The organism is Paenibacillus sp. 1_12, from assembly GCF_900114475.1.
Taxonomy (GTDB): domain Bacteria; phylum Bacillota; class Bacilli; order Paenibacillales; family NBRC-103111; genus Paenibacillus_S.
Map to the genome: position 1 here is coordinate 57,672 of NZ_FOTE01000002.1, position 115,343 is coordinate 173,014.

At 44.9% G+C, this 115,343-nt stretch carries 114 protein-coding genes and 1 tRNA gene (2 of these 115 cut by a window edge); 11 read left to right on the plus strand and 104 right to left on the minus strand.

What is annotated here, in order from left to right; translation table 11 throughout:
* From sigG to spoIIGA, 3 genes are all read right to left on the minus strand, one after another.
* Window positions 1–112, minus strand: the beginning of a protein-coding gene (sigG, locus tag BM210_RS04260; protein ID WP_091164856.1) for an RNA polymerase sporulation sigma factor SigG. Its footprint begins 671 nt before the window's first position; the window shows 112 of its 783 coding nt (coding positions 1–112); it begins with the start codon at window positions 110–112; its stop codon lies off the left edge, out of view.
* Between the two features lie 223 nt (window positions 113–335).
* Window positions 336–1,061 (minus strand): RNA polymerase sporulation sigma factor SigE, encoded by a 726-nt coding sequence (gene sigE, locus BM210_RS04265; protein ID WP_091164858.1) that lies wholly within the window; start codon window positions 1,059–1,061, stop codon window positions 336–338.
* A 27-nt stretch (window positions 1,062–1,088) separates the two neighbouring features.
* Window positions 1,089–2,018 (minus strand): sigma-E processing peptidase SpoIIGA, encoded by a 930-nt coding sequence (gene spoIIGA, locus BM210_RS04270; protein WP_091164859.1) that lies wholly within the window; start codon window positions 2,016–2,018, stop codon window positions 1,089–1,091.
* A 268-nt stretch (window positions 2,019–2,286) separates the two neighbouring features.
* On the opposite strand from spoIIGA, the gene BM210_RS04275 reads away from it, so the two are divergent.
* The 7 genes from BM210_RS04275 to BM210_RS04305 are packed head-to-tail and all read left to right on the plus strand — an operon-like array spanning window position 2,287 to window position 9,873.
* The gene (locus tag BM210_RS04275; protein WP_091164860.1) at window positions 2,287–3,285 is read left to right on the plus strand and encodes a beta-ketoacyl-ACP synthase III; all 999 of its coding nucleotides are present in this window, start codon (window positions 2,287–2,289) and stop codon (window positions 3,283–3,285) included.
* Entirely contained in the window at window positions 3,275–4,498 is a 1,224-nt protein-coding gene (locus tag BM210_RS04280; protein WP_091164863.1) for an ATP-grasp domain-containing protein, read from the plus strand. Before BM210_RS04275 ends, BM210_RS04280 begins: the two co-directional genes overlap by 11 nt.
* The gene (locus BM210_RS04285) at window positions 4,495–5,484 is read left to right on the plus strand and encodes an NAD-dependent epimerase/dehydratase family protein (protein ID WP_091164865.1); all 990 of its coding nucleotides are present in this window, start codon (window positions 4,495–4,497) and stop codon (window positions 5,482–5,484) included. The genes BM210_RS04280 and BM210_RS04285 overlap by 4 nt, the downstream gene beginning before the upstream one ends.
* Complete coding sequence (locus BM210_RS04290) at window positions 5,481–6,401, plus strand: MBL fold metallo-hydrolase (protein ID WP_218184892.1); 921 nt, start codon at window positions 5,481–5,483, stop codon at window positions 6,399–6,401. The genes BM210_RS04285 and BM210_RS04290 overlap by 4 nt, the downstream gene beginning before the upstream one ends.
* Before the next feature lie 27 nt (window positions 6,402–6,428).
* Window positions 6,429–7,781, plus strand: coding sequence for a F390 synthetase-related protein (locus BM210_RS04295; protein WP_091164873.1), 1,353 nt, complete (start codon window positions 6,429–6,431; stop codon window positions 7,779–7,781).
* Complete coding sequence (locus tag BM210_RS04300) at window positions 7,756–8,916, plus strand: GNAT family N-acetyltransferase (RefSeq protein WP_091164878.1); 1,161 nt, start codon at window positions 7,756–7,758, stop codon at window positions 8,914–8,916. The genes BM210_RS04295 and BM210_RS04300 overlap by 26 nt, the downstream gene beginning before the upstream one ends.
* An 18-nt stretch (window positions 8,917–8,934) precedes the next feature.
* Entirely contained in the window at window positions 8,935–9,873 is a 939-nt protein-coding gene (locus BM210_RS04305; protein ID WP_091164880.1) for an SDR family oxidoreductase, read from the plus strand.
* A 102-nt stretch (window positions 9,874–9,975) separates the two neighbouring features.
* Here BM210_RS04305 and ftsZ read toward each other — a convergent pair whose 3' ends face one another.
* The 29 genes from ftsZ to BM210_RS04450 all read right to left on the minus strand — a co-directional run bounded on the left by ftsZ (window position 9,976) and on the right by BM210_RS04450 (window position 51,194).
* Window positions 9,976–11,100: a cell division protein FtsZ gene (ftsZ, locus tag BM210_RS04310; RefSeq protein ID WP_091164882.1), complete on the minus strand. Its 1,125-nt coding sequence runs from the start codon at window positions 11,098–11,100 to the stop codon at window positions 9,976–9,978.
* A gap of 47 nt (window positions 11,101–11,147) precedes the next feature.
* The gene (gene ftsA, locus BM210_RS04315; RefSeq protein WP_091164886.1) at window positions 11,148–12,401 is read right to left on the minus strand and encodes a cell division protein FtsA; all 1,254 of its coding nucleotides are present in this window, start codon (window positions 12,399–12,401) and stop codon (window positions 11,148–11,150) included.
* A 271-nt stretch (window positions 12,402–12,672) separates the two neighbouring features.
* On the minus strand, window positions 12,673–13,557 hold the full coding sequence (locus BM210_RS04320) for a cell division protein FtsQ/DivIB (RefSeq protein WP_256223243.1): 885 nt from the start codon (window positions 13,555–13,557) through the stop codon (window positions 12,673–12,675).
* A gap of 224 nt (window positions 13,558–13,781) precedes the next feature.
* Window positions 13,782–15,053, minus strand: coding sequence for a UDP-N-acetylglucosamine 1-carboxyvinyltransferase (murA, locus tag BM210_RS04325; protein WP_091164892.1), 1,272 nt, complete (start codon window positions 15,051–15,053; stop codon window positions 13,782–13,784).
* 15 nt (window positions 15,054–15,068) lie between these two features.
* The gene (gene murB, locus BM210_RS04330; protein WP_091164893.1) at window positions 15,069–15,974 is read right to left on the minus strand and encodes a UDP-N-acetylmuramate dehydrogenase; all 906 of its coding nucleotides are present in this window, start codon (window positions 15,972–15,974) and stop codon (window positions 15,069–15,071) included.
* 198 nt (window positions 15,975–16,172) lie between these two features.
* Entirely contained in the window at window positions 16,173–17,246 is a 1,074-nt protein-coding gene (locus BM210_RS04335; RefSeq protein WP_091164894.1) for an undecaprenyldiphospho-muramoylpentapeptide beta-N-acetylglucosaminyltransferase, read from the minus strand.
* 10 nt (window positions 17,247–17,256) lie between these two features.
* A complete protein-coding gene (gene spoVE, locus BM210_RS04340; protein ID WP_091164900.1) occupies window positions 17,257–18,354 on the minus strand; it encodes a stage V sporulation protein E in 1,098 nt (365 codons plus the stop codon).
* Between the two features lie 55 nt (window positions 18,355–18,409).
* Window positions 18,410–19,858, minus strand: coding sequence for a UDP-N-acetylmuramoyl-L-alanine--D-glutamate ligase (gene murD, locus BM210_RS04345; protein WP_091164902.1), 1,449 nt, complete (start codon window positions 19,856–19,858; stop codon window positions 18,410–18,412).
* Window positions 19,859–19,861: 3 nt separating this feature from the next.
* Window positions 19,862–20,824, minus strand: coding sequence for a phospho-N-acetylmuramoyl-pentapeptide-transferase (gene mraY / locus BM210_RS04350; RefSeq protein ID WP_091164905.1), 963 nt, complete (start codon window positions 20,822–20,824; stop codon window positions 19,862–19,864).
* Window positions 20,825–21,764: 940 nt separating this feature from the next.
* Window positions 21,765–23,162 carry a UDP-N-acetylmuramoyl-tripeptide--D-alanyl-D-alanine ligase gene (gene murF, locus BM210_RS04355; RefSeq protein ID WP_091164909.1) on the minus strand — a complete coding sequence of 466 codons (1,398 nt, stop codon included), beginning with the start codon at window positions 23,160–23,162 and terminating at the stop codon, window positions 21,765–21,767.
* Window positions 23,155–24,654, minus strand: a complete 1,500-nt coding sequence (locus BM210_RS04360) for a UDP-N-acetylmuramoyl-L-alanyl-D-glutamate--2,6-diaminopimelate ligase (protein WP_091164910.1) — start codon at window positions 24,652–24,654, stop codon at window positions 23,155–23,157. The genes murF and BM210_RS04360 overlap by 8 nt, the downstream gene beginning before the upstream one ends.
* An 89-nt stretch (window positions 24,655–24,743) precedes the next feature.
* Window positions 24,744–26,681 carry a stage V sporulation protein D gene (locus tag BM210_RS04365; RefSeq protein WP_091164912.1) on the minus strand — a complete coding sequence of 646 codons (1,938 nt, stop codon included), beginning with the start codon at window positions 26,679–26,681 and terminating at the stop codon, window positions 24,744–24,746.
* Window positions 26,682–26,762: 81 nt separating this feature from the next.
* Window positions 26,763–29,117, minus strand: a complete 2,355-nt coding sequence (locus tag BM210_RS04370) for a penicillin-binding transpeptidase domain-containing protein (protein ID WP_091164913.1) — start codon at window positions 29,115–29,117, stop codon at window positions 26,763–26,765.
* Between the two features lie 34 nt (window positions 29,118–29,151).
* Window positions 29,152–29,589 carry a cell division protein FtsL gene (gene ftsL, locus BM210_RS04375; RefSeq protein WP_091164915.1) on the minus strand — a complete coding sequence of 146 codons (438 nt, stop codon included), beginning with the start codon at window positions 29,587–29,589 and terminating at the stop codon, window positions 29,152–29,154.
* 357 nt (window positions 29,590–29,946) lie between these two features.
* Entirely contained in the window at window positions 29,947–30,903 is a 957-nt protein-coding gene (rsmH, locus tag BM210_RS04380) for a 16S rRNA (cytosine(1402)-N(4))-methyltransferase RsmH (RefSeq protein WP_091164917.1), read from the minus strand.
* A 135-nt stretch (window positions 30,904–31,038) separates the two neighbouring features.
* The gene (mraZ, locus tag BM210_RS04385) at window positions 31,039–31,476 is read right to left on the minus strand and encodes a division/cell wall cluster transcriptional repressor MraZ (protein WP_091164919.1); all 438 of its coding nucleotides are present in this window, start codon (window positions 31,474–31,476) and stop codon (window positions 31,039–31,041) included.
* 111 nt (window positions 31,477–31,587) lie between these two features.
* Window positions 31,588–32,670: a DUF4349 domain-containing protein gene (locus BM210_RS04390; RefSeq protein WP_091164921.1), complete on the minus strand. Its 1,083-nt coding sequence runs from the start codon at window positions 32,668–32,670 to the stop codon at window positions 31,588–31,590.
* A gap of 229 nt (window positions 32,671–32,899) precedes the next feature.
* Window positions 32,900–34,708: an ABC transporter ATP-binding protein gene (locus tag BM210_RS04395; protein ID WP_091166118.1), complete on the minus strand. Its 1,809-nt coding sequence runs from the start codon at window positions 34,706–34,708 to the stop codon at window positions 32,900–32,902.
* 32 nt (window positions 34,709–34,740) lie between these two features.
* Window positions 34,741–36,588 carry an ABC transporter ATP-binding protein gene (locus BM210_RS04400; protein ID WP_091164923.1) on the minus strand — a complete coding sequence of 616 codons (1,848 nt, stop codon included), beginning with the start codon at window positions 36,586–36,588 and terminating at the stop codon, window positions 34,741–34,743.
* Between the two features lie 345 nt (window positions 36,589–36,933).
* Complete coding sequence (locus BM210_RS04405; RefSeq protein ID WP_091164925.1) at window positions 36,934–40,626, minus strand: dynamin family protein; 3,693 nt, start codon at window positions 40,624–40,626, stop codon at window positions 36,934–36,936.
* A 63-nt stretch (window positions 40,627–40,689) separates the two neighbouring features.
* Window positions 40,690–40,962 carry an NAD/NADP transhydrogenase alpha subunit gene (locus tag BM210_RS04410; protein ID WP_091164926.1) on the minus strand — a complete coding sequence of 91 codons (273 nt, stop codon included), beginning with the start codon at window positions 40,960–40,962 and terminating at the stop codon, window positions 40,690–40,692.
* Between the two features lie 40 nt (window positions 40,963–41,002).
* The gene (gene nth, locus BM210_RS04415) at window positions 41,003–41,665 is read right to left on the minus strand and encodes an endonuclease III (protein ID WP_091164927.1); all 663 of its coding nucleotides are present in this window, start codon (window positions 41,663–41,665) and stop codon (window positions 41,003–41,005) included.
* A gap of 301 nt (window positions 41,666–41,966) precedes the next feature.
* Window positions 41,967–44,735 carry an S-layer homology domain-containing protein gene (locus BM210_RS04420; protein ID WP_091164929.1) on the minus strand — a complete coding sequence of 923 codons (2,769 nt, stop codon included), beginning with the start codon at window positions 44,733–44,735 and terminating at the stop codon, window positions 41,967–41,969.
* A gap of 54 nt (window positions 44,736–44,789) precedes the next feature.
* Window positions 44,790–45,374 (minus strand): GerMN domain-containing protein, encoded by a 585-nt coding sequence (locus BM210_RS04425; protein WP_256223244.1) that lies wholly within the window; start codon window positions 45,372–45,374, stop codon window positions 44,790–44,792.
* 13 nt (window positions 45,375–45,387) lie between these two features.
* Complete coding sequence (locus tag BM210_RS04430; RefSeq protein ID WP_091164933.1) at window positions 45,388–46,998, minus strand: N-acetylmuramoyl-L-alanine amidase family protein; 1,611 nt, start codon at window positions 46,996–46,998, stop codon at window positions 45,388–45,390.
* Between the two features lie 184 nt (window positions 46,999–47,182).
* On the minus strand, window positions 47,183–48,688 hold the full coding sequence (locus BM210_RS04435; RefSeq protein WP_091164935.1) for an AAA family ATPase: 1,506 nt from the start codon (window positions 48,686–48,688) through the stop codon (window positions 47,183–47,185).
* Window positions 48,681–49,214 carry a hypothetical protein gene (locus BM210_RS04440; RefSeq protein WP_091164937.1) on the minus strand — a complete coding sequence of 178 codons (534 nt, stop codon included), beginning with the start codon at window positions 49,212–49,214 and terminating at the stop codon, window positions 48,681–48,683. Before BM210_RS04440 ends, BM210_RS04435 begins: the two co-directional genes overlap by 8 nt.
* Before the next feature lie 184 nt (window positions 49,215–49,398).
* Window positions 49,399–49,890, minus strand: coding sequence for a cell wall elongation regulator TseB-like domain-containing protein (locus BM210_RS04445; protein WP_091164940.1), 492 nt, complete (start codon window positions 49,888–49,890; stop codon window positions 49,399–49,401).
* Window positions 49,887–51,194 (minus strand): amidohydrolase, encoded by a 1,308-nt coding sequence (locus BM210_RS04450; RefSeq protein WP_091164942.1) that lies wholly within the window; start codon window positions 51,192–51,194, stop codon window positions 49,887–49,889. Before BM210_RS04450 ends, BM210_RS04445 begins: the two co-directional genes overlap by 4 nt.
* Window positions 51,195–51,563: 369 nt before the next feature.
* Here BM210_RS04450 and BM210_RS04455 point away from each other — a divergent pair, with 369 nt between their 5' ends.
* Both BM210_RS04455 and BM210_RS04460 read left to right on the plus strand, forming a co-directional pair.
* Complete coding sequence (locus BM210_RS04455) at window positions 51,564–52,184, plus strand: DUF47 domain-containing protein (RefSeq protein WP_091164944.1); 621 nt, start codon at window positions 51,564–51,566, stop codon at window positions 52,182–52,184.
* A 27-nt stretch (window positions 52,185–52,211) separates the two neighbouring features.
* Window positions 52,212–53,210: an inorganic phosphate transporter gene (locus tag BM210_RS04460; RefSeq protein ID WP_091164948.1), complete on the plus strand. Its 999-nt coding sequence runs from the start codon at window positions 52,212–52,214 to the stop codon at window positions 53,208–53,210.
* 111 nt (window positions 53,211–53,321) lie between these two features.
* Here the strand turns inward: BM210_RS04460 and BM210_RS04465 are convergent, their stop codons facing one another.
* The 14 genes from BM210_RS04465 to BM210_RS04530 all read right to left on the minus strand — a co-directional run bounded on the left by BM210_RS04465 (window position 53,322) and on the right by BM210_RS04530 (window position 66,377).
* Window positions 53,322–53,948 (minus strand): redox-sensing transcriptional repressor Rex, encoded by a 627-nt coding sequence (locus BM210_RS04465; protein WP_091164951.1) that lies wholly within the window; start codon window positions 53,946–53,948, stop codon window positions 53,322–53,324.
* Window positions 53,945–56,797, minus strand: coding sequence for an ATP-dependent DNA helicase DinG (gene dinG / locus BM210_RS04470; protein ID WP_091164953.1), 2,853 nt, complete (start codon window positions 56,795–56,797; stop codon window positions 53,945–53,947). Before dinG ends, BM210_RS04465 begins: the two co-directional genes overlap by 4 nt.
* Before the next feature lie 73 nt (window positions 56,798–56,870).
* A complete protein-coding gene (locus tag BM210_RS04475; protein ID WP_091164955.1) occupies window positions 56,871–57,491 on the minus strand; it encodes a tetratricopeptide repeat protein in 621 nt (206 codons plus the stop codon).
* Window positions 57,492–57,555: 64 nt separating this feature from the next.
* Window positions 57,556–57,939 carry an aspartate 1-decarboxylase gene (panD, locus tag BM210_RS04480; RefSeq protein ID WP_091164958.1) on the minus strand — a complete coding sequence of 128 codons (384 nt, stop codon included), beginning with the start codon at window positions 57,937–57,939 and terminating at the stop codon, window positions 57,556–57,558.
* Between the two features lie 40 nt (window positions 57,940–57,979).
* Window positions 57,980–58,849: a pantoate--beta-alanine ligase gene (gene panC / locus BM210_RS04485; RefSeq protein ID WP_091164960.1), complete on the minus strand. Its 870-nt coding sequence runs from the start codon at window positions 58,847–58,849 to the stop codon at window positions 57,980–57,982.
* A gap of 16 nt (window positions 58,850–58,865) precedes the next feature.
* Window positions 58,866–59,720 carry a 3-methyl-2-oxobutanoate hydroxymethyltransferase gene (panB, locus tag BM210_RS04490; protein WP_091164962.1) on the minus strand — a complete coding sequence of 285 codons (855 nt, stop codon included), beginning with the start codon at window positions 59,718–59,720 and terminating at the stop codon, window positions 58,866–58,868.
* A gap of 274 nt (window positions 59,721–59,994) precedes the next feature.
* Complete coding sequence (locus tag BM210_RS04495) at window positions 59,995–60,975, minus strand: biotin--[acetyl-CoA-carboxylase] ligase (RefSeq protein WP_091164964.1); 981 nt, start codon at window positions 60,973–60,975, stop codon at window positions 59,995–59,997.
* Between the two features lie 17 nt (window positions 60,976–60,992).
* Entirely contained in the window at window positions 60,993–62,291 is a 1,299-nt protein-coding gene (locus BM210_RS04500; protein ID WP_091164967.1) for a CCA tRNA nucleotidyltransferase, read from the minus strand.
* Window positions 62,292–62,299: 8 nt separating this feature from the next.
* On the minus strand, window positions 62,300–63,469 hold the full coding sequence (gene bshA, locus BM210_RS04505; protein ID WP_091164970.1) for an N-acetyl-alpha-D-glucosaminyl L-malate synthase BshA: 1,170 nt from the start codon (window positions 63,467–63,469) through the stop codon (window positions 62,300–62,302).
* Between the two features lie 40 nt (window positions 63,470–63,509).
* Window positions 63,510–64,208: a bacillithiol biosynthesis deacetylase BshB1 gene (gene bshB1 / locus BM210_RS04510; RefSeq protein ID WP_091164972.1), complete on the minus strand. Its 699-nt coding sequence runs from the start codon at window positions 64,206–64,208 to the stop codon at window positions 63,510–63,512.
* Window positions 64,205–64,624 (minus strand): methylglyoxal synthase, encoded by a 420-nt coding sequence (locus tag BM210_RS04515; RefSeq protein WP_091164977.1) that lies wholly within the window; start codon window positions 64,622–64,624, stop codon window positions 64,205–64,207. The genes bshB1 and BM210_RS04515 overlap by 4 nt, the downstream gene beginning before the upstream one ends.
* A gap of 22 nt (window positions 64,625–64,646) precedes the next feature.
* Complete coding sequence (gene dapB, locus BM210_RS04520; RefSeq protein WP_091164979.1) at window positions 64,647–65,450, minus strand: 4-hydroxy-tetrahydrodipicolinate reductase; 804 nt, start codon at window positions 65,448–65,450, stop codon at window positions 64,647–64,649.
* An 18-nt stretch (window positions 65,451–65,468) separates the two neighbouring features.
* Window positions 65,469–65,993 carry a tetratricopeptide repeat protein gene (locus BM210_RS04525; RefSeq protein WP_091164981.1) on the minus strand — a complete coding sequence of 175 codons (525 nt, stop codon included), beginning with the start codon at window positions 65,991–65,993 and terminating at the stop codon, window positions 65,469–65,471.
* A gap of 45 nt (window positions 65,994–66,038) precedes the next feature.
* Complete coding sequence (locus tag BM210_RS04530; RefSeq protein WP_091166121.1) at window positions 66,039–66,377, minus strand: nucleotide pyrophosphohydrolase; 339 nt, start codon at window positions 66,375–66,377, stop codon at window positions 66,039–66,041.
* A gap of 220 nt (window positions 66,378–66,597) precedes the next feature.
* Here BM210_RS04530 and BM210_RS04535 point away from each other — a divergent pair, with 220 nt between their 5' ends.
* Window positions 66,598–67,467 (plus strand): YitT family protein, encoded by an 870-nt coding sequence (locus tag BM210_RS04535; protein WP_091164983.1) that lies wholly within the window; start codon window positions 66,598–66,600, stop codon window positions 67,465–67,467.
* 1 nt (window position 67,468) lies between these two features.
* On the opposite strand, the gene BM210_RS04540 is transcribed toward BM210_RS04535, so the two are convergent.
* The 58 genes from BM210_RS04540 to BM210_RS04820 form a co-directional block, all read right to left on the minus strand.
* On the minus strand, window positions 67,469–68,338 hold the full coding sequence (locus tag BM210_RS04540) for a sporulation protein YpjB (protein WP_091164985.1): 870 nt from the start codon (window positions 68,336–68,338) through the stop codon (window positions 67,469–67,471).
* Between the two features lie 71 nt (window positions 68,339–68,409).
* Window positions 68,410–69,066, minus strand: a complete 657-nt coding sequence (locus tag BM210_RS04545; RefSeq protein WP_091166123.1) for a DUF1405 domain-containing protein — start codon at window positions 69,064–69,066, stop codon at window positions 68,410–68,412.
* A gap of 164 nt (window positions 69,067–69,230) precedes the next feature.
* Window positions 69,231–70,112, minus strand: coding sequence for a c-type cytochrome (locus BM210_RS04550; protein WP_091164987.1), 882 nt, complete (start codon window positions 70,110–70,112; stop codon window positions 69,231–69,233).
* A gap of 15 nt (window positions 70,113–70,127) precedes the next feature.
* Window positions 70,128–70,799 carry a menaquinol-cytochrome c reductase cytochrome b subunit gene (gene qcrB, locus BM210_RS04555; protein ID WP_076227549.1) on the minus strand — a complete coding sequence of 224 codons (672 nt, stop codon included), beginning with the start codon at window positions 70,797–70,799 and terminating at the stop codon, window positions 70,128–70,130.
* Window positions 70,800–70,815: 16 nt separating this feature from the next.
* Window positions 70,816–71,364: a QcrA and Rieske domain-containing protein gene (locus BM210_RS04560; protein WP_371263415.1), complete on the minus strand. Its 549-nt coding sequence runs from the start codon at window positions 71,362–71,364 to the stop codon at window positions 70,816–70,818.
* Between the two features lie 240 nt (window positions 71,365–71,604).
* Window positions 71,605–72,045: a DUF2487 family protein gene (locus tag BM210_RS04565; protein ID WP_091164989.1), complete on the minus strand. Its 441-nt coding sequence runs from the start codon at window positions 72,043–72,045 to the stop codon at window positions 71,605–71,607.
* A 223-nt stretch (window positions 72,046–72,268) separates the two neighbouring features.
* Window positions 72,269–72,460 (minus strand): IDEAL domain-containing protein, encoded by a 192-nt coding sequence (locus BM210_RS04570; RefSeq protein ID WP_091164991.1) that lies wholly within the window; start codon window positions 72,458–72,460, stop codon window positions 72,269–72,271.
* Window positions 72,461–72,506: 46 nt separating this feature from the next.
* On the minus strand, window positions 72,507–73,022 hold the full coding sequence (locus BM210_RS04575; RefSeq protein ID WP_091164994.1) for a gamma carbonic anhydrase family protein: 516 nt from the start codon (window positions 73,020–73,022) through the stop codon (window positions 72,507–72,509).
* A gap of 51 nt (window positions 73,023–73,073) precedes the next feature.
* The gene (locus BM210_RS04580; RefSeq protein ID WP_091164996.1) at window positions 73,074–74,198 is read right to left on the minus strand and encodes a hypothetical protein; all 1,125 of its coding nucleotides are present in this window, start codon (window positions 74,196–74,198) and stop codon (window positions 73,074–73,076) included.
* A gap of 157 nt (window positions 74,199–74,355) precedes the next feature.
* On the minus strand, window positions 74,356–74,934 hold the full coding sequence (locus BM210_RS04585) for a histidine phosphatase family protein (protein WP_091164997.1): 579 nt from the start codon (window positions 74,932–74,934) through the stop codon (window positions 74,356–74,358).
* Between the two features lie 63 nt (window positions 74,935–74,997).
* Window positions 74,998–75,630, minus strand: coding sequence for an anti-sigma factor family protein (locus BM210_RS04590; protein WP_256223245.1), 633 nt, complete (start codon window positions 75,628–75,630; stop codon window positions 74,998–75,000).
* Window positions 75,627–76,217, minus strand: a complete 591-nt coding sequence (locus BM210_RS04595; protein WP_091164999.1) for an RNA polymerase sigma factor — start codon at window positions 76,215–76,217, stop codon at window positions 75,627–75,629. The genes BM210_RS04590 and BM210_RS04595 overlap by 4 nt, the downstream gene beginning before the upstream one ends.
* 333 nt (window positions 76,218–76,550) lie before the next feature.
* On the minus strand, window positions 76,551–77,645 hold the full coding sequence (locus BM210_RS04600) for a prephenate dehydrogenase (RefSeq protein ID WP_091165002.1): 1,095 nt from the start codon (window positions 77,643–77,645) through the stop codon (window positions 76,551–76,553).
* A gap of 30 nt (window positions 77,646–77,675) precedes the next feature.
* Window positions 77,676–78,776 (minus strand): histidinol-phosphate transaminase, encoded by a 1,101-nt coding sequence (gene hisC, locus BM210_RS04605; protein WP_091165005.1) that lies wholly within the window; start codon window positions 78,774–78,776, stop codon window positions 77,676–77,678.
* A 78-nt stretch (window positions 78,777–78,854) separates the two neighbouring features.
* Window positions 78,855–79,667, minus strand: coding sequence for a tryptophan synthase subunit alpha (trpA, locus tag BM210_RS04610; RefSeq protein ID WP_091165006.1), 813 nt, complete (start codon window positions 79,665–79,667; stop codon window positions 78,855–78,857).
* The gene (gene trpB / locus BM210_RS04615; RefSeq protein WP_177237628.1) at window positions 79,654–80,859 is read right to left on the minus strand and encodes a tryptophan synthase subunit beta; all 1,206 of its coding nucleotides are present in this window, start codon (window positions 80,857–80,859) and stop codon (window positions 79,654–79,656) included. Before trpB ends, trpA begins: the two co-directional genes overlap by 14 nt.
* Window positions 80,840–81,631: a phosphoribosylanthranilate isomerase gene (locus BM210_RS04620; RefSeq protein ID WP_091165010.1), complete on the minus strand. Its 792-nt coding sequence runs from the start codon at window positions 81,629–81,631 to the stop codon at window positions 80,840–80,842. Before BM210_RS04620 ends, trpB begins: the two co-directional genes overlap by 20 nt.
* An 8-nt stretch (window positions 81,632–81,639) precedes the next feature.
* The gene (gene trpC / locus BM210_RS04625; protein ID WP_091165013.1) at window positions 81,640–82,440 is read right to left on the minus strand and encodes an indole-3-glycerol phosphate synthase TrpC; all 801 of its coding nucleotides are present in this window, start codon (window positions 82,438–82,440) and stop codon (window positions 81,640–81,642) included.
* Window positions 82,427–83,470, minus strand: a complete 1,044-nt coding sequence (trpD, locus tag BM210_RS04630) for an anthranilate phosphoribosyltransferase (RefSeq protein WP_091165015.1) — start codon at window positions 83,468–83,470, stop codon at window positions 82,427–82,429. The genes trpC and trpD overlap by 14 nt, the downstream gene beginning before the upstream one ends.
* Window positions 83,471–83,506: 36 nt before the next feature.
* Window positions 83,507–85,048 carry an anthranilate synthase component I gene (trpE, locus tag BM210_RS04635; protein WP_091165017.1) on the minus strand — a complete coding sequence of 514 codons (1,542 nt, stop codon included), beginning with the start codon at window positions 85,046–85,048 and terminating at the stop codon, window positions 83,507–83,509.
* A 256-nt stretch (window positions 85,049–85,304) separates the two neighbouring features.
* A complete protein-coding gene (gene aroH / locus BM210_RS04640; protein WP_091165020.1) occupies window positions 85,305–85,682 on the minus strand; it encodes a chorismate mutase in 378 nt (125 codons plus the stop codon).
* Between the two features lie 3 nt (window positions 85,683–85,685).
* Window positions 85,686–86,780 (minus strand): 3-dehydroquinate synthase, encoded by a 1,095-nt coding sequence (gene aroB, locus BM210_RS04645; protein WP_091165022.1) that lies wholly within the window; start codon window positions 86,778–86,780, stop codon window positions 85,686–85,688.
* 63 nt (window positions 86,781–86,843) lie between these two features.
* The gene (aroC, locus tag BM210_RS04650; RefSeq protein ID WP_091165024.1) at window positions 86,844–88,007 is read right to left on the minus strand and encodes a chorismate synthase; all 1,164 of its coding nucleotides are present in this window, start codon (window positions 88,005–88,007) and stop codon (window positions 86,844–86,846) included.
* Between the two features lie 178 nt (window positions 88,008–88,185).
* On the minus strand, window positions 88,186–88,350 hold the full coding sequence (locus BM210_RS34640) for a hypothetical protein (protein ID WP_177237629.1): 165 nt from the start codon (window positions 88,348–88,350) through the stop codon (window positions 88,186–88,188).
* Between the two features lie 76 nt (window positions 88,351–88,426).
* Complete coding sequence (locus BM210_RS04655) at window positions 88,427–89,206, minus strand: CheR family methyltransferase (RefSeq protein WP_091165026.1); 780 nt, start codon at window positions 89,204–89,206, stop codon at window positions 88,427–88,429.
* 15 nt (window positions 89,207–89,221) lie between these two features.
* Entirely contained in the window at window positions 89,222–89,665 is a 444-nt protein-coding gene (gene ndk, locus BM210_RS04660; protein WP_091165027.1) for a nucleoside-diphosphate kinase, read from the minus strand.
* Window positions 89,666–89,741: 76 nt separating this feature from the next.
* Window positions 89,742–90,716, minus strand: a complete 975-nt coding sequence (locus BM210_RS04665; RefSeq protein WP_091165030.1) for a polyprenyl synthetase family protein — start codon at window positions 90,714–90,716, stop codon at window positions 89,742–89,744.
* The gene (locus BM210_RS04670; RefSeq protein ID WP_091165032.1) at window positions 90,713–91,336 is read right to left on the minus strand and encodes a UbiX family flavin prenyltransferase; all 624 of its coding nucleotides are present in this window, start codon (window positions 91,334–91,336) and stop codon (window positions 90,713–90,715) included. Before BM210_RS04670 ends, BM210_RS04665 begins: the two co-directional genes overlap by 4 nt.
* Window positions 91,333–92,208 (minus strand): UbiA-like polyprenyltransferase, encoded by an 876-nt coding sequence (locus BM210_RS04675; RefSeq protein ID WP_091165034.1) that lies wholly within the window; start codon window positions 92,206–92,208, stop codon window positions 91,333–91,335. The genes BM210_RS04670 and BM210_RS04675 overlap by 4 nt, the downstream gene beginning before the upstream one ends.
* A gap of 22 nt (window positions 92,209–92,230) precedes the next feature.
* Complete coding sequence (locus BM210_RS04680) at window positions 92,231–92,950, minus strand: demethylmenaquinone methyltransferase (protein ID WP_091165036.1); 720 nt, start codon at window positions 92,948–92,950, stop codon at window positions 92,231–92,233.
* Window positions 92,951–92,961: 11 nt separating this feature from the next.
* Window positions 92,962–93,825 carry a heptaprenyl diphosphate synthase component 1 gene (locus tag BM210_RS04685; RefSeq protein WP_256223246.1) on the minus strand — a complete coding sequence of 288 codons (864 nt, stop codon included), beginning with the start codon at window positions 93,823–93,825 and terminating at the stop codon, window positions 92,962–92,964.
* An 80-nt stretch (window positions 93,826–93,905) separates the two neighbouring features.
* Window positions 93,906–94,439 carry a hypothetical protein gene (locus tag BM210_RS04690; RefSeq protein ID WP_091165041.1) on the minus strand — a complete coding sequence of 178 codons (534 nt, stop codon included), beginning with the start codon at window positions 94,437–94,439 and terminating at the stop codon, window positions 93,906–93,908.
* A 102-nt stretch (window positions 94,440–94,541) separates the two neighbouring features.
* Window positions 94,542–94,769: a trp RNA-binding attenuation protein MtrB gene (gene mtrB, locus BM210_RS04695; protein WP_091165043.1), complete on the minus strand. Its 228-nt coding sequence runs from the start codon at window positions 94,767–94,769 to the stop codon at window positions 94,542–94,544.
* A 102-nt stretch (window positions 94,770–94,871) separates the two neighbouring features.
* The gene (locus BM210_RS04700; protein ID WP_091165045.1) at window positions 94,872–95,798 is read right to left on the minus strand and encodes a phosphatase PAP2 family protein; all 927 of its coding nucleotides are present in this window, start codon (window positions 95,796–95,798) and stop codon (window positions 94,872–94,874) included.
* Window positions 95,799–95,960: 162 nt separating this feature from the next.
* A tRNA-Pro gene (locus tag BM210_RS04705) sits at window positions 95,961–96,037 on the minus strand.
* A 173-nt stretch (window positions 96,038–96,210) separates the two neighbouring features.
* A complete protein-coding gene (locus tag BM210_RS04710) occupies window positions 96,211–96,486 on the minus strand; it encodes an HU family DNA-binding protein (protein ID WP_076227627.1) in 276 nt (91 codons plus the stop codon).
* Window positions 96,487–96,677: 191 nt separating this feature from the next.
* The gene (spoIVA, locus tag BM210_RS04715) at window positions 96,678–98,156 is read right to left on the minus strand and encodes a stage IV sporulation protein A (RefSeq protein ID WP_091165047.1); all 1,479 of its coding nucleotides are present in this window, start codon (window positions 98,154–98,156) and stop codon (window positions 96,678–96,680) included.
* A 275-nt stretch (window positions 98,157–98,431) separates the two neighbouring features.
* Window positions 98,432–99,178 (minus strand): hypothetical protein, encoded by a 747-nt coding sequence (locus tag BM210_RS04720; protein ID WP_091165049.1) that lies wholly within the window; start codon window positions 99,176–99,178, stop codon window positions 98,432–98,434.
* A gap of 3 nt (window positions 99,179–99,181) precedes the next feature.
* Window positions 99,182–99,517: a 2Fe-2S iron-sulfur cluster-binding protein gene (locus BM210_RS04725; protein ID WP_091165052.1), complete on the minus strand. Its 336-nt coding sequence runs from the start codon at window positions 99,515–99,517 to the stop codon at window positions 99,182–99,184.
* Window positions 99,518–99,547: 30 nt separating this feature from the next.
* The gene (locus BM210_RS04730; protein WP_091165053.1) at window positions 99,548–100,150 is read right to left on the minus strand and encodes a nucleotidyltransferase domain-containing protein; all 603 of its coding nucleotides are present in this window, start codon (window positions 100,148–100,150) and stop codon (window positions 99,548–99,550) included.
* A gap of 57 nt (window positions 100,151–100,207) precedes the next feature.
* Window positions 100,208–100,501: a 2Fe-2S iron-sulfur cluster-binding protein gene (locus BM210_RS04735; RefSeq protein ID WP_091165055.1), complete on the minus strand. Its 294-nt coding sequence runs from the start codon at window positions 100,499–100,501 to the stop codon at window positions 100,208–100,210.
* A 19-nt stretch (window positions 100,502–100,520) separates the two neighbouring features.
* On the minus strand, window positions 100,521–100,700 hold the full coding sequence (locus BM210_RS04740) for a DUF2768 family protein (RefSeq protein ID WP_091165057.1): 180 nt from the start codon (window positions 100,698–100,700) through the stop codon (window positions 100,521–100,523).
* Between the two features lie 195 nt (window positions 100,701–100,895).
* A complete protein-coding gene (locus BM210_RS04745; protein WP_091165059.1) occupies window positions 100,896–101,174 on the minus strand; it encodes a stage VI sporulation protein F in 279 nt (92 codons plus the stop codon).
* Window positions 101,175–101,354: 180 nt separating this feature from the next.
* Window positions 101,355–102,362, minus strand: coding sequence for an NAD(P)H-dependent glycerol-3-phosphate dehydrogenase (locus BM210_RS04750; protein WP_091165062.1), 1,008 nt, complete (start codon window positions 102,360–102,362; stop codon window positions 101,355–101,357).
* A gap of 14 nt (window positions 102,363–102,376) precedes the next feature.
* Entirely contained in the window at window positions 102,377–102,973 is a 597-nt protein-coding gene (gene plsY, locus BM210_RS04755) for a glycerol-3-phosphate 1-O-acyltransferase PlsY (RefSeq protein WP_177237630.1), read from the minus strand.
* 9 nt (window positions 102,974–102,982) lie between these two features.
* Window positions 102,983–104,305 carry a ribosome biogenesis GTPase Der gene (der, locus tag BM210_RS04760; protein ID WP_091165064.1) on the minus strand — a complete coding sequence of 441 codons (1,323 nt, stop codon included), beginning with the start codon at window positions 104,303–104,305 and terminating at the stop codon, window positions 102,983–102,985.
* Between the two features lie 138 nt (window positions 104,306–104,443).
* Window positions 104,444–105,091: a hypothetical protein gene (locus tag BM210_RS04765; RefSeq protein WP_091165066.1), complete on the minus strand. Its 648-nt coding sequence runs from the start codon at window positions 105,089–105,091 to the stop codon at window positions 104,444–104,446.
* Between the two features lie 19 nt (window positions 105,092–105,110).
* Entirely contained in the window at window positions 105,111–106,229 is a 1,119-nt protein-coding gene (gene fni, locus BM210_RS04770) for a type 2 isopentenyl-diphosphate Delta-isomerase (protein ID WP_091165068.1), read from the minus strand.
* Between the two features lie 22 nt (window positions 106,230–106,251).
* Complete coding sequence (rpsA, locus tag BM210_RS04775) at window positions 106,252–107,520, minus strand: 30S ribosomal protein S1 (protein WP_091165070.1); 1,269 nt, start codon at window positions 107,518–107,520, stop codon at window positions 106,252–106,254.
* A gap of 124 nt (window positions 107,521–107,644) precedes the next feature.
* The gene (locus BM210_RS04780; RefSeq protein ID WP_091165072.1) at window positions 107,645–108,229 is read right to left on the minus strand and encodes a lysophospholipid acyltransferase family protein; all 585 of its coding nucleotides are present in this window, start codon (window positions 108,227–108,229) and stop codon (window positions 107,645–107,647) included.
* Window position 108,230: 1 nt separating this feature from the next.
* On the minus strand, window positions 108,231–108,908 hold the full coding sequence (gene cmk / locus BM210_RS04785) for a (d)CMP kinase (protein ID WP_091165074.1): 678 nt from the start codon (window positions 108,906–108,908) through the stop codon (window positions 108,231–108,233).
* A 201-nt stretch (window positions 108,909–109,109) separates the two neighbouring features.
* Window positions 109,110–109,763, minus strand: coding sequence for a flagellar brake protein (locus BM210_RS04790; protein ID WP_177237631.1), 654 nt, complete (start codon window positions 109,761–109,763; stop codon window positions 109,110–109,112).
* 135 nt (window positions 109,764–109,898) lie between these two features.
* Window positions 109,899–111,254, minus strand: a complete 1,356-nt coding sequence (ypeB, locus tag BM210_RS04795; protein ID WP_091165076.1) for a germination protein YpeB — start codon at window positions 111,252–111,254, stop codon at window positions 109,899–109,901.
* A gap of 97 nt (window positions 111,255–111,351) precedes the next feature.
* Complete coding sequence (locus BM210_RS34645) at window positions 111,352–111,513, minus strand: hypothetical protein (RefSeq protein ID WP_177237632.1); 162 nt, start codon at window positions 111,511–111,513, stop codon at window positions 111,352–111,354.
* A gap of 47 nt (window positions 111,514–111,560) precedes the next feature.
* Window positions 111,561–112,253, minus strand: a complete 693-nt coding sequence (gene prsW, locus BM210_RS04800; protein WP_091165079.1) for a glutamic-type intramembrane protease PrsW — start codon at window positions 112,251–112,253, stop codon at window positions 111,561–111,563.
* Window positions 112,254–112,295: 42 nt separating this feature from the next.
* Window positions 112,296–113,540 carry a Glu/Leu/Phe/Val family dehydrogenase gene (locus tag BM210_RS04805; protein ID WP_091165081.1) on the minus strand — a complete coding sequence of 415 codons (1,245 nt, stop codon included), beginning with the start codon at window positions 113,538–113,540 and terminating at the stop codon, window positions 112,296–112,298.
* A gap of 475 nt (window positions 113,541–114,015) precedes the next feature.
* Complete coding sequence (locus BM210_RS04815; protein WP_076227663.1) at window positions 114,016–114,618, minus strand: genetic competence negative regulator; 603 nt, start codon at window positions 114,616–114,618, stop codon at window positions 114,016–114,018.
* Window positions 114,619–114,819: 201 nt separating this feature from the next.
* On the minus strand, window positions 114,820–115,125 hold the full coding sequence (locus BM210_RS04820) for a hypothetical protein (protein ID WP_091165085.1): 306 nt from the start codon (window positions 115,123–115,125) through the stop codon (window positions 114,820–114,822).
* A 115-nt stretch (window positions 115,126–115,240) separates the two neighbouring features.
* On the opposite strand from BM210_RS04820, the gene BM210_RS04825 reads away from it, so the two are divergent.
* Window positions 115,241–115,343 carry the start of a polysaccharide deacetylase family protein gene (locus BM210_RS04825; protein ID WP_371263421.1) on the plus strand. It continues 824 nt past the right edge of the window, so the window shows 103 of its 927 coding nt (coding positions 1–103); the start codon lies at window positions 115,241–115,243; its stop codon lies off the right edge, out of view.

The window sequence follows — 115,343 nt, forward strand, 5'->3', positions numbered from 1 at the left end:
ACCGCTCATGAAGGGTCTGTAATTTAATGAATAATTCGCGCATTTCCGCATTAGTTAGAACAGGAAGCTTTGCAGTATCTACACCACAAATCTCGACTTTGTTTCGGGTCACCGTGATTACCTCCCAAGGAGAAACATTACTGTTAATTATCCCCTCGAGGTGTATTTTTATTCGTGCGTTAATTTCGGCAAAAACATCAAGATAGCGCTGCCAATTTAGGCTAATTAACAAAGGTTCCGCTTTCATACGTATAGAAAAAATACTAAAAAATACTTTTACACCCACAAAAAAGCCCCGGATTCGGCCCGGAGCGATTGAAATCAGTTTTGAACATCTACACCATCTTGTTAAATTCTTTGCGCAGACGCTTAATAATCCGCTTCTCGAGACGGGATATGTATGATTGGGAAATTCCCAGCATATCCGCCACATCCTTTTGCGTCTTCTCTTCCCCATTCTGAAGGCCGAAGCGCAGTTCCATAATCGTTCTTTCGCGTTCAGAGAGCTTATCCAGTGCTTTGTGCAGCAGCTTGCGGTCTACCTGCTCTTCAATATTCCGATAGATCGTATCATTTTCTGTACCCAGGACGTCAGACAAAAGCAGCTCATTGCCATCCCAATCAATATTTAAAGGCTCATCAAATGAAACTTCACTGCGGATTTTGTTATTGCGGCGCAGGTACATCAATATTTCGTTCTCGATGCAGCGTGAGGCATACGTCGCCAACTTGATTTTTTTTTCGGGGTCAAAGGTATTCACCGCTTTAATGAGCCCAATAGCTCCAATCGAGACCAGATCCTCAATATTAATTCCGGTATTCTCAAATTTGCGGGCAATGTACACAACCAGCCTCAGATTGCGTTCAATCAGCATGGCACGGATCGCCGAATCACCTGTTGTCAGCTTTCCGAGCAAATATTCTTCCTCTTCACGGGTAAGCGGCGGCGGCAATGCCTCGCTTCCTCCTATGTAGTAAATTTCCTCGCTCTTGAGCTTTAACAGCAGCATCAGACGGTAATAGCTGATCTGCATACGCAGCTTCCATTTTGACAGCTTCATCCTTATCCTCCTTACGCTTGTTGTAGGTTATTTCTGCATCAGCATGGGGTGTATAATAGCTTGGTAGGAATTGTCTGCGCTAAGCTTGCCTCCATCCAGTCCAATAAGCACTTTGTGCGATTCGTTTTGCTTGTCCTGATAACTGATTATGACTCGATCCGGTTTAATAGCCAGCATAAACTGCGTGGATTTATTGATCCCTCGATAGGGTACTAGCCGCAATCGGTCCTGCCATATGAAAGGTTCTGCTTCATTGTCTGTACCGATAGATGCTATCATTTGATCCACCTCAGCTTCACGAATCTTCCTCATCCAAGCCTCAGAAATATAGTCCTGACATTGCGCAGCTTCGAGTACCATTACCGGCGTGCGAGTCAATGGATCATATAATTGGTTGCCCGTATCAATCAAACCTGTGCAGTGCAAATGCACCGCCCCGATCTCAATGTGAACCTGAGCAAAAAAGGAAGTCAACTCCTCTCGCTGCCTTGCACTTTGGAATACCCTTTTGTAAAACACAATCACGGCTACCAAAGCAATTGAAATGAACGTGATGCTAAATTGAAGCTCGTGCGTAACGCCTCCAGACTGGCTTATCACCACACCGTTCAGCACCTCATTGGATGTTGCCCACAAATAGTGGATCCCTAATATGCCTCCGGCAGCTACAAAGTTAATCAAATAAAAGACACCCAAATTACGCAAATAATGCTGCAGGCTGGCGTAGCCGAAGCTAATGACAATCATGATTAATGCAAAACACAGCTTAACAACAAAAGTAAACATAAAAGATAATGCCGGAACAAACATAAACACTACGTACATTGCCCCGATGCCTGCTCCGATCACAAGTCTCCACCAGACAATTGGAATTTTGCGTGTCCGCGCTGTCGTGTACAGCAGCAAACCATCAATCACTAGATTCATCAGGAAAATAAGATCCACATAAACGATCATCTGTATTTTCCTTTCCTCTCCTCGTAAGCGGCTACAGAGACAAGTATATATAACTTTATTTCCAAAGTCTGTCTAACGGTGAAGCCATATCGTGGCTTTTTTTGTTTAACGCTGTCGTTATTCCAACGTCGTATAATCGTGACAACCTTTTTTCAAAAGGATTAGCAATTGGGATGTCGAATTGGGTACTAGATGAATATAGTACTTTTCATTCTCCGGCATTTCTTTACAATATAGGGTAATTGGAGCTTCAGAAGGGAGAATCTTCATGAAACCACGCAAAGTGAAGATCGTTGGAACCGGAACCTATTTGCCTAAACAGCTAATTACAAGCGATGACTTGGATCTTAAACTTCAGGTACCTCCCGGTTGGGTTCTACAAAAAACAGATGTACGGACACGACATTTCATTCAGGATGAGACCGCTGCCGAAATGGGAGCCAGCGCTGCTTATGCAGCCTTGGCTGATGCAGGACTTACCATTGCAGACATCGATTGCATCGTTTGTACAAGTGGTACCATGCAGCAGCCGATACCATGTACAGCGGTACTCATCCAAAAGGCCATGCTTCAGGAGCAATCAGGGATTCCCTGCTTTGATATCAACTCTACCTGCTTGAGCTTTGTTACAGGCTTGGACACGATGTCCTATCTGATTGATGCAGGGAGATACCGACGAGTCTTGTTAATAGCCACAGAGATTGCCTCGGAGGGAATCAATTGGACCGATAAAGAAAGTGCTTCTTTGTTTGGGGATGGTGCCGCTGCTGTCGTGATTGAACAGTCAACTGATTCAGATCACTCTGCTATCCTTCACGCAGCAATGGAAACCTATAGCTCAGGGGCTCATCTGTCCGAGATTCGATCCGGTGGCAGCCTACAGCATGCCAAGCAGTACACAGCAGCCAATGCCGCAAACTATTTATTCCAGATGAACGGTCAAGCCATATTTCGAATGGCTTCTAAATTGCTGCCGCGTTTTGTCGAGCAGCTGCTCATAAAAGCTCAATTGCGTATGGCTGATATTAGCTTGGTAATTCCCCATCAGGGGAGCGCCTTGGCCATGCGACTGCTGCGCAAACGCCTGGATATATCCGAGGAGAAGCTGCTCTACACCTCACCAACGTTCGGGAATACTATCGCTGCCTCCATTCCAATCGGTTTGCATGAAGCCATTCGCTTAGGCAGAGTATCTCGGGGTGACCGCATCCTGCTTCTCGGCACGTCTGCCGGACTTTCATTAGGAGGCATTGTGCTTGAGTACTAATTCAAGGATGAACATCCTGCTTACCGGCGGAAGAGCACCCGCTGCATTGGAATTAGCAAGGCTTCTCGCAGATGCCGGGCATCGTGTCGATCTCGCAGAGAGCGTTTCTCATCATCTTTGCAGAAAATCTAAAGCCATTAGCCAAAGTTATTTAGTGCCTAAACCGAATCAGGAGCCTGATGCGTATATTTCGGCACTGTCACAAATTATTCAGCAGCGAAATATTCAGGTACTCCTTCCTACCTGTGAAGAAATATTTTGGATCGCTCGCGGACTGCCAAAGCTTGAGAGCCTTTGCAGGGTCATTTCAGCACCATTGGAGCAGTTAAAGCGACTGCACAGCAAGTGGGAATTTATCCAACGTGCAGAGGCGTTCGGTTTCGCAGTACCTCCAACACGAATATTTCATAATCAAATGGAATGGGCGGATTTATGCAATAAAGACCCATCATGGCTTGAAACGGGTTTTGTATTGAAGCCGGTTTTCTCTCGTTTTGGTGCGAATGTCCAGCTGTTCGGTCCAGAGTGCTCTGTTGCAGACAGACTCAGACGTCTACAATCCGACCATGCAATAACAGCAACACCGGATCAGCCCTGGATCATTCAGCAATATATTAAAGGGAGGCCGTTATGCACGTATAGTGTAGCAACGGAGGGAGTTGTCGTTGCCCATTCCGCTTATGAAGCGGAATATACAGCGAACCTTGGCGCATGCATATACTATCGGCAGCTTCAGCATAAGAAAGCTTTAAACTGGGTGCAATCCTTTGTAAAAAAAGAACGTTTCAGCGGACAGATTGCTTTTGACTTTATGGAAGCCTATGATAACGGAACCCTTTACCCGATTGAATGCAATCCCCGTGCAACGAGTGGTGTTCATTTATTTAGTCCGAAGGACAGACTGGCGCATGCTCTATTACATCCTGAAAGCTTGTCTCAGTCAGCATGCATTGAACCACAGCTGAATAGTTCTGCTATGCTGTCCGTCGCTATGGTTGCTTATGGGCTCAATAAAGAACGAACCTGGTCTGGACTCCGCCATTGGTGGAAACAATTTACAACGACCCGAGATGTTATTTGGCAAGTCCGAGACCCTCTGCCCTTCTTGGAGCAAATTCCGCAGATGCTGGATGCATGGCGACTGAGCCGCAAGCAGGATTTATCTTTATCAGCAGCAATGACCTACGATATTGAATGGAATGGTGAACAATGAAAGCACTCGTAACAGGAGGAACCGGATTTCTTGGAAGGCGTTTGGCAGAACGTCTGCTAGCCGAGGGTTCAGAAGTGACGATTATTGGTCGCAATATGACAATTGGCTCTGAGCTTGCAAGCAATGGAGCACGTTTTATAGAGGCGGACCTTCGCAGGAAGCAAGGCATTGTTAACGCATGTGCAGGACAGGATACGGTGTTCCATTGTGGAGCTTTGTCTTCCCCATGGGGAGCTTATCGCGACTTCTATGAGACAAACGTTGTAGGAACCAGACATCTCATAGAGGGATGCAGGATTCATAAAGTTCAGAAGCTTATTCATGTGTCTACACCTAGCGTATATTTCGACTTTACAGATCGTTTGAACATTACGGAATCAGCCCCGCTTCCGAACCGTTTTGCCAATGCTTACGCGACTACCAAACGACTTGCCGAAATGGAAGTTTTGCAGGCTATGGATCAAGGACTTCAAGCCTTAATCCTCCGACCTAGAGCCATTTTTGGCCCGGGTGACAACTCCATCCTGCCGCGTATCATTAGAGCCAATGAGTCGCGGGGAGTTCCGATGATTGACGGTGGTCAAGCATGGATGGATCTGACCTATATTGATAATGCTGTTGATGCATTGATTCTGTGCCATCAAGCGCCTGACTCAGCATGGGGACGGATATTCAATATCTCTAACGGTGAGCCGGTTCAGTTGTCAAACATTGTGCCGCTCTTATTCAAGATGCTTGATGTTCCGCTGCGGACAAAGGCTGTTACCTATAGGGCTGCATACGGATTGGCAGCTATGCTGGAGCTAGCTGCACATTTGCGTCCCGGGAATCATGAGCCGCTGCTTACCCGCTATACTGTCGGAATTCTGGGACGAAGTCAGACGCTTGATATTAGCGCTGCCCGTCAGCTTCTGGGCTACACTCCACAAGTTAGTGTTGAAGAAGGTTTATTTGCATTTGCTAAGGTCTGGAGGACACCCCATTGAGGCCATTTCAGCTCTCACCTATCCAACATTTGCACTTATTAAATGCGGGTTACTGCACACATCGGGAATGGGTTACCATTCGTGGAGGAACTTTTCGTTCAGTCCGCTTCCCCGCTGGCTTTGCTTGTATTGAGCATCCTACAAAAGGTCTCGTTCTATTTGATACGGGCTACTCAGAACGTTTTCTGGTGGAAACATCCTCTTATCCTGCGAGCCTGTACCGCTACCTGACTCCTGTTTATTTCAGTGAATCGGAGAGTGCTCTTGCCCAGCTTCAACGACTCGGATACGATGCACGGGATGTTGCTATTATTATCATTTCACATTTTCACGGTGATCATATTTCAGGCTTGCGGGATTTCCCACGTGCCCAATTCATTTATGCAGCGGAAGCTTATGATAAGGTTCGCGATTTGGAAGGCTTGGCTGCTGTTAGAGCAGGCTATTTGCCAAAACTGCTTCCTGATGATTTTCAAGAGCGATCGATTGCTGTTACTTTTAATTTATCTTCTGCTGTACAAACAGGTCACCCGCTGACCATTAGCGCTTTATCCCAGAGGAGTACACCAAATCGTTCTTATTGGCCCATGCTCGCAGCTCTCCCAATGGAAAGTCCATTTACATCTGGGATTGATCTATTCGGAGATGGCAGTCTGATAGCTGTCGATCTTCCTGGTCATGCCGATGGCCAGATCGGTCTATTTTTGTCTACAAATCAACAGGATTATTTCCTGTGCGCCGATGCAGCGTGGTCTAGTAAAGCCATCCGCCACAATTTGCCGCCACATCTATTAGCAGGAGTCATAATGTCCAATCGTCGACACTACCAAGACACTTTCCATAAGTTAATCCAATTAAATCAGCGGTTTCCTTCGATAACTATTGTACCTTCGCACTGCAATGAGATTCCAAGATGACAATCGGGCAAAGGAGTGATGTAAAGGATGATAAACCGAAAAGCAACCCTCCTCTGGCACTACTTCCTTGATCGTTATGTACACAGATGGTCCAGCCTCCATGCCTTTGAAGAGTGGCAGGAAACAAAAGTGATTGCCCATTTACAGCTTGTTCGAGAGTCCTCCGCCTATTATCAGGAGCTATGGACCGGCTGCTCTCTATCAGATTGGCGAGACTTTCCTATTATCGACAAGCAGCTTATGATGGACCATTTTGATGCATTAAACACACTCGGTATTCACAAGGGAGAAGCCTTTGCTCTAGCGCTGAAGGCAGAAAGCACGAGGGATTTTACGCCTCAACTAAGTGGGAATACGATCGGCATGTCCTCCGGAACTTCAGGAAATCGGGGGTTATTTGTAGTGAGTCCGCAAGAGCAGTATGCTTGGGCAGGCAGAGTGCTCTCCAAGGTGCTGCCAGGTTCACTTCTTGCCTCACATCGTATTGCTTTTTTTCTAAGAGCCAATAGTAATCTGTACGGGTCCGTCAGTGGGGCGAGGCTTCGTTTTGAATTTTTTGATTTACTGGAGCCCATGCAGCAGCATATTCACCGATTGAACGTTTACCAGCCCAATCTCTGGATTGCGCCTCCCTCAGTGCTCCGCCTATTAGCAGACGCTTATCGACAAGGCAAGCTGACAGTCAAGCCGCAGCGAATGGTTTCCGTAGCCGAGGTGCTTGACCCAATGGATCGGCAGCATATTGAATCCGTATTTCAGCTGCGAATGCATCAGGTTTATCAATGTACAGAAGGTTTTTTGGCAGCTACCTGCGCTCATGGAACCCTTCATCTGAATGAAGACATCGTTGCTTTTCAAAAGGAATTTGTCGGTGATAGCAGGTTCGTGCCCATCTTGACCGACTTCACACGTATCGCTCAGCCTATCGTCCGCTACAGGCTGAATGATCTGCTGATTGAACGTTCAAGCCCCTGCCCCTGTGGTTCCCTTATGACCGCTATTGAAGCTGTAGAAGGGCGCTGTGACGATTTATTTTATTTGCCGCATGCGGTTGATCAGGAGCTAGTTCCCATATTTCCCGATTTAATTACTAGAGCTATAATTAGTGCGGCTCCCACTGCCACTGCTTACCGGATTATACAGCACGCCACTGATCGGATCGAGCTTTCGCTGCAATCTACAAACGAAGCTACTTCCACAAAGGACTTAAGTTTTATATATTCACCCGTTCAAACAGCATTGGAGTCCTTATTCCTGAGGATGAATTGCAAGAACCCGAGAATCATTGTGACTCCCTACGAGCCTATAGCCCATGGAACACGAAAATTACGCAGGGTGGAAAGGAGATTCTCCGTTGACACCAGCCATTCAATTATATAATCGTGAAACGATTCATCAGCTGGAGTGGCCTGAAACTGAGCAAGGAAAATATGCTAAACGGTATCTACTCCCTTTACTAAAATATTCTCCCACGGCTTTCATTGAAAATGTGACGACCGAGCTTTGGATTCTCCTTATCGATGATATCGTCGTGCCGCTTACCGTAAATGATAAGGAATATGATAATTGCTATGTTTGCTCACCCTATACACACTATGTTACCTATGCCAAGCATGAACTCGTCTTGCTGCAGCAGCCTGCTCTTGAGCGGATCCTTGCAGTCCTGTTGAGCACAATTGGTGTCGGATTACGATTAGGTCGGTTAAATCAAACGGTCCATATTAACAACTGGCTTCTGTCTACTAATTTATATGTAAATTTGACCCGTCTACAGCTTAAGGCTATTGTCGATTATGTAAGTACACACTTCCCGGGTCACTCACTAGCCTGGCGTTCCCTAAACCTAACCACGACTTCTTCCCAGATGGATTCGTTAGACGATCTTGGCTGTCGATTCATCCCAAGCCGTCAAATCTACCTGCTGCCTACAGATCAAACAGCTGGCCTTCCTTCTAAGGCAAGGTGGCTTATCAAACGGGACTACGATTTACTTAAAAAAAATGGATATCAATTGATACATCCCGATGAGCTGAAGAAAACCGATATTCCCAGATTGAGAGATCTGTACAATGCACTATATCTGGATAAATATTCACGCTGCAACCCTTGGTTTAACGAACAATTTTTGGACCTGGCTAGACATGAACAATTGTTAAACCTATATGCGCTTCGTCATATCGAGACTGGGCGAATCGATGCGGTGCTGGGCTATTTTAATCGTGAGGGCATTATGACCACCCCCGTCTTTGGCTATGACACACAGCTCCCGCAAGCTACAGGCTTGTATAGGATGCTCTCAGCCGTTCTCATTCGTCTGGCTCTCGAACATGGATATCTGCTTCATGAAAGCTCTGGAGCTGCTCAATTTAAGCGTAACAGAGGCGCAGCTGCCGATATCGAGTACACGGCTATCTATGACCAGCATCTCCCGCGCTATCGCCAATGGGGCTGGTCTCTGCTCGGTCAAGTACTTAATCGAATAGGGGTTCCACTAATGAAAAGGTATAAATTTTAAAGTAAGGAGCCCAGACCTATGAATACCTCAAAAGTTCCACCTTCTGAACATCGATCCTATTTTCCATCATCTGAACCCGTTATTCTGGTAACCGGCGCTTCGAGCGGTTTTGGGATGTTAATCTCCATTACCATGGCGAAAAGGGGTTATCGTGTCATAGCTTCCATGCGGGAGCTGCGCAATCAAGATCAGTTGATGGAACAAGCAAGTGCTGCTAAAGTAGACGGTGTCATTAACTGTGTAGAAATGGATGTAACTGACCATGGGACAATTTCAAAGGTGATTGCTGAGATTATTGAGCGTTATGGGCGTATCGATGTTCTCGTTAACAATGCCGGAATGGCAATAGGTGGTTTTATTGAGGAGGTGCCTATTCTGGCTTGGCAGCAGCAAATGGATGTTAATTTTATTGGCCTTGTCACTATTACCAAAGCCGTGCTGCCCTTCATGCGCCAGCAGCGAAGTGGAACTATCTTTAATATTAGCAGTGTGAGCGGACGTGTTGGATTTCCTGGATACGCACCTTATGTGGCCTCTAAATTTGCCGTCGAGGGTTTTAGTGAAGCACTCCGTCTGGAAATGAAGCCCCATGGAGTGAAGGTTGTACTCATTGAGCCCGGAGCGTACCCAACAAAAATTTGGCAAAAAGGCTTTGATTCTATTCATGCCACTCCCCAATCGCCATATCAGGAACAACTGGACGCCGTGCTTTCCTACTCAAAAAGCACACTCCATAATGGCGCCGATCCTCAAGAAATTGCCGATGCCATTGCCCGCATTTCCAAATTACGCCGGCCCAAACTTCGTTATGCAATGGGAAAAGGCGTCTTATTCCTGCTGTTCATTAAAGCTCTACTCCCCTGGAATTGCCTGGAACAATTGATGCTGATACTTCTGAAAATAAGAAAAGCTCCTGATCGGAGCCCTTTTGATGAAGATACCTGCTCTAAGCGTTAGCTATTCTTACGAGATAGGAATGGTTCAGCACTGCTAAATCTTCTAGTTGTCTCATAACAAAAAATGACTTCGATTAACTCGAAGTCATTTTGCTGTAATCTCTTATTTGTCGTTATTATTTTTCCCACGGTTACGAAGGAAGGTCGGAATATCCAGCTGATCACTTGAAGGTGGAGTACCAAATGGACGTAAATTATTGACACGGTTATCAGCAGGTTCCGATGTTTGCGATGATAACCCGGAAGGCTTACGCACAGGCGGTTGTACCACTGCTTTATGTTCAAAACCTGTTGCAATAACGGTTACCATAATTTCTTCTTTTAGCTTCTCATCGATCACGGCACCAAAAATCATATTGACTTCCAAATCCGCAGCTGAGGCCACAATATCCGCAGCTTCATTAACCTCGTATAAAGAAAGATTGGCTCCGCCAGTGATGTTCATCAGAACTCCGCGTGCACCTTCTATCGATGTTTCAAGCAATGGACTTTGAATAGCCTTTTTTGCAGCTTCAGCCGCACGATTCTCACCTGTTGCAACACCGATTCCCATCAAAGCAGAACCACGTTCCGTCATGATCGTTTTGACATCGGCAAAGTCCAAATTGATTAGACCTGGCACAGCTATCAAGTCAGAAATCCCTTGAACCCCTTGGCGCAGTACATTGTCTGCCTCACGGAATGCTTCAAGCATCGGTGTTTTTTTGTCTACAATTTCCAGCAAGCGATCGTTAGGGATAACAATTAACGTATCAACTTTTTCTTTAAGGGCAGCAATTCCTTGCTCCGCCTGAGCCGCACGCTTTCTACCTTCAAAAGTAAAAGGACGTGTCACAACACCAACGGTAAGTGCACCACACTCTTTAGCTATTTCGGCAATCACGGGTGCAGCACCAGTTCCCGTTCCTCCGCCCATACCCGCAGTTACGAAAACCATATCCGCGCCCTTTAGCGTGTTAAATACATGCTCTCTAGACTCTTCAGCTGCTTTTTTACCAACATCCGGATTAGCACCTGCTCCCAAACCTCGTGTCAGCTTATCACCGATTTGCAGCTTGTGATCGGATTTTGAATATTGGAGCGCTTGCGCGTCAGTGTTTACCGTAATAAACTCTACACCCTTGACACCATTTTCAATCATTCGGTTAACGGCATTGCTACCTCCACCGCCAACACCAATTACTTTTATTTTTGCAAGCTGATCCATGTCCATATCAAATTCAAACATAGCTGTTATTTTCCTCCTCATTGAGCTTCACTAGCTCGAAATCCCATCTAAATAAATTCGCTCAGCCAATTTTTGAAACGCTCCATAACAGAGGGTTTGTTCTCATTACTACTGGCTGCAGTTGGTTTCTTAGTTACGGATTTCTTAGCCGAGCCTGCCGTTTGTTTCGTTGTTCTCAAATATTTGCAGGCATATTGAATGATTCCTACGCCGCTAGTGTAAGAAGGATCACGAACGCCGATAAAATCAGGCACGGCAATACGTACGGAAGTAGCCAGCTCTGCCTGAGCAATCGACAACATACCCGGCATCGAGAGTGTTCCGCCCGTAAGCACATAACCTCCTGGTAACTCCATATACCCAAGACGTTGTACTTCTAAACCAATTAAATGAAAAATTTCTTGAACACGCGGCTCTACGATATTCGCCAAGTCAATTTGGGAAAACTCCTTGTCCACATTGCTTCCAATCCGATTCACTTTAAACACTTGATCTCCAGCCGCATCCTCGATGACAGCACAACCAAATTTAAGTTTAATTTTCTCGGCAATATCAGCTTGAGTCCGTAGACCAATGGAAATATCATTCGTTATATATTCCCCACCGATAGGCAAGGTCGAGGTCGCTACCAAATTGTTTTGTTCAAAAATAGCAATCGTCGTCTGTCCCGCACCAATATCAACCAACACGGTACCGACTGCTTTTTCGTCTCTGGATAAGGACAAATGACCTGCAGCCAAAGACATCAGGATAAGACCGGAAACCTTTACTCCGGACTTTTCAACCACACGAAGTAAATTATGTATAGCTGTCTTCGCTCCAGTAATGATGGTTGCTTGCACTTCCAAACGAACACCAATCATACTTCGTGGATCATGAATTTCATTTAGACCGTCAACCAGGTATTGATTCGGAACTACACCAATAATCTCCCGTTCTGGAGCTAAAGGAATAACTTTGGCTGCTTGGATCACTCGTTCGATATCCTCGTCGCCGATTTCACGATCTTCATTCGATACGGCCACAACGCCGTGACTGGTTTGTAAAGAAATATGACTCCCGGAAATCCCAACGTAAACCTCTGTTATTTGAATACCTACCATTCGTTCTGCATGATCGATCGCATTGCGAATCGATTGAACGGTTTGGTCAATATCGACAATGGCTCCCTTGCGAATACCTTCCGAGTCGGCTGATCCAACTCCTATTATATTAATGGCGCCGTTAACGACCTCGCCAATAATAGCACGAACTTTGGATGTACCGATGTCCAAACTAACAATGATGTCATTGCTGCTCAACCCCTTGGCACCTCCTATGGCTTAAAATTGATTTGAGCTTCATTTTTTTGAGTTTGATTTAATAATTAATTGTAAATTAACGAAATGAAATCTTCTGTACTTATTCAACACGATTGGGAATTTCCCTCTTTTTCAAAAAAATTTCATCAGAAAAAATGATAGAGCGTAAAAATACCCACAGAGATCATTCTATCATTAATTGTTACGAATGAGTAGAGTGAATAGGAGCATTTTCTCTTATTTTCTTACCCTTAAGACCTATTTCCTTTGTTTACGGACGTTTTTGTGTATCTTTAGGTGCTTCTTTTTTTGAATCATTAGGTGCAGGTGTGACGGATTGCGTTTTTTTATCAGTTTTACTTGTATCTTTACCGGCTGCTGGCTTGGAACCCGACTTCGAAGTGTCTGCTGGAGTATCAAACGGAGCATGGGTATCCGCTTCAAGCAGCTTGAGTACGCCTGTATTAATTTTATTCTCTTTTAGATTTGCAATATATGAATCCAAATATTTGAGCTTGTCCGGCAAATAACCGATTACCGTAATCACTTCAAATTTGGAACGGGTATACATTTTAATGCGATCCGGATAGGATTCTGTTGGGTCAGGCTTGATTTCAGAAATATCTACCAAATAGGACGGCTCCAAACTAGCAATAACTTGACACAGCTTGAGCTTCAGAGGGTCATTATCAGACCAGCCTGATAATATAGGCTTGTCCAGAACAAAGTTCATTTGTGTACTAATACTGACGACAGTGCCATCCGCTAAAATAGCCTGGGGTTGATTGTTTGAATCAAACTGATAGGCAACCTTTGGAAACTCATGAATCTGTATATGAATACGTCCAGGAAAATGCTTACTTACCTCAGCTGATTCTACCATTTTTAAAGCTCTTACTTGCTTCGCGATGGTTGCAGAGGATTGTGAAAAAAAGTGGGCGCCATTTTTAATAGTAATAGCTTGTCCTACAGTTTCGGGAGCTAAAAGCTCTAGCCCTTCAATTTCGATTTTTGTTATTTTGCTTAAGGAAGATTGGAAAAATAACACGCACAGCAAGGTTATAAAAAACAGGATCAAAAATATCAGCAGCTTTTTGCTGCCCCGGCCCCGCGCCTTGGGCTTTGGGATGACAGGCAATCTATCTTCTGCTTGCAAAGGGTAACCTCCTAAAAGTTTTCCCTCAGGAAAACTAACTTCGTAAGCATATTCTTTGACCTTCTTATAGAAAGCCTTCTTCGTAAGCATGTACTTTGGCTTTCCTAAGGAAAACCTAACTTTGAGAGGACAAGTCTTCACTATGTAAACCGCCGAACATCTCCGTCCAGTTAATAGAGGAAGAATATTTCAGCGGCAATGGTCATAATTATCATAGACAGTTATTATTCCGTTGGTACAGGTGTTGTTCGTAAAATGTTGGCGCCAAGAGAACTCAGCATATGCTCAATCCGATCATAGCCCCGATCAATATGATGAATTTGTTCGATGATGGTAGTGCCATGAGCTGCAAGGCCTGCAATAACCAATGCTGCTCCGGCCCGTAAATCAGTAGCTTCTACTGTAGCTCCGTATAGTCTCGGTACGCCCCGAATAAATGCTGAATTCCAATCAACTCGAATGTCAGCTCCCATGCGAGCAAGCTCAGCCACATGCTTGAACCTTCCCTCAAATACGGTTTCCTTGAGGATACTTAAACCATCTGCTAATGAAAGCAGCACCATAATCTGAGATTGTAAATCCGTTGGAAATGCAGGATAGGGAGATGTTATAATCCGCTCTATCGATTTGGATCTTGCCAGACAGCTTACGTTCATTATATCACCGTTAATTGTGATTTGAACACCTGCACGCTTTAGTACGTGTATGGCTGATGTTAAATGTGCAGGACACACATTCTCCAGTGTGATGTTTCCCCGTGTGACAGCAGCAGCTATCATAAGAGTTCCCGCTACGATTCGATCGGGGATAATACGATAAGTACATGGGGTCAGCTTGGATACCCCTTCAATCGTGATCGTGTCGGTACCAGCGCCAATAATTTGGGCACCCATGGCGTTCAGGAAATTTTGCAAGTCCTGAATCTCCGGTTCTCTTGCCGCATTGGAGATGGTCGTCATGCCCTTGGCCATAGCCGCAGCCATCATAATGTTTTCTGTTGCTCCCACACTCGGGAAATCGAGTACGATCTCAGCACCTATTAACTCTTTTGCCGTACAAATAATAGTATTCCCGCCAGTTTCCTCAATCGTTGCTCCTAAAGCGGCAAGTCCTCGCAGGTGTAAATCTATTTTTCTTTCTCCAATGGCGCATCCACCTGGTTGATAGACTTGAACACGACCAAAGCGTGCCAATAAAGGGCCCATCAAAAAAATCGAAGATCTCATCTGGCTCATCTGGCTTTCCGGGATGTGATAGGATTGTGCTGTGGATGTATTTACGGTTACCGTATCACCTTGATGCTCCGTACGACAGCCCAGGGCGCGAAGAATATTCAGCATAACCTGAATATCTGACAAATCGGGCACGTTCAAAATGTGAAACGTTCCTTCTGCCATCATGCCTGCTGCTAATATGGGCAGCGCCGCATTTTTCGCACCATGAATTTTGATGGCTCCCGATAGAGGTCTCCCACCTTCGATAACCAACTTTTCCAAAGTCCCACCTCCGATTTACCGCTCCCCCACCACCAAAACCTCAGTAACCAGCTTAACGCCATAAGCTTCCATGACGCAGTGCTGAACATGTTCGATGAGGGTGAGCACGTCATGAGCTGTCGCTTGCCCCGTGTTGACAATGAAATTGGCATGCAGTGGTGAAACCTCGGCTCCACCAATCTTGAATCCTTTTAGACCCGCCTCTTCAATCAAACGCGCCGCAAATTGCTCAGGAGGGTTACGAAACACGCTGCCCGCGCATGGCAATTGCAACGGTTGTGTACGTAAACGGCGTTCCTTGTAGGATGCCAGCACCCCCGCAATCTCCTTGCGGTCCCCTGACTTCAACCCAAATACCGCTTCTATTACAATACCCGGCTGATGATGTAAGAGTGAGTGTCGATAGGTGTATTCAAAATCGGCTTTCTGCATGGTGACCAGCTCTCCTGTCGAAAGCAGCACTTCAGCTCGTAAAAGTATGCGTGACACATCAGATCCGTGAGCTCCGGCGTTCATGTAGATGGCGCCTCCCACTGTCCCTGGTATGCCTCCAGCGAACTCCAACCCGGTCAATCCTTCCTTGCCGGCCATGACGGATAGCTTGATAAACGAATAAGCCGCTCCGGCAAATACCGTGTCGCCCTCAAAGCGCAATGTCTCAAGAGCCGGACCCAGTTTAATGACAATGCCGCGAATCCCTTTATCGGCAATCAACACATTGGAGCCACGACCGAGCACTGTCCAGGGTACTTGGTTGACATGGAGCAGCTTAACAGCATCAATAAGCTGCTCTCGGTTGCCCGGAATGAGCAGGATATCGGCTGGCCCGCCAATTTTCCAAGTGGTATGAGGGGCGAGGGGCTCGTTCAATAAACATTTACCGAACGCTCCGCCTTGCAATTGTGAAATGACCTGTTGCATGGGAAAACCTCCTTCACAGAACTCCGGGCTTCGCGGGTACCAGCTAGCTGCCGCAATCGCAAAGAACAATTCAGTAAGCACCTTTGAACTTTATTTAGGCTTGCGCTAGCTGTTTGCCGCTTCACCGAGTGTCTGTCACGGTTATAGTGTAGTTTATGTAAGATCGGATAGAGTGTGACAAATGCCCAGATCGTTTTGTCAATCTGCAGCATTGGCGGCCTTCTTGATGAGTTTGATAATAGCGTCAGTACCGTTAATATGCTTCGCTTCTTTAGCTTTTTCTATATACTTCTCCTGGTTCGTTTCGAGAAGCTCAATGCTCTGGATTAATGATTCTGCAGTTAATTGCTCTTCAAACAGTATTTCTCCGTAGCCCATAGATTGAAACGAGCCTGCATTCAAAATTTGATCTCCACGGCTTGCTTGTTTCGTCAATGGAATGAGCAGCATTGGCTTTTCCAAAGCTAAAAATTCAAAAATCGAGGTAGCTCCAGCTCTGGATACGACTAAATTCGTCATTGCAAGCACGTCAGGCAGTTCTTCATTCAGATACTCAAATTGCCTGTATCCTCTACGCCCCAGATAAGCGTCATCCACATGGCCTTTGCCGCACAGATGTACGATCTGATAGCTCTGAAGCAGTACATCCAGCGCTGAACGCACAACACTATTGATTCTCTGGGCTCCAAGGCTTCCGCCCATCACCAGAAGGATCGGTTTTTGTTGATGAAAGTCACAAAGCTGTAGTCCCTTCATCGGATTACCTCGTAAAATATGATCACGAATCGGTAAACCCGTACAAATTGCTTTGTTGCCTTTAATATGTTGAAGAGACTCTGGGAACGTCACGCAGACCTGATCAGCAAAAGGAAGCGAAATCTTGTTGGCAAGGCCAGGTGTCATATCCGACTCGTGGATAATAATGGGTATTCGGTTCAGCCTACTGGCCAAGATGACCGGAACGGAAACGAATCCACCTTTGGAGAAAACAACATCGGGTTTGAGCTTGCGTAAAAGCTTATAAGCTTGACCTATTCCGCGAATCACATTAAACGGGTCCTTCATATTTTTCAAATCAAAATATCTTCGCAGCTTGCCAGAAGCGATCGGATGAAAAGGGATTCCCTCTTGACCGATAATGTCCCGCTCAATGCCCTGCTGTGAACCAATATATTGAATATCCCAGCCCTGCAGCTTCAGCTTGGCGATAATAGCCAAATTGGGCGTCACATGGCCAGCTGAGCCGCCTCCGGTGAATACAATTTTTTTCATATGCTTTCACTCACCTCGCGTAGCGGGAAATATTAAGTAAGATACCAATGGAGGTCAGCATCAGCGTCAAAGACGAGCCTCCGGCACTAATCAACGGCAAGGTAATACCCGTTACTGGGAACATCCCTATCACAACGCCAATGTTGATAATCACCTGGACGGCAATCATTCCAACGATGCCTGTTGCAAGCAAGCTTCCAAACATATCCGGTGCTGTAATCGCAGTACGCATACCTCGCCATAGAAGCAGCAGAAACAGGATCAGCACACAGCCACCACCTATGAAACCAAGCTCCTCAGCAATAATCGAAAAAATAAAATCGGTCTGCGGCTCAGGTAAGTAGCTATATTTCTGCCTACTCATACCAAGCCCCAGGCCCACAAAGCCTCCAGGTCCTATGGCATATAACGATTGAATCGCCTGGTAACCTGCCCCGAGCGGATCCGCCCACGGATCCAGAAAAGCTGTAATCCGCTGCAGGCGATAAGGAGCGGCGATAATGAGTCCAATAAAGCCAACTAATCCAGCCAACCCGAGATAAGATAAATGCAGCAAACGGGCACCTGACGCATAAATAATGAGCAAGGCTGCGCCCATCAGCACGACTCCGGTTCCAAGATCCGGCTGCAGCATAATGAGCCCAAACGCCAGTCCGACCAAGCCGAGGGGGGGCAAGAGCCCTTCCGTGAACAAGGCAATCTTGTTTTGCCGATCGGTCAACAGCTTGGACAAGTATAAAATCATACCCATTTTCATAAACTCTGAAGGCTGAATGCCAAAGGAGCCTATCCCAAGCCAGCTTCGTGCGCCTCCCCGAACAACACCGACTCCGGGTATTAATACAGCTGCCAGCATCACAAAACAAATAATCAAAATAAGTCGGGCATGCTTTTTCCACAGTCCGTATTCAACGTTCATTGTGAAGAGCATCGCCACAATACCAAGAACAGCGAACAGCAGCTGTCTTTTCAAATAATAGTACCAATCCCCAAATTCATGAAATGCCAGCACAGCGCTGGCACTGTAAACCATTACCACGCCAATCGTCAATAGAATCAACGTGCACATAAGCATCAGCAAATCCGGAGCAGAACGCGATTTCACCATAAGCGCCACCTCTTACCGAGTAAAATGGTAGGGTAGGCTTGTATACCACCCTACTTTACAGGGTATGCACAGACTGCTTAAACATGCTTCCTCGCTCTTCATAGGAAGTAAACATGTCCCAGCTAGCACATGCCGGTGATAACAGCACCACATCTCCTGGCTTCGCCATGGCAGCAGCCTCACGTACGGCTTCTGCTATAGTGTCCTTCGCTTGCTTGTCAGTATCGACTATTTTTATCTTGCTCATGCCTGCCATTTTGGCAATCTCCACAATTTTATACTTCGTTTCCCCGATTGCTACCAATCCTTTAACTCGATCCTGAAAAACCGGAAGCAGCTCCATATAATCAGAGCCCCTATCCAACCCACCAGCAATTAGAATGACGTCTTGCTCAAAGGATTCAATGGTTGCGATCGTAGCTGTGGCATTCGTCGCCTTCGAATTGTTATAATACTGCACTTCATTGTAGGTCGCAACATACTCCAGACGATGCTCCACACCGCGAAAATCCCTAAGCTCACCTTCAATAACAGCAAACGGCACACCGAGTGTCAATGCAGCGCATGAGGCGGCAAGGGCATTTTCCACATTAAAGCTTGCTGGAATGCCAATATCCTTCACCGCTATAATCGGGTGAACAATTCCATTCCGATCCCGATATACGATATGCTTGTCCCCAATTTCCGTCGATGTTGATTGCAGACTCGTCCCTGCTATTTCACCAGAAGGCCATGTCTGTACATAAACGCCATATTCCAGCTGCTCTTTTATGGAAAATGGCAGCACGGAAGCCTTAACTTCACCAATCAATCGGCGGCACGTCGGATTATCCCAATTCAGTATAGCCGTATCCTCTGAGGTCTGATTAGCAAATAGTTTGGCTTTGGATGCAATATAATCATCCAGCGAGCCATGATAGTCGAGATGTGTCTCGTACACATTCAATAAACAAGCGATCCTCGGATGGAAATCCTGGGTACCTTTTAATTGAAAGCTGCTTAGCTCCACGACCATGTGGTTATCCGGTCCTGCCTCAAGTGCGGCTTCAGTCAATGCACGCCCGATATTGCCTGCTACTATCGGCTTCAAACCCGCTTTCTCCAGCATCAGACCGATCCAGGTCGTAGTCGTCGTTTTACCGTTAGAGCCAGTAATACATACCATAGGTGCGGTACATACCTGATTGGCAACCTCAACCTCGGTAACAACTTCGATTCCAAGCTGCTCAGCTTTTCTTATAGGTTCAATCGTATAAGGAATACCTGGATTTTTAACAATCAGCTTCACATCTTTATGGACTAAGGAATCGGGGTGACCTCCACAAATAACAGAAATACCCAGAGCCGTTAATTCATCGGCCTCAGGGCACTGGTCACGCTCTTTTTTATCATTAACAGTTACGATAGCGCCAAGCTCATGAAACAGCTTGGCAACAGCCACGCCGCTTAGCGCCAAGCCAAGAATTACTACCTGCTGATTACGATATGCCTGCGGATGCTTCATTTGCTACAACACCTCATTTATATAAAGTCCAATTGCCGCCAATACAATGCCAACTGTCCAAAATGTAACGACCACCCGCCACTCCGACCAGCCAACCAGTTCAAAATGGTGATGAATCGGGCTCATTTTGAATACGCGTTTCCCTCTTGTTTTAAAAGAAACGACTTGAATGATTACGGACAGCACCTCCACTACAAATACACCGCCGACTACAATCAACAAAATTTCCGATTTTGTCAGCACAGCCACAAGCGCTAATCCACCACCGATGCCAAGTGACCCGGAATCCCCCATGAATACTTTTGCCGGATGGGTATTGAATACTAGGAAACCCAATACCGCTCCAACCATAGCAGCGCAAAAAATCGCTACATCAGGCAGAGTACTATTCATCGCTATAATTGCATAAGCACCAAATGCCACAGCGCTTGTTCCAGCAAGAAGCCCATCCAAACCATCGGTGAAATTCACTGCATTGGATGTTCCCAGCATCATCACGGCCACAAATGGAAAGTAGAGCCAGCCCATGGAGATGGTATAATGAAGAAATGGAATTCGAACATCAGTGCTGAACCCCATTTGGTAAAGCAGAATACAGACAATTACCGATACAATCAGTTGTCCAAGCAGCTTTTGTCTAGCAGTCAGCCCTAACGAACGCTTCAAAATAATTTTTATATAGTCGTCCATAAAACCAACCAATCCATACCCTAACGTGGCGACCAGCAGGATGACCATCTCCGGGCTGGTGTCAGCAAAACGCAAAACAGCTAACGAGAGCGCCAGCAAAATAATAATGCCGCCCATTGTTGGTGTCCCGGCTTTTTTCAGATGCCCCTGAGGACCATCCGTCCGAATTTGCTGACCAAACTTCAACCTCTTTAATAAAGGTATGCATAATGGTCCTAAAATGACGGCAAGTAAAAAAGATGCCCCCAATGTAATCATGACCACGTTAAAATCCACAACTATTACTCCTTCCCACCCTCCTTGCGGAGGGCTCCATAGGGCTTTGCCCTCTGGACACCTTTTTTCTTAATAATACATAGAGTTGTCTCTCTTTGAACTCACTATCTGAAAACATAGAGCTATCGCTCTTTGAACTCACTTTTTTTGCTGCCGCATGGGGGCTTACCCTCCCAAACCCTCCCTACAGGGAGGGCTCCAAAGGGCCTTGCCCTCTGGACTCCCTGGTACGTGTGCGGATTTCACATTCTCGGGCCGCTTTGTTCCTATGGAACACGCTTGACTCTTGGGGGCTTACCCTCCCAAACCCTCCCTACAGGGAGGGCTCCAAAGGGCCTTGCCCTCTGGACTCCCTGGTCGTGTGCGAACTTTGCCGTTCTCGGGCCGCTTTGTTCCTGTGGAACACGCTTGACTATTGGGGCGAGTTCGCTTGCTCGTTTGCAACCTATGTTGTATTCTTATCGCTTTCGTCCCTTCGGGACACGCTTAACTATTGGAGTTATCCTTGTTCTTAAAGCTCTAGGCTGTGATAATCTTTGTTCATATGTGCCTTTAGAAGAGTACTATGTTTATTGACCAATGTAAAGCGTATTCCGTAGGAACGAAATCGTTTATACCCACCTAATGCTCACTAACTACTTATTCAACCATTTTCAAACGCGTCCGGGCTTTCCAAGATGATCCAAACCCAAACGCCCAATCGAACCTTAAATCCCATTCCAAGCGTGTCCCTTAGGGACGAAAGCGATCCGAGAACTCCGAAGTCTGTCTATCATCGAACCCTACATCCCATTCCAAGCGTGTCCCGCAGGGACAAAAGCGACCCGAGATCACCACAGGCCGCGTCCGATCCAGGGGAGTCCAGAGGGCCAAGCCCTTTGGAGCCCTCCCTTCAAGGGAGGGTTTGGGAGGGTTAAACGCTGGTTTGGGAGGGTTGAGCCTATAGCAGAACCAAAATCTCCTCCAGCTTCATTCCCCTAGAACCTTTGACAAGCACGACATCGTTTGGTGTGGCGTAGTTTGCGATGGCCTGCGCGAGCTGGCTTTTATCATCAAAATGCGTTACACAGTCGGGTTCATAAATAAGAGCAGCTTGCTCGGCTATGTGCTTCGACAATTTCCCGTACGTATAGATGCGATCAATTTTGTTGGGGTCTAACATCTGACCAATTTCTCGATGAAATTCAACCTCGCGTTCACCAAGCTCAAGCATGTCGCCCAATACAATGATTTTCCTATGGTAGCCCTGAAGCTCTTCCAGTAAATGAAGAGCCGCCTTCATCGAAGACGGACTTGCATTGTAAGCATCATTTAAAACAGTCAGTCCCATCGGAGTTTTCGTAAGTTCAATACGCATTCCTGTCATTACGCTTGCTTGCAAGCCTTCAGCTATAATTGGATGTGAGATATCAAAGTACATACCAACTGCTATTGCAGCAAGCGCATTGATCACATTATGAGATCCCAACACTGGAATGTAGAATTCGATGTCTAACCCGCTGAGTTGAAAATGAGTTCCCGCCGCATCCATTCGTACCTCCGCAGGCGTAAAGTCATTTTCTTGCCGGGCTCCGAAGGTGACCGTATTGAAGCCAAGCCCTTGTTCTCCCTCATGATGTTGTTCCCATTCAGGTAAAACCGCTTGTATCAGTGGATTATCACCGTTATATATTAGCGTGCCGCCTTTCTGCAGACCTGCTACAATTTCCGTCTTCGCTCTCGCGATTTCTTCTCTCGTTCCAAGCTGCAGTAAATGAGCTTCGCCGACATTCGTAATAATAGCAATTTCAGGTTCGGCAAGCTCAGATAAGAAGCGGATTTCTCCTCGACCGCTCATCCCCATTTCAAGCACAACTATCTCAGTATCTTCCTCTAATTGAAGCAGCGTGAAGGGCAAGCCGATATGATTGTTATAATTACCAATTGTTTTGTGCACCTTATACGTAGTAGCCAAAACAGCTGCTGTCATATCCTTAGTTGTTGTCTTTCCATTACTTCCAGTAATTCCCACAATTCGCACATTCAACTGTGAAAGATAGGATTTAGCCAGCGTTTGCAGAGCAATTAAGGTATCATCGACAAAAATCAATGGAATGCCTGCTGGAGGATGCTCATGATCATTTTGCCATAACGATGCTACTGCTCCTTTGGCTATAGCATCCTCAACAAATTGATGTCCGTCAAAAGCTTCACCAATCAAGGGTACATAAAGATTCCCCGCCTGAATCGAACGGGTATCTTTGGAAATGCCGCTAATCTGCAAATCAGTAATGTTGACGTCGCTTTGGGCAATTCCCTTGCACATCTCAGCGATCTGGGAGTATGAACGTTTAATCATGGTTTCGTCCCCTTATCGCTTCTTTGGCAACCAAACGATCATCAAAATCATGCTTGATCCCGTTTATATCCTGATAGGTTTCATGACCCTTACCCGCTATCAATACGACATCTCCATGAACGGCATTAGCAATTGCCAGCTGAATAGCAGCCCTACGGTCAGCGATAAGCTGATAGCGTTCAGCAGGAAAATCAACTTCCACAAGCCCCGGTACGATATCCAGTAAAATGCTCTGAGGATCCTCCTTGCGTGGGTTATCAGAGGTAACATATAAATAATCACTATAGCGGGCAGCGACCTTGCCCATAATAGGCCGTTTTAGACGGTCACGATCACCGCCGCAGCCGAAGACGCAATGGATGTGACCCTCAACAAATTGCGAAATGGTAGATAGTGCTTTTTCCAAACCGTCAGGAGTATGGGCGTAATCGACAAGTACGAGGAAGTCCTGTCCAGCGTCAACCACCTCCATTCGTCCTTCTACAACCGTGTTTGATTTCAAACGCTGACTAATCGCTTCCAAAGAAACTCCCTCAAGCAAAGCTGCCGTAACAGCTGCTAAAGTATTGTACACATTAAACTCACCAATCAGCTGGGTTTGAATAGGAATCGTACCCCTAAATGTCACACAGGTGAAAGCCGTACCTTGTGAAGTAATTTGGATATCTTCCGCTCGAACATCCGCTATACTATGGATTCCATAAGTAACCACCTGTGCCGAAGTCAGCTTGGCGTAATCCTCTGACGCAGAATCATCTGCATTAAGCACCGCATACCGCTGGTCCTGTGGAAGAGGTGAGTAGTCGTTGCCAAGACGGGCAAAGAGCAATCCCTTAGCCGCTTTATAGGCTTCCATCGAACCATGATAATCCAGATGGTCCTGGGTTAAATTTGTGAAAATCGCTGTACGAAAGCTGCATCCCTTCACTCTTCCCATATCTAGACCATGAGAGGAAACTTCCATCATGCAGTAATCGGTGCCAGCATCAGCCATTAGACGTAAATAACGCTGCAAATCGAACGATTCCTGCGTGTTTGACCCATGATTGGTTATATAATCAGAACCAATTTTTATTTCAATGTTACCCATCAATCCTGTTACATGGCCTTGGCTACTTAGAAGCTTTTCAAGCAGATAGGTTGTTGTCGTTTTACCATTCGTTCCGGTAATGCCGATCAGCTTAAGCTCCTTACTGGGATAGCCGTATAGATGGCAGGAAATCTCCGCTAATGCGGACCATGTATCTTTAACAAAGAGTTTTGGGACTGTGCTATCCACATCATGTTCGACTACTAAAGCAACCGCACCATTGCTAACTGCCTGCTCTACATAAAGATGCCGATCTTCGATCCCATTTTTGGCAGATATGCAAACAAACAAATCGCCTTTTTTGACTTTTCTGGAGTCAATTTCAATGCCTGTGATTTCTATATGGCCATTGCCTTCAATACGGCTAACCGCAAGCTGCGAAGCCAATTCATTCAGCTGCATGAGCTTCCCTCCATTTTTTACACATGGTATCTATTATGGACAAAAAAAGTGCTGCTGAAAAGCCTCTTTTTTAAATTGTCGTTATTTAATTATTCCACTTGAGGAGGAGGTGCCGTTTCCGATAAATATATGCGGATTGTCGAGCCTTGCTCCAGCTTGGCACCTGCTTTAGGAACCTGATTGACAACATAGGAGCCAACACCTGACTTAGCGAGCAGGAAGTTCGAATTCAGATTTTCATAAATATCTGTAATGCTCATGCCGATCACATTTGGAACCTCCACCATACGGGTGTCCCCATAAACGTATTTCTTTTCCAACTGGTCCTTCCGCTCGGGTACCTGCATATAACGAAGAGTATCCTCCATAATACTTTTGACAATAGGAGCAACAATCAAGCCTCCGAACTGAAGCCCTTGCGGATTATCCACAGCGGTATAGACAACAATTTTGGGATCATCAGCAGGTGCAAAGCCAATAAAAGATACGATATGATCTGTAGGGGAATAGCGACCATTCACGACTTTTTGAGCCGTTCCAGTTTTTCCGCCAACCCGATAACCTTCAATAAATGCATTGCGACCGGTTCCGTTCGCAACGACGCTTTCCAGTGTTTCTCTAACTTGCTTGGAGGTTGCCTCCGATATAACTTGCCTGACCAGCTCCGGTTGTACCTTATCGATCATTTGGTTGCTGCCCGGCTGATACCAGCCCCTTGCTACAAATGGCTTGTAAAGCTTACCCCCGTTGATCGCTGCCGAAACCGCTGTAATCTGTTGAATCGGCGTTACCGACACACCTTGACCAAATGCTGTAGTAGCTAGTTCGACAGGGCCGACACGCGACATTTTGAACATAATGCCATTCTCTTCGCCGCCGAGGTCAATCCCGGTTTTGGTACCAAAGCCAAACCTAGTAATATAATCGAACAGCTTCTCTTTACCGAGCCTCTGGCCCATTACGACAAAACCAGGGTTACAGGAGTTTTCGACTACCTGTAGGAAGGTCTCGCTTCCATGACCGCCACGTTTCCAGCATCGCAATCTGGCACCAGCAACCTCAATATAGCCAGGATCATAAAAAGCATCAGTAAGCTTAACCTTTTTCTCTTCTAATGCAGCTGCTAATGTAATAATTTTGAATGTCGAGCCTGGCTCATATGTCATCCAAATCGGTAAATTACGGTCATAGCTCTCTTTGGGGAAGTCACGAAAGTTGCCGGGATCATAACCAGGTCTTCCTCCCATCGCAAGGATTTCACCGTTATTAGGATCCATGACGATAGCAATCGCGTGCTCAGCCTGATATTTCACCATCGCTTGATCAAGCTCGCGTTCCAATATGGACTGAATATGACTATCCACCGTCAGCTGCAGGTTCATCCCATCACGCGGTTTCACATAAGCGTCTGTTGAATTCGGCATTTGCCTTCCTGCCGCATCTGCCAAAAAGGAGACACTTCCACCCAAGCCTGTCAAAGGCTTATCATACTTTAATTCTATGCCCGTAAGTCCTTGATTATCAATACCAGTAAACCCAAGAATGTGAGCAGCAAGCCCCCCAAAAGGATAGTACCTTTTATTGTCCTCCGCAACCACGATGCCAGGAAGATTTAGAGAACGAATTTCCTGGGCTTTTTCCTGGGTTATCTTCCGGCCACCGGGTTGAATACGAACGATTAACTGCCTCTGTGTAATCTGCTTAAGCAGCGCTTCCTCATTCAGCTGAAGCATGGAAGCCAGCTGAGCTGCTACCGACTTGGCATCTTTGACCTGTGCTGGAATGGCCATTACCGTTGGTGAACTAATATTGTAGGCAAGCTGAATCCCGTTCCGGTCCAGAATCTCACCACGTTTGGCTGCAAAAGGAATATTGCGGCGCCATGAGTCTTCAGCTTTTTCTGATAGCTCCGGCCCTAACCATATTTGGACAAAACCAAGCCTTATGATTAATGCAATAAACAAAAAAGTACCGATAATAAGTGCAATAAATAGTCGACGTCGAACCTTAGTTTGAGTTGCTTTCATGACTGTCCGTTCCCCTCCTGAACTGAATCTGGGACTGCTTCATTTCCAGACTATTCAGGACAAACAGTGGTTAGAACAAGCCTACCTTGCCGGAGGGTCGGTTTTTTTGGCAGAAGCTTCATTGACTTTGGTCGATTCTGCGGTTTTTATGGGACTATTCGGTTTGACAGCTGTTTCCTTCTTATCTGTCTTCGCTGGTGGAGAAGGCGTTGTTGCTGGAGGAACTTGTGCATCAGAAGTCGGCCCCTGCAGCAGCTCACTGTATGGCTTAAGCTGTAAAATGAGCTGTCTGACATCACTATCACCAGTTAAAGATTGGGATGCAACATACCCTTCCCCTACAGATTGACATTTTATTTTAATGAATGTGCATACTTCCATGGCGTCCCGTAATGATTTGCCTGTCATATCCGGGATTGGCAGATCACCGCTTTCTTGAAGCACCACATAAATTCGTTGGTCAGAGCTGATATCGGTCCCGACCGCTGGCGACTGTGCGATAACTTTACTACCTTTTCCAATGGTTTCAACGATAACACCAAATTTATTCATCACATTTTTGGATTTCTCAACAGTTTGGCCCGTTAGATCAGGCATCAACATTTCATCTGCCTTCTCCGCTGTTTTCATTTGTTGTGTATTGGATGGCACGCCCATATAACGCAGGGTTTGCGACACAATTTCTTTAAATGCCGGAGGCGCCACCTCACTACCACGATGATAGTCTCCACCCAGATCCGGTTCATCCGCGATTATCGTCACTAAAATTTTGGGATTTTCAACTGGCGCATAGCCAATAAAAGATACAACCCATTTGCCGTCCGCGTAACCTTTACCACCTGGCTCAACTTTGTTGGCTGTTCCTGTTTTTCCAGCAACGCGATATCCTTCGATATAAGCATTACGTCCTGTTCCAATGGCTTGATCGCTAACTACTTGTTCCAAGTACTCGGTTACCTGCTTGGCAGTCCGCTCGGATACGACCTGTCGAATCACTTCCGGCTCAAAGGTTTGAATAACTTCCTTGCTCTTAGGGTTCAAGATATCTTTGACTACATGAGGTACCATCAGCTTACCGCCATTGGCAATCGCAGCATACGCTGAAGTTTGCTGTATCGCAGTAGTCGTTATACGTCCTTGCCCATAAGTAGCCGTTGCATAATCAGATGGATATTTCATCGCTACAATACCAGGAATCTCCCCTGGTAAATCAATCCCTGTTTTAGCTCCAAAACCAAATTTTTCGATATATTTCTTAAGCTTGTCCTGACCCAGCTTCTCATAGCCAAGCTTAACAAAAGCAACATTACTTGAGCGCTTTAATCCATCCAGATATGAAATTGGGCCCCATCCAACAATATTATGGTCATGTAGGGTCCGCCCTGGCACTTGAATAGCCCCCGACTGATACTTATCTTCGGGAAAGAACAAGTTTTCCTCAACGGCTGCAGCTAGCGTGACAATCTTGAAGGTCGAGCCTGGCTCATACTGGGAGGCAACCGTATTATTAATAAAGTCACTCTGATTTTTATAATCCCAATACTTGTTAGGGTTGAAATTTGGGGTGCTCGCCATCCCCAGTATTTCCATCGTGTTCGGGTCAACCGCTATTGCAGTCAAACTTTTAGGGTTATACTTGGCATTCACCTTTTCCAGTGCGCTTTCAATGTAGAATTGAATATTTTTGTCGATCGTCAATCTAACAATGCTGCCATCCACTGCAGGTTGATAGTTAACCTTAGCATCTGGAAGCTCGACTCCGGTTCTATCCTTTTCATAGCTTCTATTTCCGGGAATACCTTTAAGAAAACTGTCAAAACGGGATTCCAGACCTGTTAGCGCTCTACCCTCTTTATCTGTATAACCGAGTACATGCGAGGCAAGCTTGCCTCCAGGATAAAACCGTTTTTGTTCCTTTTGAAGGTAGATTCCAGCATTTTTAACATTCGCCTTTTTCTTGAGCATATCTACGAAACTCTTGACCTTGTCAGCGACCTCTGTATCAATTTTCCAGCCTTCATTGTGTATTTCTACCTGTGACAGCAGTGTCTTGTTATCGCTACTCTTTTTTTTATTAAGCAGTGTCCGGATTTTTTCTTCTAAAGCAGAAATTGAAGCGGGATCATCAGAAGTTTTTAAGATCTCAGCCAAGCCTTTAACGACATCCTGCTCCAAATGATTGTCTTGAATGATAACCGGGTTTAGCGCTAGTGTATAAGCAGGGGAATCCTCTGCAAGCACCTTGTCATTACGATCGACAATCATCCCTCTGACAGGGCGGAGCACATCTTCTTTGGCCCATCTCTCTTGTGCGGATGACAGTAAACTAGCCCCCTGCACAACCTGAACCCAGTAAAGTCTGCCTACTATTGCAACAAAAAAGAGGGTAAACAACCCTCCAATGAGTAATGATCTAAGCTTTACTTTTTTTGTCATTTCGACTCCTCTCTCCCATTCATATAGCAGATGATTAAGGGGCGATTTCTGTCGTTTTTTGATTTACTGCCGTCGCACTAGAAGGGACTTTTGGATCTTTTAGGGACACTTTGCTGATTTGCTTGTCCTCAGGTGGACCCAAGCCAACTTTGTTTGCTTCTGTTCTTAGGCGATCAGGACTCGATAAGGCTTCTACTTTATGCTTTAACACACTGTTCTCCGCCTGCAGCATTTGAATATCGGTCTCAAATTTCAAAATCTTCGTGTTCATTTCATAGATTTGGGCATAGCGCCAAATAATCAAGCTGGCCACTGATACGCAAACGAGCACCGTAAATAAATAGAGCAGCTTCTCCTGAACCGGGAGTGACCTATTCCGGTAAACGACCCTCTTCGTTTCCTTGACTGTAACCTTTTCTTTCTGAGCGGGACGTGGCTGAGTTGCCGAACTTCCGTGCATGTATGCAGGCATTGAGATATTTCCTCCTTCACTAATTAAGTATTGTATAAGAAACCTCTAGCGAGGTTTTTCAGCGGAGAGCAACTACGATCCATATGTAGGTTATCTTGAAATATATGAATGTTCAGTAATACTAAAACATATGAATTCTGATATGATAAGAAAAGCTCCTATACGGAGCACCATCGTTGAAGAAACATCCATATCTATGAAGAAGCTTTTCTTGCAAGAGATAAGAATGGTTCAGCTCCGCTGAAAAATATAAATTCTTACCTCTTAAGAAAAGCCCCAGAATGGAGCCCATTCGACGAAGATCAATCCGTATCGTAGCGGAAGCTTTTATGTGAGATCTCTAGCTAAAAAAGAAACTTAAATATGCAGCTTTTCAGCGATTCTCAGCTTAGCTGAGCGCGCTCTGGAATTAGCATCCAGCTCCTCTTCACCAGCTTCTATGGGCTTACGGTTAACGAGTTTAACTATACCTTTGGTGCCACACACACATATTGGAAAATCGCCTGGACATGTGCAACGCTCGACATATTTGGCAAAGGTTTGTTTGCAAATACGATCTTCCAGGGAATGGAAAGTGATGACTGCCACTCTACCTCCAGGAGACAAACAGCGGATTGATTGCTCCAACGCTTCTTCGAACACACCTAATTCATCGTTAACTGCTATTCGTAAAGCCTGGAAACTACGTTTGGCTGGGTGTGGACCATTGCGTCGTGCGGCAGCAGGAATACCTTCCTTAATAAGCTCGACAAGCTGACCCGTCGATTCAATGGAACCTTTAGCGCGTGCCGCCACGATCTTGCCAGCAATACGTTTGGCGAATTTTTCTTCCCCGTATTCAAATAAAATACGTACAATTTCTTGCTCTGGCCAGTCATTAACAATCTCTCTTGCCGTTAATTTCGCAGTGCGATCCATTCGCATATCCAGTTCAGCATCATGGTTATAGCTGAAGCCCCGTTCAGCTTCATCCAGCTGTGGAGAGGAAACACCCAGATCGAACAAAATCCCATCCACCTGCGGTTGACCGCTCTTCATAACTTGCGGTATCTGTTTCAGCTGTTCCTCCAAAAAACGAAAGTTGCTTCGTACCAGCTTGACCCTATCCATCAGGGTAGCTAGTCTTTCCTCAGCATGGGCCAAAGCTGCATCATCTTGATCAAAAGCAATCAATAGACCTTGACTGCTTAAACGGGAAGCGATTTCGTAGCTATGCCCCGCTCCACCAAGTGTGCAATCCACGTAAACACCATCTGGCTTAATTTCCAATCCTTCTACAGCTTCTTGCTTCAATACAGTAATATGATGAAACATCGTTATCCTCCTAGGAGTTTTGCTTAGCAAAACTGGCTTCATAAGTGTTACTAAGTTCTATTTAACAAAACTTCGTAAACACTGTTGAGTTTTGCGTAGCAAAACTGACTTCGTAAGTTGATTTGTTTACAATGGCTAGAGATCGAAGTTAAAATCAACAAGCTTTTCGGCTATTTCGTTGAAGGAATCGTTCGATTGCTGGAAATAGTTTACCCATATTGGCTTGCTCCAAATCTCAACACGATTGGAAACACCGATAACGACGCAATCTTTATCCAATTTCGCATATTCAACAAGGTTATTTGGTAAATTAATCCTGCCCTGCTTATCCAATTCACATTCCCCGGCTCCGGAGAAAAAGAACCGACTAAAGGCACGGGCATCTGACTTCATGAGTGATAAAGCTTTCAGCTTTTGCTCAAGCACCACCCATTCTTCCATAGGGTATACAAATAAGCATTGATCTAAGCCTCGAGTGACAATGAAGGTTGTTCCAAGGGATTCGCGAAATTTAGCTGGCACAATGATACGGCCTTTTTCATCGATGCTGTGCTGAAATTCGCCCATGAACATATACCTTCACCCCTTTTTACCACTTTACCCCACTTTCCACCACTTTGTATAGTTTAATTCTCTAGAAAAAATAAAAATCCTGCTAATGAGCAGGATTTCAATACAAATATTTTATTTATCTTTTTCCTCTACAAAGCTATCCGACGCCTCATTTGGTTGCGCTTCACCATTTTCTTCAATCAGCTTTTTACGTATTTCCATCATTTTTTTCTTTCTGGAACGTCTGACAAGGACAATCGGCAGAAGGATCAGAAAGAGTACAAGAGCAACAGGCAGCACCGCGGCTGCAGCAACAATTAGCCATTCAAAAACAACCGTGAGAACGACAGCACTTTCATTTAATGCGGAAGCTATTCGTTGGAACAATGGACCTCGGTCATTCGCCTGAATAACAGCGACTGATCCCATCTTCTGGGCAAGTCTGACTTCGATCGTTGAGTACGATACATTTTGCTCTAAGTATCTCATCCGACCCTTAATGCGTTCGATTTCTTCCTGAACCTTTCCCAACTCATTGGAAAATGCCAATAACTCGTCGGTTTTTGATGCCTTTTCCATAAATGCGATCAATCGGCTTTCTACCACTTGTTTGGCCTTTAATCTGGAGGTAAGATCTACGAATTCCTCAGAGACATCCTGTCCCTGCATATTTTTCTTGGCAGACGGATTAATCGTTTCTAACTGCTTCATTAAGGATTGAAAACCATTGGCTGGCACCTTAATTACGAACATTCCGCTCTTTTCATAGTTATTTTCGTTTTCATTGAATTGCAAAATGTAACCGCCTGCCTGACTCACTGCGGACTCGATCTTTGCCTGTGCCTCCTCATACTTGTCGACCTGCATCGTAATATTCGCTTTATAAATAATTTTACGTTCAACTGCCATTTCGCCTAAGGCGTTTCCGTTGAAGCTGTCCGCTTGCTTAGGTGCGCTCGCTTTTTCCTTTGGTTGCGAGTTCATCTCCATGGCAGGCGCTGCCGCTTCACCAGCAGGTAGAGCTGCCTTCGCATCTGATTTCTGTTCCATCTGAGTGCTAGCAGCAGCCATTGGAGCAGAAGCGGTAGAATCGCCTTTCTCTCTGGCAGCCGAGCAACCGGTCAGCAGAACGACCAGAAGCGCAGCCAGAATCCAGCGCTTGGTACTCATCTTCTTCAAGCTCTTAATCACACTTGCTTCTTGAATTTGTTCCATTCAGATTCCCCCCATATTTGTTTTGGAATCACAGTAACACCACTTCGCATGAAGTGCCGAAAGCTTAGTTATCTTCTAAACGTGGGAGAATGTGGGATTGTTGCAGTCAGCTGGATATTCAAAGAAATATAGGGATCTCCAACAAAAAGAGGCCCTCAGGCCTCCATTTGAACAATATGAACGATCCAACAGCAGTTCACTTCAAGCTGCCTACTTTCTAACATAAATCTTATCCTACTTCCTTTAGAAAACGGTACTGCGCTTGAATTAATCCATAATAGATTCCCTGCTGCTTCATTAGATCGTCATGATTTCCCTGCTCCATCAACTCACCATGGTCCAACACAATAATATTGTCTGCGTTTCGAATGGTTGAAAGACGGTGAGCGATAATAAAGGAGGTTCTTCCGGCTAGCAGGGTCTTAAGTGCTTCCTGAATTTTCAGCTCGGTTTCAGTATCAATACTAGCGGTAGCTTCATCCAAAATAAGTATGCGTGGATCTGCAAGAAGGGCCCGTGCAAATGAAATGAGCTGTCTTTGACCCATGGAAAGCATATTGCCACGCTCTTGAACCTCGGTATCATAGCCCTGCGGCATATCGACAATAAAATCATGGGCGCGAACAGCCTTCGCTGCAAATTCGACCTCTTCGTCAGTCGCATCCAGCTTGCCAAAACGTATATTATCGCGAATCGTACCCGAAAAAATAAATGTATCCTGCAGCACAATCCCCACTTGCGAGCGTAAGCTCGAAACCGTCACTTCACGAATATCGTGTCCATCAATAGTAATACTGCCACTTGTGCTGTCATAAAACCTGCATAAAAGATTGATAATAGTGCTTTTGCCTGAGCCTGTATGGCCTACCAATGCTATTGATTGTCCCGCTTTCACACTAAGATCAATGCCTTTCAAGGCTTTCCGGCCTGGTTCATATTCAAACTCGACCTGCTTCAATTCAATATCCCCGCGAACGTTCGGCAGCTCTTTGGCATTCAGCGCTTCCGGTACGTTGGGCTCTTCATCGATAAATTCGAAAATCCGCTCGGAGGATGCCATTGCGATCAGCATCTGTGAATACATCTGTCCCAATCGATTGATGGGCTCCCAGAAAAATCCGATATAGGTGGCAAAAGCAACAATGATTCCGACACTAATTTCCTCCGACTGAATCAAATAGGCCCCGAACCAGAACAAAATACAATAGCCAATCGCTCCTGTTACTTCAATGATCGGATTAAATGACTGATTAAGCGTTGATGCCCGATCCCACGATTTATGATTGCTTAAATTCATATGGTTAAAAAACGACATATTCTCTTTTTCCTGCGAAAATGCTTGAGTCACCTTAATGCCTTGAATACATTCATTCAAATGGGCATTGATCCGGGACTGCTTGGATTGCACCACCTGCCATGCGCGTCGAATATGAATCCTAAGCTTGGTCGAAATGAAAAACATGATGGGCACAGTAACAATAATGGCCGCACCCAGTTTCATATTGAAATACAGCAGGATGAAAATAATACCGACCAATTGTACACAATCCATCAAAAGGTTAACGACACCATTCGTGAACAAATCCTGCAAGGAGTTCACATAGTTCGTTATTCGCACGAGGATGGAACCAGCCGGGCGTTTATCGAAAAACTTGAATGATAGCTTCTGGATATGACTGAACAAGTCGTGCCGCAAGTCATAGATTACCTTTTGTCCAATCTGATTCGTAAACCGAATCCGGTACGTATTGGCTGCCCACTGGATGATATAGAGCAGAAGCATGCCGCCCACGCACTGAAACAGCAGCCTGGCGTCTCCTCCCTCACGAAGCGCATTATCGATAGCGTAAGCAATCAGGAGCGGATTAAACAGCTTTGTCAGTGCTCCGACAATCATCATCGTGATAATAACAGGAAGAATTTGTTTCGTGTAAGGCTTCAGATACTTGCCGAGTCGTTTGACCTGTCCCCAATCAAACTCTTTATCCAGCACCTCATCATCCTGATAAACGAAGCGTTGGCCTGTTTGCGTATCCATCCCGCTCCCGGTTGTTGATTTGTCCTCTTGACTCAATGCGTATACCCCCCATTATGTTGACCCGTTGCGGCTGCCTGACGAACCCCTTGCGCCTCCTCGTGAAGGTGAGCCGTTTTGTCCAGTATCATGCTATCTGGAACTATCTCTTGCGGCTGATCAGCAAACTGGATTTTATACGTTTCCAAATAACGTCCTTCCTGCTGCATAAGCTGCTTGTGTGTACCTCTTTGTACAATTTGGCCTTTATCGAGCACAATAATTTCATCCGCATGCCTTAATGATGAAATGCGGTGAGCGATAATAAAAGTCGTACGCCCCTTCATCAGTTCTTGAAAGCCCTGCTGAATCTCATGCTCGGTTTCCATATCAACAGCGCTTGTTGCATCGTCCAAAATCAGGATTTTGGGATTTTTGAGCAGCGCACGTGCAATCGCTATCCGCTGCTTCTGACCACCGGAAAGACCCATCCCCCGTTCACCAACAATGGTTTCGTAGCCGAGCGGCATCTCCATTATGAAGTCATGTGCTTTGGCCAGTCGTGATGCCTGGATAATCTGCTCCATGGAAACATTTCTGACCCCATAGGCAATATTGTTCAGAATCGAGGAGGAGAATAGAAACGTTTCCTGGAATACAATCGCCATATGCTCACGCAAGCTTTCCATTGTAACATCCCTAATGTCTCGGCCGTCGAGCGTAATGGAGCCTTCTTTGACGTTATAGGCTCTAAGCAGCAGTTGAATGACGGTTGATTTGCCTGAACCCGTTCCGCCGAGCAAGCCTATGACAGAGCCAGCTGGCGCATCGACCTGAAAGTCCCGCAATGCAGGCTGTTGATCCGTATAAGCAAACGATACATGATCAAACTTCACATGCCCCTTTACCTGATCGGCTTGCAGCGACACGGCGTTATCCTTGTTCTTCACATGCACGTATTGATGCAAAATTTCCAATAACCGTTCTCCAGCAGCCTTGGATTGGGTAAAGTTGTTAATATGGAACCCAATTTGCCACATGGGACCGATGATATACCACATCAAACTGAAAAAAGCGGCAAGCTCTCCCAAGGTGAGGCTGCTGTTAATGACCATCCAACCACCGACACCAAGCAGGATAACTACACTTAAATTCGCAAACAATTCCATTAGTGGAAAGTATTTAGCCCAAATACCCGAGGTCGTCACGTTATTCAGCTTATAGTCTTCGTTACGTTCGGAAAACTTTTCGATTTCATAAGGCTCTCTGGCAAAAGACTTGACCGTACGGACACCAGTAATATTTTCTTGAACCGATGTTGTCATATTGCTCATCGATTTACGTACCGAACGAAACGCCGGATGGATTTTACCCTCAAAACGAATAGCCGTAAATACGAGAAAAGGCATCGACACCATCGTAATCAGCGTCAGCTTCCAATTGATTGTCATCATCATAATGGAGCCAAAGGTAAGCATCATCACCACATTTAAAATTTGTACAAATCCGAATCCGATAAAATCGCGCACGGCCTGCAAATCCGCCGTTAGCCGCGACATCAGGTCACCCGTTCTTGCTTTGTCATAGTATTGAAAGGATAAGTATTGCAGCTTCTTGTACAACGCATTCCTGAGATTAAAGGCAGTGTAGTTCCCCAGCTTCGAGCTAAATACACCATGCATAAATTGAAAAAACGCTTTACAGGTGATCACAGCGACTACAATCAAAGAAAGATAAGGAACCTCTGAAAATTGCTGCTTCCCGATCACATTGTCGATCAAATACCGCAGCAAATTCGGGTAAACCAGCCCCAGCGCCGTAGCTGTCATAAGTGACAAAATTGACGCAATCAAAAATCTCTTTTCCGACCAATAAAACTCCTTCAACTGCTTGAAAACTTCCATGTTACCCTCCTCAGGTTGTACGGCTGCAAAACGGCATTCTAAACAAAGCAGCCCACGAACGACTACCTCGTAAAAATGGCTATCGATACAACAGACCTGCAATCGAAAGCGTTTGCTTTTTTATGCATCTTAACACCATCCATGGGGAGCGGCAACACCCCCTTTTCTCATAATTGTCTATATACGGAGAAAAACCCCCGTATCCCCACAAAATAGGGAAACAATCCACTTATCTCGCCCAAATAATACCTAATTTCGCCATATGTAAACCCTTTCACGAAATAAGCAAAAAGCAGCTGTTCTTCTTCGAACAGCCGCGATTTGGCGAGTCAGTTTTTTAGTGAATTATTCAAAAAAAGCAGTCAGCTGGTTATGTGTTTTTTGCAGCGCAGCCACATCAACAGGCATTTCCAAAGCAAGCAGCTGACCCTGTGCATATTCCTGCAGCTCTTCACGGATATGTTCCGCTAATTCCTCGTACCAAGCTTTCAATTGCCCGCTATATGCGGCATACAGCCAGGTGGTTTGTCCTGACATGTAAGCTGTAAGCGGTGCGTTAATTGCTGCCTCCAGCTCTTTTCGCAAATTCTGCTTGCCATCACCCTCGAAGAAATGCTTCGCGTTTTTATAAAAACCGGCAATCCATTTGTGCTGTATGCTTTCTGCACGGAATGCTTCTGCACCCTGTGGCGTCTCGAATGGTCGTGCCTCATAATCGGAAGGCTGGAATGCTGCCAGCTCATGGCCCAGACCTTGCAGCCACTGCTGTCTTCTTTTGGCAGCGCGGTTATGAATCGCATTTTCAATCCGTAAGGTAATGGCCAATACTTCCTGAGAAAGATCAAATGCGATCATCTGCTGTAAATCATTCCATGCAGATCCGGCAATAGCCGAGACATTCCGCCCCTCCTCACGAAAAACAGCGGGATTAAAGGCCAAATTGAACAGTTCGCCGAAGCGATAAGTTGCGCGCTGCTTGACGTAATACAGCAGCTCTTCAATCTCTTTGTGCAGTTCTCGCTCTTCGGCTTCAGTTTCCTGATTTCGAAGCTTCGCATCCGCTGCGTCTAATGCTTTACGAATCGCAGCTGCACGAGTCTGACGAGCCTGCTCATCACTCTGTGCGCTTACAATCCATTGCTGAAGCACATCGGCAGCCCGTTTCAGATCGGCTTGACCGGAACGAATCGCAATATCAGTCAGCTCCCCCAATGAGAAACGGACAAAGTCCTGCTCAAAGGCTGCAATCCCAGAAGCCTGCACCGTTTCTTGCTCCTGAGCCAGCTTACCTTCCAAAGCATAATAGCTGGACATCGGATAAATCCGCGGGTGACGTATACCATGCTGCTGCAAATTGTTAGATACATGAGTAACCACACCCTCCAGCTCCTCTCCCGAGGATGCAAGATCTGCAGCATTTACAATAAAAAACATCTTATCCAGCTCAAAGCTATCCTTAACCCGGCCGAGCTGCAGCAGAAATTCCCGGTCGGCATGAGAAAACGCATGGTTATAATAAGTAACGAAAAGAATGGCATCTGCATTTTTAATATAATTAAAGGCAACACCCGTATGTCTGGCATTGATTGAATCCGCCCCTGGCGTATCGACCAGAACGATACCTTGATCGGTTAGAGGATTGGAATAATATAGCTCTATCAGCTCAACAAAACACGATTTGCTTTCATCTGCCGCATATAAGCCGAACTGATCGGCATCTACGCGCAGCTCGCTGCCCAGATCGGACTCGACAGCCTCCCAGCCCTTTTCAACAGCCTTTAGAAACGTATAATGCGGCTTGCCTTTGGCTGAAACACGATCCGCCGATAATCCACGTATCGCCGACAAGCTTTCGGGCAGGCTTGACGTATGGATGCCCAGCATCTCCAGTGAGAAACGGATATCGTCCGTGAGACTGTCGCGGCTTTTCATCCGTACCTTGGCTGTTCCATGCGGCCAGCCGTTCTCCGGCTCTGGCGGCATTATCTTGTTGATGGCCGCCGTAGTTGGGTTCGGCGACACCGGCAGTACGCGTTCGCCAATTAGTGCGTTGGCGAACGAGGATTTACCGGCGCTGAAAGCGCCGAACAGCGCAATCGTGAAGCGGTTGCGCTGCAGCCGCTCGGCCTTCTCCTGCAAGGAGCGGCTGATGCTTTGCAGCGGCGCCAAGCCCGCGAGCTCTTGCGCGCCGGCGGTGAGTCGCTGCGCTGCGCTCTGCAGGCGGGCGCGATGCCCGCCCTGCGCGAGCGGCGCGGCGCCCTCGCGCGTAGCGCGGCCGCTGGCGGCAGCTACGGCCGCCAGCGCTGCGCGCGCGCCCGACGCGGCGCTAGCCGCGGCCTGCGGCGCCACGGCTGCGCCTTGCGCGGCCTCGCCTGCGGCGGCTGGGTCCGGCAGCGCTGGCGCAAGCGCGTGCACAGCCGCGAGCGACGCGACTAGCGCTTCCGCGTAGGCCGCCTCGGCTGCGGCAAGCCGCTCGAGCTCGCGCAAGCTGCCTAAGCGGCCGTTCAGCGCATCGAGCTGCTCGCGCATTGCCAGCAGCTGCGGCCCAAGCGAAGCTGCAAGCTTGCCCATGAGCTCATCGATCAGCTCGAACGCTCGCTTACGATACAGCAGCTTCATTTCCGCAGCCAGCTGCTTCGTATAATTCAATGTATATTCACCACTGAAGCCTGCTGCCGGATTAACCTGTGAAGCAATCCAATCAGGCTCTACCTGAACATGAAGAGTTTCTACCGTCTCCCTGATAAGATCTGCATTTACTATGACACCTGACATCTCCATCGCTTGCTCCATACCCTTGTACAGCGCCTGCTGTAAATGCCGCTCCACCTGAGTTGCTAGCTGACCGGCAAAATCATGATGCAGCTCTAATAGGCGACGTTCCACTTCCTTCGCCGTCTTGGCAGCCCCTGCAAACAATCCCACCTTAAAACCCGGCTTACGACTCTGCAGGTATTCTTGTGCCAGTTCTCTGGTTACAGCTGGTGTAATATTGGCATTGTCCAGAACAACAGTCGTTTCTTTACGTAATGCAGTCCGCAGCTCCTCAGGCTTAGCTTCAGCATGTGCTACCCTTGCGCTGATTTCCGTCCATTGCAGCTGGGCGGACTCCACCTCTTCATCAGCAGCTAATTGGGCCCGCAGCTGCTCCTTAAGTGTATCGTTTCGTTCCGCTAATTTGGCTGCATGCATTCTAGCCAGATGCTGTGCGGATTTCTCCAGGCTGAGCGCTGATAATGAAGCATGCTGCTCGATCAGTCGTTCAAGGAGCCAGTCGAGCTTCCCCCATTCACTATACGGATGGTCAGGCACCTTAACCGAAGTATACAAAATACCGTCAGGCTGAATATGCCAATTGGCAAAAGCCTCGGCTACACCTGCCCGATAATCAGCAAAAGATAATTCCTGATCCCGATGCTTATCCACTTGATTGATCAATAAATAGAGTGGCTTTCCCCACTCCTTCATTTTTTTTGTAAAAGCAAAATTGATTTCAGATTGTACATGATTATAATCCATCACATAGAACACTACATCTGCCAGATGCAGAGCCGACTCTGTCGCCAAATGATGGGCATCATCTGTAGAATCAATTCCTGGAGTATCCAATAAACATGCATGATCTCCTAAGAAGGGCAGCGGATAACGCAGCTCTATCGTTTCAATCGCTTCTCCATCGCGGCAGTAAGCGGCAAGATCAGTAAGCGGCACCTTCTGGATCTTTGCTTTATGCTCCTCCTCCTCGACGTGATGAACGACAATGGCTCCAGATTCCCCACTGCTGATTCTCACTATATTCGCGCTGGTCGGAATAGGGCTTGATGGCAGAAGCTGATGCCCGCACAGCTTGTTTATCAAACTCGACTTGCCTGCAGAAAAATGTCCGCAAAACGCTATATACAAGCTCCCGCTCTCCATCTTTTGCAAAAGCTGTTCCAGCTTCTTCCCATTTTCTTTATCATCCGTCTGCTGCACCTGCGCAAGCAGAGTACGGATCGCACTTTCCATGTTGGCTTCAAGTAAAACTCCGCTGTTCATTCTCTATCTCCCCAATACAAAATATCCTTCTAAACAACAAAAAAAACCGAATGGCTTCGGTTTTCAGTGTACCACACTTTCAGTAGTCGGGATAAAAATTTCGAACAAATTACCATGCTGCAGAATCGTAATATCTCTATCACGAACTTTCATCACAACAACCTCAAGCTTTGTTTTCATCCGCTCTAGGTAATTATCAGGTACCTCGCCAGACTCCATAACCGTAATGCCATCCACTTGCTTTTCTTCATTATCGGCAAGCTTTAGATTAATGATTTCCTCATAAATATCAGAAAACACTTCAAAATCATTCGTATACACAGAGATACATTTCATATTAATCCCATCCTTATTTGGTTGCTTGGTCATGATTCACTTATATAGATTTCCTAATACTGACTGTTTTCATACGTTGTTTTCCTTCACGGCATACATCCAATAGCGGACATATGCTGCATTGAGGATTTTGTGCCTTGCAGTGATAGCGTCCGAAAAAAATAAGCCTGTGATGCGTATCCGTCCATTCCTCTTTGGGAACTAACTTCATCAGTTTTTTTTCAACTTCTAGCACGGTGTCATCTTTACTTGCCATTCCCAAACGCTTCGATACTCGCTCCACATGGGTATCGACCGCGATAGCAGGTACACCAAATGCATTGGATACGACCACATTCGCTGTTTTTCGACCTACACCAGGCAGCTCAACCAACTGCTCATGCTTTTCTGGGATTAAACCATCGTATTTGTCCAGTACCATTCTGCACAGTGCCTGGATATGCTTAGCCTTATTACGAAAAAGCCCAATGCGACGTATATCCTGCTCCAACTCATCCAGAGGAACCGCCACATAGTCTTCCGGACGTTTGTACTTTTGAAACAATGAAGCCGTCACTTTGTTGACGGTCTCATCCGTACATTGTGCTGAGAGCAGTACAGCAATCGTAAGCTCAAATGCATTCGTGTGGTTCAACTCGCAATGTGCATCCGGAAACATACTGGCCATAATATCAAGTATGCTGCGGGCTTGCTTCTTGTTCATGGAGTGGCAAACAGTCCTTTGTTTGATGATATACATTGTAGTGTACCGAATCTTGAGAAAGTAATCAATATTTATAAGCAATAAAAACCGAACATTTATCGAATTTTTATTTTTTTCACAAAACCGTCTAATCGAATAGCTATTTGTCGATGCTTGTTTAATAATATAACAACCGCGCTATACAGCCAATTTGCTTGTGAGCAGAAAGTTCCATAAGCACTCATGCGCTTATGGAACTTTCTTTGCTCTTAAGAAAGGAGAATACCCTACTTAAAGAGGGAGCTATATAGCTGAATGTCACTTATTGCTTTTCAATTTCAATAATTTTATCGTCTATTGCATACAAAGTAATTTCTTCATTTTCGACGAAAGCGTTGGCCGCGACAGCTGTGGTTCCCTTGTGCAAGTAAGCTTTCGCAAAGAAATTATAGGTAGATTTATCTCCGGCTGCATTCGGTTTCAGCAGCAACTGATTCAACACATTGTCGTAAGATGCTACCGTCCTCTTCGATGTGTTGGCTACTGTAATTAACACTTTGTCTCCAGCATCTTTAATAATTTCCACACGATCATTCGGCTTTAAGGCATTCAGAGCTGCCAGCGCAATCCCGTTTTGCTTGATCACAAATTGAAGACCTACGGGTACGACCTGAACCGCACCAGTTGCAAGCTCCTGAACCGTTAATGTACCGGTTGCTGTATCCAATGCGGTGACTTTGCCGCGCAGCGTATTCAGGATGATTAATTTTTCAAGTGTATTTCCATTGAGTGATACTTTGATATATTCGTCGTTTTGAATATCTTCAAAGTTATGCGTCGCTTTAGTCGGATTGAAAATTTTATCGTTATTGTCAACCGTAAATGTGTTTAGAACCCCATTATCGTCTTTAACACTTATTTGTTTGGATCCTGCATTGCTCAATATTACTTTATAGACTGCTGTCTTTTTGACTGCAATGGAGCTGATTAAATCCTGATTCCCATTAAATCTTCCCTGGATGGTATCGCCCACTCTTAAATCTGCGAACAAAGCGTTTGGCTTTCCATACATTTCAACACCAATTCCAGGGTTCGTCTTGAAATTAATATTTTGACCGCCGTTTGTTCTTAAGGTAACTTCACTCGAAGTTGTGCTTAGCTGAGTAATCGTGCCTTCTACCATTGTAGTTAGCTCGATTGTAAGCAATTTATCCTTCGAAACCTTCAAGTCGACTTTCTTACCCTTTGTGAATTGCGAAGCGAAGTTAGATAAAGGCAGCACTGCATCCCAAATTTTGAGGCCTGTATTATCTGTCAAAATAAATGCATAAGGCTTGCCGCTATCATTAGTAACAGTCAATAGTTTTGCATCTGGATCATAGCTGACGATTGTCGCCAATGTCATGACATTTATCGAGCGACTTGTTACCGTTACTTTTACAATCTTCTCATTTAACAAGTCGAGCTTTAAATCGTCACCCACTTCAAGATCAAAAAAACCTGCATTCGGCAAGCCGTCAATCGTGACAAGCGCATTATCTGCGATAAAGTAGGCACCCAGCGTACTGCCCGGTTTATTGATTGTTAAGATCTTCTTGTCTTGACTCAGGCTTGTCAACGTACCTGTTACAGCAGTAGTAACATCTGCTTGTTTACGAATGGTTACTGATGTCACTTCATTCGTCTTGACCTCAAATCCAACTATATCACCAATCCGCAGCTTGCTTAAATCTGACACTGTGCCGTCAGGAAGAGTTACTGTGGATCTCGTAGAAATCGGATACGTTTCATTTTGTCCCGAAGTTTGTTCAAGGAACGTAATCGAATTCTGTTCCTTTTGAATACTGACTACAGTACCTTCCGCAGATTTGCTTAATGGTACCTGCTTCACGACAATCTGGCTGATCTTCGCATTCGGCAAGAGCATGCTGCGCTTTAATTCAATGAGACTGCCAACCTGAATGGAGCCGATGCTCAACCCGTGTCCTTCTTTATCTGTTACCGTAACTGTAGGTGCAAGCTCCTTCAGTACCGGTCCGCCAGATTGATTAATAGATACCGTCATTTGACTTAGGTAGAGCTTGTCCAATGTGCCTTCAAAGGACTCCATCCTTTCCTGGTCATTAATCAACTCAACATAAGAAGCGACTCCAAGTGTTTGAATTATGTAGACCTGATTCGTTTCCTTTAGCATCGTTGACGGGATACGACTGTCATCCTTGGCATTATAAATAACCGTACCCACGTTCATTGTGTACTCACTGTTCTGTCCCTTATCATTTTGAATCGTCAGTTTATTATCTTTCATACTCATTACATAACCAATTACAACGCGCTCCGAGCGTTGTGTCAGTTCTTTATCAGCACGACTCAGAAAGGTTGCCATTTGTGCGCGAGTGACATTGCCTGCAGGCTGGAATTTGTTGTCATCCATGCCGTTAACAATTTTCAAAGAAACCGCGGCGTTCACATAGCCAACTGCCCAAGATGAAAAATCCTTGGCATCTGCAAATGCTAATGTTGATGCTGCTTGCTGCTGTGCTAGCGTATCTTTGCCAATGGACCTGATAACGATTTTGGCCACCCATTCCCGAGTAGCTGGTCTGGAACCCCAAGCCGTTTTGTTAGTACCGAGACTATCCGTTTCTTCCTTAAAGTTGATGAGCCCTTTATCAAGCGCGTAAGCAATATAGGGTTTGGCGTAGCTGTCAACCACGATTCCACCCAGAACCGTATCTGTTTTAATTTTTAACACTTCATTTTCAAGTCCCATTAAGCGTAAAGCCATAATAATAGCATCCTGCTGGGAAACGGAATTATCAGGACGAAATTCAGCCTTTTCATAGCCTTGTACAATACCAAGTGCAGCTAATTTGGTAATATGTTTAATCGCCCAATGCTGAGGGCTCACATCCGCAAACTGGGTAATTGTTGATGCCGAATTTGCAGGCGAGTTGATAGTCGAATTGGTAGTGGTTGCAGGCGTGTTTACTGGATCGGCAGCATATACCGGACTGCACATCATTACGGATAAAGCCATCAAACCGGCACTCATTTTTTTAATAGATAAATAGTTATACTTGTTATTCATACGAATTGTTCCCCCCGGCGAATGTGGATAAAATCTAGTCATTTTGCTGTATGCTTATCTCTTAATAGGATGCGGAAGATCCATGTGCCCCATTAAGCTTTCTACCGACTTCCCGTCTACCAGAAGCTCGATACTATTAATTTCCGGAAATTGAAAAACGGTTTTTTTGAGTGCTTGTAACAGCAGTTCCTCACCTCCGGAACCAAGTCTGGATTCAGGTGCCATTGTAACATTGATCGTCAGCAGCCCCTTGTTGGCAGCAGCAGAATGGAAAGTAAAACCTCTGAATAAGGCAAGCTTTTTACTGTCTGAGCTCACACTCAGTGCTTTTAGAGACGCTATGTATTTCTCGTCATCCTGTTGATAGGAAATATTCGTTTCCTGTTCAACAAGCTTTTCTCCAGACTCATCGCCAAAATAAGCTTTGATTTTCATCTGTTTATTGTTGTCTGGTGCGGATGTCACAGGAGTAGGAGCTAATGGTGGCGCAGATGTCGGATTACTGCTTGCGGCCATGGGCTTGCTAAGCGCCGGATTAGCCAAAGGTTGTTCTGCAGGAGCCTTCGCTTGACCGCAAGCCGACAGAAGCGCCAGCATTCCGATACTAACGATAGTATTCCTGAGTAATCGGTATTGCATCGATACTCACTCCCTATTCCAGTTTCAATTGCTGTTTAATCCCCGCTGCAATCGCTGAGGCTACCTGGTTTTGAAAAGTCTCTTGAAACATCGTGTTCTCTTGGACTTTATTGGACAAAAAGCCAAGCTCCAACAGGAGCGAAGGCATAGTCGTATTTTTTATAACGTGAAAATCTTCCTGCTTCACCTTACGATCTTCAAATCCCGTAGATTTTAATAGATTTTGATGCATCAGTTTGGCAAATGGTAGACTCTGTTCGGTGTAATAATAGGTTTCAATACCATTCACTTCTTCTTTGCCGGTTGAATTACCATGTACGGAAACGAACAGATCCGCTTTTATATCATTGGCAATAGAAACACGACCAGGAAGCTCAATAAAAGTATCGTTTTTCCGAGTGAGTATGATCTCAATTTTCGGCTCTTTGGCCAGCAAATTATATACTTTCGTTCCGACACCCAGCACAAAGTCCTTCTCATATCTACCTGTAACGGAAACAGTCCCACTATCTTTACCGCCATGACCCGGATCCAATACTACCGTGTATCGTTCCTTGGCAGGTGATAAAGACCATACTAACTGAGTATTGGCACTGCTCGTAGATGCTCTGAAATCTATCTTTTTATTTAAATCTATGATTATTCTAACGATAGATGATTCTTTGGAAAATAGCAAATAACGAATTTGTGAGACAGACGCATTCTTCTCCGTAATGAACCCTTCACCATTAGCATTCAGCTTTAGACCTGGGGCCAACTGCCCATTGGGAATATCAATTTGAACGCGGTTCGGATTCGCTGTTGTTGTCACATCAGGTATGGCTTTGCCCCCGCTTGTTTTTACAATGAAATTATCGCCTTCCATCGAGATGGATTGGATTACAGTAACAGGCTCTAGCTTATTCACACCTGAATCTATATTTGTCGTAGTAGCCGGCTGGTTCGGGTTTGCAGCAACCGGCTTGTCCGAAGGCTTATCCGTCTTTTTATCATCAGGCTTGTTCAAAGATTTATCCGGTACTTTACTATCAGGATTAACTGAAGGTTTGTCCTTCGTAGTATCTTTACTATCTGGATTGACTGAAGGCTTGTCCTTTGTAGTATCTTTACCATCTGGATTAACCGAAGGTTTGTCCTTCGAAATATCATTATTTGATGGCAAGGCTGGTTTCGTCACTTTGTTATCGCTTTCTTGATTAAACAAAAAAACAGACCTTGTCAAATCATCCCAGGTCACTTTAATTCCCAGTTGTTCGCTAATAAAGCGTACGGGTAGCATTGCATTGCCTTCTACTATCGATGGTGCTGTGTCCAACTGGACAGCTTTATTGTTCACTAAAACTTCCTTTTTGTCGATAAACATTTGAATGCTGATATTCGATTTATTTACCGTCACTTTACGGATTTTCTCTTCCCACAGTACCTTTGAACCCAATGATTCAGCAATGATCCGGACAGGTACCATCACTTTGTTGTCCTTGTTAATAAGGGGCGCTACCTCAGCAGTCAACTGCTTGCCATCAAGAAATAATTGGAGAGGCGGGATCTCAGCAGCAAAACTCATCATGGGTAAGAGAAGGAGAGACAGTAGCAGCATGGAAAACAACGAAGTAATAATTCTCATTCTACACCTCAACTCATATTATGTATGCGTAATCGTTTAATAAGGATATAAGAAAATCGGCCGGCACGGCATTATACGACACTATATTAGACGGCTAAACTATTAAAAAGTTTCGTTAGTCGACAAAATAAGCCCAAAGCTCCAGGCAGCGCCTGAACACTTTGGACTTATGTAATAGCTCTTTTTAGTTAGCGATTTGAACCTTGGCTTGCTCCAATAGCTGACGAAATTGGTCTCCAGAAAGTGTTTCTTCCTTTACAAGAATATGCAGAGACTGTTGAAATACGACTCTATGATGCTCCAGCAATTCTCTCGTTCTAGTATTAAGCTCGTCCAGAATTGCAGAATTTTCTTTCATCAACTCTTCTTTTGTTACCATTTCGCGATCAATGATACCCAGCTTTGTTAGACCTGAATCCATCATGGTTCTAACCAAGTGCAGTGCCTGCTCAAAATCGTTCCTTGACCCCGTGCTGCGCCCGCCATAAAACATTTCTTCCGCAACTGCTCCACCCAGAGCGATAATAATTTGCTGCTCTAGATTTTCCTTTGTGTACAGGTACTGATCCTGCTGCGGATTATGACGAACATAACCAAGCGCCTTACCACGGGGACTTAATGCTACCTGGGATACCGACCCTGGTCGAACCACCTCGGCAGCGATCGCATGCCCCAATTCATGGAGTGCAACCCGGTCACGCTCTTCCTTCGTTGATTCTCTATCTGTTTTCTCGCCCAGCATTACCTTATCGACTGCCTGGGAAAGATGACTTTGCTCAATCGTGATTGCTTCCTGTCGCATAGCGTAGATGGCTGCCTCATTCATTACACCTTCAAGCTGAGCACCTGAAAAATGGAACGTTTCTTCAGCAATCTGCTCCAAATTAACTGTATTCGCAAGAGGTTTGTTTTTGGCATGAATATTCAGGATATGCAATCTACCCTTTTTATCTGGCAAATCAACCTCAATATGACGGTCAAAACGACCAGGACGCAGCAAGGCGCTATCCAGCATCTCTTTACGGTTGGTTGCCGCCATAATCAACACCCGAGGCGTAGTTGTCGTATGAATGCCATCCATTTCGGTCAAAAGCTGATTTAAGGTTTGATCGTATTCACGATGCTGCCCACCATCCCGCTTGCCTCCGATGACATCAATTTCATCAATAAACACGATGGCACTTTCTTTATTTTCTTTGACTGCACGAGTTCGTGCTTCTTTAAATAAATCACGGACTCTGCTGGCACCGACCCCTACATACATTTCAACAAATTCACTACCGGATGCAGCCATAAAAACTGAATTCGTGTAGTGCGCGGCAGCTTTGGCCAGCAGTGTTTTCCCGGTTCCAGGAGGACCCGTCAGCAGAATACCTTTCAAAGGACGAATACCCAGCTTTGCAATCTCATCATGTCTGATCAGAAAATCAAGTGCTTCCTGCAGCTCCGTCTTTGCACGCTGTTGACCTCCGATATCGTCAAATGTCATATAGCTTGGCGCCACATTACGCGATTTGCGTTCTGCTCCGCCGATTCCCATACTGGCGCCGCGCATCCGGTTCATATAAAATAAGGCACCCAAAATAATAATCATAAAAATAAGCGGAATTGCGTTTATTCCTATAAAAACGAGGAACAATATCAATACAGGGACAAAGCCAATAATAATTTCTTTATATATTTTATCCATTTGTCCACACTCCCATTTTGGCAGACGCACGCGGCAGCATAACATACTTGCTTTTATCACCATCTGTCAAAGATATATAAACATATTTATCGTCCATTTCCGTAGAGACCTTTAATCCGTCCGAATCAAGGGCACGAGCCTGTAACGTCTTGGGGATCTGTGTATATTGTTTGGTTTCCATAGCCTGGGCAACATCAAATAAAGCGGAAGACCACCATTGATCGATTTTTGGTGTTGACTCATTCGTCACTTTCAGCTTCAATTCCTTTTTACCGATTAAGCCCGAGCCTTCATTCTGAATTCGGTTGTATACCTCCCTGAGGCTTGTCCCGGGTGCTAGTTTTAATTCTATTGAAGCAGAATCGCTTGAAATATGTGTTTGTACATGCTCTACTCCAGGAGTATTGCTTACTATTGCAGACAAGGGATTCTCCATTGCAAAGCTCTGGTAAGCAAACCATCCACCGAATAATAATGTAGCTGAAATTATAACACTTACTAATAGAGGTAATATGCGCAGCTTCATAAAAGAAGTCAGTCCCCTTTCCATATGAATATATCGTTTTACTGTACACTAATAGTATATCACATCTTATATACGTAGTGAGAGCTAAACTAGATGGAAATTCGAACACATTGCAACAATTGAACGAAAAAGCCGCACTACATCAGATAGAAGTTACCTTCTAAAAATTGTGCGGCATGAACATTTATTGAATACTTAGACGGTATGTATCCAGCCAGGTACCATCTTTGAATAAATAGTAATCGTAATAATAGCGGTCAGGATTGGTTTCTTCGGCAGCGAGTTTGTAGAACACTTCCCATACCAGGTTGCCATTCCACACTCCGGGCACCATACGCTTAATCGTAGCTGTTGGTTGACGGGCCAAAGTGAGAGCTTTCGCCTTATCAGCATCAATGCCATCTGCCGCCATTTGTGTGAAAATTTGGTCCTCGCTGACCCAAACCACAAGCTTTTGACCTATTTTATCTTCCCCATGAATAATCGTGTAGGGCCGTTCGCCGACAAATCTCTCCACCTTTGAAACTTGGGTTAAAATCGTTTTCTGGTAAGCGGTTTGCACGGCATTACGTTGAACCTGCCATTCTTTTTCTTGAATCGTGTTGTAAAAATTAATGCACAGAAATAACAACAAGGCTGCAACGAGCACCGCTGCTGCTGTTATTTTAATTTTCATTGCGCTGATGCTCCTGTTAACCGCTCAAAGCAGCTTTGCGCTTCAAACAGAATTTTTTCTTCATCAAGAGTTAAGCATACTCCGTCCTTGACAATTCGTTGCCCGTCGATCCACACATCACTGACATCTTTAGCAGATGCGGAGTATATCACATGGGAAATAAAATTTGTTTTCGGGAAAAAATGCGGTTGATCGATATCCAAAGCAATGAAATCAGCCTTCATTCCAGACTGCAGGGCACCTACGTCATCCAACCAAATGGATCTGGCTCCATCCAATGTACCCATTCGAATAGCGGCATCAGCTGGAACAGCAACAGGGTCTCCGCTCACGCCTTTATGAATTAATGCGGCAAGACGCATTTCCTCAAACATATCCAAATTGTTATTGCTGGCAGGACCATCTGTACCTAGTGAAACCTTAATTCCCTTACGCAACAAGTCCGGTACTCGTGCCACACCGCTTGCCAGCTTCAGATTACTTCCCGGATTGTGGGAAACACGGACATCATATTGTGCCAAAATATCAATTTCCTCGTCCGTCAAATGGACTGCATGAGCTACAATGGCCGGTCTTGAGAACAATCCAAGCTTTGCTAAATGAGCTACAGGTCTAGCTCCATATTGTTCGACATTTTCCTGAACCTCACGTGCTGTTTCAGACATATGTGTATGAATTGGCAATTGAAGCTCATGAGCTGCGGCAACAATTCGTTCAATATAATCGGGAGGGCAAGTATAAGGCGCATGAGGAGACATCATCGTTGTAATGCGTCCACCTGCTTTGCCGTGCCAATCGATTGCAAATTGCTTGGCTTCTACCAGCTTCGCTGTTTGTACCTCAGGAGGGCATAATCCAATAACACCACGAGTCAGGACTGCACGCATTCCGCTTTCCTCAACAGCTTTGGCCACTTCATTCATATGATCATACATATCGACAAAAGTTGTCGTTCCACCTTTAATCATTTCCAGAATAGAGAGCAGAGTACCAGAGCGCACATCATGAGCCGTAAATTGACCTTCCATTGGCCACATTTTCTCCTGAAGCCATACCTGCAAAGCCAGATCGTCACCATAGCCGCGCAGCAATGACATTGCAGCATGGTTATGGGTGTTCACAAGACCCGGCATAAACAACTTCTTGGAACCGTCAATACGCTCGTCATACTGTTCAAGCGGCTGAGGAAGCTCTTCTCCTATGTAAGTGATTAAATTATTTTCAATGGTCATATAGCCTTGAATAATTGGTTTTTGCTCATTTAATGTTAGAAATGTACCATTCATTATGATTGTTTTTGTCATTGTCACCCGAATCCTTCCTCGCATTTAGCTTCAACTTTTACTGTACAACTTCAATGTTTTAAAATCAAGTATGGAAGCCATCAGCAGCCAGATAACCGTTTACATAAATGAACTTTCATGAACATATCTTGAATTGGATAAACTATCATTGCATTCCGTTACTGCTATATGGTATTTTTAATTTTGCATGAATTTTTATCGCCAAATTTCTACATAATGAATCTAATTACTTCGAATATTATTAATTTATTGTTAATATAGAAGTCAGTTATGCTTCACATGCTTACGAAGTTAGTTTTGATTTACAAAACTTTAAGTCCATGCTTACGTAGTTAGTTTTGCTTCACAAAACTTTAAGGAGGCTATTACATGCTTTTTGCCAAAAAAAATGATGCAGACTTTTTGCAACTGCTCGTGAAATCATCAGAAAACACGCTCGAGGCCGCACAAATGTTTCGCAATGCGGTTATGGGAGATCAACCCCCTGCTTCCTTCTGTCCCCAATTAAAGGAATTAGAACACAAGGGTGATCAAATTACACATCAAATTTACAAAGGTCTTAATAAAGTGTTCATCACTCCCATCGATCGTGAAGATATTATGGAGCTGGCCTCCAAGCTTGATGATGTCATAGATGGTATTGAAGCATCAATAGCCCGTTTCGACTATTTGAATATTAATGTAAGCGATCATTATATGAAAGAATTTTCTGCTGTAATCGTAGCGAGCTGCCAGCATATTCTCGATTCGTTTAAATTACTGTCCAAGAAAAAATATTTACAAATCAGTGAGCATACCGTACAAATCAATTCACTCGAAAATGATGCGGATCGTTTAATGCGTGAAGGCATTCGCGAAATCTTTATGAACCCCAAAGACCCCTACCATGATTTCAAATTAAAAGAAATCTATGAGCGTCTTGAAGAAACAACAGATGCCTGTGAGGATGTAGCCAACATTTTGGATAGCGTCATTATGCGTTATTCGTAAGCTGTGTGAAATCGCTAGGAGGAAATTATGTTAACTACATTAATAATCATTGTTGCGTTGGCACTCATCTTTGATTTTATCAACGGGTTTCACGATACAGCCAATGCCATTGCTACATCTATCTCTACTAGGGCCCTGACTCCCAAATTCGCAATCATCTTTGCATCCGTGTTAAATTTTATAGGCGCTGTGTATTCCTCCGAGGTTGCCAAAACGGTAGGCGGCAAAGTAGCTAATCCAGCTACCATTCCACATGGAGTTGAAATTCTGATCGCTGCGCTGCTCACAGCCATTATATGGAACCTCATTACTTGGTACTATGGGATTCCTTCCTCCTCATCGCATACATTAATCGGCGCTTTGGCTGGCAGCGTCATATCCGGAGCCGGCTTTGCAGCTTTAAACTGGGATGGCTTCAAAGAAATTGTTATTATTTTGGTCCTTTCGCCTATTATCGCCTTTGCTACTGGCTTTATCATCATGTGGATCATACGCAAGCTGGTTATTGTCAATGGCAATCAATCGCGATCCAAGATGAATCGGATGTTCCGTTTTTTCCAAATCTTTTCCGCTGGTCTCCTGTCATTGTCCCATGGTGGCAACGATGCTCAAAAAGCAATGGGCATCATGGTGTTCGGACTTGTAACTCTGGGCTATCAAACCGATCTAGACGTGCCCTTATGGGTCAAGCTTGCTGCGGCAACCGCAATGGGTCTTGGTACCTCAATAGGCGGCTACAGAATCATTAAGACGATGGGCAGCAGACTGCTGAAGATCGAACCCATTAATGGTTTTGCATCCGATTTGAATTCATCGATCATCATTCAAACCTCAACAGCCATAGGAATGCCTTTATCGACTACACATGTTATCTCCTCTTCGATTATCGGAACAGGAACCGTTATGAGATTCCATGATGTTAAATGGGCTACTGTTACAAAGATGATTATGACCTGGATTATTACAATACCGATCTCGATGATCCTTTCTTTTGTGATCTATAAAATAATTGCTTTATTCGTGTGATTTCCTTATCAGCTTTACCATCACAAAAAGACCGTTCGCCAGCATACTGCTGTGAACGGTCTTTTTGTGATGGTCGTTTGAAGGAAAATAGCTGCAGATGTATTTGTTTATTTATTCTTCATCCAAATAATAAGCCAAGCTTTGCAGCTCCGTAGTGAAATCTGCATGATGTACACGAATCTCATTTGGTACTTTAATAATTATCGGGGCAAAATTTAGAATTGCCTCTACACCGCCATCTACAAATTGATTAGCCACATTTTGCGCTTCTATAGCTGGGACTGTAATAATTCCAATCCTCACCTGCAAGCTTTGAATGGTTTCCTTCAACTCTCCCATGGGCTTAACCTTGAGATTGTTAATAGATTCCCCAATTTTCGAATGATGGGCATCGAATATCGCTACAATTTTCATATTATCCTTCAGGTAGGCGTTATAATTGCACAACGCCCTGCCCAAATTGCCTGCCCCGACCAAGGCAACCGGAATGACTTTATCCAGCTTAAGAATTTGACGTATTTTTTCTATCAGGTAATCTACATCATAGCCGATTCCCTTTTTCCCAAACTCACCGAAGTAAGCTAGATCCTTACGAATTTGGGCTGGATTCAGATCCAACTTCTGACCCAAATCCTGCGAAGAAACGGTATGCACACTTTTTTTACTAAGCTCGTTCAGATAGCGTAAATACACGGGAAGCCTTCGAACAACTGCTTCCGATATTTTGATCGTTTTCATGCTTCGCTTTCTCCCATCCATTGCTTGATTCTACCCACTAATTGGCTCGTAGGCATATGTTCGATTTTGGGTCCGGGTAGCGAATACAAAAAGTATTTTCCATAGGTCGAATCTATTACACGGGTATCATAAATAATGACAATACCTTTATCCTTGGCTGTGCGAACGAGACGTCCAAAACCTTGCTTGAAACGGATGACGGCCTGTGGAACTGATAATTTCATAAACGGATTTAAGTTCAGTTTTTTCAAGTTCTCCATCTTCGCTTCGACTAGAGGATGGTTCGGAGGTTGAAAAGGCAAACGGACAATGGCCAGACACGTTAAAGCATCACCAGGAATATCCACACCTTCCCAGAAGCTGCTCGTACCCAGCAGTACACTGGACGGACTGTTCTGGAACAGCCGCGTCAGCTTGCTGCGGTTGCTGCTATCCACACCCTGGCCCAACACACCAATACCGAATGGACTCAGCTTCTCTTTTAATGCAGCGTGGGTAAGCTTAAGCATCCTGTTCGATGTAAACAACACCAGCATACGTCCCTTAGTTTCAAGAGCGACCTCTGCGAGGGATTGAGACAAATTGTCTAGAAAATGCTTATCGCCTGAGTTGCTGCGAATACTTGGAAAGTCCCTCGGTATTGCAACCAGTGCCTGCTGCCGATAATTGAATGGAGACTGCAATTGTACGGTTTTAAGCTTGGCCTCAGGCTCATTGGTTTTCAAGCCTAATTGTTCGCAGGTATAATCGAAGGATTTGCCGACTGATAATGTCGCTGAAGTCAAAATAACACTGTCCTTGGCTTCAAAGAAGTGCTCCTGAAGCATTGGACTGACGTCGATTGGTACACTAATGAGCTGAATAGACTTATTTTTGCTAGTGCCCGCTTCGAGCCAGTACACATAGTTATCGTCTGTCAAAGCCATGAAAAAGTGAAGATTGTCCCTCAGCCTGTACAGCTCCTTCACCGTACCGCTTATATCAGTCACCAAGCCCTGCACATCCAGAACTTCCTGCTGATCCTTGACTTCGTTAAGGAGTTTATCCAGTTTCTTTAATACTTCACTCAGTTTTAAATACATGTTCTCTTCCAACACCAAAAGCTTATCCCAGCTTGGCGGTTTGTCATCCTTCTTAAGCCGATAAACCAACTGTCCACCTTCAGTTTGTTGAGAAGGATCAGAACGAGTAGACAGCAGCTGGTAGAGCAAATCTGTCAGCTCATCCCATTCTTCTTTGATCTGCAGCAGCACAGGTAGCATCGTGTCTAAGACCTGACTCCATATCAATCCCTTATCACCATCTGCCTTGCTTAGTTTAGAGCTTAATAAAGGCAGCTGGCCATTACGGCTGTCCTTATAGAGCCACCACAAGGTACCGACAAATGCACCATACATCACTTCGATGCCCAGATGCTTGCTGGCTACCTCTTCGAAATGATGCGCTTCATCAATCACCAAATGCTTATAGCTTGGAAGTAGCCGGCTTTCTGCCTTCGTATCCGTAAACAGCATCGAGTGATTCGTAATAACTAGATCTGCATTTCCTGCATTGTTACGAGCGCGGTGGTAAAAGCATTTTTTAAACCATGGACACGCTCGATTCAGACATGAATCCGAGTCGCTCGCAACCGAATGCCAGAACTGTGTACCTTTTCCAGTAAAATGAAGCTCTTCATCGTCGCCATGCTTGGTTTCACTTAGCCACACCAGCATTTGTCCTGCCGTCAACCGATCTTCCTTGCCGTGCTCAAAATCCTGCTGACCCATTTTGGTCTCAAATTTGCGCAAGCATAAATAATGGCTTCTTCCTTTAAAAACAGCAGCACGAAAGCCTACAGGAAATAAATCCATCAATAGTGGAATGTCTCTTTCCCTTATCTGCTCCTGCAAATTAATCGTATGCGTACTAACGAGCATTTTTTTGTCATGCTTCAGCCCGTAAAATAAAGAAGGAATTAAATAACCAAGCGATTTGCCCGTACCGGTCCCTGCCTCAATCATCAGATGCTGCTCCTGCTCGAACGCAGCTTCAACCTCAGCCAGCATGATCTCCTGGGCTTCCCGATCCTCATAAGCTGCAAATCGTTCCTTCAGGGCTTGCTTCAGCTGAGCAAAGAATACAGCAAAATCATCTGGCAAGATTAATAAATCTTTCTCTTCCCGTACCGAATCCTCTTCGCCCCAGTCCTTGACTGCAAGCGTGAACTGCCGATAATTTTGTCCTTCCGAGTCTTCATCTCCCGCAAACATTTCCTTGAACATGATCATTTCACGAACAAACCAGCCAAAGTCGGTCGTAACCTCATCAAATACCATGGATAAACGCTGCAACGTTAGCAAGGACAATTCCTGAAATCGCTGCAGACAGCGTATCCATAAAAGCGCAGTGACCTCTGCGTCACTATCCGCCTGATGCGGTCTCTCATGCTCAATACCAAAGCTGCTGCATACCATGCTTAGCTGAAAGCTGGATAAGGACGGAAACAGTACGCGAAGGGCATCAATCGTATCCAGCACCTTACCATCAAACGCAAAGTATCCATGCTCATCCAAGGCTCTTTGCAAAAAGGACAAATCAAAGGCTATTGCATGACCGACCAGGACACAATCCTGTAAAAGCGGCACCATACGTGCCATAACCGTATCCAGCTCGGGCGCATCTTTAACCATTTCGTCATCGATGCCTGTTAAAGATATTATAGAAGAAGGTATACTGACCCCTGGATTAACCAGAGAAGTATACCTGTCCGTGATGGTATCATCTACTATTATGACGAGGCCAACCTGAATAATGCGGTCCGTAGTCTGGCTCCCGGTCGTTTCAAAATCCAAAACCGCGAATTTCATTACTCTTCAGATACTCCTTCGTTCTTGTTTCTTTTAAGCATACCAATACTCATCAAAAAAGGGAATAGTAAAGTTACCAATAAAAATCAAGATGTCCTTTTTTTTCACTGCATAACCCCATTTCAAGAAGAGGCTCTACACTAGATGGATCTGATTGAAATGCCAGATTGAAGTATTCGGAAGCCTTGTCTACATTCTCCTCCTGCATTTGAATACAACCCATGGCACTACAGGAAATAGCTTTAATTTGATGATTTTGTGTGCATTGTGATAAGAATATAAAATGACCGTAACTGTCCGAAATGTCGCCTTTTTGTAAAAAGCTCATCGCTAAATAAAGTCTCGCCAATGTGAAATCCGGCTGCTCACGAACTAAAGAAGTAAATTCCCGAATCGCTTCGTTGAACATCATCAGTTTGTAATAACCTTGGCCTCTTACAAACCCTGCCGAACGTACATCACCCAATTCCGATTTCATTCCATCGGTTATAGCCGCTGCTGGCTGCTGATCCCTGTAAAAACAAGCAAGCTTCTCTTCAAACAACAGCCATTCTTCGATAAAAGTGTCGCTCATCGTTTTGAGCATATGCAGCTTCTCATCAAGCTCCCGTTTGTGCACACCTGCTGCCGTTGAATAATAAACAGCCACTTCATCAAGCATTTCGTTCATTGAGGTAAAAAGATGTTTGAACATGAGCGCATCCCACCTTAAGCTTGAGCATACCCTCATTTTTCGCTTGAAAGCCACTTTTCATTCGTTACAGCACGGTGGAATGAATTTCTTCTTTAAGTACGCTGACAACCTCATTATTTTCGCCCATAATGGCAATACTCGGGGTATGCTTTTTGGCTTCCTCGTCAGACATCATCACAAAAGATAATATAATGACCGTATCTCCAGGGTGAACCAGACGCGCCGCGGCACCATTCAAACAAATGACTCCAGATCCGCGTGGACCCGGAATGACATACGTTTCAAAGCGAGCACCATTGTTGTTATTCACAATCTGTACCTTTTCATTAGGAAGAATATCGATCAAATCAATTAAATCCTCGTCGATTGTAATACTTCCCACATAGTTAAGATTAGCTTCCGTAACGGTAGCGCGGTGTATTTTGGATTTCAGCATCGTTCTGAACATAGTAGATAACCTCCTGTGTGTTGCCGCTTATCGATGTAAGCTATTCCTGCAACTGGATAATAACATTGTCTATAAGTCTTGTCTTCCCAAAGCGGACAGCCAAAGCAATAATAACTTGCTTCGCATCTTTCAAACGTTCAATTGGCTCTAAATCAGGGTAAGCAAGTATTTCTATATAATCGATATCCGCTAACGGCATTTCCTCTATTTGTTTACGTATGGCCTGTTTCAGCTCTGCTGTGGGCAAATCCCCACCCGCTTCTATTGTTTGCCTTTCCATCTGCTTTAACGTACGCGAGAGCACGAGAGCTTGTTCGCGTTCCTCCGACTGCAGGTAAACATTCCGTGAGCTCATGGCTAATCCATCCTGCTCACGAATGATCGCACAAGGTACAATCTCGACCGGCATATTTAAATCCGTAACCAACTGTTTAATAACCGCTACCTGCTGGGCATCCTTCATCCCAAAAAAAGCTGCATTAGGCTGAATGATTTGAAACAGCTTCGTAACGACAATACCAACACCGTCAAAATGCCCCGGTCGTGAAGCGCCGCACAGCTGTTCAGTAACGCCTGATATCAATATTTTCGTTTTGCTGGGCCGCGGGTACATTTCTGCCGTAGATGGGCTAAAGACGAAATCCGTACCAGCCGCTTCCGCCAGTGCCAAATCACGAGCTTCATCACGCGGATAACGTTCAAAATCCTCATTAGGACCAAATTGCAGTGGATTAACAAATATGCTGAGCACTACAATATCACATTGCTGGCGTGCCGCTTGAAGCAGGCTTGCATGTCCTTGATGAAGAAAGCCCATTGTTGGCACAAAACCGATACGTATGCTAGGCTTATCAGCTCTTAAATTACTTATTACATTCCGCATATCCTGTATTTGACGTATGAGCTCCAATTTGGCTCCTCCTTATCTACTTGCTGCTGCCATACAGAACAGCGGCTACTTCTTCGTCCATATGAAAAGCATGCTCGCGAGCAGGGAAGCTGCGGCTCTTTACTTCATCTACATATTGCTTTAAACCGCTGCGAATCGCTTCGCCCGTTTCTGCATAAACTTTGACAAATCGTTTGGGCGCCATATGGGATCCATAGCCTAATGCATCGTGGAATACCAGAACCTGCCCATCGCATCGCGGACCAGCACCAATACCGATCGTAGGAATCGATAACTGCTCTGTAATGTGCGCGGCTAGCTCCTCTGTTACGAGCTCAAGCACGATAGCATATGCTCCTGCCTGTTCCAGAGCTTTAGCTTCATCAAGCAGCTTGCGGGCTTGCTCCGAGCTTTTCCCTTGAATCTTATACCCGCCAATTTGATGAATCGACTGCGGTGTCAAACCGATGTGACCCATAACCGGAATACCTGCCCTTGTACAGGCCACTACGGCTTCTGTGATTTCCAAGCCGCCTTCCATCTTCACGGAGTTGGCCAATCCCTCCTGCATAATACGAGCTGCATTACGCAGCGTTGTATCGATACTGCCGTGATACGTCATAAATGGAAGATCCGTCACGACAAAGGTTGATGTGGCCGCTCGCACAACGGAGCGTGTGTGATATATCATATCCTCTAATGTAACGGGGATTGTGGATTCATATCCAAGAACAACATTACCCAGAGAGTCTCCAACCAGAATCGCATCAATACCCGCCTCCTCTGCCAACCGTGCAGAAGGATAATCATACGCCGTTATCACAGATATCGGATTTCCGTCTTGCTTCATTTTCTTAAATTTGGTAATCGTGTTCGCTTTGCGTTTATCCATGCTAACACCTGCTTTCCTATTGCTTAGGTTACCACTATCACAAACAAAAAAACCTTTCAGCCAAGGATAGGCAAAAAGGTCACATGAACAAACATCATATGATCCTTCTGTCTCGGTCCGTTAGGCTCAGAGCAGAATCCGACATATTCATAAAGCTTTTCAGTTGTGCCTCGTCGATCTCATATCCAATAAATGTGAGTGCAATTCATCACTGATATCGCCTCATATTAACTTCATTATAACAAAAATTATATCCGACGAACAGACATTATTTTTACCTGGAGCCGAATTCCACATTACTTGAATACCATTTTGTTAAGGAGCCGTCAGCAAGACGGACAACAAGAGCTCCGGTATCATCAATGCTTTCTGCCGTTGCCTCTACCCATCCTTGCGGCCCTTGCGAACGAACCGTACAGCCAAGTGATACATTCAGCGCTTCCCACAACAGCTTCACAGGTGTAAAACCTTGCTCATGATACAGCTCGTACAAGGTTTCCAGCTCAAGTAAAAACTGGCATAACAGCTGCGTACGATCAATCTTATGAGCGGCTTCTATGGACAAGGAGGTAGCTACTGATCTTAATTCTTCAGGAAAATCGTCCAAATCCAGATTGACACTTATGCCGACACCTGCAATTACGTGCTGCAGCTTTTCTTCATCGGCACTCGATTCCAACAGAATACCGCTAATTTTTTTGCCCTCGATCAACAGATCATTGGGCCACTTGATCCCAACGGGAAGCGAGGTCAGCTTACGAATCGATCGGCACAACGCAACGGCTACCAAGAGCGTAAGCTGAGGGGCAAATTGAAGGGGAATCCGCGGCTTCAATATCAGACTCATCCAAAGCCCTTTTCCTTTCGGGGAATGCCATTGACGCCCCATTCTGCCGCGGCCCGACGTTTGATGCTCAGCAATGACCAGTGTTCCCTCGTCAGCACCTTCAAGTACCATCGAATGCGCTAAAGTATTCGTGGATTCAACCTCATCATAATACAAAATTTTGCGTCCTAGCACCCGAGTCTCCAGCAGTTCCGAAATATGCTCGATATCCAGCTTCTCAGGCTTACTAATGAACCGATAACCCTTACGTGATACTGCTTCAAAGACATAACCCTCTGCGCGTAAACGCTCAATATGCTTCCATACCGCAGTACGACTGCATTCCAGCTTATTGCTCAACTCTTCACCAGAAAGAAATACATCCGGATTACTGACAAATAATTGTACAAGTTGCTCATTTATATTCATTCATTCGTACCGCTTTCTTACAGATTATGTTGATTGACGAACCGGACTGCCTCCACTATAAGCAGATCGGATTCATTCGGTAGTCGCCCAAGCGCAGTTTCCTGCAATAAGTGCTTGAGAACCTCCGTCACCCACGGCCCCGGAGGTTTGTCCATATGGGCAAGCAGCTCCTTACCTCCGACCTGAAGCTGCTTCAGACTGTCTACGACCAAGGTGTCGAGCCATTCCACCCCGCGTTTAAGTAAAACAGAGCTTGTCACAGCATCTATGCCTTGACTTTCCATCCATTGGGGATCAACAGTCAAAATAGCATGAAGTGTAAGACATGCTTCTTTACCGTAAGCCAAGGCCCCGAGCTTCCACAACAGTTCAAGCTTTTTCTCATGCATTAGCCCCTGCTTAAATTCGTCCGTAATCAGGAGCATCTCATCCCTAAGCGAATAGGTTACAGCTGCGACCCTATAAATCCTTTTTATCTGCTCCGTTGAAAAGGTAAGCACTCTCATATCCGCTTCGATTTCAGCAGCATTCAAACCGATAGACACATATAAATACGTCCAACGCGCAGCTGGAGCCGATAACAAATGTATAGCAGCCGGCATATGCTTTTGATCCAACCAAGCTAACTTCAATGCTTGCTTTGTTTCCCGGAGAATACCACTCGCAGCTAGCAAACCGAGAGCTTTGACCGGATCCGCTCCTGCAATCATCCGTTCCAGTTCCATACGGACCCGCTCCATCGCAATATGCTTGAGAAGCCGGGAATGCTCACACAGAGCCCTCCACGTTTCCGCCTCTACCTCCAAGCCATATTCAGCGGAAAATCGAATACAACGAAGCATACGCAGCGCGTCCTCGGTGAAACGTTCTGAAGCGTTGCCTACACATCTTAGAAGCCCATGCTCAATATCCGCTAGACCACCAAAAGGATCAATTAATTTTCCTTGCTGATCCAGAGCCATGGCATTCATCGTAAAATCACGCCGCTGTAGGTCTTCATACAGACTGTCAATAAACTGCACCTCGGTAGGACGACGAAATTGCTCATACTCGGACTCTTTACGGAAGGTCGTCACCTCATACATATGGGCTCCAATAACAACCGTAACCGTACCATGCTGTAACCCTGTTGGAATCGTCCGTTCAAAGAGATCCAGCACCTGCTGGGGCTTGGCTGAGGTAGCAATATCATAATCCTTGACGGCACGGAGCAGCTGCTTGTCACGCACACAACCACCAACCAAATAAGCCTCGAATCCATGATCCTGCAGCTTCGTAAGAACAGTATAAGCCCCTTGCTCCATAATCTCCTTCATTCCTTCACTTAACAGTTTAACGGTCTTAGTTTAATTTCATCGGGAATCGGGAGTCCAAGTACACGATAGTACATTTCTTCATATTGTTGGGTTATAAGATCATTACAGAACGTATAGCGTGCCCGATATAAACAGGCTTCAGTCACTTTCTCATATAATGCAGTGTCTGTAAGCAGCTGCTTCGTATATTGTGCCATTTGATCAATATCACCGATATCCGCCAAAAATCCAGATTCTCCATGTACGATCAGCTCTGGGATTCCCCCTGTATTGGATGCTACTGTAGGTACCCCACAAGCCATTGCCTCAAGTGCTACCAGTCCAAAGCTTTCCTTTTCCGAAGGAAGCAGCATCACATCAGATAACGACAGCAATTGTGCCACATCATCCTGCTTACCGCAGAATGTAACCCGGTCCAGCAAGCCCAGCTCTTTTACCCTACACAATACTTTGGATAACTCCGGCCCTTCACCCACAAATAAAAGACGACTTGGTACATCCTTGGATACTTGATTGAAAATTTCAACTACGTCGGTTACCCGCTTAACTGGTCGAAAGTTAGAAATATGTATTAATATTTTCTCATCCGGCTGGGCAAATTCTTTACGCAGCGCTGTCACTTCTCTTGGATAGTACACTCGTTTATCCACAAAATTATAGGCCAAATCGATTGGTTTATCTATGGAAAGCAGCTTACGCGTCTCATCAATTAAATCCTGTGATACTGCGGTTACGGCATCACTCTGATTAATTGCAAACCGAATCAAATCGCTCAGCGACTCATCCTGTGCCAATACGGTAATATCCGTACCGTGCAAGGTTGTCACCACCTTCAACTGATTACCAACCATCTGCTTTGCCAGCAACGCACAAACTGCATGCGGAATGGCATAATGCACATGCAGTAAGTCCAGACCTTCCAGTTGGGCCACTTGTGCCAGCTTACTCGCAAGAGACAGATCATAAGGAGGATATTTAAACACATAATAATCGTTCACTTCTACCTCATGATAAAAAATGTTTCGATCAAATTTACCCAATCGAAATGGCATGCTATGTGTTATAAAATGGACCTCGTGGCCTTTTTCCGCCAACAGCTTGCCGAGCTCCGTCGCTACCACTCCAGAGCCTCCGAGCGTCGGATAACAGGTAATTCCAATTTTAAGACGTTCCTTCATGGGAATTCCTCCATACATTAAATTGCAAGCTTGAGTATAATTAAAATTGTTGAATAAGATAAGGTACTTTAGTCACGAAGCCTTCCGCAAAAGCTAACATGCGTTTCTGGCCCAACATCCGGTCTTTAGCAACGATTCGTTCCAGATACCCCTGATTGAGTGGGGTATGGACATAGTCATTGTGGCTTCCAACGGTTTCAAATTGAGATCGGTAAGCTTGCAGAGCCTTCATTTTCAGCTCATGTACGTCGGAAATATCAACAAGTAAATCACTTTCAAATACATCATTAATAAAATAAAAATACAAGGCTTCTACCGTATGTGCCTCGGTTTCTGGCTCATAACGTCGAAGCTTCGCATTAAATACCGCTTCTTGGACCAATTTGCTGCAGGCAATATGATCGGGATGACGATCCTCCCAATAAGGTGCAAAAACAACGCGCGGCTTGTGCTTGCGGATTTCTTGCGTTAAAGCTGCAATCTGCTGAGCATTCATCCACAAGCCCCGATCCGGTAAACCAAGGTTGCTGCGCACAGCCAACCCCAAATCAGCCGATGCCAATTTAGCTTCCTGCTGACGGATTTCTACAGTACCGTTGGAGGACATCTCCGCATAAGTTAAATCACAGATACCTACGCGGCGACCTGCTGCAGTATGCTTGCAAATAGTCCCTCCCATTCCGATTTCTGCATCGTCCGGGTGCGCGCCAAAGACAAGCATATCCAGAGATGAGCTCATAAAAGCTCACCTGGCTTATACTTGTGTACTAATTCTCGCCATGCAAAGTCCCCGCGTTCAAGCGCCTTAACCAAAATTTCCGCGGTCGCTATATTCGTTGCGCATGGAATTCCTTGCACATCGCATAGACGAAGCAAAGCAGTAATATCCGGCTCATGCGGTTGTGCCATTAAAGGGTCACGCAAGAAAATAATCAGATCCATTTCATTGGTCGCCACCATAGCACCAATTTGCTGATCGCCGCCAAGAGGTCCTGACATGAAGCGGTGAATGGAAAGTTTGGTCGTATCCATAATTCGAGTGCCCGTTGTACCTGTAGCGAATAAAATATGATTTTCAAAAACCGTCTCATAAGCGATGATAAAGTTTACCATCTCGTCCTTTTTACGGTCATGTGCAATCAGTGCGATGTTCATCTCATTAAATCTCCTCTGCGCCTTAATCTATAAAATGCTCAAAACCGTAAACAATTCCTGTCAATTCCATCACCTTGTTTACTGCTACCTTAACTCCTGGCATATAACCTGCACGATCATAGGAATCATGTCTTATTTTCAATGTTTGGCCAAATGCTCCAAAAATAACCTCCTGTTGAGCAAACACTCCAGGAAGGCGTACACTATGTATCCGAAAACCGTCGTATAGTCCGCCGCGTGAGCCTTCGATCGTTTCCGTTTCATTCGGATTTCCTTGACGCATTTCTTCACGGCTTTGTGAAATCATCTCAGCTGTTTTAACAGCTGTACCTGAGGGCGCATCCAGCTTCTGGTCCCCATGATACTCGATAATTTCCAGATTAGGCATGTACTTAGCTGCCTGTGCAGCAAATTTCATCATAAGAATAGCCCCAATTGAGAAGTTGGGAGCTATAATACCGCCAATACCCTGTGCTTTACATTGCTTGTCAAACTCTTCAATATCCTCAGGTGTAAAGCCCGTTGTCCCAATAACAGGACGCACTTTATATTTAATAGCCAAGGCCGTATTAGCGACCACGGAATGAGGCGTAGTAAAATCAACCAATACATCTGGTTTCCCTTCAACAAGTGCCAATTCCAAATCATTCGTAATCATAATACCGCAAGGTTCAAGACCAACTGCTCGACCAGCGTCCAATGACGAGTCAGCCGAGTGGCTTACTGCTGCCACGAGCTCCAGACTCGCATCCTCCAACACCATCTTAACAACCTCACGGCCCATACGACCGCTCGCTCCAGCTACTGCAACACGAATTTTACTCATCTATATCCAATCCTTTCGTCATTCATTCGAATCATTATTTTTATTTTTTAATCGCTGCTGATATTCCAGCATTAGACGCCTCCCCACTTCATGCTGCGGATCCAGCTCAAGCAATGTGTGAATGGCACTGATGGCTTGGTCATATTCCTTAAGCATAGCGTAACCATGGCCAAGCAGCAAATAGGCTTCCAAACACAATGAGTCCAGCTCTATTGCGCGCTTCAGTAACGAAACAGCCAACCAAAGCTGCGCTTCGTTTTCAGTTAAATGGCGTTCTGCCTTAAGAATAAACGCCTTGGCCTGAAGATTTTGGAGGTGTAATTGATAGGTAGTCTCTCGACCATCCATTTGAACAGCCTGCCTCGCGTGTTCAATTGCTTTGTTAAGCTTATTGCTCCTGGCATAGGTAATCGATAACTTATAATGAAAGGCAGCGTTGTGAGGATTCATTGCAATCGCCTGCCCAAACCATTCAACTGCTTGCTCAAAATCGTGCATTAAAATTGACTCATAGGCCTTCTTGATCTGCTCTTCTCCATCCATGCTGCCCATTCCCTTCTACAAAGGTGATGGTTCAGCATATGATAATCACTCCGTATCGGTGTTTATTTTTGTCCAACGATCTGCATCTCGGGTCCGAAATTTGTGCATAATTTTATCATGCGCCTCTGTAAGATCCAGCCCCAAAGAATTTGCAAAACATATCGTAATAAACAAAATATCACCCAACTCAAGCTCAATTGAGTTGTCAGCTTCAGAGGATTTTTTGGGCTTTTCCCCAAACTGATGATTGACCTCGCGAGCAAGCTCGCCAACCTCTTCGGACATCCGCGCCAGCATGGACAATGGACTAAAATAACCCTCTTTATACTGTGATATGTAAGCATCTACTTCCTGCTGCAGCTCTGCGAGCGTCCGTTCTGTCATTGCGAAATCGTCACCAACCTTATTTAAATAACCGCTAATTTCAGGACTGAATGGATAAAATACCTCTCGTTTCAAGCCCTTCATTCCATGTTATCGCAAACAGGATAGGATGACAAATTTTTTTTGAGTGTTTATTAGACATACTAAAGAAAAACATCCGGAGATTCATTCGCACTCTACCGTACTGCTGGTAAAATGATTGAGGAGGCCTTGTTAATTAATGCAAATAAAAGCTGGAATCAACTGGCTGCAATCCATTCTTCCCATTATAATCGGGACAGCCATATACGCCTTCGGACTGCACTATTTTATAATACCCAATCGTTTAATGGAAGGCGGAATAACCGGTATAGCCTTGCTTATTAACTATGTTTTTCATATCCCACTTTCCATAACGACCTTAGTGATCAATATTCCCCTGTTTATCGCAGCCTGGAAAATATTCGGAAGAGAATCTATGATCTACACGGTTACTGGAACGCTCTCGCTTACTTTTTTTTTATGGGTGATGGAGCGGCTGATTGTTAGTGGGTGGGTGTTACCTTTTCGAACGGAGCAGGATTTCTTTCTTGTAACGGCGTATGCCGGACTTACGCTTGGGGTAGGTTTGGGAATTGTATTTCGTTTTGGAGGAACAACCGGAGGCACAGATATTATAGCGAGAATTGTGCAAAAATGGAAAGGCTGGAGTATTGGACAGATCATTCTTCTTTTCGATGCAATTGTCATTGGTTCTGCCATTTTTTTTATTCCCAAGGAACAAATCTTATATACCTTTGTGGCCGTGTTTATTACGAGCAAGGTAATCGATATTATAATTGAAGGTGCGTATGCAGCACATGCATTTACGATTATTTCCGACCATGCTGAGCAGCTAGTCAGTATCATCACATCACAGACCGATCGTGGTGCCACTTTAATCCCTGCTTATGGCGGCTACTCTAAAACACCAAAGAATATGGTCTACTGCGTCGTCTACCGTCAAGAAATGAAAAGGCTCAAAGACTTGATCCGAAACGTTGATCCTCGCGCTTTCATCATTATCAACGAGGTACATGACGTACTTGGAGAAGGCTTTAAGCCTGAATAGCTTAATCTTCAGCTGATTTGTTCACCACGACGAGTCCATTATCCTTTTTGGAGAGTCGCCAGGCGGCAAACGCCAAAACTGCCAATATCACCGCGCCAATTATTAGTTTCCATATAATCGGATTTTGATCATCTATGATTGGCAAGTAGGCCGTTGCATCTTTTTTCAGGAACAAGATATCAATGGTATTGCGTAAGGAAGGTATTACGTTGATCACCTGTTTAAAAGGCTCTTGTTCGGAACGAACCTGGTCAGTCACGAAAATGACTAGAGAATCCAGCTTCTCGATCTCTGTAGGGTCCCTACTAATGAGCAGACTTGGATGTATGATAGCGATGTGCTGACGAAATGAAATAGCGGCTTGGCTCAACTCAGGTTTCTTCTGATCTTGTGAAGCCTGCTCCATTTGCTTTAGATCATTCAGCAGCGGACTATAATATTGAAGCCACATGGGTTCATTCGGATGTGTCAAGGCGTCTGTAGCCAGACGAATCGTGGCGACTGATACTTGTCCCTCAGCAGGAGATAGCTTGACCGCATTAAAGGTGCGCTTGGCTTGAGTAATGGCTTCTGTCAACGCATTCAATCCTTCTACCGTCGTGATCCCTTCGTAACGGATTTGCGGGATTTGCTCACTCAGAAGCTGAAGAACAGCTCGTCCACCGTCCAAATCTCCTTGCATGACCTTTTTATACATGTCATCAGCTGTTTGATTAAGCACCTCAAGCTTTTGCAATTGATCCTTTGCCGGTTTGGGTGTGAGTGCCTGATCCGTGGGCAACTGTGACTGGGAACAAGCCGTCAATAATTGAACACCAAGTAATAGTGTCAATAGTAGGCTTCCTGTTTTCCCTTTTTTCATAAACCACATTGAACATCCCCCCTAGAGTTACTTATCTCGTAAGCTTCATCTATCCTCAAGGTATGGGGGGATGTCCAAATTTAGACCTGTCTTTTTTCTAGCATTCTGCGAACTTTCATTAGAACCCAGGCCAGTATGACACTTACAAAGCTGAGCAGTACAGTAAAAGCAGCAACAACAGGAACATCATCATCCAATGATGCGGGAAGCCATGGAAATACGCCTACAACATAATCCATATAATCGTTCCAAAATGTCCAAAGAGCTGCGACAATAATAGCATTAACCCGATATGTATATAATCTCGTATATAATATAGCTTCTGCAGCCATTCCCAAATGGGATATGGTCAGCATCCAATCCTGCCAATTGACGGAATCTCCTTGATAAACTCCTGCCCAGATCATACTAACCGCCCATACCCCATATTTAAAAGAAGTAATAAGAGCAAGTGCTTCAATCAAACTGCGAAACCAACTGCTTTTCGGACTTTGACTGCGATTCTTATATGAATCAAACAGCAGGTATGCAATGACTCCGGTAAAAAAAAGACTTGCTGTTGGACTATCAGGAACAAACGGCAAATAAATCGGAGACATCGTTTGTGCTGTATATACGAGCTGTCTCCAGTACCATTGGTATCCATAAATCGTACCAAGAAAGTTTACCCAAAATAAGGTCCAAAGCATAAATCTGCTGGATAGAAAAGCCTTTGAAACATAGGTTCGAATCGACATACTTAACAATGGAGTTCCTCCCGTATGAATTCAAGGATATACGGCCTAACCGTCATTACGACGGAACACGTTTGCCTGGAAAAATCCCGAAAGTTAAGTTCCAGTACTTTCTGGGATTTTGAAAAAGACCTGACCATGCTGCTGACGGTCAGGTCTTCGAAATATTATGATTTTTGTTTGCTTAGCCATTCCGCTAATTTGGTAATGTCTGCTTCAGTGAGTCCTTTTTTGATGTTATCATCATATTGAGCACCCATGTTTCCGACACCTTTTTTAATAATTCCCAGAATTGCTTCCTGATTGTGCTTATCTCCCACACCACGAAGTGCCGGTATACCGGAAGCAGGAATTCCTTTAAGCTCAGCACCGTGACAAGTTACACAAGTCGCCTTCTTATAGATTTCTGCACCTGGATCATCCGCTGCCACGATAGCAACAGCTGTTGCCGTTTTCTTCGTGCTTGGAGCAGGAAGGCCTGCGCTTTTAGCTGCATGCATTTCTTCTTCACGTTTGATGTGCTCAGGAATAATATTTTTTTCCTTCAATTCGTGCTCATAATGAGTCCAAGATACGACTGTTAAATACGTACATGCTACCAAAGTTAATACCATCAAGGTTGTAGCAATTGGACGTCTGTAAAAGCGTCTTTCTTTCCCTGTATCCAGAAAAGGAGCAATAATCAAGCCGCCGAACATAATGCCCGGAACGATAACTGTACCGAACACAACGAATTGATCAGATGTGTATGGGTATTTCAGTAATTGGTACATGAACAAGAAATACCAGTCGGGCATTGGAATAAATTGAGTATTGGTTGGATCTGCCGGATAACCAAGCGGTGCAGCTTCAGTCATAACCAGCACCAAAATACCTACCAATACGACGACCGCAACCATCCATTCCTTCAGAAGAAAGTTTGGAATAAAAACTTCCGATTTTCCGGGATAAGCGGAAAAGTCGGGTTGCGTCAAACGTGATGTCTTGGCGCGTACTCGTGAATCACCTACATAAACAATTTTCTCGTCAGAATTGTGACCATGTGCCACTTTTCACACCTCCTTCTATAACGGACCGGAAATTCCTTGCTTACGAATCATAAAGAAATGTCCTGCCAATAGGGCGAGCAATGCACCTGGCAAGAAGAACACGTGAAGTGCAAAGAAGCGCGTTAATGTTTGAGCACCAACAATTTCTCCACCTTGCAGGAATGTTTTGACGTAATCACCGATATATGGTGCGGATGCGGCGATTTTGATACCTACTTGTGTAGCAAAATAAGCTTTGTTATCCCATGGAAGCAGGTACCCAGTGAAACCAAGACCCAGCATAACCAGGAAAATCATCATGCCCACAACCCAGTTCATTTCACGAGGTGCCTTGTAGGAACCTGTAAAGAACACGCGGAGCGTATGTAAAAACATCATGACGATAACAAGACTCGCTCCCCAGTGATGCATACCCCGAACAATAACGCCAAAAGCGACTTTATGTTGAAGGTAATCAACGCTGGCATAAGCATTAATAATATCTGGAACGTAATACATCGTTAAGAACATACCGGACAGGATTTGAATAACTGTGATAAAAAACGTCAATCCACCGAAGCAATAGACGAATGCAGAAAAGTGATGCGCCGGATTTACATGCTCCGGTACCTCATGGTCGGCCACATCTCTCCACATCGGCGTGATATCTAGACGCTCATCAATCCAGTTATACATATTTTTAAACATCTGATGTTACGCCTCCTTATTGTACCCTTTTGTTCGGACCAAGCTGGCCTACGTAAACAAAGCCGTTTTCCGTTTTGAGCGCATACTGGTCAAGCGGCAATGGGGCAACAGCAAGGTTTTTACCGTCAGCCGTGTAGTGCGCGCCATGGCAAGGACAGTAGTACTGATCCTTATAGGCTGGATTGGAATTCCAGTCAACCGTACAACCCAAGTGTTTACAGGTTGGATTTAAAGCGAAAATGTTACCAGCCTTGTCTTTGGAAATCCAAGCTTCAAGTTCTGGATCACTTTCCCACCAACCGTCGACCTGGTGGACTTTGAATTTGAAAGATGCTGGTGTTTCTGTAATCTTTGCAGCCTCTACTACCTTTACCCAAGCGGCTTCCGACTTTGGTTGAAGGACAGGATCAACAGCAAATCGAAGCATAGGAACGATCATTCCAGCGCCCATGAATGCTCCGGCTCCACCAAGGGTATAAGAAAGAAATTGTCTGCGAGACATCTCGCGACGCTTGACCGCCGAACCACCTTGGTGATGCCCATCCTGATTATTGTGCTCACTCACTCGTGTTCTACCTCCTTTTGCAACTATATCATGTCGTTCGACATTACTTTACAACACATACTAGGACATTATTAATAATAGCTTACGAGTCAAGGTGCGTCAAGAATTTTGCCGTCATTTTCAAAGCACCAAAGCTTGTCCTTACAATAACTTTTAACGAATTTGTCACATCTCGTCACACAATTGATTTAGAACACCGCATACATAGAATTAACAAAATTGCCACTGATCATACACAAATTATTCTTGATTCTTGCCAGCCCATAAAAGCATCAGCTTTTCCGCTATACGTTTCTTCTCTGCAGGGAGCGATTCAGTCAATAAATCGGGCGTCAGCGTGAACGCGAGATCCGCCTGAGTATGTGACAATAGATCCGCAAGATCCGCATTGGCACTCACTACAACGACAAAAGCAAAGCCGCTTGCCTTAAGCTGTGCACAGACAGTATTTACGTGCTCCAGTCCGCTGTCACCCAAAACATAATGCAGTGCCGGATATGTCAATACTCTGCCTTTGTATGGGATTTCGAACAAATCCAGGGCATCCCTGAGGTCCTCCAACGCACAAGTTGCTTCCCATGGCTGCTCGGCTCCTGTTATTCCGGTAACGGGCAGCAGGCACGTGTCCACGTAAGGACGCAAATCGTCCCATGTTTTTTCATTAACATCGCTGAATTTCATTGGTTGGTTCCTCCTTAGAGTTTTCCGTAGGAAAACCTGACTTCGTAAGCATTCTCTGAGTTTTCCGTAGGAAAACTGACTTCGTAAGCTTAGACTTATAAATTTTCGTAGAAAATTGCTTCGTAAGCACACATTGTAACAGTTTAACATAGAAAAAGAGACATATGAATGAAATTCACATGCCTTTAGCCGGATGCCATTGATTAGACCCTAAGGGGCAGTGTTATTTTCCAAGCGCATAGAGCGATTTTAGTTCTGTGGTGAGAGTCAGGAAGGTCTCTTCATCCCCTTTAGCCAAAGCTAAATCAATCTCTTTGTACAAATGTTGCTCCTTATATTTGCGGATGGATTCATCAAGTACCATCTCGGCAAACAAGCCCAGCATCTTATCGTTGGAAATATTCATTTTGCCCATAGAACCTACCTCCAAACTGGGTCGCTTCAGAATTGTTTCGAGAATACTAAGGCTTCACCTGCAAACGGTATTCCTTGCCTTTGATCACGTAGCTTTCCATCGTCCGCTGCATACGGAGCAAATCTGACTCTGCAAGCTCGCGTACTACCTTGGCTGGTGAGCCAAGCGATAGCGTACGTGATGGAATGTGCTTATTCTCGGTGACCAACGATCCCGCCCCTACTAAAGCATATTCATCAATCACCGCGCCGTTAAGTACAATAGCCCCCATACCAATTAATGTGCCTTTACCTATGTGGCAGCCGTGGATGATTGCTCCATGTCCAACCGATACTTCTTCCCCTATCAATAAGGGTTGGTCCACATTCACATGTCCGATGCAGCCATCCTGGATGTTGCTTTTACGACCAATCCGGATAGGTGCCAAATCGCCGCGAAGAACTGTATTAAACCAGATCGTGGCTTCTGCCTCGATAATAACATCCCCTATGATTTGAACACCTTCTGCCAGAAATGCAGTTGGATGTACCTGGGGAGAAATCCCATTATAGCTATGCAGCATTCACGCTCACTCCTTTGATCTACGAATATGGGAGTGATTTTAGCAAGCAGATTAATGCTTGTCAAATGGCAGTGCGAGTAAATCCTCGTTAGCTTTGTAAATCCCTTGAATGACACTTCTCCCGAGCTTTGTTAATTGAATCACAGCACCATGCTCATGATGCTCCCCAATCCGAATCAAACCCAGGTGCATCTGCATTTGCAAAATACGCTGCTCAAAGATAGATTCCGCTGAGTCGTAATAAAAAGGACGAATCAATGGGATCAACGCGGTTTTCAAGGACGTCACTGTTACCCATGTTGGAACAAGAGTTTCCAGCCAATGCATGATGGACTGTAAATTAGGAATAGCTCCCTTATACAACCGCAGCCAAAACCGATACACCTGAAGCAAATCCTCCTGACGCTCACTTTGGACCTCTTCGATGCCTTTTGCAGTCAGAGAAAGCGTCTGATTATGCTCCGTTATCCATTCCTTGAAATAACAGTAGTCATAAATAAATGAAAACCGATTCGGATACTCTTTAAACATGCGGCCATAGCCAAATCGCCAAGCTGTTTTACCAACAGGCTCTTCCTTTACCGCCAGCCGATCTAGTATCTGCTGCAAGTGCCGCTTGTACATATAGTGATCGGCAGAGAGAATCACATCCTGATCTCGTACAAAACAGAGAAAGTTCCGGATATCATCGATAATAAGTCTCTGCTCATCCCGGTAAACTTCAGGCTCGTCCGTTACCAGTATGTGCTGCTGAAACTGCTTGGCCAAAGCTGTACTGAATCTTTGTTTCAAATCGGCTGGTACCTGAAATACATACCGCGTATCCCTTGAATGACCATTAAATAGCCAACCCTGCTGCTTAAAGCGAGTAATCAACTCTCGCGGATTCCATACATCCTCTCCATCCTTAACGAAACGGCTCTGCTGAACTCTTGCCACCAGCTCCTCAATACTGAATGTGCCGCGCTTGTCAAAAATCAACGAGTTCAAAAAGCGGATACCCTCAATAGATAGATCAGTCAGCTGACGTTCAAAAACATCTTTGCGGCTGACAGTGGCGAGAATGGACTGAATCAGCTCATTTTTGGAATGTCCGTTACAGCTGCAATTGTAGGTGCCAGCGATCCGACTTAGATCGTGTATATCGGCGTAACTTAACATGTCCGCTAAATTCATCGTGAGTACCTCCGATAATGGCTTAATACCATTATTGGAAAAAACACCGCATTTAAACGTGTCTCTTAGAAATTTTTCTACAGCGCCAATTATACTGTTGTACAGTAAAAAGACTGCCAATTAATCTCAGCAGCCTGCTACATATTTCAAGAGTTCTTTATTTATTCAAGTGGGCCGTACAGTTCAATAAGTGACAATTCCATACAGCATCCGCCGTGAGCTCCATTACAGTTAAAGAGGTGTTGTTCAAATGAGATGTTACCGGCTCCCCCATAATACGCTCCAGAACAGGAGCAATAAAACCACCATGACTAACAACCAGGATCCGCTTCCCACGATGTGACTGCTCCAAAGCTTCAAAGAATGAAGACCATCTTTCTATTAGAGCCTCATCTGTCTCCAAGCCCAGATCTTGCTCTCTCCAGTTTTCCCCAAAGCGTGAAATTCGATCTTCCAAAGTCGTACCTTCCAGCTGACCAAAATGCCTTTCCCGCAGTCGAGAATCGATTCCAAGGAAAGGAATACCTGTTACGTCGGAGATGGTTTGTGCCGTTTGTCTAGCCCTGATTAAATCACTTGCCATGATTCCATCCCATTGCTCACCTATCAATCGTCGCGCCAAAAGCTCAGCTTGTTCAATACCTATGCCTGCAAGCTCTGTATCCATCTGCCCTTGCATCCTGCCTGCAATATTCCATTCTGTCGTCCCGTGACGGATCAAGCCTACAGTAATCAATGTAAATAATCACTCTCTTTCTGTATCATCAAGTAAAAAAGCCCCTAAGGGGCTCGCTTGCAGCTATGATTTAGTTCTTGAAAACCAATTCATCGTGAGTAAGGTACAAGTCAAACCCAGAAGCGAAAGGAAAAGCAGATAATCCTTGTAAGTATGAATCGGTCCCACCTGATACATGAAAGGTTCACTAAAGCCCTTCAAGCTGGCTACTGCAGATGGCATTGTCCGTACATTCATGGATTCCGATTTACCGCCAGCCACTACAACGGGATCGCTCATTCTGCCAATGACTGAAGAATCAGTAGATAACGCTACCGTATCTCCGTTTTGCTGGTTATTAATGGAATAAACAAATGAGAAAATAAACAACGCCAAACAAATAGCAATCATCGCGGTCATATTTCGGCGCAGCTTAAAGGAGAAAGCATACATTCTGCCAGTAACGGGAACCCTCCAGGATTCATCCTTGTAGATACGATTCATCACGCTGAGCGAAATGGGGGTGGAATTCGTATAAGGCTCTCCCATCTCGGCTGCACTTTGGATCAGATCTGTACTCTCTTGCCAAATTTCAAACTCGGCAGCACAGCTCTCGCAATGGTTGATATGTTCGTCAACCTTGCTTCTTGTAGGGTCATTTGCTGGCAAATCCCAATAAGCACCGAGTAATTCTTGAATTTCTTCACATTTCATCATCGTTTCATCCCTTCATACTCCTCAAAGACTGGGTCAAGAAAGTAAGGTTCCAATTGAAGTTTGACACTCGCTCTTGCCCTGAACAGTAAGGATTTGACCGAACTTACGGTTTGACCTAGGATATTCGCGATCTCTTGATAATCCATCTGATCATATTCACGCATTATGAGTGCGGAACGCTGCTTCTCTGGTAAATTATTAATGGCATCACGTACCATGGATACTTTTTCATTCCGTAATATACTTACTTCTGGCATCGAATCGGAATCAGCAAGAGGCTCGAAACCTCCCTGATCCAAGGATACCTTCACATGATTATTTTTACGCAATTCGCTTAGGACGGTATTTCTAGCTATCGTATACAGCCATGTTGAAAAAGTCGCCTCAATTTCTCGAAATGAGCTTAGGCTGCGATAGGCTTTATAAAAAGTTTCATTGCATAAGTCCTCAGCCATCGAATCCATACGCGCGCTCTTTAACATGTGATAGATAAAAGCCAAAATCTTACGTTCGTAGCGTCGCATTAATTCGTCGTAAAGTTGTACGTTACCATCCTTGATCTCTCTGATCAACTGGGAATCGGTCATTCAATACGACCCTCCTTGTGATTCCTTGCTACCCCCAGTGACTCCTTACTACATTTGACTTTGCGGGAGCAAAAAAGTTGCGCATATCTAAAAAAATTTTACAGTGTTGTATATATCATTCGGTAATGATGAGCGTAATTCCTGCTTTTTCGACGATATATTAAAATATTTCATAAAAAAAACCACCTTATTAAGAAAGGTGGTAGCACATAGTGCAATGATTTCGGATAGGAGTGGAGAGAAACCATACTGTACTTTTATTATATGTATACGGTTACAAATTGTCAATAGTTTTTTGAAAACGCTTTATATTAATGTGAACAAAAAAAAGAACTACACATGAACTGTGTAATTCTCTTTTGTCAGAAGCTCAATCGCCCGATCCATATGCCCTTCGTCACGAAAAGATAATCGCAAATTGCCAGGAACATCTTCACGGCTTTCAATAATATGAATGTTGCTCAAGTTAATTTTGTTATTGCCGAGCAGCATCGTAATTTGTCCAATGATTCCCGGGTGGTCAGGGACTTCATCGACATAAATTTCAAATACAGATGAAAGAACCCCTTTGCGGCGCTCTGGCAGGCCACTGCGAAACTCGTTGGCTTTACGGAACTCTGCCTCAATGCCCTTGCTATCATCCAATTTCAAAAGCTCGATAAAACGGGCAATTTCCGAATTCCAATCCAGCAGCAGCTTTAGCAGCACTTCACGGTTGTCACTTAAAATATCTCTCCAAATAATCGGATCTCCAGATGCGATTCTTGTCAAATCCCTGAAGCCGCCGGCCGCCAGGTTCTCATACAAGTTATTCGATTGGTTATAACCTGCGATTTGATTAACCAGAGCTACGGCAATTATATGCGGAAGATGGCTGATTGCACCAACAATATCATCATGCAGCCTGGAATCCACTTTAATAATATGAGCTCTCGTGAAGCGAAGTAATGTGGCTAGTCTGTCATAAGCCTCTTGAGGCGTTTGTTCCATCGGTGTAAGTACATAAAATGCATTTTCGTACAAATACGGACTGGATGCCTCTACTCCTGTTTTCTCGCTGCCTGCCATCGGATGACCGCCAATGAAATAGGCATCTCCAAAATCAAGCCGTTCTGCACAAGCAGTTATGGAAGCTTTGGTGCTGCCCGCGTCGGTAATGATACATCCCGATTTCAGCTTCATCCGTGACAATTGATTTAAGTAATCCTCCATATTCCCGACAGGAACACAAAGAAAAATAAAATCAGCATCCGTCGCAGCTTCCTCCATCGACACCGTAGCATGATCAACAACCCCATGCTTCAAATATTTGTCTACGGACCGTGGGTTATTGGAATGGCCGACGACATATAACTCCGGTTTTCCTTTAAAACAGAGCGCCAGAGAACCGCCAATCAGACCAACCCCAAATATAGCAATTTTTATCATTGAAACTCATACCCTCCCAAAACCTTCCGCCTACACACCTGCAGTTACTTCATTAAGCGCTAACTGCAGCGCGCCGATAAACTTCTCATTTTGTTCCTGGCTTCCAACCGTTACACGAATCATCGTTGGCAGCTTCCAGGTCGGGTCATGACGAATAATAATACCTTTGCGCAGCAGTGAGTCAAAAACCTGAGCTCCTGAACGCTGTACATCCACCATCATAAAATTACCATGTGCCGGATAAAAAGGCAGCTTCAGCGCTTTGAATTGTTCAGATAAATATACGATTCCTCGTGCGTTAGCTTCGCGGCAGTCATTAATAAAGGCTTCATCTTGTAACGCTGCTAGGGCAGCCTTTTGAGCAAAACCAGTTGTATTAAAGGGTTCGCGCACCTGATTAATCGACCGGATCACTTCAGGATGACCGATACCATAGCCAATCCGCAGGGAGGCAAGTCCATAAATTTTGGAGAAGGTACGAAGAACGATGGCATTTTTAAATTGATTAACAAGTGCAATGCTATCCGGGTATTCTCCGCTTACATTGTACTCGGCATAAGCTTCATCAAGTACGACCAACACATGGGCAGGTACAGCATTCAGAAAATCAACAACCTCTTGATGAGAATTCATCGTACCTGTCGGGTTGTTAGGGTTGCACAACCAAATAATTTTCGTCCGTTCGTTAATCTGGTCCAGCATCCCCTGCAAATCATGCGTGCCTTCCTTCAAAGGAACTTCGATACTTACAGCACCTTCAATTTCAGCATTATGCTTGTATTGTGGAAATGTTGGAGTAGCCATAATGTTCTCATCACCTGGAACCAGATACGCGCGTGCCAGCATCAAAATAATTTCATCAGACCCAGCTCCAAAAATCACCTGATCTGTGCCCACATTGAAATGCTTGGCCACAGCAGCCGTTAATTCTACAGCACCACCGTCTGGATAAATGCTGGATTGATCAATATTCGCTATAATGGCTTCTTTTGCTTTTGGAGAGCACCCGAATGGGTTCTCATTGGAAGCCAGCTTAATCACTTCGGTTAAGCCGAGCTCTCTTTTCACTTCATCCATGGGCTTGCCAGGTTTATAAACAGGAAGATGGACAATATTTTTTTTAGGTTGCACGCAGGTCACTCCATTCAAGAATTGTTGTATCCATTCGTAACCACTATTTTAACTTATTTAACGTGCGCTTGCCAATCATTACGATCCTATTAATTTGCTCACGAAATCATCAATCTGCTGCAAAGCTTGCGGTCGAGTCGCTGCCTCTGCAAATAAAGGGAGCACTTCTTCAATCTGGCGCACCAGCGCACTCCCTACAACAATGCCATCGCAGCTTTGCGCAAATTTAGCAAATTGCTCATGATTCGAAATGCCAAAGCCAACCGCGATCGGAAGTGTCGTAGCTTGTCGCACCGTTTCGATAAACTGATCAATACCACTATGGAATTGAGTTCTCGTTCCTGTTACACCCAATGAAGATACACAATAAACAAAACCCGACGCACGGGTGACAATACGCTCAATTCGCTCCTTGGAAGTTGGTGCCACCAACGGTATTAAATGAATGCCATGGGCTTTTGCCAATGTCTGTACCTCTTGATCCTCCTCCATAGGTAGATCAGGAATAATAAGACCACTGATATCACTTTCCTGCAGCAAAGGGAATATCTTATCCAATCCCAGCTGCAGCACCGGATTATAATAAGTAAACAAAATGAAAGGCAGTTCACTACCTTCGCTTCTTGCCACGCGCGCCGCTTCAATGCAATCCCTGATTGATATTTGATGGCTGCCTAATGCGCGCTGTGAAGAACGCTGGATAACAGGACCATCTGCGAGCGGATCCGAGTACGGAACTCCTAATTCAATGATGCTTGCTCCAGAGAGCTCCAATTGTTTAATGATATCAATCGAGGTTCTGATATCCGGATCTCCCATCGTCAAAAACGGGATAAAAGCAGGCTTCTGCTGCTCCTTAAGCTCGGCAAACTTACGGTCAATGCGATTCATTAGCGCTGCCTCCCAAATGCTTCATAATGGCTTCTACATCCTTATCTCCGCGACCTGATAAGCTTACGATAATAATCTCGTCCTTGCCCATCGTTGGAGCTATTTTCATCGTTTGTGCAATCGCATGCGCGCTTTCCAGTGCTGGAATAATTCCTTCTGTCCGACTTAGCAGTTGCAAAGCATCAAGTGCTTCCTGATCCGTAATCGGATAGTACTCGGCACGATTGGAATCTTTCAAATAGGCATGCTCCGGACCAATTCCCGGATAATCCAGACCTGCTGAGATCGAATGTGCTTCTTGAACCTGTCCAAATTGGTCCTGCAGCAAATAGCTCATTGAGCCCTGAAACACTCCATGGCTGCCCTTGGTCATTGTAGCTGCATGCAGCTTCGTATCAATGCCTTTTCCTGCCGCTTCAGCACCAATTAAGCGTACGCTGGTGTCCCCCACGAACGGGTAAAAGATTCCGATTGCGTTACTGCCTCCACCGACTGCTGCAATGATCGTATCCGGAAGTCTGCCTTCCTGCTCCAAAATTTGTCTGCGGGATTCATCTCCGATAATCCGTTGGAAATCGCGAACCATCATAGGATATGGATGCGGACCTGTAGCCGATCCGAGAATGTAGAATGTATCGTCAACATGACTTACCCAATAGCGCAGTGTTTCATTACATGCATCTTTCAGAGTTCTGGTACCTGATACGACTGGAACAACCTCGGTACCGAGCAAATTCATGCGGAACACATTCAACTGCTGACGCTTCATATCCTCTTCACCCATAAACACTTTACATTCATAACCAAGCAATGCTGCAACGGTCGCTGTGGCCACACCATGCTGTCCTGCACCGGTTTCGGCGATCAGTTTCTTTTTGCCCATCCATTTGGCCAGCAAACCTTGGCCCAACGCATTGTTAATTTTGTGCGCTCCGGTATGGTTCAAATCCTCACGCTTCAAATAGATCTTCGCTCCACCTAAATGAGCCGACAAGCGCTCCGCATAAAATAACGAAGTCGGTCTGCCTGAATATTGGTGTAAAAAGTGATTCAGCTCTTGTTGGAATTTATCTTCCTTCACAAAGCTTTTATAAGCTGTCTCCAACTCAATCAACGCATTCATCAAGGTTTCTGGAACATAACGTCCTCCAAACTTTCCGAACCTTCCTTGCTCATCCGGTACTTGTATCACGATGCTTCACCCTTTCCACAAATCGAGTAATTTTATTTATATCCTTCATACCATCCGTCTCTACACCACTTGAAACATCCACACCATCTGGAGCATACGTATCGAGAAGCTCACCAACATTGTCCGGCAGCAGCCCCCCCGCTACAAAGAGACGCAGGTTAACCGCGCTGCACCATGCCTGATAAGCAGTAATTGCCTCCCAAGCGAAGGTTTTACCCGAGCCGCCGCCATATTCAGGATCGAATGTATCCAAAAGAATTGCGTCCACTACATACTTATAAGGGGTTAACAAGGCATCTACATGGTTCAACTCTACAGCCGTTGGCACACCAGCGGCGCCCTCATCATCCTTATGCCGAGCTGTATTCGACTCACTTTTCACAGTTACCGCTAACGTATGATCACTGTGGGATTGATTGCCTTTTACTACAGACACAACCTTCCACACCTGCACACCTGGGAACGTATCTTTGACCCACTGGCAATGCTCAGGGCTTTCCTGACCATGAAATTGAATGACATCCAGACGCGCCTCCTGCATGATCGAGGTTAGCTCGGACTGAGAAGGATTCACAAATACCCCTACAGATAAAGGATGACTCAGACCTGCAGCACGCTGCTCGTCGAGCACCTCAATCATTTTGGAAGCTTGCTCAGGTGTAACCTGACGCTTGCTCTTGGCAAATAAGAAGCCAATGTAATCTATAGGCAAATGGAGAATGGAGCGCACCATCTCCGGCTGCTGAAGTCCGCATATTTTAATACTGCTCATCGCTTGCCTCACTGCCCTTTCAATGCAAATGCACCCATTAAATCATGTACACCCTGCTCAACGCTTGGCTGACGCATGAAGTGCTCCCCGATAAGCAAAGCCTCAGCACCAACTGATTGAAGATAAGATACCTCGGAAGGCAGCGAGATGCCGCTTTCGCTGACAATCGTCACACCATCAGGTATGTGGGCAATAAGCTCCTCTGTTGTTTTCAAATCCGTAACGAAGGTTTGCAAATTGCGATTGTTTATCCCAATTAAAGATACGTCAAGCTCCAATACACGGTTAAGCTCTGCTTGATCATGGACCTCTACGAGCACATCCAGCCCAATTGCTTTGGCGACCTTGGAAAATTCCCGCATCTGCTCAGTTGTCAGAATAGCGGCAATCAATAGAATCGCATCCGCGCCGATGACACGTGCTTCATAAATCTGATGTAGATCAATGGTGAAGTCTTTACGTAGAATAGGTACTTGTACTGCCGCTCGCACCGCCTGTAAGTAATCGTTCGAGCCTTGAAAATAATCGACATCCGTCAATACAGAAATGCAATCGGTCCCTGCATTCACATAGGCTTGTGCAAGCTTAACTGGCTCAAAATCAGCACGGATCAGCCCTTTGGAAGGCGAGGCCTTCTTTACTTCAGCTATGAGTCCCATTGAGCGCTTGCGATCAGTTGTTAGTGCTCGTTCAAAACCGAGGCATGGAGAAAGCAAAGCGATTTGCTTATCCATGTCTGCGATAGTTGTTTGCTCTTTCAACAGAGCAACCTCTTTATGTTTGGTCGCTACAATTTTATCTAGAAACATGGCTTAGCTCTCCTGTACATTGGACTAATTGCTGCAGCTTCGAGGCGGCCTGTCCTGAATCGATCACATGGGCCGCAAATTTGACACCTTCTTGCAGTGTAGCGCATTTACCTGTGACATAAAAGCATGCCGCAGCATTGGCCAATACGATATCGCGACAAGCACCGTGCGAACCTTGGAAAATATCACGGACGATCTCTGCATTCGTCACTGCATCCCCACCGATAACTTCCTTTAAACTGCTTTGCTTCAACCCCAGTAAATCTGGGGTAATCTCATAGGTAGTAATTTCACCATTTCTCAGTTCCGTCAGCTGAGTCGCATCCGAAATACTAATTTCATCCAATCCGTCATAACTAGCAACGACGAGTGCTCGCTTTACGTTCAGTGCCTGCATAACATAAGCCATCGTTTCAGTCTTGTCGCGATCGAATATACCAAGCACCTGGCGATCTGCACCTGCCGGATTAGTCAGCGGCCCCAGCAAATTAAAAACCGTCCTGACGCCAAGCTCCTTGCGCGGAGCCGCTGCATGCTTCATCGACTGATGGTACAGCTGTGCGAACATAAAACATATACCCACCTGCTCCAGACATTGTGCCGCCTGTAGCGGGTCCAGCGTAATATTGACTCCAAGGGCTTCCAATACGTCCGCACTGCCGCTTTTGCTCGACATGGCACGATTCCCATGCTTGGCTACTCTTATGCCTCCTGCTGCTGCAACAATCGCTGCAGTAGTTGATATATTAAAGGTGTCTGCTCCGTCTCCACCTGTGCCGCAAGTATCCAGCAATTGGCTTTGCTCCGTCATTACGTGATTTGCTTTAGAACGCATAGCCTCGGCAAATCCGGTAATCTCTTCAATGGTTTCACCCTTCATCCGAAGAACCGTAAGGAGCCCACCAATCTGTGCTTGCGTTACTTTGCCGTCCATAATATCTGACATAACCGCAGCTGCTTCTGATCGTGTCAAATGCCCGGAGTCAAGCACCTTCTGTATCGCCTGTTGAACCGTAATAATATGATCCATAGCCGTAACTTCCTTTCTTATAAGAATGAATAAGAATTATTGGTAATAATCATGATTAATGACGGAAGGTGCCAGCGGCTTTTGGGCAAACACAATTTCCGCCGTACGGATCGATTTGAGCATACCTGTTGCTTTATTAATAGTCTCTTGGTATTCACTCTCTGGAACCGAATCCCATACGATACCTGCTCCTGCCTGAACGTACGCCTTGCCATTTTTGAATATAATTGTACGGATCGTAATGCAAGTGTCCAGATTTCCGGAGAAACCGAGGTAACCAATAGCCCCTGCATAAGCGCCACGTGATTCATTCTCAACCTCTGCTATAATTTCCATTGCACGCAGCTTCGGTGCACCAGATACTGTACCTGCCGGTAAACAAGAGAGGAAGGCATCAAAAAAGTCCTTATCCTTGGCGATTTTACCTGACACGTTGGAAACGATGTGCATCACGTGCGAATACTTCTCTATTTGCATGAATGTATCACAGTGAACCGAACCAAACTCAGCCACACGGCCAATATCATTGCGCCCCAGATCTACGAGCATCAAATGCTCGGCACGTTCTTTTTCGTCCGCAAGCAGCTCAGCTTCATATGCATCGTCCTGCTCAGGAGTTTTTCCTCTTGGTCTGGTTCCGGCTATCGGACGTGTTTCCACCTTCTCGTCTTCTACGCGGACAAGCAGCTCTGGTGAAGTTCCAACGATCACCTCGTCGTCCATTTTGAGGCAATACATATACGGTGAAGGATTCAATGTACGCAGGATTCGGTATACATGCAGTGGGGATACTTCTGTTTCGATCTCAAAACGCTGCGATAGCACCACCTGAAAAATATCTCCCGCCCGAATATATTCCTTCGCCTGCTCCACATTGGCTATATATTGCTCCTTGGTCAAATTGGATTTGACCTCGCCCAATTCCACATCCGTTGGGATAGACTGCTGTGACAACGTAAGTCCTGGTAGAGGACGTCTGAGACGCTCAATTGTCTCTTCAATCTTGGCAATCGTTGCCTCATATGCTGCCGCAATATCTGCATCCGTTCCTTGCTGGGGAATGTGCACATTGGCTATGACTTTAAGCTGTTGTTTAAAATGGTCGAACACAATGACCTGATCACAAAACATAAATTGAATATCGTTCATCTGCAAATCATCTACCTTGTGTGGAGGCAGTTTTTCATAATATTGCATCAGATCGTAACCAAAGAATCCAACTGCACCACCAGTAAACCTTGGCAAATCAGGCAAAGCGGGACTTTTATAATAACGAAGATAAGCCTTCAACACATCAATCGGCTTTTCTATGGTATGTTTCTTCTCTGACTGTGTTTCAACCTCGGTCACGCCGTTCTTCGCTGTAATCATCATGAATGGATCTGTACCAATAAACGAATAACGCGCCCATTTGAGCCCACCCTCAACACTTTCTAACAAAAAAGCACGCTTTTCATGATAAAAATGCTGAAATACACGAATCGGCGTTTCCGTATCCGCCATTAATGTACGAACGATTGGGACCAAATTGTATTGCTTGGATAGTTGGATCACTTCTTTAAGATCTGGTGTGTACATGGACGCACTCTCCTCTGCTCATCTCATTTAAAAAACAAAAAACCTCTACGTGAAGTAGAGGTGGGTATCGCAGATGATATTAACCATACCGAAACAGCACTGCTATTCTTACAGCAGCAGCTATACACGCACACAAATAAGCACCTGTACGGTATTCGGTGTTACACTCGGCTCATCTCAACTCTGCTCTACTAACTACTCACTCTACTCAACTCGTCTGGAAATGCTACTTGCTACCCATACTATACTATTTGTATTATGATTTTGTCAATTTGGATAAATCGGGACGAAGACGCATTGCTTCCTTCAAATAGATATGAACGATCTCATCCTGTTTCTTCTCAGTATTGACCATCACCATCAACCGGATGCACAATGGAAGACTGCCGATAACTGGAACTTCCAGTGAACACATCAGCGGTACAAGCTCCCAGCCTTCCATTGCACGAATTGCACGAGCTGGGAAGGTCGCTGTCAAATCGGTCGTTACTGTCACAAATACACTAGCGATTTCATCCGGTACAATGCCATTCTCGGCAATAATATGATTCAACATTTCTGTTGTTGCCGCTAAAATTTCATTTTCTTCATTGTTTTCTACCGTTGTCGCACCGCGAATTCCCCGAACAAACATGTGCTATACCTCCCGTTTCAGCTGTTCCACGACATCTCTCACCAAAGCCGCGGACACATTCTTGTTAATCTCCACCTTACCAATTTCGATTGGTACGATAAAGACGATATTGCCTTCATCAAACTTCTTGTCATGCATCATGGCACTCATAATCGCATCTGTATCCAGGTGCGAAGGTATACTTGTGGGTAATCCAAATGCTTGCAAAATACGTTTCGTTGTGGTGTAAATTTCCTCCGAGTAGCCCAAACGAACAGCAACCTTGGCCGAACCTACCATCCCAATCGAAATTGCTTCTCCATGCAGCAGTTCGCCGTAACCACCAATGGCTTCGAGGGCATGACCAATTGTATGTCCCAGATTCAAAATGGCACGCAAGCCGTGCTCCTTTTCATCCTCGGAAACGACAATCGTTTTTACGCGACAGCCCTCATATAAGCCATACTCCAAAGCTTCAGCATCCAGATGGACAAGCTTCTCCGCATTTTCTTCCAGCCATGCTGTAAATCCAGCATCCCAGATCAAGCCATGCTTGATCATCTCAGATAGTCCGGCACGGACTTCTCGATCCGGCAGTGTCTGTAACGTAGATGTGTCATAAAGCACGAGCTCGGGCTGATGGAAAGCTCCGATAATGTTTTTGGCAAGAGGGTGATTGACTGCGACCTTGCCGCCTACACTGCTGTCATGTGCTAGGATCGTAGTCGGAATTTGCACGAATTTCACTCCACGCATATAGCTGGCAGCCACAAAACCCGCCAAATCTCCGACCACACCGCCACCTAAAGCGACAATCGTTGATTTACGATCCAACCCAGCCTGCAGGGCAACGCCAATAATATCCTCCAAAACACTCAATGATTTGGATTGCTCCCCAAAAGCAACTGTATATGAAGTGGGTTTAAAGCCGGACGCCTCCAGCAAGCTCAGAACCTGAGGCAAATGATGCTTGGCTACATGATCATCCGTAACGATGAGCATCGGCGAGCCTTTGCTAATTCCGTGTTTATTGAATAAATCTCCGATTTGTTCAATGATGCCTTGCCCGATGTAAATGGGGTAAGAACGCTCTCCCAAATCAACCTTTAGCTCTCTCATTCGTCTCATCGCTCCCATCTGCATAACGGTTTACCTGCAACTGATTGGTTGTAGCAGTCAAAATCAATAGCTCTTGATCTGCTCCAGGTAGCTGTCATAGTTTCTGCGAATTTCTTCCAAAGAATCGCCGCCGAATTTGTCAAGAAATGCGTTGGCTACTTCCCAAGCGACAATATTCTCCATAATAACACCAGCGGCTGGTACCGCACACGTATCCGAACGTTCTACTTGCGCTGTGAATGGCTCTTTGGTGTCGATATCAACACTTTGCAATGCTTTGTACAAAGTCGAGATAGGTTTCATAACTCCACGCACCACAATCGGCTCACCTGTTGTCATGCCACCCTCAAAGCCGCCTGCACGATTCGACGCACGATAAAAGCCTCGTTCTTCGCTATGCATAATTTCATCATGAACCTTGGAGCCTCTGAGCTTAGCAGCTTCGAAACCGATACCAATTTCGCAGCCTTTGAAGGCTTGAATTGATAATACAGCCTGGGCGATGCGACCATCCAACTTGCGATCCCACTGGACGTGACTGCCTAATCCAACCGGTACACCTTCAATGATGCATTCCACAATACCACCAAGCGTGTCCCCATCTTCTTTGGCAGCATCAATCGCAGCTATCATACGGGCTTCTGCTTCTTTGTCAACTACACGTACTGGAGATTCCTCCGTAATACGGATCAGTTCATCAATTGGCAATTCCTGACGCTGCACCTCTACGTCACCAATACGGATAACTTGGACAGCCACCTTAATACCAAACGCTTCCAACAATTGACGAGCGACTGCTCCCGTTGCAACACGCATTGTTGTTTCTCGCGCGCTTGAACGCTCCAAAATATTGCGTAAATCCTTTTGATTATATTTCAAACCGCCGTTAAGATCCGCATGACCCGGACGCGGACGGTTTACTCTTCGTTTGGACTCGTCACTGCCTTCAATCGGTTCAATGTTCATCACTGAAGTCCAGTGTTTCCAGTCGTTGTTCTCCACCACAAGCGCAATTGGCGCCCCCGTTGTTTTACCATGTCTTACGCCGCCAACAATACTTGCGGTATCTTGCTCGATTTGCATCCGGCGTCCGCGACCATGGCCTTTTTGACGGCGACCCAGTTGAAAGTTCACCTTCTCGAAGTCAATCGTGACATTACTTGGAAAGCCTTCGATAATCGCAGTCAGCTGTGGTCCGTGCGTTTCTCCTGCCGTTAAATATCTCACTTGTTTATCCCCTTCCGACAATCTCTTCCCTAGGTATGTACCCGATTCCTTTGCTAATTATAGTATAGGCTTCACAGTTTGACAAGAAACGTATACACAAAAAAAGAAGCGCATGCAGCGGCGTGAAAGCCGAGGTTGCGCTTCTTTCCTTCTCTATAAGGATGGTTGAAGATCTAATTCACACATGGATCGATTGTTTGATGTAGGGTTCCGCATGTACGGTCTGGTCGGGTGCATCCACAAAACCAAGAATCTGCATAGAATCAATTCCGAGAATCTGTGCACATTCCTGCATCGTAATAAAGCCCTTGCGGTAAGCCATAATAACCTTCCTTTTGTCCATTTGACCCTCCTAAGAGTTTACGAATACTAATTACTCCTTAGTATGGGCAGGACTGGAAAAGTTTATACATCAGCAGCTATTCTTTCTTCCGATAGAAAAAGGTTTCAGCCGGCTCCAGCTTATATTGACCTGGTGAAAAAATTTGCTCTGTACTGCCTACGAACAAAATGCCACCTGGCTTAAGGGAATCTGCAAATTTTTGGTACAACAGATGCTTCGCTTCTTCGGTAAAATAGATCATCACATTTCGACAAATAATAAGATCAAACTGGGTATCGAACTTATCCGTCAGCAAATTTTGCTTTTGAAAGCGGATGCCCTTTTTCAACTCATCGCTCACCAAATAAGTCAAATTTTCTTTTTTATAATATTTATCAAGGTAAGCCTGAGGAACATCCCGAATTGAACGGTCCGAATATACGCCATTTTTGGCTTTGGCAATAGCACCATCGTCAATATCCGTGGCTAGCAGATGAGTATCATTTAACGCATTTTGCTTGGCAAGAATCATCGACAGCGTATAAGGCTCTTCCCCCGTGGAGCAGGCTGCACTCCAGCACTTGAGCTTACGGCTTTTACGAAGCATATCCGGAATAAAGACACGCTCCAACACTTCCCAACGGTTCGGGTTGCGCCAGAACTCTGATACATTAATCGTCATGCGATCCAGAAACTCATAGAACAAATCTTTATCCTTGGTCATCGCTTCAAAAAAAGCGACAAACGTATCATAGCCTTTTTTGGTTCTCAATGTGGTCAAACGGCGCTTCATCTGGGCTTCTTTATATTGAGCCAAATCAATCGACGTATAATCCTTGACCTTTTTTACAAATAACAAAAAATCTTGATCTTCCATCACCAACATCCCATCCTAAATCCACGTTTGTACAGACTTGGTGTAGCTCACTAGTTCTTTTTCAGTAAAAAAGTTATTAATTTCCCGCTCAGCACTCTCAGGAGAATCAGAGCCATGTATTAAATTGAAATTTGTATGTATCGCGTAATCCCCACGGATGGTTCCTGGCGCAGCATCTACAGCACTAGTTTTACCAATCATGGTTCGGGACAAAGCAATAATTTGATCGCCTTCCCAGACCATAGCAAATACCGGGCCTGATGTAATGAAAGTAACAAGCCTTTCAAAAAAATCTTTACCTGTATGCTCCACATAGTGCAGTTCGGCTTGTTCCTTCGACATTTGAATCAATTTGGCCCCAATCAATTGAAAGCCTTTTTGTTCAAATCGTTTTACAATCTCACCAATAACCCCACGCTGCACGCCATCCGGCTTTACCATCAAAAAGCTGCGTTCCATATTCCATCCTCCTTTTAAGTCCCAATATAACATAGTTATAGTATTATGATAACCATTCCATGGCAAAAGCTAACATTTAATACGAACGATTCCCGATAAAATGAGCAACTCCGACAAAATCCTTCTTAGCTTGAATATCTGGCAAGCCCTGAAGTGCGGCTATTGCTTTATCAATATAACTCGAAGCCAACTGCTCTGATCTGTGAATACCATCACTGCTGCGGATCAACCTTATAAACTCACTAATGTCTGTTTGGCCGTCAGCATCCTTAATCTGCTGCATTTGCTCCAATAAAGCGCCTCGAAGTTCAGGCTGCTGCAGAGCAAATATAACCGGGACCGTAATATTCCCCTGACGAATATCGCTGCCAGGCGGTTTACCAATCTCCTTCTCGGAGCCACACAAATCAAGCAAGTCATCGCGAATTTGAAACGCCATCCCAACATTGTAACCGAATCGATACAGACACAAAGACAAATCGTCCTCAGCACCAGCTGTAATCGCACCTAACTGGCAGCTTATCGCTATCAGCAGCGCTGTTTTACGCTTAATCCGCAGCAAATAGTCACGTAACGTTTGTTCTGTGTTGAAAAAGAAACGGATTTGCTCCATTTCTCCGATACTCATCTCGACAATCGCTTTCGACATAATCTGATGAATGGTAGCATTCGGCAGCTTCGTGACGACCGTTAAAGCTTTGGCAAATATATAGTCTCCTGTGTGCATAGCAATCCGATTGTCCCATTTAGATCTGACAGTCTTCTGACCGCGGCGTGTCGAAGCATCGTCAATGACATCATCATGTACCAATGAGGCCATATGGATTAATTCTAAGGGAACTGCTATGTGCTTGATTCGCTCAATGTCATAAGTGCCGAACTTCGCTCCCAGCAGTACGAAAACAGGCCGGATTCTTTTGCCGCCCGCCTTTAACAAATGGAGTGAAGCTTCACGAAGCAGTTCATGTTCATTATCGATACTTCGCTCCAGCTCTTTTTCGATATAGGTTATATCTTTTTTCATTTTGGCGTATAATTCGATCAATTTCATTCCGTCACCTGCGTCACAGATTTATCTCCCTGTGAACCCCATCTTTTGAACAATTCATGCTCCACTTGCATCGCGTCCAATATTTTACCTACTACAAAATCAATCATGTCCTCTATGGTCTGAGGTCCTTGATAAAAAGCTGGCATAGCCGGAATCATTCGAACGCCCATTCTGGACAGCTTTAACATATTTTCAAGATGTATCGCATGTAATGGCGTTTCGCGGGGAACCATGATCAGCGGCCTGCCTTCTTTAAGCATTACATCTGCCGTCCGCTCCAGTAAATTATCTGAGGCACCGCTTGCAACACTTGACAAAGTTCCCATTGAACAAGGAACAACAACCATCCCAGCAGTTCGAAATGAACCGCTAGCTGTACTCGCACCAATATCTTGAATCGGATGATAATGAAAGCTCCCCGGCTGGGAACCAAATTGATTTTGAAGCGTTGCCTTCCTGTTGCTTGATTCCCAACCCAGCTCTTCCTTGAGCACCCGCCAGCCAGCATCCGTAATCAACACATGCAGTTCCATCCCTATAGAGAGCAAATAGGTGCACAAACGTGCACCATAAGCCGCTCCGCTAGCTCCGGTTATGCCAATCACCCAAGGTCGACTCATTTATGGAGCACCACCAAATCAGCCAGAGTGAAGATGAAGACAACTGAGCTCAATATGCTGTTCAAGGTAAAAAAGGCAATATTTACGCGGCTCAGGTTCGTAGGGTTAACGATCTTATGCTGATAAAACAACAAAAGGTTAGCGATAAGAATACCGATCAAATAGATCCAGCTCAGGTCCGTTAAATAAAATAAGACGATAAGTCCGACAGCTGTAATCACATGGAACCAGCGGGCAATTCGCAATGCCTTAGCAACGCCAAATCGTTGTGGTATCGAATGCAATCCTTCATTCTTGTCAAATTCGGTATCCTGACAAGCATAAATCACATCAAACCCTGCAGTCCAGAAGGAAACCGACACATAAAAAACGATAGCCGCCCAGGAGATATCGTTCGTGACAGCGACCCAGCCTCCAAGCGGAGCTAATCCGAGCGTCAAGCCCAGAATCAAGTGACAAGCCCAAGTGAACCGCTTTGTATACGAATAAAACACAAGAAAAAAGACCGCAACAGGCAGCAGCTTCATGGAAAGCGAGCTTAAATTAGATGTAGCCCAGAACAACAGTACGAATGAAATCACAATGAAAATAATTGCTTCTTTCGAAGAAATCAATCCTGCAGGAATCGCCCTGGCAGCTGTTCTCGGGTTCTTACCATCAAATACCTTATCAATGACTCGATTCAACCCCATGGCCGCGCTGCGAGCGCCTACCATCGCGAGAATGATCCAGCCTATGGCTGCCCAACCCGGTAAATGGTTAGTCATAACGATGGAACCTAATATCGCTCCCATAAATGCGAACGGCAGTGCAAAGAGCGTATGCTCAATTTTGATCATTTCCAAAAAAATTTTCGTCTTTTTCAATAGCATCTAAATCCACCACTCCCGTTTGTCATTCCGCCGACTGCCCCTTGATGCCGATATGAAGTGCTGCGATGCCTCCGGTTAGCGGAAAAGCCTGAACTTGAGTCAACCCCGTCTTTTTGAAAATTTCGGCAAGCTGCTTATGATTAGGGAAGCTTATCAAGGATTCCGGAAGCCACTTATACTGCTCATAGCTTTTGGCGATCAATTTACCCAAAAAAGGCAAAATAGAATTGAAATAAAAATAGTACAACCCTTTGAATGGCTGCCAGGTAGGCTTGGACAATTCTAACGAAACGACCATTCCGCCAGGCTTAACCACACGCTGCATTTCTTCGATTACCTTAATAAGATCAGGCACGTTACGTAGCGCAAATCCGATTGTCGCATAGTCAAAGGTATTATCCTCGTAAGGCAGCTGCATTGCATTACCTTGAACAAGCTTAATCTGCTTGTCCAATCCGCCTTCGCGAATTTTGACTGCTCCATAATCAAGCATATTTTGGCTGAAATCCAGACCGACCATTTCCCCGGTACCACTTGCTCTAGCCAAGCTAATCGTCCAATCACAGGTTCCACAGCATAGATCAATAGCGGTACTCCCAGGCTGAACGTTCATCTTCTTCATTGTAAAATTCCGCCAGGCCTTGTGTCTGCGGAAGCTTATAATATCATTCATTAGATCATATTTGGGAGCGATACTTTCAAAGACAGAATGAACAAATTCTTCTTTTGATTTGGACTGCACTTCGGTTCACCTCAAATTTCTTCAAGCACTTTTGGAGTCGATAGGTAACGTTCAAACGGTTCTCCAATCGATATAAGTTCTTGACTTAGTTCTTTGTTATCAAGTGTTTGCAGCTTATCCTTAAGCTGACGTGTTGTTATTTCCAGCAGTTGATACAACTGCGATGAAATATTGTATTTCATCCAAATAGAGCGTACTTTACTTGGATCAGGTTCCTCAAGCTGCATGTTCCTGCGTTCTTCTTTGGAAACCTGCTGCAGCATATAACCAAAGCTCCAACTGTCCGGCAGCTGCTGTTTCTCCGGCTTGACAATTTCTTGAAGCAGCAGCTCACATTGTGTGAATAACCTCAGTATTTCTGGCCAAACCTTGTTCAGCGACTCATCCATTAACTTGGAGAATGCCATATAAATCCTTGATCTAATTTCCACCGATTGAGCAACATACTCTTCAGAGGTCATACTCAAGCCCTTTATCGTTTGATAAAAAACAATCTTTAACCGATTGGCTTCACAAATGGCATCTGATAGTGTTCCTATCATAGCAATATGTCCTGCCTCTGCAAGCAGATAATAAAACCGGGCACTAAAATAATCACCTGCCAGCACCTTGATTTGCCTCGATCTGGCCGATTTCATATCCTTGGCTTGGTTAGTAATACTCACGGTATCATGTGTGTCGAGACCCAACTGAACTAGACTGGTTACGAGACTGAACAACTCGCTATATTGCTGCAGTACGTTATTTTTGTTGAGAAAAGCATATAAGATCCGTGTTCGAATTTCTGGGAATTGCGGGAGCTCTGTGTATTTCTGTATCATGTCATAATCTATATATTTTTGGGCCATCTCTGGTATCCGATAACAATTCATCATTAGCCTCCGAACCGGTACAAGAACATCTCTTGATCATAATCCAAACTATTATAGCACAATCAAAGTCTTGACGCACAATATCAATTTGAACTTTTTACTTCAAATTTCTCTCGCCAATTAGGCGTAAAGGTCATCCGATAATGAGACTGTAGGTTTTTCTCCATTTCCTCCGCAGTCTTTATCTCCAGTCTGTAATCCATTCTAACCATTTTCTCACGTCGCGCATCTGCCGCAATGAGTAGTGAAGCACTGCCACCGACTTGCTTGGAACCATCCAAAACTCGAACCAAAACCTGATTAATGTTGGAAGAATGACTGAAAAACAACTGCGGTATTCCGCTTACATCCTTGAGAATTTCTAATCTGTCCGAAGATGGAGAAGCCAACAGGTCAACCGATACGATAGCTTGACTAACCTCTACTCTACGTATGCGCATATGAAGCTGCAATTTACTCATAACGTCCACAACGTTTAATTCCGTTAACGGCTCTGCTCTTACCAAGCTGAAAACAGGTGAGTCCCAATTGTTTTCTAACTGCGGCAATAATGAAATTGACAGAACGACACAGACGGATAAAATCGAAGTGGCAAGCAGCCGAATCAACCATTTCATTGTACAACTCCCCAATCTACATTCGGGTGCGCAGAGCGACGTTCTGCTCTTACCATTGTACAACAAAAAAAAGCAGGCTATGCCTGCAGGAACCAAGAAAAATTATTCCTCAGTGTCCATAACACCGTGCTTCGTCATCACTACAGCTTTACCTCTGATTTTCACAGCCGAGGTATGCGCCGTAAACTGGGCGATCATGATCTCGCCTTTATCCAGTTTTTCGGTATGGTGAAACTTCGTATCCTGTCCTCGGGTCAGACCGATAACCTGTACGCCATTTTCCTTGGCTTTAATAACGAAATATTCTTCCTGACTTTGTTTGGAATCCATAATAATCTTCCTTCCTGTCCATGCTTACTTACTTGTATGATGCAGAAAATTAACTATATTGTCAACTCTTTAATCACAATCAGACAAGAAAAATGGCTGCCATCAGGCAACCATTGTCGTATCCGGATATTTCTTTTTTTGTTTTTGGTTGTAATAGCCTTTTAACCACTCTGGCAGCCAGTTTGAGCAAACACGAATAAGAAAATCTGCCAGCTTGACAGTCCCATAGGCGAAAGCCATACCTGCAAAAACATCCAGTACCCAGTGAATTTGCAAATACATGGTCGAAATAATAATCAATGAGCAGTAAGTGACCATCATATATTTGAATATCCGGTCCTTCTCACGAAGAGCCAGCAGTAGCATGGCAAAGGAAATCGATGTATGCATACTCGGAAAGCAGTTCATCACATTCACCAGCATCTCATTCTCGTTCGCAAACACTCTTCCCAACAGATCGGGCTGGCCTTTGACGTACCAAACCTCTCTCAGCAGAATCAGGTTATAGAAAGGCAAGATCAATGGAAATTGCAAAACATGACCCGATAGTGCATAGGACAGCATCTTTTTAATGCTTCTTGTCCAAAAGCTGCGTACGATACAAAGCCATAACGATAACACGAAGCCGTAATTGTACACCCAAACCATTGCCTGATCCAGTGCCGGGGAGTTATAAATTCGCATCCAGGCTGCATTGTTGAGCGGAATGCTATTCATCGCTTCATCCCATGTCCAAGGATGTCGGTTGTTTTCAAACATCCAGTTTGCGATGCTCCACCATACGCTGTTACCTGATCCGTAAAAATAATAAAATAAATATAACAGGGGTAATCCAAATACAAAAAAACGTTTCCAATCAACATCAATCTGATCCGTACGAACACCTAACAAGCATATCAGGAGCAGCATCCAGCACGCTTCACTCCAGCCCCCACCTTCACCGATACGCCATATCAGATAAATGGATGCAATAATTCCATAATGGCTCCAATCCAGGGACGCCAGCCATCCCCTCGCTCGGTTGTACATAATCTAGTATTTCCCCTTTGCAACAATGATATGACATATGAATTGCCGTCGGCTAAGTATATCAAAAATTAGCTTAATTTGCTTCATAAAATTTTAACATAAAAAAGATGGTTCTCGATCCACGCAATAGAAAAAGACATCGACTTGACGATGCCTTTTTCATGGTCGGAGTAACACGATTCGAACGTGCGACCTCACCCACCCCAAGGGTGCGCGCTACCGGGCTGCGCCATACCCCGATGCATGATATCATTAAAAATGATTATATAATTGGTCCTTCCGTTTGTAAAGAATATATTTATATTTGGACGCAACAAAAAAAGACACGCTAACCTGTTCAGGTTAAGGTGTCCGCTCATACCATCAGTTCATACAACGGAAGTATGTAGAAATGAGTATGTAGGAAAAAACATTATGATTGAATTCCATCTTTCAAAGCTTTGCCTGGTTTGAAAGCTGGGATTTTGCTAGAAGGAATTTCGATTTCTTCGCCTGTTTGCGGGTTACGTCCTTTACGAGCGGAACGTTCACGAACTTCAAAGTTTCCAAATCCAACTAATTGCACTTTATCTCCACCTTGTAGGGCTTCGGAAATTGCTTCAAATACAGCTTCAACTGCTTTAGTCGCATCCTTTTTGGAAAGCTCGGATGTTTCTGCTACCTTGTTGATCAATTCAGATTTATTCATGCCATTCACCTCCCCCCAAGAGTAATTTATACCGTTACTTTCTTTGTTAACTGAAATGTTCAAAAATATACATAGGAAAATAAGGAAACCGAACAAATCAAGATTATATTAATACACCCTCGGCACTTTATCAAGTATAAACCAAAAAATGCACCCATCGGAGTGCATTTTTATCACTTTTATTTATTTTTTTACAATATTATGGCAATTAATCCGCCTGAGCCTTCATTGATGATCCGACCGAGCGTTTCTTGAAGCTTATATCGTGCATTGTCCGGCATCATCGCCAGCTTGCCTTGAATTCCCTCCCGCACAATGGAATGAAGCGATCTTCCGAATATATCCGACTCCCATATTTTCAATGGATTGTCTTCGAAATCCTGCATCAAATATCGAACCAGCTCTTCACTTTGCTTCTCTGTTCCGATAATCGGCGAGAACTCGGATTCTACGTCGACCCGAATCATGTGTATAGAAGGTGCGGTCGCCTTCAGCCTGACGCCAAAGCGTGAGCCTTGACGGATGAGCTCCGGCTCATCAAGTGCCATATCCGCAAGTGACGGTGGGGCAATTCCATACCCTGTGGTTTTTACCATTTCCAGTGCTTCTGCAAAATGATCGTATTCCCTTTTGGCATGACTGAATTCCTGCATCATTTGCAACAAATGATCCTTGCCGCGGATCTCGACACCGACGACCTCCATCAAAATCCGGTCATACAGCTCATCTGGCGCATACAAATCAATCTCAGCTACACCTTGGCCCATATTCATTCCCGCTAAGGCAGCTTTATCAATAAACTCATATTCCTCAAAATGGCTAACAACACGATCTACATCACGAAGTCTGCGAATATCCTGAACCGTCTCCCTGACCGAATTCTCAAAATGTGAGCGCAGCCAGTGACTATCTGACAGTACCATAACCCAGCTCGGAAGATTGACGTTAACTTCATGAACAGGGAATTCGTAAAGCACTTCGCGCAGCACAGACATCATGTCATCTTCATTCATATTGGCTACACTCATCGACACTACAGGGATATCGTGTGTTGCCTGCAGTTGGCTTCTAAGCTCCTGAGCTATTTCACCATTGGGCTTGGTTGAGTTTACAATCACAATGAAAGGTTTACCCACTTCTTTGAGCTCATTAATAATACGGGCTTCAGCGTCTACATAAGAGGAACGCGGAATTTCGGCGATGGAACCATCCGTGGTGATAACCACACCAAGTGTCGCATGCTCCTGAATTACCTTCCTTGTGCCGATCTCAGCCGCTTCCTGAAATGGGATAGCTTCGTCGAACCAAGGTGTGTTAATCATTCTTGGTCCATGCTCATCCTCGTAGCCTTTAGCCCCATCTATCACATAACCGACACAATCCACCAATCGAACGTTTACATTCAAGCCTTCTGCTACATGCAGCTGTACAGCTGTATTCGGTACGAACTTAGGTTCAGTCGTCATGATCGTACGTCCCGCCGCGCTTTGCGGGAGCTCATCCGTTGCACGCGCCCGATCCGCTTCGTTTTGAATATTCGGCAGCACGATAGATTCCATGAAACGTTTGATAAACGTCGACTTCCCTGTACGGACCGCCCCTACGACCCCCAGGTAAATATCCCCGCCCGTACGCTCTGCAATGTCTTTAAAAATATCCACTTTTTCCAATGAGAATCCCTCCTACAGGTGGTATAAAGCGAAACTCGTACTATTCTTTTAGATTAGTAAAATATATGTACGAGTCAGCCAATTATGATAAATTGTTTAGCCGGACTTTCTTGCTATCACTCCTTGCTCATAACGGCATAGCGAGCCGCAGCTTCTTCTCTCTGAAACTATATGAACGGGACGCGCCAATTATTCTGAACAACGTAAAAAACCTCTATCTCCCTTCAAATTTCAAGGTGATAGAGGCTGACGAGCCGTTAACGTATTATACTTGCTTACATAGGTACTCCCATAACTGGCGTAGGTTGTCCATTGATCCAGTGATACGGGTAGGAGCGTGCTGGCACATAATAGGATTCCTTAACTAATAGCTCCCTCAAGTCCTGCTTGTCATTCAAGCCGGCCTGCAGCGATTTTTTATCAATGAGTCTCATCATTTCCTCAGCGTAATCAATAGCTACCTGCCCCATATCGTTCATTAGAAAAGGAAGCTGTACCTGTCGTGTATACATACTTTGTGCTACGATCGGCTTTTTGTTCATTTTCGCAAAATCAATCCGGTAAAAAGCAGGAGCAACCGCTTCTCCTTTAGGAATTTGTCCATTATTCCGGGATTTGTATTCGTCTACAAGCTTCTGAACCTCAACGGTTTTCTGAAATGAAGTAAGATCCATCATTTTGACGGTCGGTTTAGTTTCCACATCAACCAGGACATAGATCACGCTTCCGCCATTTTCGAAAGCATTTGCCGGTACATTACTGATCAACGAACGTTCTTTGAGCTTTTTAAAATCAATCGGATACTTTTCATAAATCGGAGTGGTTTCTTCACTGTTTTTAATCGGTAAAACTTGCGTTTTGGCCTGAAACTGGTCAATTGCACTTTGAACAACGACCACAAATTCCCCTGATGCAACCTGCTGCTCTTTACGCATTTCCTGTGGATACATACAGCCTGTCAGCAGCATCGTACATAGTGCGAAGACAAATAAGACGGCTGCTGACCCTCTTCTGTTTCTCATTAATTAATCGTCCTCTCGCTGAGCTTCCAACTGCTTGCGAATCGCAGCTTTTAATGGATCTTCAGGAATTGTTACCGTCACATCCCCGGTCACCTTGGCTTGGCAGGCAAGGCGGTACCCCTGGTCCTGCAGTCCACCCAGCTTTAATCGTTCATTCGTATTAAGCGGAGCTAGACCGGACTGATCGGGCACAATGACCTTGCACATTAAACAAGCCGCCTTACCATCACAGCGTGTTCGAATATGCACTCTAGCCTTGCGGGAAGCTTCCAGAATTGACATCCCCAGCTTGGCTTGAAAGGATTTATTGTCCGGTTCAAAACTCACATTAGCTCCCATACCTTCACACCTTCCTCCTACTCCATCTGCTTACGCTAACAGAAGGCTTTTGAGCTCTTGAATAAGGAAATCACTGCATGCATTACGCTCTACCAAAGCTTCCATGGCCTCACTCCATGCCGATTGTCGACTTTTCAGGACCGCCGCGATAGCCTCATACCGATCCGGCCGATTGCGAAGTACATTGAACATAAGCTCGTGCTCCAATGGCATTAGATGCAATGTTTCTAAACTATCCTCTGAGGAACCCTTACCGGATAAATGAAACACAGGACTATAGTGGCGACGCAAAAAATCCACTTCCACTTTATATAAGCTGTCTTTACAGGTAACTTCAAACCCACCTACAAGCTCAACCTGGGTCTCCTCAATCCTGTAATGACTAAGAACAGAGCGATAGATGGAGGTGCGGTTTTCAACCTGCGAATCTACAGCATAAAGGGATAATGCCTGATGAAGCTCCGGTGCTCCCTCAGCGTCGACATACAGATCCAGATCACGAGGAGCAGCGGTCAGAGCAACGCCTTGCAGCAGCAACCCACAGCTTCCGCCTACTAGCCATGGCGCCTTAACGTTCTGTAAGCTAGCCAGAACCGCTCTGAGAGGTCCTGCTAGTGTTTCCCTTGCAAACATCTGCCACTCCCCCTGCAAGCCTTGAGAATCGTGTCACCGGATGCCAGACCAACCTGATCAGAAATACGGTTTATGCGTAATCGTTACTGGACCATCCTCTTTAATGACCGTCTGACAAGCAAGCCGGTATCCCGCTTCTAATTCCTCCGGTTCTAATCGATCCCATTCCGCATCCGTCACTTCTTTAAGATGCTCTTTACCCTCTGTGACCAAGCAACGGCAGCGCGCACAAGTACCGCGAGTACAAGCAAACCCCCAATCCACTTCATGCTTGAGAGCCAAATCCAGTACCGTCAGACCACTTTCCCATTCTACATGTTTTTGAACCTTACGTCCGCTCAGCAAGATCATAACGGGTTTTATCCTCCATTTACAAAATAGACACTACCATATACAGCAAAATAGGCACAAACATTAGAAACGCAATTACAGACAAAATAATCCGTAGAAAACCCTTTGTACGGTTTCTTGCGTATGAAATCAAGAAGGACGCTCCTGCCATCAATCCGATGGCAACGAACGATGCCCACATTTTATCCATTGGACTCATTATTCGCTGCTCCTTATACAAATCAAATAGGCCTAAACATGCCCTATTATACCATAATTCACAAAGCTACGTGACTTTAAGCCGTGAAGCCTATGTGACAGAATATCTTCATAGCAATCATTCAACATTCGTATTCATTGTGCCAATATAAAAAAAATGAGCCATTCCCAAAGGAGTGGCTCATGCCGGTACCGATCATTTTTTGGAAATCATCTTCACCATTTGCTCCATGTTGTTTGCGTTAATCTTGCTGCTTTTGATGGCATGAATCAATTCATTAACCGTTGCCTCTGAAACATTTACATTAACAAGACTAGACACCTGTTTAATGAGCTGCTTCAATTGAGCATCGCTTTGCATGGTAGAAGGCTTGACTGCGCTAGCGAGTTTATGAATGTCCTTCTCGCTTACACTCTTTCCGGTTCTTTTCTTGACAGCGTTCAGAACATCCTTGGATACATCCTTATTAGCCATTTTATCCCTCCTACAAGCTTTCCTTTAGGAAAGCTATCTTCGTAAGCACCCTCAGAATCTTTGAGCAATGCTGCATGGTAGGCAAACTTAGTCCTACTGAAGTATTTTATGAAGAAGGGATATCAATCGTGTAGGCGGTAGTCTAAAGGGTTCCAGATAGTTTATAAAGGCTTGTCTGATTCAATAAATCTCTTCCTTACGTCCACGGCCCATCAAGTCGTCTGCAGCGGCTACAGGTTCTTTGCCATTAAAAAGCACCTCGTACAGCTGCTCGGAAATCGGCATCGTTACCTCATATTGACGGGATAGCTTATACGCAGCCTGCGTCGTTTTGACACCCTCTACAACCATTCCCATTTCCTGCAGCACCTCGGACAGCGGCTTACCCTGAGCCAACAAATAGCCAGTACGCCAGTTTCGGCTGTGCTTACTTGTGCAGGTAACAACCAGATCGCCAATGCCTGCCAAGCCGGCAAACGTAAGGGCATTTCCCCCCATTGCAATTCCAAGTCGGGATATTTCAGCTAAACCTCTGGTTAACAATGCAGCCTTTGCATTGTCCCCAAAATCCAGACCATCAGTCAAACCGGCCCCTAGAGCAATAATATTTTTCAATGCGCCGCTGACTTCAACACCAACGACATCCGGATTCGTATAAACTCGAAAGTAAGAATTAATAAGCAGATCCTGAGCGGCCTCCGCTGCTGCACTATTCTCCGAAGCAACAACAACGGTGGTCGGACATTGTTTAATAACTTCCTCAGCATGACTCGGTCCCGATAGAACGACTATAGAAGCCGCATCATAATCTGGCAGTTCATCAGCTAACACGGTACTCATTCTTTTCAAGCTATCTGCTTCGAAGCCTTTGGTAGCATGAATAAGAAGCGTGTCTTTAGACAAGAACGCTCTCATTTGTGAAGCAACATTCCTCATTGCAGAGGAAGGAGCTACCACGAATACCGCATCGGCTTGAAATAACGCTTCTTCCATCGAGGTTGTGGCATGAATTTTGGCAGACAGCTCCGTATCCCCCAGAAACCGGCGGTTGCGATGCTCCCGATTAATCTCCAATACCTGCTCTTCATTACGCGACCATAAGGTTACCTCCAGCTCGTTCTCTGCCAGCACGGAGGCAATGGCCGTTCCCCAGCTTCCAGCTACAAGCACAGATACTTTTCGAGGCATGAGCCCACCTCCGATTATTTTTTTGCGCCCAGCTTATTTTCTTGTCCCTTGAGCAGCTTCACGATGTTGCTTCGATGACGATACCAAGCGAATACGAATAAGATTAAGCTAAGGACGAATATTTCCATAGGGCGACCCATAGTCCAGATAAGAATAGGTAAGAGTGCAGTAAGCAGCAGGGACCCTAAGGAAACATATCGAGTAATCGCAATAACGATAACAGTAGCAGCGATGGCAATCAAGACTGGTACAAAAGCAAGTGTAATCATCACACCGATCGTAGTAGCAATTCCTTTTCCGCCACGAAAACCAAAAAATATCGGCCAATTGTGTCCTGCAATAGCGGCAACACCGCATAATACCAATAATAAAGAGCTGCCGTCACCCAACCAGCTTCCGAGCAAGACGGCAATAACTCCTTTTAAAGCATCCAATAGCAGTACCGTAATTCCAGGCGCTACACCAAGGACCCGTAATGTGTTTGTTGCTCCCGCATTACCGCTGCCATGATTTCGGATATCGATCCCTTTAAGCAGCTTTCCTGCCAAAAAACTAAAACTGACCGAACCGAGCAAATATCCGATCAGGATGGGTATGACATACCACACCACGCACCGCCCCTATTCATCATCTGATTTTTTCCGCGAAAACAACCTCATAGGTGTTCCAACAAATCCAAAAGCAGCACGAATTTTATTTTCCAGGTAACGCTCGTAAGAGAAATGCATCATTTCCGGATCATTAACAAAAACAATAATCGTCGGCGGTTTGACCGTAACTTGTGTAGCGTAGTTGATTCTTAGTCTTCTACCTTTATCTGTCGGCGGCGGGTTTATAGCTACTGCGTCAGATATAACATCGTTCAAAACATGGGTTGGAATACGAAGCGCATGCTGTTCAGCTACTTGAACTACGACTGGAAGCAGCTTATGTAAACGCGACTTGGTTTTAGCAGAAAGGAACACAATCGGCGCATAGGTCATGAACAGAAAATGGTCACGAATTTTTTGTGTAAATTCCTTCATCGTCTTCTCGTCTTTCTCTACCATATCCCATTTGTTGACGACGAAAATAGCTGCTTTACCCGCTTCATGCGCGTAACCGGCAACATGCTTATCCTGCTCAATAATTCCTTCTTCACCGTTAATCAACACGAGTGCTACATCTGCCCGTTCAATGGCCTTCATAGCACGCATGACACTGTATTTTTCCGTGTTTTCATAGACTTTACCGCGTTTACGCATCCCTGCCGTATCAATAATTACATATTTCTGTCCATCCCGTTCAAATGGAGTATCAATTGCATCACGGGTTGTGCCCGCAACATCACTGACGATAACTCGATCTTCACCAAGAATAGCATTAACAAGAGAGGATTTGCCCACATTCGGTCGACCTATGAGCGCAACACGAATAACATCTTCCCCATATTCCTCTTCATCGTCTTCAGGAAAGCTGGCTACAACCGCATCCAATAAATCCCCGAGTCCTGTACCGTGAGAGCCTGAGATCCCATATGGAGTTCCGAAGCCTAAGCTGTAAAACTCGTAAATATCATCCTGACGCTTGATGTTATCGATTTTATTAACGGCCAGCACAATGGGCTTCTTGGCACGGAATAGAAGCTCCGCTACCTCAGAATCTGCCGCTGTAATCCCCGCTTTACCATCCACCATGAAAATAATTACATCAGATTCCTCAATAGCTAATTCAGCTTGGGCACGAACCGATCTTAACAGCTCGCTGTCCCCTTCAATCTCAATACCACCGGTATCTATGACACTGAAATTGTGATCCAGCCATTCTCCGACTCCATACAAACGATCCCGGGTTACTCCGGGCATATCCTCTACAATTGCAAGCCTGTCGCCAACGATACGGTTAAAAATCGTCGATTTCCCGACATTCGGTCGGCCAACAATGGCTACTATAGGTCTCGCCACTAAACTTCATTCCTTTCTTGGGTGAAGCAAATTCGCAACTCGAAAAATTCCACAACTTATATCATAGCATCTGACTTATCCGAAATCAATGTAAATGCTATCCTTGTATATTAAAAAATCGCATTATCGGATAAATGGTTAGTCCTTACTGCTAATTTTTTTGACACTTGCCTTTATTACGTTCTTCATACCGATGATACCATGCTTACCCGCTAGCAACGTATACATCAGCCCAATGGATAAGCTTCTAGTCACTACAAGGGTTAACCACCATCGATCCTGCAAGGTTAATGAGCCCAGTTCCATACTGAAATGCCTTCTACTGATGTACAAAAAATAGCCCTCACCTAATAACAGACCGATCGATACAGCGGCAATCTGAGCAGACGGGAGCTTAATCGTCGTAACAGCCAAAACTCCGATCGCTAGAGCCATAACAAGCTCCATATTTCCGTATATAGAGGCAGGCATTAACTGAACCGTCTCCTGCATAAAAAACGACAATGATCCCATCAGGGCACCCACCGACACAATATGAAGCTTACTTAGTAGCGCTCCCGGCAGCCTCCACAATATACATATCACCCATAACAACAAAACAGGTACCCAGACTGCCAAGGTCCCCAACGGAAGTGGGATGACCAAATAGGTCCCAATGATCCATGTAACAAAAAAAAGAAGTATCACTTTGGAAGGTACGCTTTTAAGTAATAAATCCTTCCAGCCGCTAGCAAACAAAATCATCGTTATGATCATAAGCAACCACGATAGATATCCTGGATTCATTGGCACCCACCTAAGAGTTTTACTTAATCTTAGTATGGTTCAATACAGGTATATTTATCAATCCTGTTCGTCTCGCATAGCTGTTGATATCAATTTCTCTTGCTGCGCACCACTCAGCGGTCTCACCACAAATGATAACGGGAACATTCCATAAATCTTCAATTGTATGAGTGCCCAAAGCCGTCATTAACAGCTTTAATTCCTGATGCATATCATCCATCTTCGTTATTAAAGCGGCTGTCCCCTCGGTTCGTTGTATCTGCAAAAAGGCCCCTGCAATCCCTACAGCAGAAGCACCTAATGTAAGGGCTTTACATGCCTCAAGACTCCCACGAATGCCTCCGGACCCAATTATCGAAAGCTTTTTATAAGCCGCGGTGTTTGTTCTCGATATCTTGACAGCTTCGATGACTTCTAATAATGCTATCGAGGTTTTGCACCCCCAATCATTCAACCAGTCCATCTGCACATTTCGCCGTGCATTTTCAATGGCTGCGAAATTGGTGCCTCCATAACCGCCGACATCAATCGTGCTTACACCTGCCTCTAATAAAGCAGAAGCACTCTCTCGGGCCATACCAAATCCGACTTCCTTCACAATAACAGGAACGTTTAAACAGTTTACAATGGTTGAGATTCTCTCCAGCATCCCGGTAAAATCACGGTCGCCTTCTGGCATAATCAGCTCCTGCATGACGTTCAGGTGGATCTGAAGTGCATCTGCACGAAGCATTTCTACAGCTCTCTTGGCTTGCTCCAAAGTGGCTTCACTTCCCAGATTTCCGAAAACGATTCCATTCGGATTCATCTGTCTTACGATTTGATAACTAGAGGACACCTCGGCATTTTTAATTGCCGACATTTGAGAACCAACGGCCATAGCCAACCCGCATTCCCGAGCAGCAATCGCTAATTCCCGATTAATTTCTTCTGTCTCCTGAGCCCCACCTGTCATCGCATTAACAATAATCGGCGAACTCAGTGTGAGTTCGCCGATCTGGGTTTGTAATGAGATTCGTCCTAATGAGGTTTCCGGGAGACAGTTATGGATCAGCTTGAGGTCTGAGAAACCTTGTTCCCCACTTTGCCCAAGCTGCAGCGCATGATGAACATGCTCCAGCTTTCTCGGAATTCGCAACGTGACTCCTCATTTCAATCTATTATTTAAATTTGCTTAATTTTTCACCAAGAAGCTCACCCAAAGTCGTATTTAAACCTTGGTTTTGGTATTCTTCAGCAATTACTGTTTTTTCTCTTGGAGCTCTCGAAGGTCTGTCGCCTCTGTCTCCACCTTTATCATTTCTTGCAGCAGGAGTCGCGGAAGCAGGTGCTTCTTCGGTTTCCTTGATGCTCAAGCTGATACGTTTCTCATCCAAGTTCAGATCCAAGATTTTCACTTGAACTTCTTGACCTTCCTTCAATACTTCAGATGGAGTTGCCACGTGACGATGAGCGATTTGGGAAATATGTACCAAACCTTCAACACCTGGAGCCACTTCAACGAATGCACCGAATTGAGCCAAACGCTTAACTGTACCTGTGATGATATCTCCAACGTTAAAGCTGCTGGTTCCTTGTTGCCATGGTCCCGGTTGAGTCGCTTTAATGCTTAGGCTGATCCGCTCATTAGCTGGGTCCAGCTTCAGAATTTGAACCTTAACCTGATCGCCTTCTTTAACAACCTCTGAAGGTGTCTCAACATGGTGCCATGCCATTTCGGAAATATGAACCAAACCATCAATACCACCGATATCAACAAACGCGCCAAATTGCGTTAAACGTTGTACAGTTCCTGTCAATTCTTGACCGATCGATAGTTGACCGATAATTTCTTTCTTCTTCACTTCAAACTCTTCATCCAGAACGTCTTTTTGAGAAAGGATAACTTTGTTTTTCTCACGATCGATTTCTTTAACACGCAGCTTCAAAGTGCGTCCTTTATAATCGCTGAAGTCTTCAACGAAATTACGTTCAACCATTGAAGCTGGAACAAAACCTCTCAAGCCTACGTCAACAACAAGTCCGCCTTTTACTACTTCGGCAACTTTTGCTTCCAAGATAGTTTTGTTATCAAGATCAGCTTGAAGCTGGTCCCATGCTTTTTCACTGTCAACTACACGTTTGGAAAGAACAAGCTTTTCTTTGTTATCATCAATAGTCAAAACCTTCAATTCAACTTCCTGACCCACTTCAACGCCTTCACTCGCGTTTCCTAGTTGCACAGAAGAAAGCTCCTTGATATGAACAACTCCGTCATACTTGTAACCTACATCTACGAAAGCTTGGTCATCCTCAATTTTAATAACTTTACCTTTAACAGTATCGCCTTTTTTGAGGATAGAGACGTTCCCCATCGATTCCTCTTGGGAAATTTCTTGCTCTTGCGTGGATTGTTCTACTTGAATTTCTGCTTTAGTTTCTTCGGACATGGTTCAATTCCTCCTATGTTAGCAACCTCAACCAAATAAATTAGTTACAATTGCTGCTTTCTAATATAATTTACCAACGCAAAAATTACGCGGTTAATTGTTTTTCTAAGTATTCCACTAATTATCATTTTGATTCGTATTTCTTAACCAGCTCACGAATTGCTTCCATGATACGGTTTGTTGCCTCTTCCGCGCCAGAACTACCGCTATCAGCAAACTCACTGATATCGAGAGGTTTTCCATACACAAGCGTCATTTTGCGAAAAGGCTTGTAGCCCCCCACTATTGCAGATGGAATCACAACAGCTCCGGACTTTAGTGCCAAACTTGCCGCACCCTTCTTCCCTATTCCGCCCGCATTACTGCGAGATCCTTCCGGAAAAATCCCTAGGATCTGGTTGTCTTGTAAAAGCTGAAGTGATAAGCGGATCGATTCTTTGCTCACACCACCACGTTTTACAGGAAACGCACTGATTCTTGGAAGTACCCAGCCCAGTACTGGCAAATCGAAGAGCTCAGCTTTGGCCATGTAATGTACACGCCTGCTAACAAGCGGACTCCCCAACAATGGCGGGTCCATATTGCTTGTATGATTTGCGCAAAGGATAACGGGTTTGTCCTCAGGAATATTCTCGATTCCAATTACTTTCAAACGGAAAATCAAACGGAATATAAAGTGAAATAGAGCACGTAAGGTCGAATAAAGCATATTACTTCCCTCCGCCGACTTTGGTTCTGCACAACTCCAAAATTCGCTCTACAACATGAGGTATGGTTAAGTCTGTCGTGTCCAGCAATACAGCATCAGCCGCCTGGATTAAAGGTGCATGAGTTCTTTGTGCATCCATTTGATCACGGGCTGCAATTTCCTGCTCCAGCTGTTCTAATGTTACTTCAGGACGATCTTTGGTTTCATTGTACCTTCTCTCAGCTCTTACTCTAACACTAGCTGTGAGATAGAACTTTAGCTCTGCATCAGGAAGCACATGAGTACCAATATCTCTGCCATCCATAACAACGCCTTTGTCAACTGCAAGAAGCTTTTGTTTATCTGTCAGAATGTGACGCACTTCTGCAATACTGGCAATTTGCGAGACATTGCTTGTCACTTGCACGGTACGGATATCCAAAGTTACATCTCTGCCATTGACGATAACCTGTTGACCATTAAGGCCAGGTTCAAGACGAATAGTAAGTCCACGGGTCATAGCAATAACTTCCGATTCCTGCTCTGGTCTAAGGCCGGCTTGCAGTATACTCCAGGTGACCGCGCGGTACATAGCCCCCGTATCCACATAAATAAATCCTAATGTATTGGCGACGAGTCGGGCAATTGTGCTCTTTCCTGCTCCCGCCGGACCATCAATTGCAATGTTAAATTTCTCCAAAACAAGGGCCTCCCAGAAATAAAAGTCATGCATGTGACAACAGACCCCGCTTGTAACCAATGAAAATTATACCATAGGTGAAAGTGGGATTGCAAAGCTGTCTCATACTTATCGACTGAAAGGTGACCCTTTCAGTGATTTTACAATCGTTGAATCGTATGCAGGACGCGGATCATCCCTTGGTTATTAAAAATGAAATGGTTATATTTTACGAATTTCCAGCTGTCTTTCAAAGCAGTATTTGATGATCTTTTGACGGTCTCTGTCGGTAATTTCGGCAAAACGCATCATGACCTGCTGTCTGCCGGATTCGAGCATTTTGATCCTAACCAATTCACCTTTGAACGGAATATGCTCAATCTGTCCATTCTTGTAATTTGCCAGAAGCCAACAGCTCACCATTTGATTTGCAGCAAGTGGAATGTAGCTATCACACAAAAACGAGATACCACCCCCGCCCACATCATCAGTCACCGCAATAAACTGCAATTGATCCGAGTATTTCACTGCCATTTCAAGCTCTGCCGGTACACGAAGAAAACTGCGACGCTGAATCTTTGTTATCGTTTCGGGAGCCGGCTTACTTATCTTCACCAGACGAATCACATCATCGGTGAACCCTTGAACGGATGTTGTAAAATAATTTTTCATGCCGCCATCTAAAATAAAATAAGCGGACAATTCGTCACCGATATAGAGCTTCTTCAGACGTCCAGTTTTCTCATTTATCGGAATTTCCATAAAAATACAATTGTCATCCTGATCAGCAATTCGGGATTTAAACTCCTGTTTTGCTTCATCCTCATCAATGGAATTGACTTGTATATGTAAAATTTGGTTCACCTTTGGAAGCAATTTTTGCACCCCCCGTAATTTGATCAAAACCAGAATTTCGATTCTGGAGTCTACCCCTTATTATAGCATGCTAATAACAGATGGGAAGCAAAAAAAGAAGAGTCTTGTCGAAGACTCTCCTTTATTATTTTATTTTTATATTTGGCTTGCCGTTTGCTCTTCCTTGCGTAAATGTTCTATTTTCTCCTCTGAGCCTGTCTCTGCGTTAATATAAATGCGATAGACGCTACCGTTGATTCGTCCAGTGAACTGGTGACACAGCACTTCCTCCTGTAAATCATTGCGAATCAAGGCAAGCGATTGTTGATCCACCTGCATTTGAGCATTCAGTACCTTACGCGCTTCCTCAACGGTAAGCTTGGGTGCTTTCAACTGCCGCTCTTTGTGATTGTATACATAATCAGTGGCCTGAAGACCTGTCACATCACCATTATCCAGAGCGATCTTAACAGCAACTTTATCGATATAGTTGATAACATCATTCATACGACTGGCGAATGTTATATTAGCCACATTATTATATTCATCATAAGAAACGGCCGTCATATCCGGATAACCATGGATATCGAGAAATTCAGCTGCCGCATCTCTAGCGCCTCGTATATCCAGCTTCTTATCCTGTACATCCCTAACAGCTGAATACCACAGAAGCTCGCCTCCCTTATGACTGTAATCCATTTGTGTACCCTCTGGATTATTGTCTTTGGGTGCTGTGACGCTGAACGATTCGAACTCGGTTCCTACTCCATTCTCAACAACCTGAATCGTGGACGGGTCCCTGTTTAAAAATTGCGCTGCCTTCTGACGCACATCTTCTGCAGAAACGTCCTTGCCTGTCAGCATTTTAGCATCATAGGCTTGAAACGTGCTCATGACCGAAGGACTCCACTTGACATCCGTATAATCGGCTACCTTTTTGTCCACGGTCTGAAAGCCATCAATAATCGCGTTATCCAAAGGTTCCTTCTGTGTAGCGAGAGCCGTTTCAACATCCATCCATCGCAAATTGTTGGTCAGAACCTTGCTCTGCATATCACGAAGATCCGTGGATATCTCACTTGAATGCTGGTAAAGAGCACTTAAGGTCTGCATTTCCTGTTCATTGAGCGGCTGCTTGGCAAGATCGCGTATGGCCGCACGATAGGAGAAGTTAGCCATATTGGCCAAAAACTCTCCTGTTTTATTAAAGGGAAGCAAGGTCAAAGGGAGTTGATTGATCTCACTTTGCGCTTGACTGGTTATTCGCCATACATTGATCAGACCTTTTTTGTAGGAATCCTGCGAAGCCGTATTCAATGCCAACGTGTTGCCAAGCTCGGAATGCAGACTATCCACATGAAACGACAGGTCGTGAAACGCCCTCTGATACTGATTTTCGGCCTTGATCAAAATCGCGTTTTTTTCCTGGTGCTCCAGATATCCCCACATTCCAGCACCAATCAAAACAACTAGCAAAATCGGAAACATAACAATGCTCAAACGGCTGTACATGGTTGCATATCCCCCTTCATCACCCAATATTGGTTTTAGCTTTTGTCGAAGGAAGCGGTCTTATTCATACATAAAAAAAAAGCCAATCAAGGCTCCTTTAAAAACATCGAGTTTCTATGAAAAAATCTTTTTCGTTGCTGCACACACATTGCTTGAAGCCTGTATCAATCTTCCCTTTATCCTGCTTACCCTTCAATACAAACTTCTCACCGCAGAGGTTGCAGCGAATTAACACCTTGATCCTGTCTTTAGTAATCATACCTTCCCTCCCGCTTGTCTTTTGTGTTATAAGTATGGACAAGCTGTTTACATTTCAACCCGTTCCTCCCGCCTAAGCACGCGCAGGGGTGATTTGGCGTTGGCTCTTTTGACATTCCATAGGCTGCGTCCCCACAAGAAAACCATTAATGGAAGCATGATCCATATCCAGTATGTCTTAGCGGAAAGCAGTACGTAGTCAAAGACCCCATGCCAAAATATAGGCATAAAACATGCATAGAACAACTGTCGGGTTCGCTGCTCCGGATTAAACTTAGCTTTACCCAAGTGGTAGCCCATCATGACGCCAAACATCGCATGACCAGATACGGGCAAGAAGGCTCGCATCAGCAGGGTTGAGATGGAGGCTGAATTCAGCAGTGCATAAAAGACGTTCTCAAGCGTTGCAAATCCGAGCGAAACCGCTACAGAATATACGATTCCATCATAAGGCTCATCAAAGCTCGCATGCCTGAAAATGAGGAAGTATACCAAAAACCATTTCAGAAATTCCTCGATTCCCGCTGAAATCAAAAAAGAAAACACAAGCGGATCATCGCCAAAGCCATGTACAAAAGCACGCTGCAGCACCATCACCGGGAAAACAAGCAAAATACCGAACAGAAACATCTTGCCAACCAGATGAATCGGCTCGGTATCATAACGATCCTTTAAATAAAAATAAGCTAGCAGAGCGACACCAGGCGCAATTGCTGCCAAGATGACTGAAACCATGCTCAAGGTGTCACCTCCTTAAAGTTTTCGTAGAATACTTATCTATACTTATACCCAGCCTCTAAACTTCGAAGCCTCGGCCATTTTTTGAACTCCTACCGTGTACGCAGCCAAACGCATATCGATATTTTTCTCTTTGTGAATAGTATAGACATTTTCAAAGCTTTTTTCCATCACTACTTGCAATTTGGCATGCACTTCCGCTTCCGTCCAATAATAGCCTTGATTGTTTTGCACCCATTCAAAATAAGAAACTACAACCCCGCCTGCATTTGCCAGCACATCAGGAACAATAAGTACATCCCGCTCAGTCAATATTTTCGTTGCCGCGAGAGTCGTCGGCCCATTGGCTGCCTCAACAATAATAGAAGCCTGAATTCGCTCAGCATTGTCAGAAGTAATCTGATTCTCAATAGCTGCAGGTACCAGAATATCACAAGGCCGCTCAAGCAGCTCCTTATTAGTAATTGTATTTGTAAACAGCTTCGTTACCGTTCCGAAGGAATCCCGGCGATCCAATAAAGAGTTGATATCCAGTCCCTTCTCATCGTAGAGTGCACCATAAAAATCGGAGATGCCCACGACTCTCGCCCCAGCATCATGCATAAATTTGGCTAAATAGCTGCCTGCATTACCAAAGCCCTGGATAATCACCCGAGTATCCAACAGCGGCAGCTTCCTTTTTAATAAAGCCAGATTAATCATGATGGCAACACCTTTGGCAGTAGCCGTTTCTCTCCCCTGAGAACCCCCTAGCACAACCGGCTTGCCTGTAATAAAATTAGGCGCATCAAACTCACGAATACGGCTGTATTCATCCATCATCCAAGCCATAATTTGCGAGTTTGTCATCACATCAGGAGCAGGAATATCCTTGGTCGGTCCTACAATTTGACTGATCGCACGGACATAACCTCTGCTTAGCCTCTCCAGCTCGCGAAAAGACATCGTTCTCGGGTCACAGATGATTCCACCCTTACCACCCCCGAAAGGAAGATCAACGATTCCACATTTTAGACTCATCCAGATTGACAATGCTTTTACCTCGTCCTCATTAACATCCGGATGAAACCGCACGCCACCTTTGGTTGGTCCAACAGCATCATTGTGCTGGGCGCGATAGCCTGTAAAAATCCGCACCGAATCATCATCCATCCGGATCGGGATACGCACCGTCATCATTCTTAACGGCTCCTTCAGCAATTCGATCATAACCTGCGGATAACCAAGCAGAGTAAGTGCTTTTTCAACGACAAACTGTGTAGATTGAAGCACATTTAAGTTCTCAGTCATGAAGCACCTTCTCCAAAGTCATTTTATTGTTAAAAAAATGCTTTTTGATGCTGACACACAAGCGAAATTTGCATAACCGCCAAACAAGGCTGCATTCAGCTTCGTAATGCCTCTAGGAGTATCTGAAACATGTCCGCGGCAGCGTTTCCTATATTCTTCGGTATAATCCGTGATATTATTCGAGTCCGGCGCAACAGGTACCATCATGTTATCTTCCATCGTTTGATTGAAAATTTTGCTCCCGAACAAAAACGTCATTCACATTGCGAATCGTTACCGCTCGTTTGTGTGACTTAACACAACAAATACGCCATTACACAAAATGGCGTCCTTTGTATCCTCCAAATATAGCCTTTATTCCAAAAATTGCGGGAAGGAACGAATCCAATGATTGGCCATCCCCAAACAACAAAAAAAGCACTCACAAAAACATTACTGTTTTTGGGAATGCGTCTTACAGACTAAGCTTTTGACACTATTTGAAATGCGTGCAGAGCACATTGATGGCATCGGCTGCTATCACCGTTTTGCCATAAACCTCAAGAACAGATCTGGTTACCGAAGCAGCGTCTCCGTATTCGGACAGAACAGCGATGATGGATTGATATCCACTCTCTTCCATATCGACAGCATCAAGCTGCAAATACCATTTCTCTTTATAAGAAAATAAAATGCCTCCATCAGTGAGCAATGGTTGAATAACCTTCGCCATACGCAGTAAATCTTCAAAATCGTGAAACACATAGGAGATCTGATCCGTTTGTTCAAGAGTCACTTCCAGCTCATACATTTCTTCCACTTCTTCATCAAATGATTCCGAAGTATGATGAAACTCCATTTTGCCGCGTGTGACAATAACGACCATCCCTTGTGCAGGAAGGGCAAGCACTTCAACAGCTAATGGCCCTGTAGGGTCAAAGCCTAACTCAGCATATGCTTGATCCATCATGTCACTGAATAGCTCATGAACTCTGGGAATTTCTCTCCACATGTCGTCCTTTTGAATACCACGCTCCGTCAAGTCGTCGAAAGTGAGAAAAATCCGTATCTTGTCCTGACTCAAACGCTCCATTTTCATACAGGATTCCTCCCTTGCCGCCACTATTAATAACAGCTTATGAAGTAAGCTTAAAAAGGTGAATAAGCTTCAAGCTTGTATTCAATTATATGAGTATTATATCACAACATAACAATAAATCTATTGTGGCAATAAAAAAAGAAAGGCATGAACAGGAAAATACCTGTACATGCCTCTCAATAGCTTGCTAAACCCCTGTCTTTACTGGGTTTGGTACTGCTCTTTATGCTGGCTATCACGCAAAATTTCGTCCACAGTTGCCTTCAGAGCAGGCTCTTTATTAATAATTTCTTCCACGCGGCCCAATCCCGTCCTGTCCGAGCTGCCAGGTTTATTCGCATTATGACTAGCAGATTGGTTGTTGTTTCCATTTTTATTGATGTTATTGCCAACCGATTCTCTATTGCTGCTAAAGGAGGACATCAGCATCGATTTGCTCTTGCCGCTTAAATAAACAACTGCCGCTGCACCTACAAGTCCGCCGAGTAAAAAAGCTCCTACTTTCATAGTCATCCCTCCATCTATTTAGGTTCGAAGCTTATTTTTCACTATGTACTTCGGTTCCATGCATGATAAAATCAGGAAACATCCAAACTTAACAAAGAACAGGAGTACGACTACCATGATGAAAAAAACGCTTATGGGTCTAACCGCAGCAGCACTACTGACTTCAGCCACAGCTTGTCAATCCAATACACAGCCTGCTGCATCCGTTAATCCGCCTA

What these genes read in the sequence shown, in the direction of transcription:
- sigE (WP_091164858.1), bottom strand. Translation starts at nt 1,061, where the DNA reads ATGAAGCTGTCAAAATGGAAGCTGCGTATGCAGATCAGCTATTACCGT.
- spoIIGA (WP_091164859.1), bottom strand. Translation starts at nt 2,018, where the DNA reads ATGATCGTTTATGTGGATCTTATTTTCCTGATGAATCTAGTGATTGAT.
- BM210_RS04275 (WP_091164860.1), top strand. Translation starts at nt 2,287, where the DNA reads ATGAAACCACGCAAAGTGAAGATCGTTGGAACCGGAACCTATTTGCCT.
- BM210_RS04285 (WP_091164865.1), top strand. Translation starts at nt 4,495, where the DNA reads ATGAAAGCACTCGTAACAGGAGGAACCGGATTTCTTGGAAGGCGTTTG.
- BM210_RS04295 (WP_091164873.1), top strand. Translation starts at nt 6,429, where the DNA reads ATGATAAACCGAAAAGCAACCCTCCTCTGGCACTACTTCCTTGATCGT.
- BM210_RS04305 (WP_091164880.1), top strand. Translation starts at nt 8,935, where the DNA reads ATGAATACCTCAAAAGTTCCACCTTCTGAACATCGATCCTATTTTCCA.
- ftsZ (WP_091164882.1), bottom strand. Translation starts at nt 11,100, where the DNA reads ATGTTTGAATTTGATATGGACATGGATCAGCTTGCAAAAATAAAAGTA.
- murB (WP_091164893.1), bottom strand. Translation starts at nt 15,974, where the DNA reads ATGCAACAGGTCATTTCACAATTGCAAGGCGGAGCGTTCGGTAAATGT.
- BM210_RS04335 (WP_091164894.1), bottom strand. Translation starts at nt 17,246, where the DNA reads ATGAAAAAAATTGTATTCACCGGAGGCGGCTCAGCTGGCCATGTGACG.
- spoVE (WP_091164900.1), bottom strand. Translation starts at nt 18,354, where the DNA reads ATGGTGAAATCGCGTTCTGCTCCGGATTTGCTGATGCTTATGTGCACG.
- murD (WP_091164902.1), bottom strand. Translation starts at nt 19,858, where the DNA reads ATGAAGCATCCGCAGGCATATCGTAATCAGCAGGTAGTAATTCTTGGC.
- murF (WP_091164909.1), bottom strand. Translation starts at nt 23,162, where the DNA reads ATGATTAAACGTTCATACTCCCAGATCGCTGAGATGTGCAAGGGAATT.
- BM210_RS04360 (WP_091164910.1), bottom strand. Translation starts at nt 24,654, where the DNA reads ATGCAGCTGAATGAATTGGCTTCGCAGCTTGCGGTTAGCCGTATTGAA.
- BM210_RS04365 (WP_091164912.1), bottom strand. Translation starts at nt 26,681, where the DNA reads ATGAAAGCAACTCAAACTAAGGTTCGACGTCGACTATTTATTGCACTT.
- BM210_RS04370 (WP_091164913.1), bottom strand. Translation starts at nt 29,117, where the DNA reads ATGACAAAAAAAGTAAAGCTTAGATCATTACTCATTGGAGGGTTGTTT.
- ftsL (WP_091164915.1), bottom strand. Translation starts at nt 29,589, where the DNA reads ATGCCTGCATACATGCACGGAAGTTCGGCAACTCAGCCACGTCCCGCT.
- rsmH (WP_091164917.1), bottom strand. Translation starts at nt 30,903, where the DNA reads ATGTTTCATCATATTACTGTATTGAAGCAAGAAGCTGTAGAAGGATTG.
- mraZ (WP_091164919.1), bottom strand. Translation starts at nt 31,476, where the DNA reads ATGTTCATGGGCGAATTTCAGCACAGCATCGATGAAAAAGGCCGTATC.
- BM210_RS04390 (WP_091164921.1), bottom strand. Translation starts at nt 32,670, where the DNA reads ATGGAACAAATTCAAGAAGCAAGTGTGATTAAGAGCTTGAAGAAGATG.
- BM210_RS04395 (WP_091166118.1), bottom strand. Translation starts at nt 34,708, where the DNA reads ATGGATACGCAAACAGGCCAACGCTTCGTTTATCAGGATGATGAGGTG.
- BM210_RS04400 (WP_091164923.1), bottom strand. Translation starts at nt 36,588, where the DNA reads ATGGAAGTTTTCAAGCAGTTGAAGGAGTTTTATTGGTCGGAAAAGAGA.
- BM210_RS04405 (WP_091164925.1), bottom strand. Translation starts at nt 40,626, where the DNA reads ATGAACAGCGGAGTTTTACTTGAAGCCAACATGGAAAGTGCGATCCGT.
- BM210_RS04410 (WP_091164926.1), bottom strand. Translation starts at nt 40,962, where the DNA reads ATGAAATGTATCTCTGTGTATACGAATGATTTTGAAGTGTTTTCTGAT.
- nth (WP_091164927.1), bottom strand. Translation starts at nt 41,665, where the DNA reads ATGAACAAGAAGCAAGCCCGCAGCATACTTGATATTATGGCCAGTATG.
- BM210_RS04420 (WP_091164929.1), bottom strand. Translation starts at nt 44,735, where the DNA reads ATGAATAACAAGTATAACTATTTATCTATTAAAAAAATGAGTGCCGGT.
- BM210_RS04425 (WP_256223244.1), bottom strand. Translation starts at nt 45,374, where the DNA reads ATGCAATACCGATTACTCAGGAATACTATCGTTAGTATCGGAATGCTG.
- BM210_RS04430 (WP_091164933.1), bottom strand. Translation starts at nt 46,998, where the DNA reads ATGAGAATTATTACTTCGTTGTTTTCCATGCTGCTACTGTCTCTCCTT.
- BM210_RS04435 (WP_091164935.1), bottom strand. Translation starts at nt 48,688, where the DNA reads ATGGATAAAATATATAAAGAAATTATTATTGGCTTTGTCCCTGTATTG.
- BM210_RS04440 (WP_091164937.1), bottom strand. Translation starts at nt 49,214, where the DNA reads ATGAAGCTGCGCATATTACCTCTATTAGTAAGTGTTATAATTTCAGCT.
- BM210_RS04445 (WP_091164940.1), bottom strand. Translation starts at nt 49,890, where the DNA reads ATGAAAATTAAAATAACAGCAGCAGCGGTGCTCGTTGCAGCCTTGTTG.
- BM210_RS04450 (WP_091164942.1), bottom strand. Translation starts at nt 51,194, where the DNA reads ATGACAAAAACAATCATAATGAATGGTACATTTCTAACATTAAATGAG.
- BM210_RS04455 (WP_091164944.1), top strand. Translation starts at nt 51,564, where the DNA reads ATGCTTTTTGCCAAAAAAAATGATGCAGACTTTTTGCAACTGCTCGTG.
- BM210_RS04460 (WP_091164948.1), top strand. Translation starts at nt 52,212, where the DNA reads ATGTTAACTACATTAATAATCATTGTTGCGTTGGCACTCATCTTTGAT.
- BM210_RS04465 (WP_091164951.1), bottom strand. Translation starts at nt 53,948, where the DNA reads ATGAAAACGATCAAAATATCGGAAGCAGTTGTTCGAAGGCTTCCCGTG.
- dinG (WP_091164953.1), bottom strand. Translation starts at nt 56,797, where the DNA reads ATGAAATTCGCGGTTTTGGATTTTGAAACGACCGGGAGCCAGACTACG.
- BM210_RS04475 (WP_091164955.1), bottom strand. Translation starts at nt 57,491, where the DNA reads ATGTTCAAACATCTTTTTACCTCAATGAACGAAATGCTTGATGAAGTG.
- panD (WP_091164958.1), bottom strand. Translation starts at nt 57,939, where the DNA reads ATGTTCAGAACGATGCTGAAATCCAAAATACACCGCGCTACCGTTACG.
- panB (WP_091164962.1), bottom strand. Translation starts at nt 59,720, where the DNA reads ATGGATAAACGCAAAGCGAACACGATTACCAAATTTAAGAAAATGAAG.
- BM210_RS04495 (WP_091164964.1), bottom strand. Translation starts at nt 60,975, where the DNA reads ATGAATATAAATGAGCAACTTGTACAATTATTTGTCAGTAATCCGGAT.
- BM210_RS04500 (WP_091164967.1), bottom strand. Translation starts at nt 62,291, where the DNA reads ATGAAGGAGATTATGGAGCAAGGGGCTTATACTGTTCTTACGAAGCTG.
- bshA (WP_091164970.1), bottom strand. Translation starts at nt 63,469, where the DNA reads ATGAAGGAACGTCTTAAAATTGGAATTACCTGTTATCCGACGCTCGGA.
- bshB1 (WP_091164972.1), bottom strand. Translation starts at nt 64,208, where the DNA reads ATGAGCTCATCTCTGGATATGCTTGTCTTTGGCGCGCACCCGGACGAT.
- BM210_RS04515 (WP_091164977.1), bottom strand. Translation starts at nt 64,624, where the DNA reads ATGAACATCGCACTGATTGCACATGACCGTAAAAAGGACGAGATGGTA.
- dapB (WP_091164979.1), bottom strand. Translation starts at nt 65,450, where the DNA reads ATGAGTAAAATTCGTGTTGCAGTAGCTGGAGCGAGCGGTCGTATGGGC.
- BM210_RS04525 (WP_091164981.1), bottom strand. Translation starts at nt 65,993, where the DNA reads ATGGATGGAGAAGAGCAGATCAAGAAGGCCTATGAGTCAATTTTAATG.
- BM210_RS04530 (WP_091166121.1), bottom strand. Translation starts at nt 66,377, where the DNA reads ATGACAGAACGGACGCTCGCAGAGCTGCAGCAGGAAGTAGATGCTTAC.
- BM210_RS04535 (WP_091164983.1), top strand. Translation starts at nt 66,598, where the DNA reads ATGCAAATAAAAGCTGGAATCAACTGGCTGCAATCCATTCTTCCCATT.
- BM210_RS04540 (WP_091164985.1), bottom strand. Translation starts at nt 68,338, where the DNA reads ATGTGGTTTATGAAAAAAGGGAAAACAGGAAGCCTACTATTGACACTA.
- BM210_RS04545 (WP_091166123.1), bottom strand. Translation starts at nt 69,066, where the DNA reads ATGTCGATTCGAACCTATGTTTCAAAGGCTTTTCTATCCAGCAGATTT.
- qcrB (WP_076227549.1), bottom strand. Translation starts at nt 70,799, where the DNA reads ATGTTTAAAAATATGTATAACTGGATTGATGAGCGTCTAGATATCACG.
- BM210_RS04565 (WP_091164989.1), bottom strand. Translation starts at nt 72,045, where the DNA reads ATGAAATTCAGCGATGTTAATGAAAAAACATGGGACGATTTGCGTCCT.
- BM210_RS04570 (WP_091164991.1), bottom strand. Translation starts at nt 72,460, where the DNA reads ATGGGCAAAATGAATATTTCCAACGATAAGATGCTGGGCTTGTTTGCC.
- BM210_RS04575 (WP_091164994.1), bottom strand. Translation starts at nt 73,022, where the DNA reads ATGCTGCATAGCTATAATGGGATTTCTCCCCAGGTACATCCAACTGCA.
- BM210_RS04580 (WP_091164996.1), bottom strand. Translation starts at nt 74,198, where the DNA reads ATGAATTTAGCGGACATGTTAAGTTACGCCGATATACACGATCTAAGT.
- BM210_RS04590 (WP_256223245.1), bottom strand. Translation starts at nt 75,630, where the DNA reads ATGATGAAATGTGAAGAAATTCAAGAATTACTCGGTGCTTATTGGGAT.
- BM210_RS04595 (WP_091164999.1), bottom strand. Translation starts at nt 76,217, where the DNA reads ATGACCGATTCCCAGTTGATCAGAGAGATCAAGGATGGTAACGTACAA.
- BM210_RS04600 (WP_091165002.1), bottom strand. Translation starts at nt 77,645, where the DNA reads ATGATAAAAATTGCTATATTTGGGGTTGGTCTGATTGGCGGTTCTCTG.
- trpA (WP_091165006.1), bottom strand. Translation starts at nt 79,667, where the DNA reads ATGAATCGCATTGACCGTAAGTTTGCCGAGCTTAAGGAGCAGCAGAAG.
- BM210_RS04620 (WP_091165010.1), bottom strand. Translation starts at nt 81,631, where the DNA reads ATGAGCAGTATTAAAATATGCGGACTTCAGCAGCCGGAGATGGTGCGC.
- trpC (WP_091165013.1), bottom strand. Translation starts at nt 82,440, where the DNA reads ATGTTTCTAGATAAAATTGTAGCGACCAAACATAAAGAGGTTGCTCTG.
- trpD (WP_091165015.1), bottom strand. Translation starts at nt 83,470, where the DNA reads ATGGATCATATTATTACGGTTCAACAGGCGATACAGAAGGTGCTTGAC.
- trpE (WP_091165017.1), bottom strand. Translation starts at nt 85,048, where the DNA reads ATGTACACACCAGATCTTAAAGAAGTGATCCAACTATCCAAGCAATAC.
- aroH (WP_091165020.1), bottom strand. Translation starts at nt 85,682, where the DNA reads ATGTTTGTTCGGGGAATTCGCGGTGCGACAACGGTAGAAAACAATGAA.
- aroB (WP_091165022.1), bottom strand. Translation starts at nt 86,780, where the DNA reads ATGAGAGAGCTAAAGGTTGATTTGGGAGAGCGTTCTTACCCCATTTAC.
- BM210_RS34640 (WP_177237629.1), bottom strand. Translation starts at nt 88,350, where the DNA reads ATGGACAAAAGGAAGGTTATTATGGCTTACCGCAAGGGCTTTATTACG.
- BM210_RS04655 (WP_091165026.1), bottom strand. Translation starts at nt 89,206, where the DNA reads ATGGAAGATCAAGATTTTTTGTTATTTGTAAAAAAGGTCAAGGATTAT.
- ndk (WP_091165027.1), bottom strand. Translation starts at nt 89,665, where the DNA reads ATGGAACGCAGCTTTTTGATGGTAAAGCCGGATGGCGTGCAGCGTGGG.
- BM210_RS04665 (WP_091165030.1), bottom strand. Translation starts at nt 90,716, where the DNA reads ATGAAATTGATCGAATTATACGCCAAAATGAAAAAAGATATAACCTAT.
- BM210_RS04670 (WP_091165032.1), bottom strand. Translation starts at nt 91,336, where the DNA reads ATGAGTCGACCTTGGGTGATTGGCATAACCGGAGCTAGCGGAGCGGCT.
- BM210_RS04675 (WP_091165034.1), bottom strand. Translation starts at nt 92,208, where the DNA reads ATGCTATTGAAAAAGACGAAAATTTTTTTGGAAATGATCAAAATTGAG.
- BM210_RS04685 (WP_256223246.1), bottom strand. Translation starts at nt 93,825, where the DNA reads ATGATGAATTGTTATCGGATACCAGAGATGGCCCAAAAATATATAGAT.
- BM210_RS04690 (WP_091165041.1), bottom strand. Translation starts at nt 94,439, where the DNA reads ATGAAATGGTTGATTCGGCTGCTTGCCACTTCGATTTTATCCGTCTGT.
- mtrB (WP_091165043.1), bottom strand. Translation starts at nt 94,769, where the DNA reads ATGGATTCCAAACAAAGTCAGGAAGAATATTTCGTTATTAAAGCCAAG.
- BM210_RS04700 (WP_091165045.1), bottom strand. Translation starts at nt 95,798, where the DNA reads ATGTACAACCGAGCGAGGGGATGGCTGGCGTCCCTGGATTGGAGCCAT.
- BM210_RS04710 (WP_076227627.1), bottom strand. Translation starts at nt 96,486, where the DNA reads ATGAATAAATCTGAATTGATCAACAAGGTAGCAGAAACATCCGAGCTT.
- BM210_RS04720 (WP_091165049.1), bottom strand. Translation starts at nt 99,178, where the DNA reads ATGAGAAACAGAAGAGGGTCAGCAGCCGTCTTATTTGTCTTCGCACTA.
- BM210_RS04725 (WP_091165052.1), bottom strand. Translation starts at nt 99,517, where the DNA reads ATGGGAGCTAATGTGAGTTTTGAACCGGACAATAAATCCTTTCAAGCC.
- BM210_RS04730 (WP_091165053.1), bottom strand. Translation starts at nt 100,150, where the DNA reads ATGTTTGCAAGGGAAACACTAGCAGGACCTCTCAGAGCGGTTCTGGCT.
- BM210_RS04735 (WP_091165055.1), bottom strand. Translation starts at nt 100,501, where the DNA reads ATGATCTTGCTGAGCGGACGTAAGGTTCAAAAACATGTAGAATGGGAA.
- BM210_RS04740 (WP_091165057.1), bottom strand. Translation starts at nt 100,700, where the DNA reads ATGAGTCCAATGGATAAAATGTGGGCATCGTTCGTTGCCATCGGATTG.
- BM210_RS04745 (WP_091165059.1), bottom strand. Translation starts at nt 101,174, where the DNA reads ATGGCTAATAAGGATGTATCCAAGGATGTTCTGAACGCTGTCAAGAAA.
- BM210_RS04750 (WP_091165062.1), bottom strand. Translation starts at nt 102,362, where the DNA reads ATGCCTCGAAAAGTATCTGTGCTTGTAGCTGGAAGCTGGGGAACGGCC.
- BM210_RS04765 (WP_091165066.1), bottom strand. Translation starts at nt 105,091, where the DNA reads ATGAATCCAGGATATCTATCGTGGTTGCTTATGATCATAACGATGATT.
- rpsA (WP_091165070.1), bottom strand. Translation starts at nt 107,520, where the DNA reads ATGTCCGAAGAAACTAAAGCAGAAATTCAAGTAGAACAATCCACGCAA.
- BM210_RS04780 (WP_091165072.1), bottom strand. Translation starts at nt 108,229, where the DNA reads ATGCTTTATTCGACCTTACGTGCTCTATTTCACTTTATATTCCGTTTG.
- ypeB (WP_091165076.1), bottom strand. Translation starts at nt 111,254, where the DNA reads ATGTACAGCCGTTTGAGCATTGTTATGTTTCCGATTTTGCTAGTTGTT.
- BM210_RS34645 (WP_177237632.1), bottom strand. Translation starts at nt 111,513, where the DNA reads ATGATTACTAAAGACAGGATCAAGGTGTTAATTCGCTGCAACCTCTGC.
- BM210_RS04805 (WP_091165081.1), bottom strand. Translation starts at nt 113,540, where the DNA reads ATGACTGAGAACTTAAATGTGCTTCAATCTACACAGTTTGTCGTTGAA.
- BM210_RS04815 (WP_076227663.1), bottom strand. Translation starts at nt 114,618, where the DNA reads ATGAAAATGGAGCGTTTGAGTCAGGACAAGATACGGATTTTTCTCACT.
- BM210_RS04820 (WP_091165085.1), bottom strand. Translation starts at nt 115,125, where the DNA reads ATGAAAGTAGGAGCTTTTTTACTCGGCGGACTTGTAGGTGCAGCGGCA.